Annotated in this window: 97 protein-coding genes and 6 pseudogenes (1 of these 103 cut by a window edge); 53 read left to right on the top strand and 50 right to left on the bottom strand. The window is 60.5% G+C overall.

The window, feature by feature from the left end; genetic code table 11:
* Nucleotides 1-209: 209 nt before the first annotated feature.
* Entirely contained in the window at nucleotides 210-1,082 is an 873-nt protein-coding gene (locus OKW30_RS17645) for an ADP-polyphosphate phosphotransferase (RefSeq protein ID WP_429347767.1), read from the bottom strand.
* A gap of 413 nt (nucleotides 1,083-1,495) precedes the next feature.
* On the opposite strand from OKW30_RS17645, the gene OKW30_RS17640 reads away from it, so the two are divergent.
* Nucleotides 1,496-1,981, top strand: a complete 486-nt coding sequence (locus OKW30_RS17640; protein ID WP_429347251.1) for a hypothetical protein — start codon at nucleotides 1,496-1,498, stop codon at nucleotides 1,979-1,981.
* 590 nt (nucleotides 1,982-2,571) lie between these two features.
* Nucleotides 2,572-3,081: pseudogene (locus tag OKW30_RS17635) on the top strand (transposase); the annotation flags it as partial.
* 83 nt (nucleotides 3,082-3,164) lie between these two features.
* Here OKW30_RS17635 and OKW30_RS17630 read toward each other — a convergent pair.
* Nucleotides 3,165-3,818 (bottom strand): NUDIX hydrolase, encoded by a 654-nt coding sequence (locus OKW30_RS17630; RefSeq protein ID WP_429347250.1) that lies wholly within the window; start codon nucleotides 3,816-3,818, stop codon nucleotides 3,165-3,167.
* 122 nt (nucleotides 3,819-3,940) lie between these two features.
* Here OKW30_RS17630 and OKW30_RS17625 point away from each other — a divergent pair, with 122 nt between their 5' ends.
* The 5 genes from OKW30_RS17625 to OKW30_RS17605 are packed head-to-tail and all read left to right on the top strand — an operon-like array spanning nucleotide 3,941 to nucleotide 6,813.
* Nucleotides 3,941-4,438 (top strand): YbjN domain-containing protein, encoded by a 498-nt coding sequence (locus tag OKW30_RS17625; RefSeq protein ID WP_429347249.1) that lies wholly within the window; start codon nucleotides 3,941-3,943, stop codon nucleotides 4,436-4,438.
* Nucleotides 4,439-4,486: 48 nt separating this feature from the next.
* Nucleotides 4,487-5,395, top strand: coding sequence for an ADP-ribosylglycohydrolase family protein (locus OKW30_RS17620; protein WP_429347248.1), 909 nt, complete (start codon nucleotides 4,487-4,489; stop codon nucleotides 5,393-5,395).
* 27 nt (nucleotides 5,396-5,422) lie between these two features.
* Nucleotides 5,423-5,968: a hypothetical protein gene (locus tag OKW30_RS17615; RefSeq protein ID WP_429347247.1), complete on the top strand. Its 546-nt coding sequence runs from the start codon at nucleotides 5,423-5,425 to the stop codon at nucleotides 5,966-5,968.
* A gap of 24 nt (nucleotides 5,969-5,992) precedes the next feature.
* A complete protein-coding gene (locus tag OKW30_RS17610; RefSeq protein WP_429347766.1) occupies nucleotides 5,993-6,403 on the top strand; it encodes an NUDIX hydrolase in 411 nt (136 codons plus the stop codon).
* Nucleotides 6,403-6,813, top strand: coding sequence for a hypothetical protein (locus OKW30_RS17605; protein ID WP_429347246.1), 411 nt, complete (start codon nucleotides 6,403-6,405; stop codon nucleotides 6,811-6,813). The genes OKW30_RS17610 and OKW30_RS17605 overlap by 1 nt, the downstream gene beginning before the upstream one ends.
* Here OKW30_RS17605 and OKW30_RS17600 read toward each other — a convergent pair.
* Nucleotides 6,804-6,953, bottom strand: coding sequence for a hypothetical protein (locus OKW30_RS17600; RefSeq protein ID WP_429347245.1), 150 nt, complete (start codon nucleotides 6,951-6,953; stop codon nucleotides 6,804-6,806). The genes OKW30_RS17605 and OKW30_RS17600 overlap by 10 nt on opposite strands.
* 432 nt (nucleotides 6,954-7,385) lie before the next feature.
* Here OKW30_RS17600 and OKW30_RS17595 point away from each other — a divergent pair, with 432 nt between their 5' ends.
* From OKW30_RS17595 to OKW30_RS17570, 6 genes are all read left to right on the top strand, one after another.
* Nucleotides 7,386-7,610, top strand: a complete 225-nt coding sequence (locus OKW30_RS17595; RefSeq protein WP_429347244.1) for a hypothetical protein — start codon at nucleotides 7,386-7,388, stop codon at nucleotides 7,608-7,610.
* Nucleotides 7,611-7,669: 59 nt separating this feature from the next.
* Nucleotides 7,670-8,365, top strand: a complete 696-nt coding sequence (locus tag OKW30_RS17590) for a ParA family protein (protein WP_429347243.1) — start codon at nucleotides 7,670-7,672, stop codon at nucleotides 8,363-8,365.
* Complete coding sequence (locus OKW30_RS17585; RefSeq protein WP_429347242.1) at nucleotides 8,362-8,682, top strand: hypothetical protein; 321 nt, start codon at nucleotides 8,362-8,364, stop codon at nucleotides 8,680-8,682. The genes OKW30_RS17590 and OKW30_RS17585 overlap by 4 nt, the downstream gene beginning before the upstream one ends.
* A gap of 385 nt (nucleotides 8,683-9,067) precedes the next feature.
* The gene (locus OKW30_RS17580) at nucleotides 9,068-9,781 is read left to right on the top strand and encodes a hypothetical protein (protein WP_429347241.1); all 714 of its coding nucleotides are present in this window, start codon (nucleotides 9,068-9,070) and stop codon (nucleotides 9,779-9,781) included.
* Between the two features lie 42 nt (nucleotides 9,782-9,823).
* A complete protein-coding gene (locus OKW30_RS17575) occupies nucleotides 9,824-9,991 on the top strand; it encodes a hypothetical protein (protein WP_429347240.1) in 168 nt (55 codons plus the stop codon).
* A gap of 527 nt (nucleotides 9,992-10,518) precedes the next feature.
* Complete coding sequence (locus OKW30_RS17570; RefSeq protein ID WP_429347239.1) at nucleotides 10,519-10,815, top strand: hypothetical protein; 297 nt, start codon at nucleotides 10,519-10,521, stop codon at nucleotides 10,813-10,815.
* Between the two features lie 141 nt (nucleotides 10,816-10,956).
* Here OKW30_RS17570 and OKW30_RS17565 read toward each other — a convergent pair whose 3' ends face one another.
* Nucleotides 10,957-12,018 (bottom strand): hypothetical protein, encoded by a 1,062-nt coding sequence (locus tag OKW30_RS17565; RefSeq protein ID WP_429347238.1) that lies wholly within the window; start codon nucleotides 12,016-12,018, stop codon nucleotides 10,957-10,959.
* Between the two features lie 1,083 nt (nucleotides 12,019-13,101).
* Between OKW30_RS17565 and OKW30_RS17560 the strand changes: the two genes are divergently transcribed.
* The 5 genes from OKW30_RS17560 (at nucleotide 13,102) to OKW30_RS17540 (ending at nucleotide 15,836) form a co-directional block, all read left to right on the top strand.
* On the top strand, nucleotides 13,102-13,227 hold the full coding sequence (locus OKW30_RS17560) for a hypothetical protein (RefSeq protein ID WP_429347237.1): 126 nt from the start codon (nucleotides 13,102-13,104) through the stop codon (nucleotides 13,225-13,227).
* A 127-nt stretch (nucleotides 13,228-13,354) separates the two neighbouring features.
* Nucleotides 13,355-13,681 (top strand): hypothetical protein, encoded by a 327-nt coding sequence (locus OKW30_RS17555; protein ID WP_429347236.1) that lies wholly within the window; start codon nucleotides 13,355-13,357, stop codon nucleotides 13,679-13,681.
* On the top strand, nucleotides 13,665-14,483 hold the full coding sequence (locus OKW30_RS17550) for a hypothetical protein (protein WP_429347235.1): 819 nt from the start codon (nucleotides 13,665-13,667) through the stop codon (nucleotides 14,481-14,483). Before OKW30_RS17555 ends, OKW30_RS17550 begins: the two co-directional genes overlap by 17 nt.
* A 109-nt stretch (nucleotides 14,484-14,592) precedes the next feature.
* On the top strand, nucleotides 14,593-15,294 hold the full coding sequence (locus tag OKW30_RS17545; RefSeq protein WP_429347234.1) for a hypothetical protein: 702 nt from the start codon (nucleotides 14,593-14,595) through the stop codon (nucleotides 15,292-15,294).
* Nucleotides 15,295-15,554: 260 nt separating this feature from the next.
* The gene (locus tag OKW30_RS17540) at nucleotides 15,555-15,836 is read left to right on the top strand and encodes a hypothetical protein (protein ID WP_429347233.1); all 282 of its coding nucleotides are present in this window, start codon (nucleotides 15,555-15,557) and stop codon (nucleotides 15,834-15,836) included.
* A 322-nt stretch (nucleotides 15,837-16,158) separates the two neighbouring features.
* Here OKW30_RS17540 and tnpC read toward each other — a convergent pair whose 3' ends face one another.
* The 16 genes from tnpC to OKW30_RS17460 all read right to left on the bottom strand — a co-directional run bounded on the left by tnpC (nucleotide 16,159) and on the right by OKW30_RS17460 (nucleotide 31,853).
* Nucleotides 16,159-17,754 (bottom strand): IS66 family transposase, encoded by a 1,596-nt coding sequence (gene tnpC / locus OKW30_RS17535; protein ID WP_429347232.1) that lies wholly within the window; start codon nucleotides 17,752-17,754, stop codon nucleotides 16,159-16,161.
* A gap of 30 nt (nucleotides 17,755-17,784) precedes the next feature.
* Entirely contained in the window at nucleotides 17,785-18,129 is a 345-nt protein-coding gene (gene tnpB / locus OKW30_RS17530; RefSeq protein WP_429347231.1) for an IS66 family insertion sequence element accessory protein TnpB, read from the bottom strand.
* The gene (gene tnpA / locus OKW30_RS17525; RefSeq protein ID WP_429347230.1) at nucleotides 18,126-18,539 is read right to left on the bottom strand and encodes an IS66-like element accessory protein TnpA; all 414 of its coding nucleotides are present in this window, start codon (nucleotides 18,537-18,539) and stop codon (nucleotides 18,126-18,128) included. The genes tnpB and tnpA overlap by 4 nt, the downstream gene beginning before the upstream one ends.
* A gap of 217 nt (nucleotides 18,540-18,756) precedes the next feature.
* The gene (locus OKW30_RS17520) at nucleotides 18,757-19,179 is read right to left on the bottom strand and encodes a hypothetical protein (RefSeq protein WP_429347229.1); all 423 of its coding nucleotides are present in this window, start codon (nucleotides 19,177-19,179) and stop codon (nucleotides 18,757-18,759) included.
* Nucleotides 19,180-20,126: 947 nt separating this feature from the next.
* Nucleotides 20,127-21,056 carry a TIR domain-containing protein gene (locus OKW30_RS17515; protein ID WP_429347228.1) on the bottom strand — a complete coding sequence of 310 codons (930 nt, stop codon included), beginning with the start codon at nucleotides 21,054-21,056 and terminating at the stop codon, nucleotides 20,127-20,129.
* Nucleotides 21,057-21,270: 214 nt separating this feature from the next.
* Nucleotides 21,271-21,840, bottom strand: a complete 570-nt coding sequence (locus tag OKW30_RS17510; RefSeq protein ID WP_429347227.1) for a Mov34/MPN/PAD-1 family protein — start codon at nucleotides 21,838-21,840, stop codon at nucleotides 21,271-21,273.
* Nucleotides 21,833-23,572, bottom strand: coding sequence for an E2/E1-associated domain-containing protein (locus OKW30_RS17505; protein WP_429347226.1), 1,740 nt, complete (start codon nucleotides 23,570-23,572; stop codon nucleotides 21,833-21,835). The genes OKW30_RS17510 and OKW30_RS17505 overlap by 8 nt, the downstream gene beginning before the upstream one ends.
* Entirely contained in the window at nucleotides 23,572-25,164 is a 1,593-nt protein-coding gene (locus OKW30_RS17500) for an adenylate/guanylate cyclase domain-containing protein (RefSeq protein WP_429347225.1), read from the bottom strand. The genes OKW30_RS17505 and OKW30_RS17500 overlap by 1 nt, the downstream gene beginning before the upstream one ends.
* Nucleotides 25,165-25,514: 350 nt before the next feature.
* Complete coding sequence (locus tag OKW30_RS17495; RefSeq protein WP_429347224.1) at nucleotides 25,515-25,763, bottom strand: hypothetical protein; 249 nt, start codon at nucleotides 25,761-25,763, stop codon at nucleotides 25,515-25,517.
* Nucleotides 25,744-25,926, bottom strand: coding sequence for a hypothetical protein (locus OKW30_RS17490; protein WP_429347223.1), 183 nt, complete (start codon nucleotides 25,924-25,926; stop codon nucleotides 25,744-25,746). The genes OKW30_RS17495 and OKW30_RS17490 overlap by 20 nt, the downstream gene beginning before the upstream one ends.
* A gap of 204 nt (nucleotides 25,927-26,130) precedes the next feature.
* Entirely contained in the window at nucleotides 26,131-26,442 is a 312-nt protein-coding gene (locus OKW30_RS17485) for a hypothetical protein (RefSeq protein ID WP_429347222.1), read from the bottom strand.
* Nucleotides 26,443-26,919: 477 nt separating this feature from the next.
* Nucleotides 26,920-27,519: a hypothetical protein gene (locus tag OKW30_RS17480; RefSeq protein WP_429347221.1), complete on the bottom strand. Its 600-nt coding sequence runs from the start codon at nucleotides 27,517-27,519 to the stop codon at nucleotides 26,920-26,922.
* Nucleotides 27,520-27,557: 38 nt separating this feature from the next.
* Nucleotides 27,558-27,701, bottom strand: a complete 144-nt coding sequence (locus OKW30_RS17475) for a hypothetical protein (RefSeq protein ID WP_429347220.1) — start codon at nucleotides 27,699-27,701, stop codon at nucleotides 27,558-27,560.
* Between the two features lie 272 nt (nucleotides 27,702-27,973).
* Nucleotides 27,974-30,028 carry an AAA family ATPase gene (locus OKW30_RS17470; protein WP_429347219.1) on the bottom strand — a complete coding sequence of 685 codons (2,055 nt, stop codon included), beginning with the start codon at nucleotides 30,026-30,028 and terminating at the stop codon, nucleotides 27,974-27,976.
* Complete coding sequence (locus OKW30_RS17465; RefSeq protein ID WP_429347218.1) at nucleotides 30,028-30,243, bottom strand: DNA-binding protein; 216 nt, start codon at nucleotides 30,241-30,243, stop codon at nucleotides 30,028-30,030. The genes OKW30_RS17470 and OKW30_RS17465 overlap by 1 nt, the downstream gene beginning before the upstream one ends.
* Nucleotides 30,244-30,389: 146 nt before the next feature.
* Nucleotides 30,390-31,853 (bottom strand): hypothetical protein, encoded by a 1,464-nt coding sequence (locus OKW30_RS17460; RefSeq protein ID WP_429347217.1) that lies wholly within the window; start codon nucleotides 31,851-31,853, stop codon nucleotides 30,390-30,392.
* A 241-nt stretch (nucleotides 31,854-32,094) separates the two neighbouring features.
* On the opposite strand from OKW30_RS17460, the gene OKW30_RS17455 reads away from it, so the two are divergent.
* The 6 genes from OKW30_RS17455 to OKW30_RS17430 all read left to right on the top strand — a co-directional run bounded on the left by OKW30_RS17455 (nucleotide 32,095) and on the right by OKW30_RS17430 (nucleotide 40,140).
* Nucleotides 32,095-32,979, top strand: a complete 885-nt coding sequence (locus OKW30_RS17455) for a TIR domain-containing protein (RefSeq protein ID WP_429347216.1) — start codon at nucleotides 32,095-32,097, stop codon at nucleotides 32,977-32,979.
* The gene (locus OKW30_RS17450; protein ID WP_429347215.1) at nucleotides 32,976-33,932 is read left to right on the top strand and encodes a tyrosine-type recombinase/integrase; all 957 of its coding nucleotides are present in this window, start codon (nucleotides 32,976-32,978) and stop codon (nucleotides 33,930-33,932) included. Before OKW30_RS17455 ends, OKW30_RS17450 begins: the two co-directional genes overlap by 4 nt.
* A gap of 441 nt (nucleotides 33,933-34,373) precedes the next feature.
* Nucleotides 34,374-37,691, top strand: a complete 3,318-nt coding sequence (locus OKW30_RS17445) for an AAA family ATPase (protein WP_429347214.1) — start codon at nucleotides 34,374-34,376, stop codon at nucleotides 37,689-37,691.
* A 71-nt stretch (nucleotides 37,692-37,762) separates the two neighbouring features.
* On the top strand, nucleotides 37,763-37,906 hold the full coding sequence (locus OKW30_RS17440; protein WP_429347213.1) for a hypothetical protein: 144 nt from the start codon (nucleotides 37,763-37,765) through the stop codon (nucleotides 37,904-37,906).
* A gap of 165 nt (nucleotides 37,907-38,071) precedes the next feature.
* Entirely contained in the window at nucleotides 38,072-38,947 is an 876-nt protein-coding gene (locus OKW30_RS17435; protein ID WP_184062687.1) for a tyrosine-type recombinase/integrase, read from the top strand.
* Between the two features lie 23 nt (nucleotides 38,948-38,970).
* Nucleotides 38,971-40,140 (top strand): IS91 family transposase, encoded by a 1,170-nt coding sequence (locus tag OKW30_RS17430; RefSeq protein ID WP_429345668.1) that lies wholly within the window; start codon nucleotides 38,971-38,973, stop codon nucleotides 40,138-40,140.
* 885 nt (nucleotides 40,141-41,025) lie between these two features.
* Here the strand turns inward: OKW30_RS17430 and OKW30_RS17425 are convergent.
* Both OKW30_RS17425 and OKW30_RS17420 read right to left on the bottom strand, forming a co-directional pair.
* A complete protein-coding gene (locus OKW30_RS17425) occupies nucleotides 41,026-41,151 on the bottom strand; it encodes a hypothetical protein (protein WP_256211476.1) in 126 nt (41 codons plus the stop codon).
* A complete protein-coding gene (locus OKW30_RS17420) occupies nucleotides 41,151-41,294 on the bottom strand; it encodes a hypothetical protein (protein ID WP_176133875.1) in 144 nt (47 codons plus the stop codon). The genes OKW30_RS17425 and OKW30_RS17420 overlap by 1 nt, the downstream gene beginning before the upstream one ends.
* 66 nt (nucleotides 41,295-41,360) lie before the next feature.
* Here OKW30_RS17420 and istA (OKW30_RS17415) point away from each other — a divergent pair, with 66 nt between their 5' ends.
* Genes istA (OKW30_RS17415) through OKW30_RS17405 form a run of 3 tightly spaced genes read left to right on the top strand, consistent with a single transcriptional unit; the run spans nucleotide 41,361 to nucleotide 43,832 of the window.
* The gene (gene istA / locus OKW30_RS17415) at nucleotides 41,361-42,863 is read left to right on the top strand and encodes an IS21 family transposase (RefSeq protein WP_429345680.1); all 1,503 of its coding nucleotides are present in this window, start codon (nucleotides 41,361-41,363) and stop codon (nucleotides 42,861-42,863) included.
* On the top strand, nucleotides 42,850-43,614 hold the full coding sequence (istB, locus tag OKW30_RS17410; RefSeq protein ID WP_429345679.1) for an IS21-like element helper ATPase IstB: 765 nt from the start codon (nucleotides 42,850-42,852) through the stop codon (nucleotides 43,612-43,614). Before istA (OKW30_RS17415) ends, istB (OKW30_RS17410) begins: the two co-directional genes overlap by 14 nt.
* Nucleotides 43,611-43,832: a hypothetical protein gene (locus OKW30_RS17405; protein WP_429345678.1), complete on the top strand. Its 222-nt coding sequence runs from the start codon at nucleotides 43,611-43,613 to the stop codon at nucleotides 43,830-43,832. Before istB (OKW30_RS17410) ends, OKW30_RS17405 begins: the two co-directional genes overlap by 4 nt.
* A 217-nt stretch (nucleotides 43,833-44,049) precedes the next feature.
* Here the strand turns inward: OKW30_RS17405 and ltrA are convergent, their stop codons facing one another.
* Nucleotides 44,050-45,528 (bottom strand): group II intron reverse transcriptase/maturase, encoded by a 1,479-nt coding sequence (ltrA, locus tag OKW30_RS17400; protein ID WP_429347212.1) that lies wholly within the window; start codon nucleotides 45,526-45,528, stop codon nucleotides 44,050-44,052.
* 155 nt (nucleotides 45,529-45,683) lie between these two features.
* On the opposite strand from ltrA, the gene OKW30_RS17395 reads away from it, so the two are divergent.
* Nucleotides 45,684-47,132 (top strand): site-specific integrase, encoded by a 1,449-nt coding sequence (locus OKW30_RS17395; protein ID WP_429347211.1) that lies wholly within the window; start codon nucleotides 45,684-45,686, stop codon nucleotides 47,130-47,132.
* On the top strand, nucleotides 47,129-48,718 hold the full coding sequence (locus OKW30_RS17390; protein ID WP_429347210.1) for an integrase: 1,590 nt from the start codon (nucleotides 47,129-47,131) through the stop codon (nucleotides 48,716-48,718). The genes OKW30_RS17395 and OKW30_RS17390 overlap by 4 nt, the downstream gene beginning before the upstream one ends.
* 1,179 nt (nucleotides 48,719-49,897) lie before the next feature.
* On the opposite strand, the gene OKW30_RS17385 is transcribed toward OKW30_RS17390, so the two are convergent.
* From OKW30_RS17385 to OKW30_RS17340, 10 genes and pseudogenes are all read right to left on the bottom strand, one after another.
* Nucleotides 49,898-50,995 carry a protein NO VEIN domain-containing protein gene (locus OKW30_RS17385; RefSeq protein WP_429347209.1) on the bottom strand — a complete coding sequence of 366 codons (1,098 nt, stop codon included), beginning with the start codon at nucleotides 50,993-50,995 and terminating at the stop codon, nucleotides 49,898-49,900.
* Nucleotides 50,996-51,233: 238 nt separating this feature from the next.
* A complete protein-coding gene (locus OKW30_RS17380; RefSeq protein WP_429347765.1) occupies nucleotides 51,234-52,700 on the bottom strand; it encodes a 3'-5' exonuclease in 1,467 nt (488 codons plus the stop codon).
* Nucleotides 52,701-53,022: 322 nt separating this feature from the next.
* Complete coding sequence (locus OKW30_RS17375; RefSeq protein ID WP_429347208.1) at nucleotides 53,023-54,795, bottom strand: AIPR family protein; 1,773 nt, start codon at nucleotides 54,793-54,795, stop codon at nucleotides 53,023-53,025.
* Nucleotides 54,792-55,802, bottom strand: coding sequence for a PD-(D/E)XK motif protein (locus OKW30_RS17370; RefSeq protein ID WP_429347207.1), 1,011 nt, complete (start codon nucleotides 55,800-55,802; stop codon nucleotides 54,792-54,794). Before OKW30_RS17370 ends, OKW30_RS17375 begins: the two co-directional genes overlap by 4 nt.
* Nucleotides 55,786-58,644, bottom strand: coding sequence for a Z1 domain-containing protein (locus OKW30_RS17365; protein ID WP_429347206.1), 2,859 nt, complete (start codon nucleotides 58,642-58,644; stop codon nucleotides 55,786-55,788). The genes OKW30_RS17370 and OKW30_RS17365 overlap by 17 nt, the downstream gene beginning before the upstream one ends.
* A gap of 15 nt (nucleotides 58,645-58,659) precedes the next feature.
* Nucleotides 58,660-60,129 carry an ATP-binding protein gene (locus OKW30_RS17360; protein ID WP_429347205.1) on the bottom strand — a complete coding sequence of 490 codons (1,470 nt, stop codon included), beginning with the start codon at nucleotides 60,127-60,129 and terminating at the stop codon, nucleotides 58,660-58,662.
* A 38-nt stretch (nucleotides 60,130-60,167) separates the two neighbouring features.
* Nucleotides 60,168-63,260, bottom strand: coding sequence for a sigma-70 family RNA polymerase sigma factor (locus OKW30_RS17355; protein WP_429347204.1), 3,093 nt, complete (start codon nucleotides 63,258-63,260; stop codon nucleotides 60,168-60,170).
* A gap of 781 nt (nucleotides 63,261-64,041) precedes the next feature.
* Nucleotides 64,042-65,001, bottom strand: coding sequence for a tyrosine-type recombinase/integrase (locus tag OKW30_RS17350; protein WP_429347203.1), 960 nt, complete (start codon nucleotides 64,999-65,001; stop codon nucleotides 64,042-64,044).
* Nucleotides 64,976-65,253 (bottom strand): annotated as a pseudogene (locus OKW30_RS17345) (hypothetical protein). Before OKW30_RS17345 ends, OKW30_RS17350 begins: the two are co-directional and overlap by 26 nt.
* A gap of 207 nt (nucleotides 65,254-65,460) precedes the next feature.
* Nucleotides 65,461-65,700 (bottom strand): annotated as a pseudogene (locus OKW30_RS17340) (helix-turn-helix domain-containing protein); the annotation flags it as partial.
* A gap of 244 nt (nucleotides 65,701-65,944) precedes the next feature.
* On the opposite strand from OKW30_RS17340, the gene OKW30_RS17335 reads away from it, so the two are divergent.
* Nucleotides 65,945-66,199 carry a hypothetical protein gene (locus OKW30_RS17335; protein WP_429347202.1) on the top strand — a complete coding sequence of 85 codons (255 nt, stop codon included), beginning with the start codon at nucleotides 65,945-65,947 and terminating at the stop codon, nucleotides 66,197-66,199.
* Nucleotides 66,200-66,451: 252 nt separating this feature from the next.
* Here OKW30_RS17335 and OKW30_RS17330 read toward each other — a convergent pair whose 3' ends face one another.
* From OKW30_RS17330 to OKW30_RS17300, 7 genes are all read right to left on the bottom strand, one after another.
* Entirely contained in the window at nucleotides 66,452-66,778 is a 327-nt protein-coding gene (locus tag OKW30_RS17330) for an H-NS family nucleoid-associated regulatory protein (protein WP_429347201.1), read from the bottom strand.
* 242 nt (nucleotides 66,779-67,020) lie between these two features.
* Entirely contained in the window at nucleotides 67,021-67,596 is a 576-nt protein-coding gene (locus tag OKW30_RS17325; RefSeq protein ID WP_429347200.1) for a hypothetical protein, read from the bottom strand.
* A gap of 328 nt (nucleotides 67,597-67,924) precedes the next feature.
* Nucleotides 67,925-68,155: a hypothetical protein gene (locus tag OKW30_RS17320; RefSeq protein ID WP_429347764.1), complete on the bottom strand. Its 231-nt coding sequence runs from the start codon at nucleotides 68,153-68,155 to the stop codon at nucleotides 67,925-67,927.
* Between the two features lie 192 nt (nucleotides 68,156-68,347).
* Nucleotides 68,348-68,551 (bottom strand): cold-shock protein, encoded by a 204-nt coding sequence (locus OKW30_RS17315; protein WP_429347199.1) that lies wholly within the window; start codon nucleotides 68,549-68,551, stop codon nucleotides 68,348-68,350.
* Nucleotides 68,552-68,878: 327 nt separating this feature from the next.
* Nucleotides 68,879-69,850 (bottom strand): Tim44 domain-containing protein, encoded by a 972-nt coding sequence (locus OKW30_RS17310; RefSeq protein ID WP_429347198.1) that lies wholly within the window; start codon nucleotides 69,848-69,850, stop codon nucleotides 68,879-68,881.
* 100 nt (nucleotides 69,851-69,950) lie between these two features.
* Complete coding sequence (locus OKW30_RS17305) at nucleotides 69,951-70,253, bottom strand: DUF4148 domain-containing protein (RefSeq protein WP_429347197.1); 303 nt, start codon at nucleotides 70,251-70,253, stop codon at nucleotides 69,951-69,953.
* Between the two features lie 401 nt (nucleotides 70,254-70,654).
* Complete coding sequence (locus tag OKW30_RS17300) at nucleotides 70,655-70,996, bottom strand: DUF4148 domain-containing protein (RefSeq protein WP_429347196.1); 342 nt, start codon at nucleotides 70,994-70,996, stop codon at nucleotides 70,655-70,657.
* Between the two features lie 627 nt (nucleotides 70,997-71,623).
* Here OKW30_RS17300 and OKW30_RS17295 point away from each other — a divergent pair.
* The 6 genes and pseudogenes from OKW30_RS17295 to OKW30_RS17270 all read left to right on the top strand — a co-directional run bounded on the left by OKW30_RS17295 (nucleotide 71,624) and on the right by OKW30_RS17270 (nucleotide 76,199).
* The gene (locus OKW30_RS17295; protein WP_429347195.1) at nucleotides 71,624-71,893 is read left to right on the top strand and encodes a hypothetical protein; all 270 of its coding nucleotides are present in this window, start codon (nucleotides 71,624-71,626) and stop codon (nucleotides 71,891-71,893) included.
* A 62-nt stretch (nucleotides 71,894-71,955) separates the two neighbouring features.
* Nucleotides 71,956-72,310, top strand: a pseudogene (locus tag OKW30_RS17290) (Tn3 family transposase); the annotation flags it as partial.
* Between the two features lie 298 nt (nucleotides 72,311-72,608).
* Nucleotides 72,609-72,947, top strand: coding sequence for a DUF4148 domain-containing protein (locus OKW30_RS17285; RefSeq protein ID WP_429347194.1), 339 nt, complete (start codon nucleotides 72,609-72,611; stop codon nucleotides 72,945-72,947).
* Nucleotides 72,948-73,056: 109 nt separating this feature from the next.
* A pseudogene (locus OKW30_RS17280) lies at nucleotides 73,057-73,860 on the top strand (tyrosine-type recombinase/integrase); the annotation flags it as partial.
* 681 nt (nucleotides 73,861-74,541) lie between these two features.
* Nucleotides 74,542-75,126, top strand: a complete 585-nt coding sequence (locus tag OKW30_RS17275; protein ID WP_429347193.1) for a hypothetical protein — start codon at nucleotides 74,542-74,544, stop codon at nucleotides 75,124-75,126.
* A 131-nt stretch (nucleotides 75,127-75,257) separates the two neighbouring features.
* A complete protein-coding gene (locus OKW30_RS17270; RefSeq protein WP_429347192.1) occupies nucleotides 75,258-76,199 on the top strand; it encodes a hypothetical protein in 942 nt (313 codons plus the stop codon).
* Between the two features lie 144 nt (nucleotides 76,200-76,343).
* Here the strand turns inward: OKW30_RS17270 and OKW30_RS17265 are convergent, their stop codons facing one another.
* On the bottom strand, nucleotides 76,344-77,882 hold the full coding sequence (locus tag OKW30_RS17265) for a hypothetical protein (protein WP_429347191.1): 1,539 nt from the start codon (nucleotides 77,880-77,882) through the stop codon (nucleotides 76,344-76,346).
* Nucleotides 77,883-77,989: 107 nt separating this feature from the next.
* Nucleotides 77,990-78,151, bottom strand: coding sequence for a hypothetical protein (locus OKW30_RS17260; protein WP_429347190.1), 162 nt, complete (start codon nucleotides 78,149-78,151; stop codon nucleotides 77,990-77,992).
* Nucleotides 78,152-78,315: 164 nt separating this feature from the next.
* Here OKW30_RS17260 and OKW30_RS17255 point away from each other — a divergent pair, with 164 nt between their 5' ends.
* Together OKW30_RS17255 and OKW30_RS17250 are read left to right on the top strand one after the other, a co-directional pair.
* On the top strand, nucleotides 78,316-78,876 hold the full coding sequence (locus OKW30_RS17255; protein ID WP_429347189.1) for a hypothetical protein: 561 nt from the start codon (nucleotides 78,316-78,318) through the stop codon (nucleotides 78,874-78,876).
* Between the two features lie 535 nt (nucleotides 78,877-79,411).
* Nucleotides 79,412-80,785, top strand: coding sequence for a DNA-methyltransferase (locus OKW30_RS17250; protein WP_429347188.1), 1,374 nt, complete (start codon nucleotides 79,412-79,414; stop codon nucleotides 80,783-80,785).
* On the opposite strand, the gene OKW30_RS17245 is transcribed toward OKW30_RS17250, so the two are convergent.
* Both OKW30_RS17245 and OKW30_RS17240 read right to left on the bottom strand, forming a co-directional pair.
* Nucleotides 80,700-81,917 carry a 5-methylcytosine restriction system specificity protein McrC gene (locus OKW30_RS17245; RefSeq protein ID WP_429347187.1) on the bottom strand — a complete coding sequence of 406 codons (1,218 nt, stop codon included), beginning with the start codon at nucleotides 81,915-81,917 and terminating at the stop codon, nucleotides 80,700-80,702. The genes OKW30_RS17250 and OKW30_RS17245 overlap by 86 nt on opposite strands.
* Nucleotide 81,918: 1 nt before the next feature.
* On the bottom strand, nucleotides 81,919-83,475 hold the full coding sequence (locus OKW30_RS17240; RefSeq protein ID WP_429347186.1) for an AAA family ATPase: 1,557 nt from the start codon (nucleotides 83,473-83,475) through the stop codon (nucleotides 81,919-81,921).
* Nucleotides 83,476-83,889: 414 nt separating this feature from the next.
* On the opposite strand from OKW30_RS17240, the gene OKW30_RS17235 reads away from it, so the two are divergent.
* The gene (locus tag OKW30_RS17235) at nucleotides 83,890-84,525 is read left to right on the top strand and encodes a TetR family transcriptional regulator (RefSeq protein ID WP_429347763.1); all 636 of its coding nucleotides are present in this window, start codon (nucleotides 83,890-83,892) and stop codon (nucleotides 84,523-84,525) included.
* A 102-nt stretch (nucleotides 84,526-84,627) separates the two neighbouring features.
* Here OKW30_RS17235 and OKW30_RS17230 read toward each other — a convergent pair.
* The 5 genes and pseudogenes from OKW30_RS17230 to istA (OKW30_RS17210) all read right to left on the bottom strand — a co-directional run.
* Nucleotides 84,628-84,723, bottom strand: a pseudogene (locus OKW30_RS17230) (helix-turn-helix transcriptional regulator); the annotation flags it as partial.
* Nucleotides 84,724-85,081: 358 nt separating this feature from the next.
* Entirely contained in the window at nucleotides 85,082-86,254 is a 1,173-nt protein-coding gene (locus tag OKW30_RS17225; RefSeq protein ID WP_429347185.1) for a tyrosine-type recombinase/integrase, read from the bottom strand.
* 64 nt (nucleotides 86,255-86,318) lie between these two features.
* Nucleotides 86,319-86,540, bottom strand: coding sequence for a hypothetical protein (locus OKW30_RS17220; RefSeq protein ID WP_429345678.1), 222 nt, complete (start codon nucleotides 86,538-86,540; stop codon nucleotides 86,319-86,321).
* The gene (gene istB / locus OKW30_RS17215; protein WP_429345679.1) at nucleotides 86,537-87,301 is read right to left on the bottom strand and encodes an IS21-like element helper ATPase IstB; all 765 of its coding nucleotides are present in this window, start codon (nucleotides 87,299-87,301) and stop codon (nucleotides 86,537-86,539) included. The genes OKW30_RS17220 and istB (OKW30_RS17215) overlap by 4 nt, the downstream gene beginning before the upstream one ends.
* The gene (istA, locus tag OKW30_RS17210; RefSeq protein WP_429345680.1) at nucleotides 87,288-88,790 is read right to left on the bottom strand and encodes an IS21 family transposase; all 1,503 of its coding nucleotides are present in this window, start codon (nucleotides 88,788-88,790) and stop codon (nucleotides 87,288-87,290) included. Before istA (OKW30_RS17210) ends, istB (OKW30_RS17215) begins: the two co-directional genes overlap by 14 nt.
* 66 nt (nucleotides 88,791-88,856) lie before the next feature.
* On the opposite strand from istA (OKW30_RS17210), the gene OKW30_RS17205 reads away from it, so the two are divergent.
* Together OKW30_RS17205 and OKW30_RS17200 are read left to right on the top strand one after the other, a co-directional pair.
* Entirely contained in the window at nucleotides 88,857-89,000 is a 144-nt protein-coding gene (locus OKW30_RS17205) for a hypothetical protein (RefSeq protein WP_176133875.1), read from the top strand.
* Entirely contained in the window at nucleotides 89,000-89,125 is a 126-nt protein-coding gene (locus OKW30_RS17200; RefSeq protein WP_256211476.1) for a hypothetical protein, read from the top strand. The genes OKW30_RS17205 and OKW30_RS17200 overlap by 1 nt, the downstream gene beginning before the upstream one ends.
* A 466-nt stretch (nucleotides 89,126-89,591) precedes the next feature.
* Here OKW30_RS17200 and OKW30_RS17195 read toward each other — a convergent pair whose 3' ends face one another.
* Nucleotides 89,592-89,858: an Arm DNA-binding domain-containing protein gene (locus tag OKW30_RS17195; RefSeq protein WP_429347184.1), complete on the bottom strand. Its 267-nt coding sequence runs from the start codon at nucleotides 89,856-89,858 to the stop codon at nucleotides 89,592-89,594.
* A 393-nt stretch (nucleotides 89,859-90,251) separates the two neighbouring features.
* Between OKW30_RS17195 and OKW30_RS17190 the strand changes: the two genes are divergently transcribed.
* The 12 genes from OKW30_RS17190 to OKW30_RS17135 form a co-directional block, all read left to right on the top strand.
* The gene (locus OKW30_RS17190) at nucleotides 90,252-90,497 is read left to right on the top strand and encodes an Arm DNA-binding domain-containing protein (RefSeq protein ID WP_429347183.1); all 246 of its coding nucleotides are present in this window, start codon (nucleotides 90,252-90,254) and stop codon (nucleotides 90,495-90,497) included.
* A complete protein-coding gene (locus OKW30_RS17185) occupies nucleotides 90,454-90,822 on the top strand; it encodes a tyrosine-type recombinase/integrase (protein ID WP_429347182.1) in 369 nt (122 codons plus the stop codon). The genes OKW30_RS17190 and OKW30_RS17185 overlap by 44 nt, the downstream gene beginning before the upstream one ends.
* Before the next feature lie 347 nt (nucleotides 90,823-91,169).
* Nucleotides 91,170-91,391 (top strand): helix-turn-helix domain-containing protein, encoded by a 222-nt coding sequence (locus OKW30_RS17180; RefSeq protein WP_429347181.1) that lies wholly within the window; start codon nucleotides 91,170-91,172, stop codon nucleotides 91,389-91,391.
* Nucleotides 91,388-95,641 carry a BREX system serine/threonine kinase PglW gene (gene pglW / locus OKW30_RS17175; protein ID WP_429347180.1) on the top strand — a complete coding sequence of 1,418 codons (4,254 nt, stop codon included), beginning with the start codon at nucleotides 91,388-91,390 and terminating at the stop codon, nucleotides 95,639-95,641. The genes OKW30_RS17180 and pglW overlap by 4 nt, the downstream gene beginning before the upstream one ends.
* Before the next feature lie 37 nt (nucleotides 95,642-95,678).
* Nucleotides 95,679-99,275 (top strand): BREX-2 system adenine-specific DNA-methyltransferase PglX, encoded by a 3,597-nt coding sequence (pglX, locus tag OKW30_RS17170; RefSeq protein ID WP_429347179.1) that lies wholly within the window; start codon nucleotides 95,679-95,681, stop codon nucleotides 99,273-99,275.
* Nucleotides 99,276-99,306: 31 nt separating this feature from the next.
* Nucleotides 99,307-103,005, top strand: coding sequence for a phage resistance protein (locus OKW30_RS17165; RefSeq protein WP_429347178.1), 3,699 nt, complete (start codon nucleotides 99,307-99,309; stop codon nucleotides 103,003-103,005).
* Nucleotides 103,002-105,725: a BREX-2 system phosphatase PglZ gene (gene pglZ, locus OKW30_RS17160; RefSeq protein WP_429347177.1), complete on the top strand. Its 2,724-nt coding sequence runs from the start codon at nucleotides 103,002-103,004 to the stop codon at nucleotides 105,723-105,725. The genes OKW30_RS17165 and pglZ overlap by 4 nt, the downstream gene beginning before the upstream one ends.
* On the top strand, nucleotides 105,722-107,035 hold the full coding sequence (brxD, locus tag OKW30_RS17155) for a BREX system ATP-binding protein BrxD (RefSeq protein ID WP_429347176.1): 1,314 nt from the start codon (nucleotides 105,722-105,724) through the stop codon (nucleotides 107,033-107,035). Before pglZ ends, brxD begins: the two co-directional genes overlap by 4 nt.
* Nucleotides 107,032-109,041, top strand: a complete 2,010-nt coding sequence (locus tag OKW30_RS17150) for a DEAD/DEAH box helicase (RefSeq protein ID WP_429347175.1) — start codon at nucleotides 107,032-107,034, stop codon at nucleotides 109,039-109,041. The genes brxD and OKW30_RS17150 overlap by 4 nt, the downstream gene beginning before the upstream one ends.
* A 227-nt stretch (nucleotides 109,042-109,268) precedes the next feature.
* Complete coding sequence (locus OKW30_RS17145) at nucleotides 109,269-110,492, top strand: DUF6361 family protein (RefSeq protein ID WP_429347174.1); 1,224 nt, start codon at nucleotides 109,269-109,271, stop codon at nucleotides 110,490-110,492.
* On the top strand, nucleotides 110,489-112,339 hold the full coding sequence (locus OKW30_RS17140) for a hypothetical protein (protein ID WP_429347173.1): 1,851 nt from the start codon (nucleotides 110,489-110,491) through the stop codon (nucleotides 112,337-112,339). The genes OKW30_RS17145 and OKW30_RS17140 overlap by 4 nt, the downstream gene beginning before the upstream one ends.
* Nucleotides 112,336-115,343 carry the 5' portion of a DEAD/DEAH box helicase gene (locus OKW30_RS17135; protein ID WP_429347172.1) on the top strand. The gene runs 175 nt beyond the window's last position, so only the first 3,008 of its 3,183 coding nucleotides appear in the window; it begins with the start codon at nucleotides 112,336-112,338; its stop codon lies off the right edge, out of view. The genes OKW30_RS17140 and OKW30_RS17135 overlap by 4 nt, the downstream gene beginning before the upstream one ends.

The following is a 115,343-nucleotide window of genomic DNA, read 5'->3' as shown; positions in this document are numbered from 1 at the left end:
TGCGAAGTCGAAGGCGCCGTTCGAATGTCGCACCTTGCCTGGGAGCGAACGCCGCTTGTTGGCCGGGTGCCGACTCATGCACTTTGCATACACAGCTTCAACCTCGCTGGGCTGCGATCGGCAGCACACGACCCTCATCGGTCGTTAGGCAGGGCGGGAGACGGATGACTGCTTTCAAAGTACAACGGCCACGCATGCCGATACGCCCGCTACTCCGCTTCGAGCGCCGCGCGAATCTTCGTCAATTCCGTATGCGTCTCCGCGTTCGATTTTGGAAAACGCAGTTTCAGCCTCTCGAGCGTGTCGACTATGACCTGTGACACGATCAATCGCGCGTTTTCCTTGTCATCCGCGGGCACGACATACCATGGCGCATGCTCCGTGCTGGTTGCGCCAAGGCACCGCTCGTAAGCATCCATGCACTGAGTCCAGAACTTCCGTTCCTCAATGTCCGCTGCACTGAGTTTCCAGTTCTTGTCCGGGTCGTCGATCCGCTCGAGAAAGCGCTTGCGCTGCTCTTCCTTCGAAAGATGAAGAAAGAACTTCACGACACGCGTGTCGTTGCGGTAAAGGTGGTGCTCGAGCTCCACGATCGATCGATATCGCCCTTCCCAAAGCGCTTCCCCCGTGCCGGCCCTTCCGGACAATCCTTCCGCCTGCAATAGCTCGGGGTGCACGCGCAGGATCAGCACCTCCTCGTAATAGGAGCGGTTGAAAATGCCGATATTTCCCCGCTCGGGCAAATTGCCAGTGGTACGCCACAGGAAGTCGTGCTGCAGCTCTGTGGCACTCGGATGCTTGAAGCTGGTCACCTGGCAGCCTTGCGGATTCACGCCGGACATCACGTGTTTGATCGCGCCGTCCTTGCCCGCCGCATCCATCGCCTGAAAAATGAAAAGCACGGCTAAACGGCTGTCCGCAAACAGCCGAAGCTGCAATGCATTGAGCCGTTCGATGTGGTCGGCGAGAATCTTGTGATACTGCTCCTTCGATTTATAGACTGGCTCGACCCGAGTGGGCCGGTGTGCGAGCGACACCTTGTGATCCGCGCGCACCCTGAATTCGTCCGTGTCGATCTTCATGGCAGTTTCCTTCTCTGGTTGCGAGGCGACGCCTTCAGGTTCCACGCCCAGCCGACTGGGCGGCCAGCCAACGCACAATCTGCGGCCAGTGTGCCGACTCGAAGTGTTCACGCGCGATCGAGAAAACGCCCTTAGAAGGTTCCCCGCGCACGCGGGGATAGACCCGTGACCATCAGAAAAGACCTTTCCCGCCCCTCGGTTCCCCCGCATGCGCGGGGATAGTCCCCTGAACGTGCGCACGAGCACGAGCATCGAGAAGGTTCCCCCGCGCACGCGGGGATGGTCCGTACTGAGAAGTGGAAAAATGTACTATCTATTACTGACGTTCTTTTCATCGACGGTTTTGTGGAACACCCCCTGGAGAGGCAGATATGGATACATTGAGATTCGCACTCGCGCTGGAAGGTGAAGGGATGGATCCGAACCACGCCGGCATCATTGCGCACGAGCTGTATGCGCTCTATGCGCACTCGGTGCTGGGCGGTAAGTACAAAGCGATTGACTACGGCGACTTCGACGAGCTTCAGGCCAAGGCCCGCAAAGTGAGAGAAGAGAAGCAGAGGCGCGCCGACAGTATCCGCGCGCTCAACGAAGAGATGCGTCAGGAGCGGGAAGCGCGAGAGGCGGCGAGACCGGCTGAAGAAGCAAGACGCGCTCAGGAAGCGAGCGCAGCGAACGCTATGAGCGAGAGCCTTCGCGAAACGACGGCCTACCTGAAAGTGCGCACCGAGCTGAATCGCGAGACGGCCCGACTCGACTTTGTGTTAGAGAACGGCTTGCCGGAGAAGGGCTTCGAAGACGAGGTGTATCGCTATCCCGGATGGGCGCATCTGGGCTGGTTTCCGACTCAGCGCGAAGCGATCGACGCAGCGATCAAATACCCAAAGAAGGACGAGTAATGGACGGTCCAATTCAGACGACGCCAGGCAGGGGATAGCCGCACTCGAGCTACAAAAGCGTCTATACGCATGCATTGTTCCCCCGCTCACGCGGGGATAAGCCCATCGTCAATGCAGGCCAGTTCGGCAACGGCGAGGTTCCCCGCTCACGCGGGGATAGACCCGGAGTGTAGTCAAACGGGATTTTCGCGTTCCGGATTCCCCCGCACGTGCGGGGATAGTCCCTCGCCGCGCAGGTCCGGCAGGTTGAAGGTATTGTTTCTCCCGCTCGCGCGGGGATAGGCCCACTTAACAGAATTCGTTGGACTAGCGCACGGTTAGCTAGACTCGAAACCACGGAAGGCCGGGAAAGCGCTGAAGTCTAAGGACTGCCGCCCGCAGTCGGCGTCCGGCAACGCGTCGATGAGGCCGCTTTATTCACAGAGGGCGGGAGGCGCTTCACGAAGATCGATCCGGCGGTCGGAACCCGTTGTGCGGAAGACCTCTGGTGGCCGAGCGCTGCCCGACGCGGTCGGCGGCAGTCGACCGAGCTTGTGTGAAAACACGCTGATCACCTAGACTGGATTAACTCATTCAGCATGGGTGACCGGATGAAGCGATTCATAGAAGGTGAAGACCGCAAGCAGGTGACGCTGCTTCCAGAATGCCTCGATGATTTCGTCGCCGAGGACAATCCGGTCAGGATCATTGAGGCGTTCGTTGAAGAGCTTGACCTAGGCTCACTGGGCTTCGATGGTGCGATGCCGTCGACTACAGGTCGCCCGTCCTATCATCCAGAAGTGCTGTTGAAGATCTATATCTACGGCTATCTGAACCGGGTCCAATCGAGCCGTCGCCTGGAACGGGAGTGTCAACGCAATGTTGAAGTGATGTGGCTCACGGGTCGTCTGGCGCCGGACTTCATGACGATAGCCGACTTCCGTCGCGACAACGGCATCGGCATTCGCAATGTGTGTCGCCGCTTCGTGATGCTGTGCCGTGAGCTGAAGCTGTTCTCGCAAGCACTGGTCGCCATTGACGGCAGCAAGTTCAAGGCAGTCAATACGCGCGATCGCAACTTCACCGAGGGTAAGGTCGACAAGCGGCAGAAGCAGGCTGAAATCGCTCATGCACTTCTGCCCATAACGGCACGCAGGGGTCCGTCCACTAACTACAGGATCGTGATGAGGAGCCCCTTAGTCTGTCAGAACCGGAAATCCACCGCCGCACGAAACAGCTGCGCTGGCCGTTGCGGCCCGTACAAAAACTCTCCGTCGAGCTGCACGATGCGCGGCTCATCCTTGAGACGTCGACGGAACACGCTCTTGTCCAGTGAGCGACCGAGAATCAGTTCGCATGTCTGCTGCAGTTCGGTGAGCGTGAACCGTTCGGGCAACAGATGCAGCGGCAACGCAGCCCGGTCTACCTTGTCGCGTAACGTCGCGAGCGCGGCGGCGATAAGCTTCGCATGATCGAACGCGAGGCCGGATCCCGGCGCGAACGCGTCACGCCATTCGATGGCTTCCGTTTTGCTTCCGGCTACCGCGGGCACCAGGTCGCGAGGCAGCAGCGCGTAATACAGCACGCTGAGGGACCAGCCGCGCGGATCGCGGGCAGCCCCGCTGAAGGTGGCGACCTGATCGAGGAACGGCACATCCACGCCGGTTTTGCTCGAAAGCACACGCCGGGCCGTGTCATTTAGGTCCGAGTCGGACATCGGATCGAGCACGCCTCCCGGCAGGGCCCATCTACCTAGTTCAGGCGTATTGGCCCGCTTTCCCAAGAGCACGCGCAGGCTGCCCTCTTGAATTGTGAAGAGCGCGATATCGGCGGTGACGAGGGGGAATAGCTTTTTCATCGAGAGCTTAGTTGCAATATGTCAATATGTGGTGATACGATACTAAGTAGTGTACTGCAACTAAGTACTCACGGCCGTCGGCCTCAACGCCGAACAAAAAACGGGGAGAATCCATGCATAAGATGTGGATCGAAGAGGAAGTGAATCTCGATGTGCTGGCCGCTCACATTTCGGATTCCGGCCTCGATTGCACCATGCAGACGGACCGCATCGTGCTGCACTCCGAATCTGGCATCGCTTATCAACTGATCCTCGACGAGAATAGGAAGTTCGTCCGATTCATGACCTTCTTCCCGGTAGCGCCGCATGCCGCTGAGAAGCAGAAGCGTGACTTCGAGCATAGGCTCAATATGCAGGTCTTCATGGCCTCTTTTTCCGTCGATGACGATAACGATCTCGTCGTCCACTATCCGCTGCCCTACGGTCACGGGTTGATCGCCGGTCAGTTCATGGCGGTGCTGCACCGTTTCGCGTCGATGCTTGAGTTCGTGATCGGCACGAAGAACAAAGACGGTCTGATTCTGTTCGGATCGAATACGCCGCAGCCTGAAGAGAACGACGATAACGATCCGGATCCTTCTCGCGATCCGACCGACGCAGTCGCGCGATTGCTCAACTGAGCCGTCGACGATACTCACGCACTTATAGGACGAAGGGGAGAGTGAGAAATGAGCAAAACAGCACGATTTGAGGGTTGCCTTCTGGGTCTGGCCTGCGGCGACGCAGTAGGAACCACCGTCGAGTTCCGCGCGCGCGGAACGTTCAGACCTGTCACCGACATGACGGGCGGCGGTCCATTCGGGCTCAGGCGCGGCGAATGGACCGACGATACATCGATGGCGCTCTGCATGGCGACGAGCTTGGTCGAACGGCGCAAATTCGACGCGCGGGACATCATGGACCGGTTTTGCCGTTGGATGGACGGCGGCTATCTGAGCAGCAACGGCACATGCTTTGACATCGGCGGTACTGTCAGCGATGCGCTCGAACGATACAAGGACACAGGAAGCGTATATGCGGGCTCGGAGGATCCGTATTCGGCAGGCAACGGCTGTCTGATGCGCCTCGCGCCGATTCCCATGTTCTTTCACACTGATCCCGCTGCCGCGATCGAAAACTCCGGTCTCAGTTCGCGACTGACGCACGGTGCAAGGGAGTGCGTGGATGCGACACGCCTGTTCGGCGCGATGCTGCTCGGCGCGCTCGATGGCGCTTCAAAGGATCAAATCCTGAACGGTCACGATCTTCCAACAAACGCGGGCCCAAGCGTGCACGCTATCGCGGCCTGTTCATATCTTCGCAAGAGCGAGGATGATGTTCGCGGCTCGGGATATGTGATCGACAGTCTCGAAGCGGCGCTCTGGTGTTTCGCGCATACGTCTTCTTTCGAAGAAGCGATCCTGCGTGCGGCCAATCTCGGACAGGACGCCGACACGACCGCCGCCATCTGCGGACAGATTGCCGGCGCGCACTATGGCGTGACGGGCATTCCGGCGCGCTGGCTCGAATGGCTGGCGATGCGCGACGAGATTCGCGAACTGGCCAACAGACTCGCAGTGGCATCGGACAACAATTAAAACTGACAGGTTACGGGGAAGGTTCTTATGTGGCTCATGACGCCAATCGGCTTTTTCAGCATCGTGCAGAAAGCAGGCGATATCGGGGCGGACACGCTGACCGTTCGGGCCCGCGCGCGCGGCGATCTCGAAGCGTTGCGCGACAAGTATGTGCATGAACTGGGCGAAATCGTCGAAGGTGCGGGAACCGACTATCCGTTCCGCGCGGTCGCGCCGCGCACGAGCTTGAGCGCCGCGCTGGCCGCGATCGTCGCGGACCTCGATTACGGCAACTTCAAGAGCGAGGTGGCGCGTCGACAGGGTGCGGCGCGCGCTCACACGTACCATGACGTATGGCAGGTGCTGCGCGGCGTGGAACAGAAGACCCAGCGCTCCGGCCCGGCCATTCATCCCCGGCGCGACGACGCCGGCCTGGAAGTGACGATCGAGAAGCCAAGCGTGACGACATCGGCTTCGACGTGGCAACGGGCATGCGCGATTGCGTCGGTCGTGCCCGATGCGCAAATGCCGTCGGAGATCGGCTCGCTGGAGGTTCGATCGTGGCGAGATGCACCGCGTTCGGACGTGGAATAGGAAGCGCTCGCCGACAAGACTCCGATCGACGAGCCGGCGTTCTGCCCGCCTGCGGGTTACAAGCGCGCCGCAGGCGTCGTGATTCGCGAGCCGGACGGCCGAGTTTGGATCGTCGCGCCGACGAATGGATTCGGCGGCTACCAAGCGACGTTCCCGAAGGGCACCGTGTCCGGCAAGTCCATGCAGGCGACGGCGATGGCTGAAGCCTTTGAGGAATCGGGGCTGAAAGTGCGTCTGACCTCTCATCTCGTCGACGTGAAGCGCAGCCAGTCCTACACGCGTTACTACCTGGCCGAGCGGCTCGACGGCAATCCCGCGGACATGGGATGGGAGAGTCAGGCGGTGCTGCTCGTGCCGACCGGACAACTTGCGACCGTGCTGAATCATCGGAACGACAAACCGATCATCGAGGCGTTGAAAAAGGAGGGCGTCTAGTGACAGAAGCGACTCATGATTCACTGATGCTGCCCGGCTGCGCAAACTGCTGGCCGGCATCGCCCGAGGCCGCGTGGGACGCGCGCCGCGAACTGCGGGAACTGGCCATGTGGGTCGATGAGGCACACTTCAACGTGCGCGGCCTGCAATGCGTGCATTGCTCGCGTCGCTTCATCTCTGTCTTCACAGAATCGATCGACTGGATCAACGGCGATGACGGGCAAAGCTGGACGACCGCGCCCGTCACCGCTGCCGAGTTCGCGCAATTGGAAGCGGCGCTGCCATCGTCGATCGACGCGGCGCTGCGCCTAGTGCCTGCGAATCGCCGCAGCTTGCGTCGCGATCATCCGTCGGGACAGGACGCCCAGATCGGTTGGACAAGTGGCATCGACGTCTGCAGTCACGACTGAACGTCGTCGCCATCCCCAGATGGCGCACGCAGACGCAGACGCTGAAAATTGATCCACGGAAAAATGGGCATGCGGCAAACGCTCAGCCGCTGGTTGTTGTCGTCGAGCCCGCCCATTTGAGTGATGACTGCGCTGATCATGTTGCTCGAGGCCTAGCATCCGCGGGTAATGAGCTTCTTTTTGCGCCGCATCGTTCAGATGCTTATCGGCGAGCGGTTGCCAGGGGGCCGGCCTGACGAAAACGTTGACCTGAAAAAACTGCTTGAGAAAACAGGGATTTTTCTGGTACCTCACGGCTTCTACGCTACAGAGACAATCTGTCTGTCTTATCGCATATGCGGTCAATCGTCAGAGTAAGGGTGTGAACACTTGGTTTTTATTCCGGTTGATGCGGCTGCGATAGGTCAATACTGTGGCATCAGCTCTCTGTCCTTCGCCAGGGAAATCACCAACATCGCGCAGCATTACGCTGCGCAGCGCTATACGTCGGGGTAGCCAATCGGGTACGGAACAGCAACCTAACAGCAGCGGGTAGACACCCGGTACCAAACAGCAACCAAACAGGTAACCAAATGGCAGGACGGATTCAGTATCGCTTCAACGACCAGGCCTGCGAGACCGTCATCCTCGACGACGCCGAGACCATTGCCAACCAGTGCTCGCCCGGCGACGCAGCGGTGGTGCCTAGTGCGGACGGCTGGTGGATCTGCTTCGTCGGCGCCCACGGCGACGTGAGCTGCTGGGAAGGCACGCTCGATTCCGCCGAGGAAGCCGTGGAAATCATCAACGCCGCCTGATACCAAACAGCCACCGGGTAGCCGTCCGGTACCAAACAGCAAACAAACAGGTGAACCAAATGCCGACCATCTCTTTCGTGAGCCCAAAGGGCGGGGCAGGGAAGACCACCAGCGCGCTCGTGCTGGCCGAGCAGATCGCGATGTCCGCGCCGGTGACGATCATCGACGCCGATCCGAATCACCCGATCGCCACTTGGGCGAACGGCTCGAATTGTCCGGCCAATATCAGGGTCGTCTCCGACGTCGATGAGGAGAACATCATTGAAGCGATCGAAGAAGCACGCGAGCGCACGCCCTTCGTCCTGGTCGACCTTGAGGGGACGGCGTCCAAAATCGTGGTCTACGCGGTCGGGATGTCCAACCTGGTGATTGTGCCGAGCCAAGGCTCGCAGCTCGACGCCGCGCAAGCCACGCGCTCGCTCAAGGTCGTCAGGGAGCGTGAGAAGATCGGGCACGGGAAGGTGCCCTACGGCGTCTTGGTGACGCGCACGAGTCCGGCGATCCGCACGCGCACGACGGCCCACATCATCAAAACGCTGCGCAAGGGCGGCATCACGATCTTTGACACCGAGTTGCACGAGCGGGAGGCCTACAAAGCGCTCTTCGCCTTCAACGCGCCGCTAGCCCATCTCAACCCGAAGGAAGTCGCGAACATCGACAAAGCAGTCACCAACGCCGAGAAGTTCGCGGCGGAAGTCATCACCATGCTCCGCGCGAACGCGGGCAGCGACAAAGCAGAGCCGGAGGCAGCATGAGCGAACGCGTCAACCCCATGGACGAGCTGAACGACATCAAGGTCGAGCAGCCCAACGCCCGGTCGGTGCGCGAAGCCGCAGACAAGGTCGCCGCCGCGGTCGGATTCCCGAGCCGCCAGGCGCCACGCGCGCCGGCCCCGAAGCCGCCGCAGCGCCGCCACACCACCGGGCGCAACGTCCAAATCCCGATCAAGGCCACGGCGGAGACGCGGGAGAGGATGGCCGCTATGGCGGACCGGCTGCAGGCCCCGTATGGAGAGGTGCTGGCGCGCGCGCTGGCCTCGCTGGAGCGGGAGCTGGCGCTGATGGATACCTGAGATGGGTACCTGACAGCAACCGAACAGATTCCATGGGGCCGACATTAGCAGGGGTTAAATTACTCGGAATGACAAGCTGGGCGCTGCTTTCCGAAAATTAATACAAATTTGAACCACGGGTGTTTCGTGTTGCCATAGAATAGCGGCCTGGCTCCCGACCGACAGAGTTCACCGTGGTTTCGGCGGCTTCAAAAACCTGTGCGGCTTCAAAACCGCGTGACGTCTTTCGCCTTCGGGCGGGCTTAAAAAACGACTTCCATTGAGGGGGCCGGGTCATCGTTCTCCGCCACATGGGCGGCTTTGGGAAGAAAACGGCGCCGTGCTGGCGTAGTCGGCGCGCGCGTTTTTTTTCGTCGCAGGCAACCCAACTGGAGAACAGAACTACATGACGCGCGTCATCAACGGCATCCGCATCGAAGAACACACCGACCAGCTTTACATCCGCTTCCCGTTCGCGCTGAAAGACCTTTTCCGCGCATCGTTTAAGACGTCGAAATGGGACTCCTCCGCAAAAGCGTGGACCGTGAAGGCAACGACCGCGAATAAGAACAAGGTCGCGGCCTGGTCCGCGACCGCCGAAGGGGCCGCCGCTGACGCCGTCACGCTCGAAGAGACGCCCTTCGCCGAGGCTGACCTGGCCAAACTGCGCCGCGACGTCGCGCGTGCTCGCCAGGACATCGCCGCGCAACGGGAGCGCGCTGCCGCGGCGCGCGCCGAGAGCGCCCGGCTGACCGCGCTGTTTATTGAACTGCGCAAGGAAGTCGAAGCTGTGAGGTCCGACGCGGCCGCCGCGGCCGATGAGCTTCATGCGGCGCGACAGCCGGCGCTCGCACTGTGCGATGAGTTGGGAGTTGGCGCGGCAATCCGGACACTCGCATGGTTCGCGCGTAAGAGCATCGTGCTCAAAGCGGACAAGGGCGAGTTTTACGCGGCGTGCCAAAAGCTCGACGCCGCGCACGCGGAAATACTTGGGCGCTTGGAGCTGAACGTGCCGGGCCTGAAGCTGCTTGGCGACGTGAGCGTGAACAGACTCGATCGGCTGCGCGAGCTGCTGGCGCTGTATGAAGACGATGTGCTTCGCGGCATCGACGCAGACTAATAGCTGACACTGCAATGGCGGTCTGTCCAGATCGAAAAGCGCGTGGAGGCGCAAGGTCTCGCGCCCGATGAGGCTACAGACGACCAGAAGCAGAGGGCTCCCCATGCAGACACGCGCCCTGCCCGCAAACGAGCTGTCGATCGCAAAGCCTTCAAGGACTGGCGCGAGCGGGCGCTCGAAATCGGCATCGACTTCCAGCGCAGGGAATGAGGGCTTAAAAAAGCCAATGTCGAAGGCTAGCTTCGATTCGTCCTGAGTGCGCCGCCGAATAGGCGGATAAAAATGCTGCGCGGAGCGCTCCAAGCAGCCCTTTTTGCATTTTGTTTGGCGAGCTCGAGGAGTCGTCCGCGTCGTCGCGAGTACATTCATCTCCACAGGCAACCGGTCAGTCTCATACGGCGTCTGAACAATCGTCCCACCCGTAGTCTCCTGTCTCCTTCCATGCCGTTCCAGCTGCTTCCGGGCGGCTGAGTGCTGGCTCCGCACGTTGATCGCTGGCCGCCCATGGCTCTCTGGGCGCGGAGTTCTTCGTATGCGGAACCCGTCCCGCCCTTGGATCACACCACCACTACTGAGCCTCAGCGGGCCGTTACATTCTCGACGGGGCGGCGCATCAGGTGACGTCCGCGGCCATCAAACGGCGCGATAATGAACAAGAGAAAAAGGCGGTCGACACCAACGTATAGATTTTGACACTTTACGTTCGTGACCTGGTTATTGACCTTAACGGAGTACCCGTGGAGCCAGAGTTCAAAAAATCCGAATTGGAACTGCGCCAGCGGGCGGACGAAGTTTTGTACTACGTATGGGATCCTATTGGCGTTGCGGAGTGCACGGCGGCACGCGATGAGTATGAAAGATATCTGCCAAAGGTTCTCTCATTGTTACAGCAGGGAGCGAACGCATCGGCCATCGCAGCATATCTGGACGCGCTCGTAACCGACCAAATGGGCTTGCAGGAAAATACTGAGCATTCAAAACGCGTCGCTGAATTGGTGCTGAATTGGAAAACTAGGATTTACAGATCTCGATAGCGATTGCGGTCCGAGGACTGGCTCCCCGGCGATACCGTCTTGGCGCTGTCCCGGGAAAATCACCGCCCAGATTGGGATGCAAAAGAAAAAGGCTCCCCGCACACTCGGAGCCTCTTGGACCATACTGGATAAAACGGTATGTTAGAACGGGTCGTTGAAGGTTGTCCCGAACGGATTTCCATGCACGTCAATTCCGCCCATGCCGCCAATCATCGACAAGCCATTGACGTTGAACGCGAACCCGTTGCCGCCAAACATGCCTCCGTCGAACGTGTTGCCGCTGTTAAAGTCTGCACCGCCGAACTTGGCATCAGATGCGCCGGATGACCAACTGAAGCTCGCCGAACTGAAGTCAACACCGCTGTAACCCGATGGCAGAATGAGTCTTGCCGTTAAGCTGAATAAGCTCAACCACAGGGGGAACAGCCCGCCAATTACGAGAAGAACCGGAATAGCCGCAATCCAGACACTATCGAACAGAGCGGAAAGAATAGCCGAAAAGATTACGGGAACTAGCACGTGAAGCAACCAGACCAGTGAGCCGATGAGACCCGTCGCGCACGGGTACAAAACCATGGTGGCCGCTGCAAGCGGCCATAGGACCTGGCTGCACACGGCAGCGATAACGGCCCGCCGAAAGCTGTTTCGCTCCTTGCCCTGCAGAAACTCGAACGTCATACAGTAGGCGCGAACAACTCCACCGCCAAAAACTCCGGCAACCGCCATAAAGAAAAGGCCCTGTTTCCAGCTCGGATGTACGAAGAAGTAAGTAATCAGAGCTAGTTGGACGAAAATCGCGACCAGGCCTGCAAAGTGCACAGACTTCAACATATTGCGCACCAGCACTGGTACGACCAGAATAGGCGTCGCCGGTAATGCCCATAGCAGCTCGATATATCGCTTGCGCGGCAGCCAACCACTCTTTCGGACACTTCGAAGACCCGCAGCAAAGCCGAGCCCCAAGCCAATGGCCAGAACTGCGGGAAGCCGTTGGTGCAGCGAAGAATGGCATACGAGATAGCTAATGACTTGCGCACCGAGAAGCGAAACGGCGTAGTCAGTCAAGGTTTCGCCATGCTTGGCGAACCATTTCGGCGCGCCCCGAATAAGCCTATGTCCGTGCAACCACAGCAAGTAGAGGCAAAACGCACCCACGGCAAGCCCTATGATCTGAACCACCCCGAACCCATGCCAGAACGACACACTGGGCTGCGTCGTACTCGCCGTCTGACTCCCGCTCTGCATGCTTGCGGCGACCACACTTGCATGGCGCGCACTTGACTGCCCTGCGTGCTTGTGATGCCTGCTTGCGGCAACTGCGCCATTCTCCGAGAGCAGGGCGATACTACCCAGTAGGCTCGCCGTTTGAAATGCGTTCAGGCGACCGCTGCTCCGTGCTACGAATAGCGTTAAACGCTGTGACGCTCTAAACATGAACATCGCTGAATTCCTTTTTATTATAAAAACCTGTCCCGTTTAATGTAGCGATGTGAATCGCGAATTTCGCGCAACCAGCTGTTCAGTTCGCCATGCCGACGGAGCACGGAGTTCCCTAGTTAGAGTCCGTCCGCGGATACGAGACGTGATTTTATTGCTGCAATCACAGCGTCGCAGTGCGCTAGACAGCGCACCGCCAGACTCTGTAGCGCCATCGCCCAGATGACATCGCGGCCGGATGCAGTAGCACAGGGCAATGCATAATGACATTCGCTGTCTCCATTCGCAAGCGCCCAGATGCCTTGACGTGAGTATTGGTAATCTTTCAGAGTCCGTGGTTTTCTCTTGGTATAACGAGAAATAGCTAATTTGCCAACCACTGAAAATTCTTGTTGACTCCCGTCGAACACCATTGATAACGTGTCTCTTCGGGGGCATTAAATCGGGACCACGCAGGACCTGAAAAAAAATCGACAGAACTTTATGAGCCGTGTTTCGATGGGGCACGCCAAGTATTCGCGATGTCTCGAGCTGCGTCGGAGAAGCTACCGCCTACTCGATCACGGTGTCCTCCATCACAGCACGGCCAGCTACTCATGTGAGCCTCAGTGGCTTCAACCTGAGTTTTGTTGACGTTGACTTTTTAGCAGGCGGTGCACGCGTGCAGTCGTGGAAGAAAGGCTTTGGGTGTGCTAGTTCTCCGACGTCTAAAGACTCCTGTAGGCCTCGCGGGCTTTCCGACGTTAGAGACAGTCATGCAGGTCTCATGGGCGCTCCGACGTTAAGAATAGTCACGTAAGCGTCGTGCAGTCGCCGGAGAGCACCACAGCGAATCCAATAAGGAGAGTTATGAGTCTCGAAACGGGTTTGATGTGCTCATTGATGATCGTCGTTGCAACAGCGCTCGCGCTCACCGGTTTTGCGCTATGGCTTCGCTACAGCGACGATCGACAAAAGAACGGCGGGCGGACTTGACGTTCTTCGCGACGCGTTCTCACGCTTGTTGTCCAGGCTTTTGCGGTGTTTATAACGCTGGGATTGTCGAGACTATGAAGGCTCCGGGGGTACAACAACAAACGGTGATAGTGAAGACGGTCGATCCATGATGGTGACGAATCAAAAATATATTCCAGAAGCCCCGCATTACCCTGAACCGGAACGAAAAAATCGGATCCTTTACCGCAATACTAAGGGGCTCGCTATCGCGGCGCTGCTGATAGGCGGGAGCATTTCCTTGACTAGTATTATCGACGAGCTAAGCGCCAGAGATGCGGTTCTATCTAAAAAGCCGATTCAGCAAGAAGTTACTCATGCAGAGCCGGCTCACCACTTGAATGCTTTGCGTAAGCAGCGCACGCAAAACCGTAATCGCCCACAACGCAGAGAAGATCCGGTAAGCGGGACGGAGCGAAATGACCGAAAAGCATAACAACGACACTCGAGATGCCAAGAAGACCAGGTTCAATCCGCTCGACAGCAACAACTTCGCCGGGCATGTCGACCTGCTGAAGATGGCAGCGGACATCCACCTCCTCAAGCCGAACAGGGAGTACTGGGAAACCGTCCCGGTGCCGCGCCGCCCGACCGGCCGTGTGCGCTTTGAAGGCCTGCGTCAGCTTGCGACCTTCGCGCTTCCCGCGCTGGCGTATGCCGGTGCGAGTGCGGTGGTAGGCTGGAAGGGCGCGCTCCTTGCACTACCGCTCTACTGGGGTATTGGCTACCTGCTGGATCACTCGCTCGCGGCATCGATCAAGGCCCAGCGCGCCAAGGACGAAGATCTCGATCGCGGCCGCTACGCGTTCACGAAGATCCTCGGCGAGCGGTTCGGGCTTGAGCCGCACGAGGTCACCCTCGAGCTTGTCGCGAAGATGAACGAGGAACTTCTCAAGCGGCACAAATGGATGAAGGAGGTCTGGCCGACTCATCCGGATAACCCGCGCAACAAGCCGAACGCTAACAAGGCCGAGGCCGGCAACGGCGGCGCAGGTGGTTCGGGCGGCAGCAACGTTGGCAACACCGGGAACGGTGGATTCGCGTCGAGCGGCGGCCACTCTTCGTACGACGAAGACGACGCCTTCGATCACAGCACCCACGGGAATGGACTGCCGCACATCGAGCTGCCCTCCCCGTGGAGTGGCGTGAACCCGAACTCCGGTTTGCCGATGATCGACAACACGCCGATCGACATCCATGGCAACACGTGGGGCACGAGCGGGTTCGGCGGTTTCTAATGCGGCTGCACTCCCGCTGATCCGCAGACCTCTTACTTCCAAAAACGAGCCCGGTGTTCAGCGAATACACGGCTCGGCAAAGACGCTTGCCTAGAACGTGGAAAACCAAATGATAGACATTATTCGCTCTGAGATTGAAGTTGCGCTGCGCGAAGGCGATATCCCGGGCAGCATGCGCGTGCTGCAGAATTGGCTGGTCCACGCAGCCGAAGGCGAACCGGAGGCCTTGCTGCGCGGCACGTCGGCTGGGTTGCGTCCTAAGCTCGTGCTGCTCATGCGCGATTTACTTTCGCGATTTCCCGCAACGTTGCTCGGAGCACCCCTGCTGCTCTTCGCGCGGCCGGACGACCATCTGCCGCCGCCGGTGCGCGATTCGATTACGCTGCCCTACCCGACAGCGGAAGGCTCGCAGCCCTGCGCTGAACTGCACTTCGTCGGCTGGCTGCCGATCAACGCGCAACTGCCGGTGCCCACGCCCTTTCAGCCCCACCCGGTGACGGTGCCGTGGTACAAGGCGACGGCGGCCATCGCGCTGTTCCGCAGCGACCCATCGGTATTCGACGCCGATGAGCTGGATCTGCCGAACATGTGGTGGGCGGACCTCTTCCAGCCAATCGAAGCCTGCATCCAGCTCGCCGCGCGCATCCTGCTGCCCTACCCCGACGCAATTGAGGCCGCCAGGGTGATGCAGGCCTACGCCAATGCAAAGGCCCCGCCGCTGCGGGGCCACTTCCTCTCCGACAGCGCGTGGCATTGGGCGAGTTCCGAAGGTGCGCTCTTCTATGAAACGCGCCGGCATTTTCACAGCTAGCCCGGCTCGCCTAGCCGACACGCCCATCCAGCAACCCCATGTACCACAGGACAAGAATAACTAAGGAGTACAAGGTGAGCTTGACGGCGGTGATGTTCCATTTGTGCAATGTGGACCGTAAGCGCCTCGACTGGGCCATTCGTTTTTTTCTCGACGACGCGGTGCGAAGCGGGACATGCTATCCCCTTTGGGTATTTTGCATTACCCGGTAACGAGTTCGGACATGTCGTTACCGGGTAACAATGAACGAGGGGAAGCGGATGGCACAAACAACAGCAGAGCGGCAGGCGGCCTACCGGGCGAGGCGGGCGACGGCTGGAAACGATGGCAACGGCGAGCGGCGCCTTGACATGTGGGTGACCACTGAAGCCGATCTCGCGCTCGCACGGCTGGCACGTCGTTACTCGGTAACGAAGCGTGAGATGCTGGAGCGGCTGGTAGTGCGGGCGGACGCGGCTATCGTGCGCAGGCTCGATCCACACTCCACAGAATGGGATACCTACTTCCAGGTTCCACAATTGCCCTTCATAGTTACCGGGTAACGAATCGCTTCACCGGGTGCAGTCGGCGACTGACTCAGCGCGTGTGAGTCGTTCCGGGCGAGCCCGGCGTGCTCTCGCGCGCTGTTGTTCAACCGGTCGAAGCCGCAGGTTGGGGGTGGATTTTGCAAGGATGCGGCAACACGCCAGGGTAGCAATTCGTCAACGCAATTGATCGGTAAGTCCGTATGCGGGGGCCGTTCCCAACGTTACACGCGTGTGAGGCATGATCGAGATGGCGACCTGGAGGGTAACGGGTAGATCGGGGGAGATCGTGTCCATGATCGTCGATCATGGACACGATCTATCTGGATCTCTCCGGCAATCAGACGGTAGGTGCCGGCGGGCTGGCCTGCCTGGGCAGCTTGTCGGCCACGTTCCAGGGCAGCAGCTCATCGATGCGATTGATTTTGTGATCGGCGATATGAGTCAGGACGTACTCCAGGTAGGCGCGCGGGTTGATGCCGTTCAGCTTGCACGTCCCGATCAGGCTGTACATCGCGGCGGCCCGCTCACCTCCGCTGTCGGAGCCGGCGAACATGTAGTTCCGGCGACCGAGGGCGACACAGCGCAGGGCGTTTTCGGCAAGAGCGTTGCTGATCTCCAGGCGACCGTCTTCGCAGTACAGCACGAGCGCGTCCCATTGGTTGAGCGAGTAGCGGATCGCCTTGGCCAGCTCGGATTTCGTCGACAGCGCGGCGATCTTGTCTGTCATCCACGCTTTGATGGTTGCGAGCAGCGGCACGCTCTTCTCCTGTCGTACGCGCTGCCGCTCGGCGGCCGGCTTGCCACGGATGCCGGCCTCGATGCCGTACAGTTCGCCAATCAGCTCGAGCACGTGTCGGGTCGCTTCGGTCGGCGTGCGCACGTGAACGTCATAGATGTATCGCCTCGCGTGATCCCAGCATGCGGCCTCGCGGATCTTGCCGCCCGCGTACAGCTCGTTGAAGCCGCCATACGCGTCCGCCTGCAGGACGCCCTCGAACCCGGCGAGATGGGCCTGGGGATGGATGCCTTTGCGGTCGGGCGAATACGCGAACCAGACGGCGGCCGGCTTCGTCGAGCCCGAGCGGCCGTCGTCGCGTACGTACATCCACAGTCGTCCAGTCTTCGTCTTCTTGTTGCCGGGTGCGAGCACTGGGATCGGCGTGTCGTCCGCGTGCAGCTTGAAGGTCGCCATCACGTAACGGCGCACCGCCTCGGTCAGCGGCTCGCACAGGGCCTCGCATTGGCCGACCCAGCGGCCCGTATTGGCCGGATCGAGCTTCACGCCGTCGCGCGCAGCGATCACCGACTGTCGATACAGGGGTTGATGGTCAGCGAACTTCGACACGAGGATGTCGGCCAACAGGCTCGGATGGGCGATACTGCGCTCAATCGGCAGACCGGGCATCGGCGGCTGGGCAAAGTGGTTGCAGCACGGGCAGACCGTCTTGCGCCTGATCGTGCGGATCACCTTGAACATCGCCGCGACCCGGGCGAGTTGTTCGGACACGTCTTCGCCGAGCGGCTGCATGGCGCTGCCGCACTCCGGGCAGGTGGAATCGGGTTCGAGCACCTGCTCTTCGCGCGGCAGATGAGGCGGCAGCGCTTCCTTCGGGGACGTGTCGCCGACGGCTGCGCTCGCGGTCGACGCGCGGGCGCGGCGGACATCGGCAACGCCACGCCCGGCAGTGAGCTCCTCCAGCTCAGTCTCGAGCCGCGCGATCTGCCGGTCCAGCTGCTCGGACTTGCGGCCGAACTGCATGCGCTTGAGCTTGTCGATCTGCGCCTTCAGGCGCTCGATCTCGAGATCCCGCTCGGCCATGTCTCGCAGCAGCCGCTCGATCTCGCAGCGCTGTTCGACCAGCGACGCGTGCTGCGCAAGCACGATGGCTTGCAGGGCGTGGACATCGTCGGGGAGATCGGCGCCGTTCGACATGCGGCGCAGTTTACGAGCCTTCCGCGCGGTTTACAACATTGAGAGCGTGGCGGTGCGACGCGGCTGCCGCCAATCGATGCCTTCGAGCAACATCGACAACTGGGCCGAGGTCAGGAAGACCTTGCCGCCATCGGACTGGGGCCAGACGAAACGGCCGCGCTCGAGGCGCCTGGAGAGGAGCCAAAGCCCGTCTTCAGTCGCCCACAGGACCTTGGCGAGATCGCCGCGGCGGCCTCGGAAGATGTACACGTTGCCGCCCATTGGGTTTTCCTCGAGCGCTGTCTGCACCTTCGCCGCCAGCCCCTGAAACCCGCAGCGCATGTCCGTGACGCCCGCGACCAGCCAGATCCGCGTGCCCGCCGGAACCAGGATCACCGCAGGCACTCCTGCAGGAATGATTCGGCGCGCTCGAGTGGCAAGCCGCGGATTCGCACGCGGCGCTTGCCGACCTTGATCTCGATCTCGCAGACCGCTGCTGGCGGGCTGTTCATCGTCTTCGGCGACTCGTTTGCCGTCGGCTGCGAGGTACGCTGCACTGGCGTGGGAAGGTCAATCACGTCGACCGGCAGCAGCTCGGTACGCGACATCGGTGAGGCATCAGACGTCGGTAGCTCCAGTTTGCCTTCCCGATACAGACGTCGCCATTCGAACACGACGTTGGCGTTGATGTCATGCCGCCGCGCTACGATCGAAACCGATGCGCCCGGCTCCAGGGTTTCCTTTACCAATTGCTGCTTGAACTCGAGCGAGTAGGTGCGATGGCTACGGCGTTCCGCATTCGACATGACTGTTCCCCTCCGTCTCCGATTATTTCGACCCTCGCATCATGCGACAGGTCCGCTCGGACTAGGGGACGGCCGTCGCGAGGCGATTACTGTGGACCCGTTCTATGCAACGCTGCAACGCCCAGTCTCTCGCGAGAACCGTGCCGAACCGTGTGCGCGACCAGTTCGGCCGCGCGAAGAGACAGAAAAAAGGCCCGCGACCGCGGGCCATGTGGTGTCAGCGCATAACATGACGCCTAGTCTCGTCATGCACCAGGCTGTAGAAGCGCTCTTCATCCCCGGGTTCCATCAGCCTAAACGTCACTGTCAGCGCACCCCGGGACGCTTTTATCACGAGACTGAAGGCGTCGACCTCACCGGTCCAGCCGCCTTGCTCAAGCAGAGCTATCGCCCTAGCCGCGCCACGATTCATGACGAACTGTGGTTCCCATTCGAACGACTCTTCGTCCGGCGGCACGAGTAACCCGCCTTCTTCGTCCCGTTCTATTTCAAGCCGCGGTCGCGGCAATCCTGTCCATGGATTAAATAGCCAGACGACCCCGTGCTTTTTGCGCCAGGCGTTAGCTGAATCTGGTACGGGCCCCGGTTCACCTGACAACGGACAGAAACGCATTTCAATTTCTTGGTTTGATGTATGCACCTTGACTCCTGTATTCCCTCTGCAGGAAAGGCTCCTGCAGATCGGTATAGGCGCATTCGCGGTGATGGTTACTTGTCGACTGACTTCAAAGCATGACGACCTCAATCGACGACGAGCTCGCGCACGCTTCGCTCCCTTGAGCACGGACCCTCTGCCGCATGATGTTGAGCGAACCGCATGTCGCACCGCTCTCTCGATATGTCACGACGCCGCGACGGGTTGCAGCGTTCAGGCATGAAGCGAAGGCGCCTCCTGCATCGACCGGAAGGGAAGAAGTTCGTAAGCCGGGACCGAAGCCGGAGATGGCGTCCGCGCGTCATTCCAAACAAGAAGAGTAAACCGACTCATCTCATCTCGTCCAAGAGCTCCCGCTTGCGCGTGCGGTTGGTTGAAAGGTTCAAGCCGAGATGAAGTTGAGTCATCGTGGTGTCTCCGAGACCTGCGCCCCAACGTCTGAAGTTGGCCACAGGGCCGCTCAGCGCTTCATGGCGAGCTTCACTTCATGGCCGACTCGTGCCCGACGCGGTTGCCCGAAACCGACCCATTGTAGACGGCCGGCATGCCGAACAACACCCCCGAAACCGGACGTTCGGGACAGGCGGGGACGGCCGACAGCGTCTCGGCGCATTGCTGTCGGCGGAAAGGCGCTCCTAATGGCGGTTCATCCGCACGCGCAAATGCATCGAAGTGGGCTGGCGCCGGGCAAATGCCTGTTGTGCGACACGCGGCGGAAAACTAGAGTTCCCGAAAGCCTTGCTGGGGTAACAAGGTAGGCCACTGAGTTCTCGGTCTGCTGGCAAGTTCAGCACCGATTGTCGGCAAGCGCACACCTCGAGTCGTAGCCATCATTCGGATCACGCATATTCGCCGCTGCAACGAGTTCATCAAGATCGGGGGCACGGGCAGTTGGGTCAACGCGCCGTCTCCCCAATCCGTCTAAGGCTACGTTATTGCAGTTCCCGGCATCCCCCCTGACGGATCTTCGTCTCAAGCTCGTAGATGGGCGCGGTCAGCACCTGGGTAGCGATTTCGCCGGCCTTTCCGCTGAGCGGAGGGTACACGATAGGTGTAATGCCTTTGAAGTCCGATGGCATCTTCAATTCTTCATCCATCTTGGGAACCAGCAAGAACGTGCGTTTGCGACCCAGCCGTGACATAAAGAAACCGAGCTCGAAGATGACGTTGTCTCGGGGGGCTGCAGTCTGGTGCTTTCTTGACCGAACTATGTCATCTGGATGGGCAATGGCCACAGCGAAGTCGGCTCGATCCACCTCTGTCTCCAGCGCCTCCAGGGGATACGCTCCAACGGGAAAGATTTCGTCGTCCGACCAGAGAACGGAATCGGCGTCGGTGTATCTCAGTCCATGCCGAATCGCCTTGGCTACTTCCAGGCTCTCCTTCGAGCTGATGAAAAACACTCGCGGTCTGTCGTTAGGCGAACGGATAAGAGTGTTCCGCTGCAGAATGCGATTTGCTAGTTCAGCGGCAATGAGTTTATACAACGTAGGGTGCACGTTCGCGATTTGATCCAGCGTGTCCGGCGAAACCTTCAGCGTTACGGTCGGCTCAAGTGCTGTGACCGTTGCGCTTCGCAGGATGGAAGGATTGACTGCCGACATTTCTCCGACCGTGAGGTTGCGCTCCCGCGGGTACAGCAACTTGCCCTTTACGGAGATTCCGACTTTTCCCATCAACAGGAAGTACATTTCCCGATCGGCCTCGCCCTCCTTGATAAGCACTTCTCCAGCAGAGTGCTCTGTCAGTTGTCCAGCATCAGCCAGCGCCGCGGCAACGTCGCGGTCCCCTTGAATTATGGTCTGCGCAAGCATTGTCTGCACGAGCGCGGTGCGATCCTTGAAGCGGTCGATCAGATTCATTTTGTCTCTTTCATTTAGAGCCGTTGAAGAAAGTCAGTCGATTTGCCCTACAGCAGAGGGCACGAGCCTACGTTGCTAGCACACCGACTTTGACGTCGGCAGCAGCGATCCAGGACAAGTTCTGTTCTGGCATTTACTGCGCCTTTGGGAGCCGTCCGTTTGCGATGGACATTGCGCTTTTTCTCTGTCAGCAAATTCGTGGTTTTGGCGGAGCCTAACGCCTTGACGGTCGAGAAGGGCCGCTTTCCGCGCGCATAGCAACTCTCTTGCGCAGTGATAACCGAGGAGAAGCGGTCACCTCGGTGAGCGCGTCGTTTTGCCTAGACATAGCCAACGGCACTCGCATTGGCGCAAGGCCGTGTGCGAAGGCATGCGCAGATGCCTCGAGCTTGCCGGCGCTCGATCGTTTGACGATCAGCAGGACGAGGAAGTTGGCCACTTGGTCCGGTGCCTCGAGCAGCGAATGCATTGTAAGGATGTCCCTGGGACTTGGCAGCGCCGGAAAGCTCGGGTGTGAGTGCCACTCACCGAGATAGTTGAATCTCTCGTATTGGTGTCCAGTCAGGTCGTGGAATCGACGCATGAAGCGCTTGTGGAGGCTGGCGTCTCGCGAGAACGCCGCGAAGGAGCCCCCCTTACGCTGGACAGACAGGTCAACGATGCGAAAGATGTGGTCGGCAACGCGCTCGGTCGCCAGGACGCCACCGATCTCATGAGCCCCCGCGCGCCGAAGCTCGCGCACTAGCCTGGCGGCGCATTCCGGCGCCAATTGAACTTCAATCATTGGCTTGTACCTCCGCTGCCGTGCTAAGAATTTCCAGCAGCACTTTATTACCCTCGGCGCGCACGTCGGGGTCGACTTCAGCGGTGTGCATCCACAGGGCCGAACCGAGATTGATCGGCCAGGTATCGAAGGGCCTCTCGAAGATCCACTCCTTGCGTAGCCCGATCATGTAGGCCGAGCACTCGAACTCGGAGCTGTCGCCAGCGATGGCGGCATCGATGAGCAGGCGAGCGAAATGTGCGGCGATGGCCGACACGTCCGCATCGTCAGCAACCATCGGCGGCCCGTCCTCTGTCCGCGAGGCATATTCCTTCTCTGGCTGCGGCGGCTCGGGGAAACCTGGCTGGGCGCACCACTGGTCGATCATCGCACGCGCGTCGAACGGATTTGGATCCAGCCCGGGGCGTGCGCGGGCGATCAGGCCGCCATAGCCGCCCGCAAAGACGCGTGCCCAGCACATCGTCTTCTGGTTGAGCCTGGCTGCCGCCGCGGCGTAGTTGAAGACGTCGTGGTCGCCCGTGGCGTCGACGATGACATCCGCTCTGGCAATCTCACGTACCAACGTGTCGTCCTTACTACCGGGCTCCTGGCCGCCCAGGAGGAAGTTGTGCACCTTTACGTCGACGCCGGCAGCCACGCGCTTCAGGCGCTGAGCGACGACAGACGCTTTCGATGCACCTGCTTGTTTGGCGTCGAGGTCGTTGCGAACAAGGTTTTCAAGCTTCAGGACGTCGGCGTCGATCAGGATGAACTTGCGCGCACCGCTGCGCGCCAGGGTCGTGGCTACCTTGGAGCCGAGGGAGCCGCATCCCAGGATGGCAAACGTCTTGTCGGCCAGGCCAGCGTTGCGGGGCGGAAGGCGATTGCCCGAGTCAGGAGGAACTAGTGCGAACTCGTACGGCCTTCTGTCGTCAGGCCGAACGTAGAAAGCGCGCACTCCCGCCGGCGTGACCAGCATGAGGCACCGATCTTCGTCGTTGGCGATGGGATCCGTGACGAACATGCTCCAGAATGCGCGACTGTCCGCACCGTCCTTGAGGAAGTTGTCGATGTCTTTCAGACGCGCGTCGTCGGCAGCTATGGCCATGGCCAGGCCGTTCAGGCGTGCGTCCTCGACGAGCGCCGTGGGCACCGTCGGATCGACCCACAGCGCATCGTCTTGTTCGGTGACATTGATGAGCGTGACCATCACGCTCTGCGGGCCCCAGCACCGGTGCAGCTTGATCGGCTGGGTTCCGGTCACATTGGCGAGCTTGGCTTGGCCGGCGGAAGTCATATTCATCCGACACCAGTTCCCGCGGATTTGCTGACCGTGCGTCACGTTGTGCGCCGACGGTAATGCCCAGCCCGACGTATGGGTGATGCCCAGGTCGGCGGCCATCAGCTTCAACGCACTGCGCAGCATTACGGCACCGCACAGGTCCGGATGCCAGTTGTCCGCGCGGTACTCAAGGCAAAGATCGCCACTGACGAGGTACTGGTGAGCGCCCCAGTCTGTGGTCTCCCCGATGGGGCGCACGACCGGCGGTGCGTTCGGAAAAATCAGAGGGTAAATCATGGTGACCGTGCGAACCTTGTCGGCGATCCGCAGATCGACATCCACCTTCAAGGCAAGGTTAGACCCAGATACACCCCATCGGGCGTTCTCGACGCCAATTCCTTCGGCGACGAGCTGATCGATCGCGGCCCGCTCGGTCAGGAGACGAACCTGGTCGGTGATAAACCACCACATCAGGCGAACCCCGCTGGAACCTTGTTCGGATTCGTGGGTCCGGCGGCCTGCGCCGGCAGCGTGAAGGTCGCGGCGGCCGACGCTGGCGCGCGACCGAGCCGGCTCGGCTGGGTCGACGGCAAAGTTGCGGCGAGCGCCGAAACCGAAGCAGCTTTCTGGCTGTTGGCTTTGCCGGCAAGCGCGTCGGCCGCTTCGTCGTAGTCGAAGTCCGAACGGATCCGGCTGTCACCGAACAATGTGCGGAATGCCTCAGGCGCATACTTGTATGTGGTCGCGCCAATCGCGGTTTCGTTGCCCTTGCAGCGACGCTGCTCGTCTTCGGAGCGCAGCACAGCGCGACTGATGCAGCACCGGATCCGCTCACCCTTATAGCCGAGCCGGGTGATTGCCGTCGGGCCGTGCTCGAGACCGATCTGGATGCCCAGGTCGCCGGTGTCGATTCCTTCTTCCTCGAGGATGGTAATCGCCTCCTCGAAGCTGCTGCGCAGAGCAGCCGCGCATAGCATGGCGTTTTTGGTCGTCTCAGCGTCGTCGGTGGTGTGGGACGTCCCCTCGATCAGCACACCGTGAACGCAGTCGCCGATAAATCGGATCTTGCGGCCGGCGAAGTCGGCGTGGAGGACGGCGTCGAGCTCGGCTCGCAGCACGTGCAGCGCCCGGACGACATCTTTGGCCGAGTCGTCATCATCGATCCTCTCCGACACGTAGGCGGTAAAGCCGTCGATGTCAGCGTAGATCGACGTCGACTCCTGGCGTCGCGAATTGGCCGGGGTCAGTGTTTCCAAGTCGAGGTCGGCGAACGGCGGCGTGTGCCGCGTGAACTCGAACGAGCCGAGCGGCTGGTTGGCGAGGCCTTCTTCCCAGTCCTCGACCACATCATCAGCAGTGACTTCGACATCCGCGACATCCTCGGACTGCTCGATCTGTGCCTTGGTCAACGCCGTCTTGTCCTCGTCCTTGACCGTGCTCCAGCCCACGACCGCACGCGCGGTGTTGGTCATGTAGATGCCGGTGTCGGTGCCGCCACCCGAGCGCTTGGCTGCTTGGTTAGCCGGCGCTCCCAGGAAAAGCGGCTCGCGGTTGCCGCGACGACCGTTGTTGACGGCTAGCGCCTTGCCGGAGTCAATGCCGGCCCGCACTTTGGCTGCCGGCAGCGGTTCGTCGCTGTTTTCTCCCGTGCGCGCCAGCACGTCGATTATCAGTTGCGCCGTCGCGACCGCTTTATGGATTCGGCCGGCCTCGTTGCCGTACGGTTTGGCAACGACCGCGTGAAGCCGCTGGTTGTGGAAGTCGACCTGGATCGCGTCGACGTCCTTCAGGATGTCGCGCACTGCCCGGTAGTGCCGGTCCAAGAAGCGCAGCGTGCGGCTGTGCGCCCGTACGCCCTCTGAGTCCGTGACCCCGAGCATCTCGTTGATGTTGAGAATGTCGACATACAGGTGTACGCCGTCGATGCGATAGGCGACACCGTTGCCGAGCCCGGTCAGATTCGTGTCCCGAAGGTATTCCTTGATCTCGACCTTGTTGACCTGGTTGACCCAGCCGCGGATGCGCTCTTGGGCGCGATCCTTCTTCCAGTTCCTGCTTGCCATGTTGTTCTACCCCGATGAATTGGCTGCCTGGACTCGATCGCGGAGACCAGAACGCGTTTCTACGACACACGTGCGAATACGAACAATCAACGACTGTGGCCAGGATTCTTTTGCTGTTCTCATTCTCTCGACCGGTAGAGTTCGCTCGGCTCATCATGTGAGCCAGCGAAGGCGGTGCGATCGAGGTAGCGAGCGCGCCCGCAATCCTCGGCGAGGCAACTCGTGATATATAGGTCGTATTGTTCAGTTCAATAGGCGCTTCGCTAGTGTAAACCCTATGTGACCCAAGCTGGTTGCTCCGATCAGCGCAAATACGACCGCATTGAACAGATTGAAGACCCCAGCGTGCGTTACTTGCGTAGCTTCGCCGCCAGCCACTTGTAGGCGACAGCTCGCGAAATCTTGAGCTCGTCGTACACATCGAGCCAGTCGCTCGTCTGTGTGAGCGCCGCGCGGGCTCTGTTGCACGTGTAGTAGTCGGTGTGCTTGTCGAGGTCAGCGCGCACCGTTTCAGCGAGCGCCTTCTGCTTTGACGTGCCGCCTATGAGCTTCGGCCAGTTGTTCTCTTTGCGTGCCCCTTTAGTCGCGTTCGAGTACATAAAGCGACACGAGCGCTGCGCCCGGCTTCGACGTGTGCAAGCCCGCCGCGGTAGCTTCAGCGCGTAGCGTCTCGAACAGCTCGCGCGTCTGTGCGTCGATGGGCAGGTCGGCGTCGACGAGGGTTGCTGCGTTGCCGTCTTTGTCGAAGTAAGACCTCGTCATTTTTTGGAGCCCCTTGGTGCGTTCGTTTCGTAATTCCTGGCTGCCCAGCCCCGTGATGCCGGCTAGGCCGCCGCTTTTGAAGCTGCCCAAGCGGTGAACTCGAAGCAGGCGATGCCCGGCCAAGCCGCCGAAACCGGGCGTTAAAGACCCGCGCTCCCGTGCGAAAAGGTGTCCTCGTCACGAAAGCCCTCGGGCAGCATGGCGTCAGGCCTCCTCGACCTCGAAGTGCTGTGCGATGACGTCGACAGGCACGTCGTGCTGCTCGCACCACTCACGCGCCTCATGTTCCGTCACAACGCGCATACCTTTACCGCCCAACGTGCCATTGCTGCCGCATGGACGAGAATAAGGCGACAGGGGGCCGCCCTCGCCTGCGATGAAGTACGCGCCCTTCTTCGTCACGTACAGATCCTCCTCGTAATACTGGAAGTCGCTGCAGTTGTAAGTGTTCGCCCAGCCAGCAATGCGGTTGGCAGTTTCGGTGTTGTACATCATTCCGTCGATTACGCGTTTCATGGTGATCTCCATTGGTTGGTTGTACTACAGAGTGATTAAGAGCTGCTCTTCGTAGGCGCTGCGTCGTAGCGCAACTTCTCAGCTTGGTCGAGTCAGATTGTCGGATCGGAAGGGCGCGCAGCCGCGCCCAGCTTGGCTTTCCGGGTAATTAATTAGTTTGCAAATGCCGGGATGCGTCACAGGTATCGGGTATGGCGTCACAAGGTATCGGATATGGCGTCACAAAATATCTGGTAAAGCGTCACGCTCTGGTTCACGGTCCCACGCGCCCGCCCATAAGTGTTCGGTCCGCTCGTGCTTCTCCGCCAACTCGCCAGGACCCGGTCGGTGTCCCTCTTCAGCAGTTCGGGACGCGAGATATACACCCAGGAACCATGGTGGTGAACAACCCAACCGCGCAGCTCGCCAACGCTGACTGTCACGGGCATCTGCCGAGGGCTTTCGAGATTAGCTGGCCTCCTACTGACTTTCCAACTTTCAGGCCGGACTGAAAAAGCCACCGCTCACCCCTTCGGCATTGGCTCGTTGGTCGCTTGCCGATGCAACATTCCGTAGTGGTCGTGATTCGTCTGCGGCAGAGATCAAATACTCGGCCTCTCGCTGCACGGCCGGCCACTCTGCGCGCAGAAGCTGAACAGCTGCCTCGATGACTTCATAGCTCAGTTCACAGTCGTCGATGTCACTGACACCCATTCCTGCGAGGTCAGACGCCGACGCCTCCCCGCTTGAAATTCTTTCGCACAAGATATCGGCCACAGCGCCGACATCATCCGCCTCGCCGCTCAGTATGATTTCGGCCACCAGGCCCGCCATCCCGACCTGTATCTTCCAGTTCGCCGGTAGCTGCGAAGCTGGAAAGCTATGCGGCGACGCTATCTTGTGCATCGTTTCAGGACATGTCCGCGGACGGAATTGACCGAGCCACGCCCTCTCCTCCACATTTCCACTCCCGTTTCTCGAAACGACCGCGTCGCCCGCGCCGCCAAATCGTTCGTAAAGCACTTTGTGCCCCGCTTCATGGTATGCGGCATCGCGGAGCTCTCTTGCGGCAAGCTGTTCGTCTGTAAAGTCAGTCATGTTGGGTCGAAGTAGTCAGTATGGTTGTTCGAAACTATTCAGGTCGCAGATGATTTCCACGATGTCGCCGACTGGACTCCCAGCCAGTACAACGCTATCTCCTCGCCGACCGCCAGCAGGGCCAATTTCACTTCGCCGGCGAGGGTAGTCATGTTCACGAAGAGTGATTCGCCGTCGCCCACGGCCACGCGCACCTTTGCCGTTCGGATGTCTTGCCGTGTTGTGCTGTCCAGGCTTATCGCAACTCCTAAGAGTCCCACTTACCAAGCCGTCAACCATGTTTCGCCTCGATGTCCGTGCGCTCCAGTCCGTGGGTTCATACGGCCCGTTCCCGAAATTTCCCGGTTTCCCTGAAAACGGACGCTTCCGGTTTCGTCCACTTTTCCCGAAATTACCCGCCGCCCCTATAAGGGGCGGGGGTTTTCGGGAAGGACTTCGAGAACGGTTTTATGGTTTAGCAGCGCCATAGCCACCCCTCCTTTACATCAAACAAGCCGCGCGTTACCAGGCTAGTAACGGCCTCTCTGGCGCGTTCGGCCCGTCGTTTCGGCTCGCAGGTAAGGCGGTCCGCCACGAGCTGCACGGCGGCCTCGACTTCGATGCAGGGGTGATTGGGCGGAGCGTCGCCTTTACCGAAGTCGCGGGAGTGGCGCAGCGGCTCGGCAAGTGCATCAAGTGCGATCCGCTGGTTGCCGCCTTGCGGGAGCTTCACGCGCCGCACTTCGTCGGCGCCGCCGTCGGGTTCCACGACGCACGACGTAACCGGCTCGCCGTGCTCGTCGTCGTGGAGGCCCACCACGCGCAGAGCAAAGGCATTGTGTCCGCCGTCGATGTCGTCCTTGATCTTCACGGCGCTCCACTCGCGGCGGGCACCATTGCGTGATACTTCAATCGCCGCGTCGAGCGCTGCGTATAGGCTGCTATGGCCGCGCAGACCCTTCGTGCCGTCCTTGCCGGTGTGGTGGACGAGCAGCACCACGCCACCGAGACGGCGCTGCGCCGCCTTGCACGATTCGATTATCTTCCCCATGTCGGTGCTCGCGTTTTCATCGGCTCCGGGCGCGGCCCGGTTCAGCGTGTCGATGACCAGCAGTCCATCCCGGCCGCCCGCTGCTAGCACCGCCGCGCACAGGTCAGCCACGTCTTCCGGCTGGCGCAGGTCGACCGGCTGTGTGACGAAGTGCAGGCGGTCCGGTAGACCGCGTTGGCGGTTGACGTTCCACGCCTTGACGCGCTTGCCGAGACCAGCCTCACCTTCGAGGCACACATATGTAACCGGAGCCGCGTTCACGCGCCGCCCGAACCATTCGGCGCCGTCCGCGACGGCGGCGCACAGGTCCAGCACCAGGAACGACTTACCTGCGCCAGACGGCCCGTACACCGCACCGAAGCCAGATGCAGGCATAACGCCTTGTACCATCCAGCGCAGCGGTGGCGCCCCCAGCACCTCGCCAGCCGATTGAAGCCGGTAACGCATGGGCGTAGTTCGAGCGGCACGCAACAGGTCCGCCAGCGCCTCTGTGCCGTGCTCCGACTCGTAGTCGTTTGCGTCATAGTTGGCCGGTTTGTCAGCTGGTAGCTCGGCCCATGCGCCAGTAATCTCGCGAGCGATGGTTTTGGCGTCCGTCTCCTTGCCGCGGTCCGGGACGATAACGATACGCACCGCCGGGAACCGCTTGCGCAGCAGCCTGGCGATAGCGCCGATGCGGCCTGAGCCGAACGTGACCACAGCAGCGGCGTGGTAATCCGCCTTGGCACACGCCCACGCCTGCCCGATGCCCTCGCACACGTATATCGTGCCGTCAGCCACGATGTCGCCAACCACGAACAGACCATCGTTGAACGAAGCGCCCGGGGCGTTGAGCTTGTTTCCCGCGCCAGGTGACGGGATAAACTGGACCGTGCAGAGCGTACCGTCGAAGGAACGAACCGGGACCGCCAGCCAGCCGGCGACGCGCTGCTCGCCGATGGTCAGCGTGTCATTGGCAGGCACCACGCGAAGGCCGTTGGGATTGCCGCGCTTCGCCACGATGTAGGGATGGTCTGAGCTGGCGGACGGATAGCCGTTGAACGTCGAGACAAGGTCGATCCGAGGCTTCCGGGGTATGTCGGCCTTCGTCGGCTTCGCGACCGACACTCGCGCGGCCTGTGTGCCACTTTGCGCACATGCATCGCGCCAGCCCGCGTTCTTCGCCATCTTGAACAGAGTACCTTCCGTGATGCCGCCAGCGGCTTTGATGCTGCGCCACACAGAACGAGTCTTACGCTCGCCACCATAATTGTCACCGGTCGCTGACCATTCGAGAAAATCATCCTCCGACAGGCCGGCCGCTTTCGCTGCCATGCCGGCACGTACCCACTCGTCGCGAGGGCAACCGGCGTTCAGGGCAAACAGCGCGTCGCGTGCGCGCCCTAGTTTGAATTGCTCAGGCACGCGGGTGGTATTGAACTGCGGTTGAGGTTCGCCCAAGAAACCCGATGCAGCTTGCCGGCGATTGGGATTCGTCATTATTGGACCTCTCCGCCCATCAGCTGCTCTATGGCATCCACCGGCCAGGCGAGAAAGCGACTCGGCAGTTTGACTGGGCGCACGCCGTGATAGCTGCCGGTCTCCCTGTACCTCTTTCTGATGCTCTGCGGACGCAGTTGCAACGCACCGGCAAGTTCTTCGGTAGTCAGAAATAGACGGCCTACCGAAGTCGCCGCTGATTGTTGTGTGGTCATGTGACTGGCTCTCAATGTGTGCGACTCAACGTGAATCGCTTGAGGCCAGTCTTTCGCGGGCAATAGCGGCGCAGCCTTCGTGCAACAGTTGCGGCCTTATCCGATAAGGGTTTCAGGCCGGTTTACGCAACAGTGCAACGAAACGGCTAGTATTGCGTGCCCTTCACCTTTCGGCGGTTTTGCGTTCCGAAGGTTTGAAAGACTGAAGACTTGGCCGGCGTCTCAAACTTGTCTTTGGCCTGTTTCAGCAAGGCTCCGATGCGCGCCCTGCTGACCTTGTACTTCTCCCCGGCCTTTTTCTGGGTGAAATCCGGTAACTTGCTCTCCGTAAGCAGCGTCCGAAGCTCTGCATCCAACCATTTATCGCCAGAATGCGTCACCGTTCTCATGGGAGCGGTTGACGTCTCCCATCGCGGCAGCGTTGCGGTCTCAAAGCGGTACTCGATTCGCCATTCCGGATGTGCGCCGAGCAACTTGTTCACGTCGGCTACGTCCACACGGTCGTAGAACGTGCGAAGGCTCTTTGGAACGGCGTAGGGGAGGAAGTCCCCGAGGTCGCGCGGGTTCTTCAATGTCAGCGCACCGCCCCTGATTTCGGCCACAAGCGTCGATTCCCACCGCGCCGCCTCGGTGCTGGTCTCCTTGGCGAGGATCCCGACCACGTCATCAATGGTGAGCCTTCCAGCGTCCTTCATTGCAGCCTGCTCGACGTTGGCTTTCGTCGTGGGATTCAGCAACACCGGGATTTGCTCGCGGATCAGCCATTCGTCAATGCCGTGTTCGTTGAGAAGAATTTCCCCATCCTTCCGACGCTCATTTGCGGTGAGTTCGCCTTGCTCAATGGCGTCTTCTATGCGCTCGACAAGCGCACATTCTGCTTCCCTCGCTTTGGTCATGTCTCGGGGATAGCTGCGGCGCGCGATTATGTCAGCCACGTCGGAAATGGTGTAACGGCGGACGCCTGGGCAGAGTGACGCCAGCACCCGTTGCGCGTCTTCGGCAGTCAACGACCAGAGACCAGGAGATGCGCGAAGGTCTGAGACAACGGGTAAGCCCGTTTCGACGGGGCTGGGCGTGATTGTTCTGGTTCGTACCATCTCGACGATTTGCGGGATTACGCCCGGGATGCCGTCGGTATGCCAGCCCATCAATTGCCGCGCAAGCTCAATCGAACGATGCACACTTTCCCGCCCGTCTGGGATATCTTCAATGTTCATGCTTTGGTCGGTGCGCTGAATGGCAATCATGTGCGCAATGTCTTCGACCGTAATGTGCTGTGCCTCGTCTTGTGCCGCCAGCGCCTCGTCTGGTTCGCCCTCTAGCCACGCTTCGCGCACAAAGGCGAAAAACTCTTCTCGCTCGAAGAAAAGCCCCGAGAATGGTTCATTGAGCTTCCGGGCCGGGATACCGTTCAACGGCACCATACCGCCGTCAAACGGTCGCAGCCCTCCGTTTTTTACAGTCGCCTCCACAGAGAAGCGCAATACTTCGGCAGTCGGACTGCTGTCGGTGTTGGGATATTTTGCGCGCCCAAGCGCCGCAATGAATTCTTCGACGTCAATGAGCGCTGTGTCCCAGCCGTCGAGCGGGAAATTGAACTTCTCAGCCATCTGGACGCTTTCAAGTGCGAGCCTTCAATTGGGAACCCCTGACAGGCCGGTGAAGGTGTGCCCGGCCGTTCGCCCGTTGAGCTAGGCAGAGGGATCGCAATTATGGCCTATGTGATGACGGGGTGGCCCGTTCTGGCGCTGCGTGAAGCGTTGGCGCAACTCCGACGTATAAAGGCACACGCGTGTTTCTGGAGCGCTTCTATATCTGATAATGTCCTTTATCCCATATAGAGAGAGACCGATGGCTACCCGCAAATCCACTGCACCCGCACCTTTGGCCCCGAAACTCCAACTTTCGCCGACGCAGATCGAACGTGGGATCGCGCGCCTAGAAGAGCGGATCGATGAACTACGGAAATTTGATGTCGCTATCGTGCCTGATGGGGCATCCCCGGAGCTGACCGCTTTAAGCGCTGCCATCCAGGATACGTTGGTAAGGTGTTTCGGCGAAGGCACGTTTGCTTACAAGCGGTTTGAAAGCGCGACGCGGCTTAACTTCCGGGCTGGTTACTTTGGTGGTGGTTATCCGGCACGACATGATTATCAAGAAGGCGCGAAGGAAAACATCAGCGCGGCCATTCCACTTCTGCAGGAAGCGCAGCGCGCTTTGCGAGAGGACCTAGCTGACGCTGAGCATGAAGCGGTACCAGTGCCAGTGACTACGGAACAACCTCAGGTTCTTTCTCGCCGTGTGTTCGTGGTTCACGGTCACGATGAGGGCGCCCGCGAGACCGTGGCTCGCTTCCTCGAAAAGCTAGACTTCAAACCAATCATCCTGCACGAACAGGCCAACCAGGGGCGCACGGTCATCGAGAAGATCGAGGCGCACGGCGACGTTGATTTCGCCGTGGTGCTTCTGACGCCGGATGACGAGGGCTGCGTGAAGGGCGGGGAACCTAGGCCACGGGCCCGGCAAAATGTGCTGCTTGAACTTGGCTATTTCATCGGCCGGCTTGGACGCGAGAAGGTGTGCGCGCTCAAGCGTGGTGATCCCGAGATTCCAAGCGACTACCTCGGTGTAGTCTGGGAAGCAATGGATGCCGGGGGCAACTGGAAGAGCGCCCTCTGCCGAGAGCTGGATGCAGCCGGTCATGAAATCGACTGGAAAAAGGCGATGCAGGCATGAGCCAGCTCGTTGCCGTCGACGGTATTGCTACGCCGATATTGGTGGTCGCAGCCGGCGAGCGGGCCAGTGTGCGGCTCCTTGAGTTCTTCGCGTCGGCGATCCGCAATCCGCACACGCGGCGCGCGTATGCGCGGGCCGCGGGGGATTTTCTCGGGTGGTGCGCCGGCGCCGGCGTGCCATCGATAACGGCCGTACAGCCGCTGCATGTTGCAAGCTGGATCGAGCTGCAGACGCAGACGCTGTCGGCGCCGACCGTCAAGCAGCATCTGGCCGCCATCCGTCACCTGTTCGACTGGTTAGTGGTGGGCCAGATCGTCCCGCACAATCCGGCCGCGTCGGTGCGCGGGCCGAGCCATACTGTGAAAAAGGGCAGGACGCCGGTGCTCGACGCGACCGAGGCGCGCCAGCTGCTCGACAGCATCGATGTGACGACGCCGATCGGGCTGCGCGACCGGGCCCTGATCGCCTTGATGGTGTTTTCGTTCGCGCGGGTCGGCGCGGCGCTCGGGATGCGGGTTGACGACGTCTATGTCCAGAACAAGCGGCTGTGGGCGCGCCTGCGTGAAAAGGGGGGCAAGGCGCACGCCATGCCCTGTCACCACACGCTCGAGGCGTACCTGCATGCGTACCTGGACGGCACTGGGATCGCCAGTGATCCGAAGGGGCCGCTGTTCCGCACGGTTGCGCGCGGCACCGGGCAGCTCAGCGACACGCCGCTGCCGCAGGCGAACGCGTATGCGATGGTGCGGCGCCGTGCGCTGGCCGCTGGCATTGATACAAAGATCGGCAACCATACGTTCCGCGCGACCGGCATCACCGCGTACCTGAAGAATGGCGGGACGCTGGAGAACGCCGCGGCGATGGCCAATCACGCATCGACCCGCAGCACGCAGCTCTACGACCGGCGCCACGACGACATCAGCCTGGACGAGGTGGAACGGATCCGCGTGTAAGACATGGTCGCTCCTTTCCAGCCTTACATTGCAGTCCACAGTAAATGGAATGTCTCAAACCGGCCAACTGCAGCCGTTCGCCCTCGTCCTTACCCGGCCATTCAGAGGACCGTTCCGGTTAGATAACAGACCTTCGCGCTGGGACACGGTCGAGCGCCTAGGCGGACGCGAACTTGCGACCCAGCCCGGACGTCCCGCGCCTCAACCTCCGCGGGAAGATCTGACACGCACGTTTGGACCCGGATCCACGGGCAAGCAACGCTCTCACAGCCAGGTTCGGGTGCCACCAGGAAGCGGAATAAATCATACGTTAGCCACACCGCACAACGACTGGAATCAACCACTTTGGGCTGCAGCCGGCCGCCGCGCTGATTGTCGACAAGCGCGGAACAGATATTTTTCCTACCATTGCATGAGGCAGCCGCCTTCAGGAGACAAGCGGTGGGAAGCATTGCAGAGTGGTTAGCATCACTCGGCTTGTCTGAGTATGTCCAGCTCTTTGCCGAGAATGGTATCGATCGCTCGGTCCTTCGCGATCTCACGGACCAGGATCTCAAGGATCTTGGCGTCCTGCTTGGACATCGCCGCAAAATGCTGCGCGCGATCGCCCAACTTGACGACAGCGCCGTTGCATTATCTCCAATCGTGGCCGCGCCCGTGCGACGTGATGACGCGGATCGACGCCAGCTCACCGTCATGTTCTGCGATCTCGTCGGCTCGACTGCCCTCTCGAAGCGGCTCGATCCGGAAGACATGCGGAAGATCCTCGGCGCCTATTACCGGGGTTGCGCGGATGTAATTACCAAGGCCGGTGGCTTCATTGCCCAGTACATGGGCGATGGTGTGCTGGCCTATTTTGGTTATCCTCAGGCGCATGAGGACGATGCCGAGCGGGCTGTACGTGCTGGGCTGACGCTGGTGCGGGCCATCGGCGAACTCGATTCCGGGACCGACGAAAGTTTGCGAGTGCGGATCGGGATTGCTACTGGCGTAGTGGTAGTCGGTGATCTCACGGGTGAAGGCGAAGCCCAGGAGCGTGGCGTCGTCGGTGAGACGCCCAATCTCGCTGCTCGGCTGCAGACATTGGCCGAGGCCGGAACAGTGGTGATTTCTACGAGCACGCAGCGGCTTACGGCCGGGTTGTTTGACTACCGCGACATGGGCCTGACGACAGTGAAGGGTTTTGACGAAGCAGTGCGGGTTTGGCAAGTGCTCGGCCCCAGCGGGGTCGAAAGCCGCTTCGAGGCGCTGCACACGACCACGTTGACGCCAATCGTCGGGCGCGACGAAGAAATCGAGCTGTTGCTCAGCCGATGGCAGCGGGCGAAGAACGGCGATGGGCAGGTTGTGCTGCTTTCAGGCGAGCCGGGTATCGGAAAATCGCGGCTGACCACCGCCCTTGAAGAGCGGCTTCAATTCGAGCCGCACGCCCGCTTGCGGTATTTCTGCTCGCGCCGTCATCAGGACAGCGCCTTCTATCCGTTCATTTCCCAGCTCGAGCGTGCGGCCGGTTTGCGGCGCGACGATACTGTTGAACAACGCCTCGACAAACTTGAGGCGGTGCTCGCGTTCGCCGCCGACAATCTGGGCGAAGCTGCTCCGCTGGTGGCGGCGTTACTATCGATTTCGACGGAAGGTCGATACCCAGCACTTAACCTCACGCCGCAGCAGTACAAGGATAAGACGCTTAGCACGATAATTGTGCAGGTCATGGACCGGGCAAGACGCCAGCCGCTGCTGATATTGTTCGAAGATGTGCATTGGGTCGACCCCAGCTCGCTTGAAGCGCTGGACCAACTTGTCGATCGTATTGCAACCCTGCCTGTCCTGCTGATTCTCACCTTCCGGCCTGAGTTCGTATCTCCGTGGATCGGCCGCTCAGAGGTGATGCTCCTTGCTCTCAATCGTCTGCACCCCCGGCAACGAGCCGAGATGATCGAGCGGGTAACGCTTGGCAAGGCACTGCCGAAAGAGATTACAGACCGGATCATCGAGCATACGGATGGAATACCGCTATTTGTTGAAGAACTGACCAGGACAGTGCTCGAGAGCGGCGTACTGCGCGAGCAGAACGGGCGCTACGTCCTCGATGGTCCGCTGCCACCACTGGCGATCCCGATGACGCTGCACGCTTCGCTGATGGCGCGTCTCGATCGCTTGGCCCCGGCGCGGGATGTAGCACAAATCGCCGCTGCAATCGGCCGGCAATTTTCTTATGAACTCATCAGCGCGGTCGCGTCGATGCCCAAAGAGCGCCTGGACGACGCATTGGATCTTCTCGTCAGTGCCGAGCTGGTTTTCCGGCACGGGGCACCACCGGGTGCGGAATACACTTTCAAGCACGCCCTGGTGCAAGACGCCGCGTACAGCTCCCTGCTGCGGGACAGGCGACAGCAACTGCATGCCCGCATCGCAATGGAGCTCGAGAATCATTTTTCTGACGTAGCGGAGCAACAACCGGAAATCGTGGCCGAACACTGCGCCCAATCCGGATTGACGGAAAAGGCGGCCCGGCTGTGGCGGAGTGCCGGTCACAATGCTGCAAAACGCGCCGCTCATCGCGAGGCGTCGGTCCTGTTCGAGAAAGCTTTGACTGCCTATGCGGCCCTGCCGTCCTCGGCCGACACACTCGGTGACGTCATCGACATCCGATGGGATCTTCACCACTCGCTTTATCCGCTGGGAGAATTGGCACGTGACCGGGCGAATCTCGAGAGAGCGGAACGTCTTGCCGAAGGGTTGGGCGATGAGGTACGCCTATCGCGCGTCTTATCAAGGTTGACTTATACGCTCGGTTCGTTAGGCGATTTGAAAGCTGCCGTTGAGGCAGGCGAACGCGCCCTGGCGTTGGCAGAGCGGCAATGCGACCCCGATGCGAAGGCTCGGGTCACTTTGATGCTCGCAAGGTCGCGGTATGGCCGCGGAGACTATGAACGCGCGGTGGAACATGCTCGACAGGTGCTAGATCTCCTCCATGAGCGCCACCACGGCCCCGATGAGGCTTATCTAAAATTCACGCGCGTCACCGCTCGTATCTGGTTGTTGCTGTGTCTTGCCGAATTCGGCCGATTCGACGAGGCTGCCGTCCTTGGACATGAGGCGATCGACATGGCCCGAAGGATGAATGAGCCAGAGGAGCTGATCTTTGCTGGCCTCGGTGTCGGACGGATGCACCTTATTCAAGGCAATCTCGCTATTGCTGTCGAGGCTCTTGAGCCAGCATTGGCCATGTGCAAGAGCGCTGAGTTTCCAATCTATGTTTCTCGGATAGCCTCATGTCTTGGGGCGGCGTATGCCTCGCTGGGCCGGACCAATGAGGCCCTGGTTCTTCTGGAAGAGGCGATTCGCCAAGCGGCGGCAAGTAACTTAATGTTCGGCCAGTCGCTAGTGCTCTCGAATTTCGGTCGAGTGTGCCACCTTGCTGGTCGAAAAGACGAAGCCCTCACTCATGCACATGATGCCATTGATGTTGCTCGAGCCTCCGGCGAACGAGGCAATGAAGCCTGGGCCTGGCACGTGTTGGGGGATCTTGTCTCGGATGGCAGCGCTACCGCAGCCAGGATTGAGGAAGCTCACAGTCACTATCGCACGGCGTTGATGATCGCCCACGAGCTTGGAATGCGTCCATTGCAAGCTCAGTGCCTATACGGACTATCTCGGCTGCAAAAGATGATCGGAAATGAAGCATTGGCCGAGCAAAATGCAGCAGACGCCACCTCGCTTTGCCGGGAAATGGGCATGAAACCGTTGCCTGGTTGAACCTGATTTCGCCTCGCACCGTTCGCCGCGAGCCATTCCATTGAAAGGATTGCAGGTCCGACCGGCGGCAAATGGCGGTTGTATCTCGGACGCCGTCGTTGATGTTCCTCCGGCCCGAAGGGCCGATGCGGGTCGGGAATGTGAGTTCGCTGATGCAGGAAGCTGCCGTCTGGCTGCTCGATGCCGCCATCGTCAGCAATCCGCCGCATTGCTGACGCAGAACTCAGCCCGGCCCAATGTCGGCAATTGCCGAAGGGACTAAACCGCTCGCGCGGTAGGGGGCTGCGGCCCGTCTCTGGCGGCGAATGGGAGGCCAGTGGCGCCGGCGCTTATGTTGGTGGTTGAGGCAATCCGCCTCGTCCTCCAGCAGGAGCCCCATCATGACCTCCTCCGATCCGGGCATCAGCCCGCTGCGCCGCCGTATGCTTGAGGACTTGCGCATGCGCAAGTTCGCACCCAAGACCCAGGCCGCCTACCTACGTGCCGTACGTCAGTTCGCCCGATACCTCGGGCGTTTACCCGATACCGCCACTGTCGAGGACCTCCGGGACTACCAGCTGCATCTGGTCGATCACGGCGCGTCGCCGGTGTCGCTGAACGCCGCGATCAGCGGTCTGAAGTTCTTCTTCGAAGTCACGCTCGGCCGGCCTGAGCTGATGGCGCGGATGCAGCCGGTACGCGTGCCTCGCACGCTCCCGGTTGTGCTCAGCCCCGAGGAGGTGCGCCGGCTCATCGCGGCAGCCGGAAACCTCAAGCATCAGACCGCGCTGTCGGTCGCCTATGGCGCCGGGCTGCGTGCGAGCGAAGTGGTCGCCCTCAGGGTCAGCGACATCGACAGCCAGCGCATGACCCTGCGCATCGAGCAGGGCAAGGGCCGCCGTGACCGCTACGCGATGCTCTCGCCGGTCCTGCTCGAACGTCTGCGCGTCTGGTGGCGCGTTGCCCGTGCCCAGGGCTGCATGCTCGATGGCGGGTGGCTCTTTCCGGGCCTCGATCCGATCGACCCGCTCAGCACGCGGCAACTGACCCGCGCCATCCATGCGGCCGCCGAGACCGCAAACATCGACAAGCGCGTATCCATGCACACGCTGAGGCATTCCTTTGCCACGCACCTGCTGGAACAGAAGGAGGATATCCGCGTGATCCAGGTGCTCCTTGGACACAGGCAGATCGAGACCACCACGCTCTATACCCAGGTTGCCACTGACCTCCTGCGCAAGGTGGTCAGTCCGCTGGACCGCCTGCCCGCCGGCTAGCCCGGCCGCACGCGGAGCACCCCGTGCTGGAGGTCGCGGATATCTTCCGCGCCTGCGGGCCGGCGTGGCGGCGCACGGTAGCGCTGAGCCTGGGGCAGCTGAAGGTCATGTCGGCCATCGAACAGTGCCGCAGTGCGGCACTCGGGGGGCATGTGCTGCGCTGCGCCGGCTGCGACCGCATCGAGGTTGCCTACAACTCCTGCCGCAACCGTCATTGCCCCAAGTGCCAGGGCAGTGCTGCGCATCGCTGGCTCCAGGCACGCCAGGCCGATCTGCTTCCGGTCGGGTACTACCATGTCGTCTTCACGCTGCCCGCGCCCATCAGTGCCATCGCCTGGTACAACAAGGCCGTCATCTACGGGCTGCTGTTCGATATCGCCGCCGAAACGCTACGCACCATTGCCGCTGATCCGAAGCACCTCGGCGCCCAGATCGGCGCGACGCTCGTGCTGCACACCTGGGGCTCGGCACTCACGCATCATCCGCACGTACACGGTATCGTCCCCGGTGGTGGGCTGTCGCCCGATGGTCAGCGGTGGATCGGATGCCGGCCCGGCTTCTTCCTGCCGGTACGTGTGCTATCGCGCCTGTTCCGCAGGCGCTTGCTCGAAGCGCTCACGGACGCGCACCGGCACGGCCACCTGCAGTTCTTCGGCCAGTACGCTGAACTTGCCGACCCAGCTGTCTTTGACGTGTGGCTTGCGCCGCTGCGTGCCTGCGAATGGGTCGTCTACGCAAAGCGTCCCTTTGCAGGACCCGAAGCAGTGCTCGCGTACCTGTCGCGCTATACGCACCGCGTCGCGATCTCCAGCCAGCGCCTGCTTGCATTCGATGAACGCGGCGTGACCTTCCGCTGGAAGGACTACCGTGCGAAGGGGCACACCCGCTACAAGACCATGACCCTCGAAGCCGGCGAGTTCATGCGCCGCTTCCTGCTCCATGTGCTGCCCGGTGGCTTCCATCGTATCCGTCACTACGGACTGCTCGCCAACCCGGTGCGCCGCGCCAGTCTCGCGAAGGTCCGCGAACTGCTGCACGTCGCGACCGACGTCAACACATCAGCTCACGAAACCGTCATCGAAACGCGCCCCGCCTTCATCTGCCGGCACTGCGGCGCGCCGATGATCGTCATCGATATCCTTGCGCGCATTGCACCGATCCGCGCACCACCCACGCGCCGGGGCGAGATATGAGCGCCACTGTTCCAGGACGAACAACCCGACCCTCGGCTTTGCGGCAACGCGGCCCACGAGCAGACCTTTGCGTCTGTCGCTTCGCACAGGCCCTTGCACGTCCGTTCCGCCATCACGATGGCGCCACTGCACCGCTTCGGCACAACCTCAGCCCTCAACCGGCCTCCCGCCTGACCACGCATCCCGCAACACCGCTCGCCATCCCGGGCAATCAATCGCCATAGCCCCGAAGACTCCATTGCATCAGAGCACTCCGCGGTTTCCTCCCTTCAGGTTTATTCAACGCCTGCCCGCACGCGCCGGCGCGCACCCCGAGTCCACGGACATGGGCAGGCATCGAACAAACCTCAAGAGCATCTGTCTCTGTACGCGAGCCGACGAATGGCCGTTGTACCTCGAATGCTGCCCTAAAGGTGTGAATGGCGGTCGGAATCCGACATTGGATGGCGGCGTCGGACAGCCGGGCGACGCGATTGCTGTTCAGCCCGGCGACTCTGGGACGTTTCATGAGGCTCACATTCGGGTGCGTCGGAGGGAGCCCGTAGGGCGAGCGCAGACGCACCGGGGATGTTCGGTTCGGCAGGGGGATGACGCGGGAATCGGGATGCGGTAGAAGAACGACTACAACTGACCGCCGAAGAAACAGGCCCGACACCGGTCCTAACCGCCAAGTTCATTCCAGTGTCGAGCCCCACACGCGCACAACGGGGTACGGGTGCCGGGCCAGTATGGCACGGCTGATCCGCCTCGTCGATTCCGCTTCGGCATTGACGGGGACTGCCGATGCCGGCCACTGGCCGCCTCTTTCTGTGCGCCCGCTGCCGGGCGCAGGTCGTCGTGTGCCGCCGTTGCGATCGCGGCCAGATTTACTGCGGTGGCGACTGCTCACAGGCCTCGCGCCGCGCCCGCCTGCGCGAGGCTGGCCAACGCTATCAACTCAGTCGTCGTGGCCGCTTTGCACATGCCGAACGGATGCGTCGCTATCGTCAGCGCCTCAATAAAGTGACGCATCAGCGTTCCCCGACACCCGTCGCCAATGCTCTACTGCCACTGACTTCGACGACGACGGCCACCGCATCGACATCCACTGTCGCCGCGCCCGGATCGACGCCTTGCTGCTTCTGTCGCCGCATCTGTTCGGGCCTTGTACGCATCGGGCCACTGCGCCGTCGGGTCTTCCGTGATGTTCGTACTACTACTGACAGAACAGGAAACGACCCATGACCATTGGAGCTGAACTCGAGGCGCAGATCCTGCGCTATTACCACGTGGAGAAGTGGCGTTGCGGCACCATCGCGCGCCAGTTGCGCGTGCACCGCGGCACCGTCCAGCGCGTGCTGGCCCAGGCCGGCCTGCCCAGGATTGGCGCCGTGCAGCGAGCCTCACAGATCGATGCTTACCTGCCGTTCATCCACGAGACGCTAAAGAAGTTTCCCTCGCTCACGGCCAGTCGCCTGTATGCGATGGTGTATGAGCGCGGCTACCGGGGCAGTCACCACCACTTCCGGCACCTGATCTCGCTGCACCGGCCACGCCCGGTACCTGAGGCTTACCTGCGCCTGCGCACGCTGCCCGGGGAACAGGCGCAGGTCGATTGGGCCAGCTTCGGTCACCTGCAGATCGGTCGGGCACGACGACCGCTGATGGCCTTCGTGATGGTGCTGTCGTGGTCACGGCAGATCTATCTGCGCTTCTTCCTCGATGCCCGTATGGACAGTTTCCTGGCAGGACATGCCGGCGCCTTCGAAGCATGGTCCGGGGTCCCCAGGGTTCTGCTTTACGATAACCTGCGTAGCGCCGTGCTTGAGCGTCAGGGCGATGCGATCCGCTTCCACCCGACATTGCTCGCGTTCGCCGCGCATCATCGTTATGAGCCTCGTCCGGTGGCTGTCGCACGGGGCAACGAGAAGGGGCGCGTTGAACGGGCAATCCGCTTTGTACGCGAGAGCTTCTTTGCCGCTCGCAGATTCACGGACCTCGACGATCTCAACGCCCAGGCGGCAATCTGGTGCGCGGGACCCGCTGCTGAGCGGCCCTGCCGCGAAGAACCCATGATCACCGTGCGCGAGGCCTTCGGGCGCGAACAGCCCAGCCTGCTCACGTTGCCGGAGAATCCGTACCCGTGTGAGCTGCTTCTCGCCGTGAAGGTCGGCAAGACGCCCTACGTGCGCTTCGACCTGAACGACTATACGATCCCGTATACCCATGTGCGACGCACGCTCACGGTACGAGCTGATCCCCGGCGCGTACGCATTCTCGACGGCGCCGATCTGCTCGCCACCCATGAACGCAGTTACGATCGCGGCGCGCAGATCGAGATTGCCGCACACATCGATGCGCTCGTCGCAAGGAAGCACGAGGCCCGTCACCATCGCGGTCTTGATCATCTGGCCCGGGCTGCGCCGGCCAGCCGGACCCTGATGCTGCACGCCGCTGAGCGTGGCGGCAATCTGGGCAATATCACCACGCACCTGCTGCGACTGCTCGACCGCTATGGCCCGGCCGAACTGCAGGCCGCGATCGAGGAAACCCTTGCCAGCGACGCGGCGCCTCATCCCAATCCGGTACGTCTGGCGCTTGAGCGCCGGCGCGAGGCACGGCAGGCCCCGCCGCCAGTCACCCTCATCCTGCCCGAACACGTGCGCAACAAGGACACGCTGGTGACACCACACCGGCTCGACATCTACGACCAGCTTGCGGGAGGCGCCGATGAACACGCCTGAGAACCTTCATGGGCGCGCGAACGCCCTGCGTCTGTACGGACTGCTCGCGCATTGGACCGATGTGGCCGCCGAACAGTGGGTCGCGCCGCTGTTGCAGTGGGAAGAGGATGAGCGCGCCCGCCGATCACTGGAGCGACGTATCCGCGATGCCCGCCTGGGCAACTTCAAGCCGCTGTGCGACTTCGACTGGAGCTGGCCCACGCGCTGCGACCGGCTTGCCGTTGAAGAGTTGATGTCGCTCGGGTTCGTCAGGGATACCGCCAACGTCGTGTTGATCGGCCCGAATGGTGTCGGCAAGTCAACCCTCGCGCTCAATCTCGCCTATCAGGCGCTCGTGCACGGTCACACCGCGCTGTTCACTACCGCCGGTCAGATGCTCGGCGAACTGGCCGCACTGGACAGCGATTCGGCGCTGCGTCGACGCCTGCGCCGCTATGCATCCCCTGACGTCCTGGTGATTGATGAGGTCGGTTACCTCTCGTACTCAAACCGCCACGCCGATCTGCTGTTCGAACTGGTCAGCCGCAGGTACGGATCGGCAAGTACCGTGGTCACAACCAACAGACCGTTCTCCGAATGGCACGAGGTGTTCCCGAACGCCGCCTGTGTCGTCTCGCTCGTTGACCGGCTGGTCCATCGCGCCGAAGTCATTGCCATCGAGGGCGAGTCCTACCGGGTCAAGGAAGCGCGCGAGAGGGCCGAGCAACGCGCCAGCAGACGCAGTAGCGCGCGTGCGGAGAAGAAATCATGAAGCGCCTGGCACACCTGCCTTCGGGCATCACCCGTGGGCTCGACTTCCTGATACCGGACAACTGGTCGCCGGAACAGGCGCTCGCCGTCGTCGAACTCATCGGGGATCTGCGTGCCCGGATCTGCATGCACTATGACCTCGCCCTGCATGACCTGCTGCACGAACAGCATTCCCCTCCCGAGGATCCCAATCTCAACGACATCGGCGATCCATTCTGATTGGGACCGGCCACCCCGACCGAGGCCGTCAACGGCGCTTCATTGTTGACGGTCCTGGTGAACCTTGTGCCGCCATTTATGTGCGGATTTACGCCGCCGTCAACAAAAGGTCGAGTTGGCTCGACGGACCGCAATGGGTCGAGGATTGCGGTAGGGATGCCCATTACTGAGCACCCCCCGCACAGATCCCGGCGTGCCCAATTCGGGCACCGGGCTCCTACCTCGGGTGTTTGACGGCAAATCGCCGGTCGGGCCACGGGTGAAGGATTCGAGGTTGCGGGAGCCAAGCATCTGCGATCCGCTCGACTCGCTGCCACGTCATGTGATCCTTTTGACTGCGGCGCCGGAGCGCCCGCCGCCACAGATCAACGACGTGGTATCGAAACGCGCAGAGTGCTCGGGAGTTCGTAGGTACTGCGTGGTACGCAAAGTACCCGCGAACCACCTGCCTGAGCCATTTCCCTTGTGCAGGAATCGGTTCGTGCATGCGCTTCCGTAGCGCCTCCTTGATCTGCCTGAGTCTCGCCCGCATCCGATCCCCTCGGGTCTTCCGCTGTAACTGGAAAGCCCCGCGACGAGACCGGCCGCAGATAAAGATGAAACCCAGGAAGGTGAAGGTCTCCGGTCGGCCAAGGCCTCGACTCTGGCGGTTGACCGCTGCGTAGCGGCCGAACTCCAGCAGTCTCGTCTTGTCCGGGTGAAGCGCAAGCGAGAACTCCTCCAACCTCAAACGCATCGCGTCCCAGAATCGCCGCGCGTCGGCTTCGTGCTCGAAGCCGACAACGATGTCATCCGCATAACGCAGGATGATCACGTTGCCTTTGGCTTCCCGCCGTCGCCACCGGTTGGCCCAGAGATCGAAGACGTAGTGCAGGTACACGTTCGCGAACAGCGGTGAAGCCACTGATCCCTGTGGTGTACCGGTCTCACTGACGCTTATCTCTCCGTCTTCCAGAACACCCGCCTTGAGCCACTTGCGCACAAGGCGGATGATGCGCTGGTCGCCGATCCGGTGCTCAATGAAACGGACTAGCCAACTCTGGCTAACCGAGTCGAAGAAGCTCCGAAGATCCGCGTCCAGAATCCAGTTCACCGGGGTGTGGGTGATGGCCGTCGCCAACGCATCCAGCGCATCATGTTGACTACGCCCGGGCCGGAACCCGTACGAGAAACCAAGAAAGTCTTCCTCGTATATCGCGTTCAGCACTTCCACCACCGCACGCTGGACGACCTTGTCTTCAAGCGCGGCAATCCCCAACGGTCTCTGTTTCCCATCCGGCTTGGGTATGTACTGCCGCCGAACAGGCAGTGCCCGATACGCTCCACTGTGTACCTGCGCGAACAGGCGCTGGAGATTCTCTTCCAGTCCTGCCTCGTAGTACCGCCACGTCAGGCCATCCACTCCAGGCGCCGCATTGCGTTTGAGCGCAAAGAATGCCATCCGAAGCCGGTCGACTGTGACGTGGTGTAGAAGCGCGGTGAACCGTTCCTTCTTCCGCTGCCTTGCAGCTTGCCGTACACGTTCCAGCCCCTGTGGCACGCTTGCCCGGTTCTGCGCCCGGTGCGTGTGCGGCTGACCCGTGTTCCCCTTGGTCCCCGCCCTTGGCTCCGCCCACTCCGCAGCTGGTTCCCCAGCCTTGTTCGCAGGCTTCATCGCTACTACGGCGGAGTCTGACTTCTCCCGTCCGTTCATCATCGGCTACGGCTCCTCGCCTTCCCGATGCGGACCTGTCCATCCTGCGGCAGGCCAGACTGGAGATCTCCCGTATGCGCAAGTGAAGAGCGATTTGCAGATACTCGCAGGCCGTGTTAAAGCGGACATCCGCACAAACACAGCAGAGGATCTGTACGATGACGGCAAGACGAACGACCATCCGGCAACTGCCGCTGACCGAGGTCGTTGACCGCGACACACCCGGCGCGACGCCGGTCAGCATCACCACACCCGAGGGCGGCACGATCTATCACACGGTCCCGCTCGCAGACCCCGACACCGGCGGGCGGCGCGACGCCCGCGCGCAGTGGACCGTAGGCACTTTCCCTCTCTTTCCTGTTGTTCGACTCGCTGATGGTGCGCCGTGGGCTGAGGCGAACCTCTGGCTCATCGATATGATGGAGTCGAAGTCGTCGCCCAACATGCTGACGTTCGCCAGCATCGCAGACGACCTGGTGGCGTTCCATCGCTATCTGGATGACGAGGGCGTCGACTGGCTGACGTTCCCCGCGAACAAGCGGCAACGTCCGACCTACCGCTATAGCGCCTCGATCAGGCTGGCCGTGCAGGCAGGCGAACTATCTCCGGGCGTTGCCAGGCGTCGTATGGGCGCCGTGGTGCGCTTCTATCGCTGGCTCATGACCGAAGCAGGCTTCAAGCCCGCGAACGCGCCGTGGGTCGAATCCGGCCGTTTCATCGAGTTCAGGGACCAGAAGGGCTTCAGCAGCACGATCGAGGTCAAGACTACCGACCTGTCGATCAGCGGCCGGCGCGCAGAAGACCCGTGGGACGATCACATTCAGGACGGTGGTCGCCTGCGCCCGCTCCCATCTTCCGAGCAGTCGGTGCTGCTTGAATCGTTAGCCGCTCTCGACAACACCGAGATGACGCTCATTCATCTGTTCGCGCTATTGACGGGCGCCCGCATCCAGACGGTACTAACCGTGCGCGCGAAACACGTAATGCGCAACCCCGGCGAGTTTCACGGCGACGACATCCGTCTCGCCTGCGGGCCGGGTACGGGCATCGACACGAAGGGCGGTGTCAAGGGCGTGTTGCACCTGCCGCGCGGTTTCTATGAGCGGCTGTACATCTACGCGCACAGCGATCGTGCGCGCAAGCGTCGCCAACTGGCAGATGGCGGCGATCACTCCGGCCAGCCGCTCTTTCTGAGCCATCGCGGTGCGCCGCTCTACGAGGATCGCGCGTCGCGCGGCCCGCTCAGCACGGGCCCGCGCGTGCGCCGCCACGTCAAGACCGGGCAGGCCGTACGCCAGTTCATCAGGGACGAACTGTTGCCCATGATGCGCGTGCGGCTCGGCAACCCCAGATACGAGTTCAGCTTCCACGACCTGCGCGCGACTTTCGGGCTGAACATGGTCGACTCGATGACCGCGAACGAGACGAAGTACACGCGGGCACTCGATCAGTTGCGGCAGTTGATGTGGCACGTACAACCGTCTACGAGCGAGCGCTACCTCGCTTACCGCGATAATCGCAAGCTGTTCGACGCTGTACAGGACGGCTGGGGAGCGCACCTGTCGACGCTGGTCACGCGCACCCTCAACACCGCGGTGGCATCATGAGCCGCCAGTACGAGGAAGTTCGCATGCCGCTCGCGGAAGGCACGACGCTGCTGCACCCCAAGCGGGCGCTGCTCAGGTGGGAGGGGGTCAGCAAACGTTCCGATATCGGTCAGATCTGCTATCTGACGCGTGACACGTCGAGCCCACAGCGCTCGCGACACACTTTCGACCACACAAGCTTCAGCAGCGAACGCGCCAGGATCGTACGTCTGCTGGTGACCCAGCTTTCCGGGCGTATGACATTTGGCGCGATGCGTCCGGGGACAATCAGCACAGCACTGCGCGGCGTGCTTGAGTTCGTCAACTGGGCCGACAGGCAAAGCCTGCATCAGGTGCTTTGTGACGAGAAGGCTACCGCAGAGGCGGTTCATCGCTACTTCGCGGAGAAGCGCGAACAGGTCTCGCTGGGCAACCTGAACCGCAATTCCATCGCCCACTATCAGCGCAGTCTGTTGTCGATGCTACGTGAATTCTTCAGAAACGACGACTTCTGCGCCGATGCGAGGGTGCTGCGCCGCCAACAGGATGCTTCAGTGCCGACTGCTGTGCCTGACGTCGAAGCACAGGCCGCCCTGCTCGCGTGGGCTGACGCGCTCTTCCGCAGCATCAGCGCGCTGGTGCTCGACTTCAAGCCGTACCCGGTGCGCGTAAGCACGACGCGAGGCGAGAGTCTTTGCCTTGTTCCACACCCACATGGCCGTCGTGAAGGCGACGACTCGCTCGGCCTGCCTGGCTGGAATCTGGAGGCGGGCGAGCTGCGCACCCGGGAAGAACTCACGATGCGCACGACTGAGGCCGGAGCTAAAAATCCTCGTCAGCGCTCGGGGGCCATCGCTAGGCGTGCGGCTAAACATCTTGCGTCGGCGAACGAGGACGCGCAATCACCGATCCGGCGCTCGCACGCTTCGATGGCGGCCTCCTGCTTCGCCGCGCTGTTTCTGGCCGAAACAGGCGTCAACCTCGCGCAACTGCTGGCCATGAAGTGGAGCCCGGAGCTGGCTGCGAGCCTGCAGGATGCGTCGGTTGCGCGTCAGAAGTTTCGCGAGGTCAAGTACCGTGCAGGCGGCAGCGAGGTTACGTTCACCGTCTCGCTGGGCTTCATGCCAAAGCTCAAGGGGTATTTGGCGTTGCGCGAGTATCTGGTTCAGGACGCAGACTGCGACGCGTTGTTCCTCGTAATCGGGCGTTCCGCACAGCAACGACAACTAGTAGGTCTTCCACCCCATTTTCTAGCTCAGCTTTACCGTCGACTCGACACATTCGGGATCGTGCTGCCGCGCGTGAGCGCACGTCAGTGGCGGGCGGCCAGGCAGGATTGGGCGGTGAGCAACCACGGGCCTGTCGTCGCAGCCAGGCTGATGGGGCACTCGCTGGCCACGGCGCTGCGCTCGTACTCGAACGGTACGGATGCCGCGCACAAGGCTGAGATGGGCGCGTTCCTAGCATCGGTCGAGAAGACCGTGCTGAAGCCTGGCGACGACCCGGCGGGCAGCATCAGGAGCGGTAGCCGGGCGTCCGAAGCTCGAACTGACCGAGCGTCTGAACCGCGCGAAGGGCGACGCAAAGAATCTGCAGGCACAGCTTGACGAATCGCTGGCTCGTGAGCTCGCACTACTGCGTCAGGTGTTCAACCTGCGCAAGGAACTGGCCGCTCTGCGTGGCGGTAGCGTCCTGCCCCTGCAGCCGCGCTAGATCGGGTCGATCATCTCCGCTCGATATCAACTGCGAAACTTGCGGCGAAAGATGGACACTCTGACGGTCATTGTGTCCATTTTTTTTGCTAATTTTATGGACACCCCGCAGCCTGCTGATTCCAGTATTTTCAAGGCTCCGTGTGATGTCCATTTTTTCTATCTTGCGCGTACTCCCGGTTCCCGAACAAGGAGCGTGCGCACATGCCAGGTTCTACGACCACGCCGGGTCATCCGGGCGCTCGCGATTGCGCGCTCAGACGTTTCGCCTTCCGCTACACAGACAGCGTCGGCACCCGGGATCAGTTTTCTATCGTGGCTCAATGGCTGGCCTGCACGTACCCCTGCCGACGCTTCGCCGACATCCTCGCGGATGCCTGCGCACGGCTCGGGGCCGATGTGGTTCGCTATTCCTTCATCGCAGTGGACTTGCACCACCTACTCCTTGCCGGTCTCCCGGCGCACCTGTGTGAAAACGCAAAAGTACTCGGTTTTCGGGTGTCGCTTTACCCTTCCCAAGTTGCTGCCAAGCCGATACGGCGCGATCTGAAGGGTCGGTTTTTCAGAACGCCGCGTTCAGCATGCGTTTTCACACAGCCTCGGTCGCGAGCCGCCGACCGCCGTCAGGCAGGAGTCGGGCCAGAAGCCGTCATTGGCTCAGTCGATCGGCAAGCCATTCGCACGTCGGCTTCGCCAGTAAGCGGCCGTTCAGCCGGAGACAATCCGCATCGCATCATCGGCAATTGCCCGGGAGCGGCACATCGATCGCCGACTATGCAAGTCCCATACGAGAACGACCTGCATGGCACTTACCCCTCGCCGTTTTGATCCACAACGCGCCGGGCTGATTGCTTTGAAACAAGCGTGTCGCTGTGCCCAACCGAAAGAAGCGGCCCGCGCGGCGCTGCAGATGCTTCAGGTGAACTAGGCACTCGAACAGGAGCAAGACCAGGGGTCGACGATCAGGCACCACCGGTAAGCTCCAACTGTCTCCTCCCTCCGCACCGCACCGCACCGTTGCCAGAGTTACCCCCGTGAAACTCCCGAGCTTCTTTTGTGTGCGGTTGGTGCCGGTCAGCCCCGCCGGGCCAACTTGTATTTCACCGGTTGAAGGTGGAACTCGCCATTCAGCTCATCCAGCGTCAGCTCGCGGTACGACGGCTTTTTCCCAGCCCCGAAGTTCACCAAGGCAATCGTTGCGCAATCGCCCTTGTGCTTGAAGAACTCAATCTGCCCCGACGAGATGTACACGTTCTCGCCCTCCTCCATCCCGCTCGACTTGACCTCGATAAAATGTTCCTGGACCCCGTCCGGCGTTTTTCGCAGCGTCCGGATGTCAAACGGGGACGTCGGAGCCGCCTGGGACGTCCACTCAACCTCGCTGGTCTCCCGACCGATAGACTTCACGTAGTCCAACTCCCGCTCGTAGACGAACCGCTCGCCCCGGTAGCCGATTTCGGTGTCGGGCATCCCACCGCCGCCAGCCGCCCCGCGCGTACGTTTCGGCTTGTCCTCGCCGACGCCCAGGCCGTAGCGATCGCTGATTCGACGGAGCACATCGAGCTGGCGTTGGAGCACCGCCTTCTCGGATTCGCCTGCGGAGCGGAGGGCGCCGACGGCCTGATTCATGGCCTCACGAATGATGTTTGCCGCGTGATCCTCGCCGATGTAACGCCGCCCGTATCCCCAAGATCGCAAGACTGGCGTATAGACACCGTCTCGCATGTCGTAGGCGAGCGGCGGCGTGATCAGGGTCACGAGGTCCGCCGGCGCTTCCGCGTGAAAAACGAGGGGTTCCACGCCGTCGATCTGGACAGGTTTGCCCCGCGCCTGCCCCTGTGCGCTGACGATGCGCGCGCCCGCGTGCACACCCACGACGTGCGCCGACAGCTCCTGATCGCCTTTGTACGTGAACGAAAAGAACACGAACTCATCGCCCCGGCGCGAGACACCGGGGACGCACGTCGGCGGAAGGTAGAACCGTACCGTGTCAGATTCGCCCACTGCAAAGTTGACGCATTCGTGAAAGCCGTTTCCGCCGACACCCTCCTCGTGGTAGAGCCGGAAGTATTCGGCGTACTCGTCCTCGCCGGGCACCACCGAATATTTCAGGTGGGGTGCCAAATAAGAGCGGTGGTCGTAATGGATTTTAATGGCGGCGAAGTTCGGCATATTGATTGTTGGTGGTTACCCGTCCCCGAACTATACAAGACCGTCGCGAACCTCGACGCGTGCGGGCCGATTTGCGACGATCGTTCCGTCGCTACCGTGCATGTTTTCCGTTTTCTGAAGCGTCCCCCGGTAGATGTCGTCCAACCGCGGTTTTGCGTCGAGGTGCGGCGGCGTCCACCGCCAGCAGCAAAAAGCATCGGCGTTGAAAGTCATCCTGGCACGGAGCAGCCCTGCGCAGTCACCGACGCGAGTTGAACAACCGTAATAGCTCCTCGCGTAGCTCGGAGATGTCCAGCACATGCTGTGCGCGCGTCACGGCCACGTAAAGCAGGCGCATCTCGTCCTCGTCAAGCGTCAGGCGCCCGTCAACGGTCTTGAAGCGAAAATCATTGGCTACCTTCACCCGTTTCCATTCCAGTCCCTTCGCACGGTGCACGGTCGAGATCACGTAGTCGGCGCCCGACTCGGGCGTAACTCGCTGCGCCAGCGCCCGCAGGTAGGCGGTGCCACACTCGTCGACGATCCGTACGATCGGTAGCAAGTCGCGCCCGACCGCGCTCCGGGCAAACGATTGAGCGTCCTTCCACGTTTCGAACAGCGAAAATGCCGCTGGCCGGAAAGCTCGCTTGCCGGCCAGCAACTGATCGGCGCCGTCTGCAAACGCTACGATCTCAGTGGGACTCATCCGGATCGCGGGCTTATGACCCGCTTCGACGCCCGCGGCCAATTGCCAGATCGCCGTCACATTCTTGCGACACAGGATGGCATCGACGGGCGGTGAGATATCCGGATCTTCCACCATGATCGAACCGATGTGGGCCTGGCCGCGAATCGGCGTGCACTCGCCAAGCAGAGCGAGAATACGACTGGCGAGCGCCGCGAACGTCGGTCCGAAGCGGAACGATTCGGTTAGCGCACGCTCGGGCGCGTCGATCTGTGCCATCGCATTGACCGCGCCGCGCCACTCATAGATTTGCTGGTAGGGGTCGCCGACGTAGATGATCTGCGCGTGGCCCTGGCGGGCAAGCACCGAGAGCATGACGCCATCGCTGTCCTGCGCCTCGTCGAACAGGATGAAGTCCGAATCGATACGCGGTTCTGTCTGCGCCCAGACTTTTAAATAGACGTCCGGCGTAACGGCGCTGCGCCCGCGTGGGTCAGTGCTCTCGTTCCACAGGCGCACTACGCAGGGAAGCAACGATTCGCGCAGCCAGTCGGCCGCCTTGTCATGTACCTTTTCGTCGACAGGGATGTGGAAAGCCTCCGGCCGCAGCCGCGCCGAGCGGCAGAATCTGCCCAGGCCGTCGGCAACCATCCGGCCAATTTCGAACGGCGTGACTTCGACGGTTTTGCCGGTGATGGTGGGCACCTGTATCGGTCGGAGGCCATAGCGGGCAGCCAATTCGTGCGGTGGCTCGGCCGGGAGATTCACGCGCGCGGTCAGGGCGGGAGCAACGGATGCATACGCGAGCGAATGCACCGTGCGCGCGCTGACATTCGGCGGAAAGCCGCGGCGAGCGTGCCCGGCGATTTCCTTGTTGAAGGCGAGATAGCTGCCGCGGTTACCGGCGAGATGATCGGCAACCAGCCGTAATGTCGAAGTCTTGCCCGCGCCGGCATACGCCTTGACCTTCAGGTCGCCGCCGCCAAGAACCGCATCTACGACGGCGTGCTGTTCGGCGGTAGGCTTAAACGAATGGGGCATGGCATGTGAGGCTGAGCGAAGATGCCCGTAGTGTGCCGGAAATTCGCCTATGGGCAAGCTGCGAGGCGGCAACCGATCTCCGTGCCGTCGACGGCTAGACGGCCGAATCCACATCGCGCCCGCCCCTCGCGGGTCGGGCTCTGCCGATCCCCATCAGGCAGAGCCCGGCCAAATTCGGCCGCTCTCTGCCGGTAACGTTTGTCGATCGAATGGCCGCTTGTGCCTGATATGCGCCGCTGGCAGTGCAACATTCTTCACTTGAGAGCCAGACGTCATTGGCTTTCGCTCTTCGTGGGAGACGACGTCGATCATGCGTGAACTGTCAAGCGCATTCAGGAATGCCTTTGGAAGCCGGCGAATAGCTGGCCGCCATCATCGCCTGTTTGCACTCAGGCCGCTTGGCCCACTCCGAAACCATCCGGTTGCCGGCTGTCCCATGGAGTTCTTCGGCCACTTCTCGCGCCCAAATTCCAATTTGAGCCAGCAGTTCGTCTGAAACTCTCTGTTTTGCCCAAATTCGTTCGAGCTTGATGGATGCGCCCAAACTATTGGCCGTGACCGCGATGGTGTAGGCGACAATGTTCGCTTGGAATGCTTGGAACATGAGGCGAACTAGCTTGGTCGTCGCCTTAAAGATGATCGCTTTAGCGATCATCGATTTGAACGCGTTGACGTCCGGAAGCGGGGGCACAGCCTCTTCTTCTTCGGCGGTGAGGGTCGACATGAAGCGATCGAAATTCTTTTGCGAGCCCATGCTGACCAAGTCAGGCTGGCAATCCCAAGCGTTGATGAACTTGGCCAGATCGGTTTTCGTGATCCGGCGAGCGGTAGGGATGGTTTCCTTCAATTGCCTAAGCTTGGCGGCTGTGGAGCCCTCGCGCATTAGCAGGGTGTTGTAGCTGCCTGCGGCACGCTCGTAAAACCAGCGGCTGACACCGTCGGGACAATACACCGAGAGCGAGAGCTTCTCGACTTCGACGTGGAAGGGTTTGTTAGCCGAAAGGTCCGATTGCTTCACCGCGTTCTGGCTGTTGGCGAAGCGCGAAATGTCCGAGATGAGAGCCTCTTCTTGCGCAGAGTCTGTCGCCTTCATCACGATGACTTTGGCGGCCACCCACACCTGCGAAAGATCCGTGTCGGGATACTTCTTCTTGGCAAAGAAAATGGATGCGGTCGTTTGGCCCCCGTTGACAATCTGCAGTCCTCGCAGCCACGCGATGCCTGGCGCGCCGTTGGCGTCCCGTTCGAGGCTAACCTCGTCGGTCACGAGAACCACTCCGTTGTTGTAAGCCATGAAGCGGTCTGGAGCATTGCGAATCGTCGCCGCAATGCCAGCATTGACCCCGCGTCCCTTGTTGCTCAGAAATGAGCGAACGTTGGCCTCCAGCAGGCGAGGGCCATAGCGATCGTAAATGAAGCGCAGCGCCTCGCCTGGAATGGCCGTTAACGCGTAGTCGTAGTCGCCGTTGGCTCCGGGCACATACACGCAGGGGATCGGGGCGCCGGACACCTCCTTGAAGTTGACGACCAGTTCGTCGCGCGGCTTGCCTTCCGCGACGTGCCGATAGAGCCGCTCGATGTCCATGACTTCGAGCTTGACCGAACGTCCTCCCACTTCACGAGTGCGAAAGCTCTTGGCCCTGGCAACCTTATCCGTGAGCACGAACACGCGAACTTGATCGAGCCCGTTGTAGTGCTCCTGAATAAGATTGGCCAATGCCTTCACCTCGGAGGAGTCGTCCAGGTCTCGAACCAGCGCGCCGGTTGTGCATCGTTCAAGGAACCGCAGGCATTGTTCAACGGCAGCGCGTGTCTCGGAATCGTTCACGTTAGTCACGACGTCCACGCCCCCATAGAGGCAGACAAAGAGGTCCAACTGGTCGCCGTCCTCGGAAATGGCGTATCCGGTCAGCCGGAAGACCGCATTGCGATACTGGCCCTCGTGATGACAAATGGCCGGATCGACGGTCATTCCGATATTCGCCAGATGAAGCATCATCACTTCTGCGAACGCGAGTTCGGGATAAAGCTGTCCTTCGCTCAGCTGTTGGCGGACCTCTTGTTGGGTCTCCGTCAAAAAATCTTGCAGTGTCATGCTAAGAGAACTCCAAGTCTTTGCAATACGTCTGTCGAGGAAAGGGGGAGCGTGCTGGCCAAGTCGACCTCGATCTCGTAGCTCGCGCGAAGAACGCCGACGGGCACGATTGCGGGAGTCAGCTTGGGGAAACCCGAGCTGACGTCAAAGAACCGCAAGTCAACCAGGGTGAACCGCCGGGTGAATCGCTCCGAGTGCGCGTCCACGTAGCCGGCGAAAAGAAGGCGGTCATTGAACAGATTGACTGCCAGAACGTCGGCAGCCAAAGCGTCTCGAACGGCTGCGGCTAGGTCGGGCAATGCAGACCCTGCCGGAGACTCGATGAAGCGAGCCGCTCCCAGAAAGAGGGGAGAGCGCGTCGAGTCGTCCAGTTGGTCCAGAGAGCCAATTTTCGCGCGAAATCCGGCCCCAGAAAGCGTCGACTTCACCTCCACCGCGCCGGCACCGATCTGGAAATCTTGCGATTCGCGCAGCGGCCCAACCCATGCCTGCAAGGCGAACGTCGGGCCCAACCCCGCTCTGAGCAACTCGCACAGGAAGGCCAGCTCGCCAGCGAGCCCGAGTTCGGCCTCCGGGCCCATACCCGAAGACCCGGATTGCATGAAGCTTTGCCATCCGCGAACACGGCTCAGAAAGCTGTGAAGCGTCTGGGCTTCGCTGCTCCCCACGCACGCGTCGAGTACACCAACGACATCGCTGACCATCACCTCAAACAACTCGTGGGCGCCGTCCGCCTGCCGCGACAGCGCAAGCCATCCCTCGCCCAAATCGTCAGAAATGACACGATCGACGGAAAAGCCTTGCCCGCTTGGCAGCGTGGATGCCGCAGGCAGGCGCGCGGAGTCAAAGCGTATGAGCACCGCCTCTTCGTTGCCGGGGAAGCGGCGGCCGGCGAGCAGACCACGCGGGCCGGCGTGCGCCACTGGCAGGGTGCGCCAGCCGTCGCCGCCGGAGTACCCTGACAGCGCTTTCCAGGCGAGCGAGAATTCCTTAATCGGCCGGGCCATAGTTTTCCCAGTGGCGGTGGTCCACGTCGTATGCGACGGTTCGGTCCGAATGGCTCTTAGGGAAGCTGACGCCGACGGCCATGATGGGAGCGTCCCATCCGTCAAATAGGGCGGAGACGTCAGATTTTTTCGGATCGAGCGGGTAAAGCAGCAGCAGGCCGTTTTCTGGCGAGGGCTTCACCACGCCCTCGACCCCGTCGCCTCGAATCTTGCGAATCGCCAGACCGCTGGGAATCTCGGGCTTCTTGGGCTGGGTACCGTCCTTGCGCCGGCCCGGGTCGTCGCTCCACGATTGCAAGGTCAATTTCATGGCCTCTTCCCATGCCGCTTGATCTAGGTCGAGCGCTTCATCCGAAGGGGAAAGCAGTCGCCCGATCGAGTACCGGCCTTTTTGAGCCGCCGAGTCATCGCCTTTGCGGCGCAGCATATTCGACACCATGATTCCATTTCCGAAATCATAGGGATCGCCCTCACCGCCCCCCATCAGCACGACTGTCCAGGTCGTCAGCTCATTCACCTTCATCATTGATGTGATGAACTCGGACAGCATTGCGCTGTTGACTTTGAGGGCCTCGCGGTGCGTTGAGTAGGCGTTGAAAAACTCCACAATGTCTTCGCCCGGTATGTCGCGCCAGAGCAGGTTTTTTCTCGGCGAATCGGAAGCGGGCGCCCCCATTTTGCTTAGAAGGCTTTTCGTCGCGTTCAAATTCTGTTGCAGCCGCTCCTTATTGGAGTGAAGGGCGACGGTTTCAAGCACTTGGCCGCTGAATGACAAATGCAGGGTCTTCGAGCTGCGCATTTTCAGTGGCGAGGTCACCATCAGCACTGGGTGAGAGAGGACCTTCAGGCCATACTCTCTTGGCGTCTCGCCGCTCTCGGCCATGAGGTCAAATTCCAGTCGTAGCTCCTCGGCCGCGTCGGCGATGTGGCAGAACCACTCGACTAGCTCCGGAGTGGTGTAGAGCCTGCACAAATCGACATAGGCCGGGCGATACCCGAACCATCGGCCCATCTGCATCAGGGTGTCATACATCTTCGTGGTGCGGACGAAGTAGCTCGTGCACAGGCCTTCGAGGGTGAGCCCTCGAGCCAGCTTCTCTCCGCCAATTGTGATGACTTTGAGGCCGACGCCCTCATGCTCGATATAATCCGTGGCTTCTTTGGCTAGGCCGTTGATCATGCGGACCTTGATGTCGGCCAGCGAGTCGGGCAGGGCGGCGAGCACCTGCTCCCAGGTCGGCAACGAGACGCCGTCCATGAGATCCGGAGCGGCTTCTCGAATTTCTTCGCTTTGTGGCACAAAATCCGATTCCCATAGCGCTTTCAGATCGGCGACAAGTTGGGTCTGCCCGATTTTGCGGGAAAGGCGCTGCGTCATGTCCCGGACCAACGCGTCGACCTGTCGATGCACTTCCTTCTGGACGTTGTTAAGCCTCGTCACGTGGATCAGCATCGAGCAATGCTCTTTACCCTGCCCCCTGCACACACGCGCGGCGCAGGCCAGAGTGAACGAGTGGATGGCTTCTATCAGGGATGGCGGTACCGTATCGGATCCCTTGTGCAGCGGCACGTGGGTGCCGTCATGCTTGGGGGGCATCCAGCCTTTTTTAGTATCTTCGTTGAAGTGGTCTTCGATGTAGCGAGTGAGACCAAGGCCACCGACGCGCCCTTCGGTGGTCAGCAGGCCAAACATCCGAGCTGGGCCAATATAGTTGGACGGTGCTGCCAGATTTGTGATGAAGCTGGAAGGAAAAAGGTCTTCGCCTTCATCAGTGGTCCAGTTGCTGCGGTGAATGAAGATGTTCGCAAACGGGGTCGCGGTATAGCCGACATAAGCGGCCTTTTCAAACGCGTTCAGCAGCTTGCGGATGCGGCTGTTGATGACCTTCGGCTGATAGTCCTCGTCAGGATTGCCGTCGGCGTCGAACAACTGCTCGCCGGTGTCGACTGATGCGTGGTCGGCCTCATCGTCGATGACCAGCAGCGGCAGGCTTGAGACGAATTTGCGTCCCGAGGAGTCGACCGAATCAGCGACGCGCGCATTGATCCATTGGATAAGCGTGTCCAGAACGCTCTTGTTCTTTTTCACGACAAACAGCCAGGGGCGTTCCTCCGGAGAGATGGCCAGATGCTTGGCGACTCTTCTATTGAAATCGCCTGAATCGGCGCGGCGGGTGGCGCATTGAGGCTGGATTCTTGCCTCGCCGTTGATCAGTCCGACCCCGATCAGCTGGCCCATTTCGCGCAAGCCCGCTGTTTCGTGACCGAGAAAGCCCTCTTCCAGGCGAATCTGGGTTTGCGACCGGAGGTTGTTGTGCATTCCTGCCAGAATGATGATGACCTTGTAGCCGGCGTCGGCGGCCTTGCATACGAGCCCGGTATAGTTGCCCGTCTTGCCCGACTGAACGTGGCCCACGACCAAGCCGCGGCGGTCCCATCGACCTTCGCGCTGCGGGTCTTCGAGGTTGCCGAGCACGCGATCGGTCGAGTCGTCCAGGGCCTTGATCGCCGCGTCCGACATCTTTCGCTCGGACCACTGCCGGTATCTTTCCCAGTATCGCCAGCCCTTTTTGCGCGCGGAATTCAGCCACGCGACGTGCCCCTCGGCATTGACGAGAGTGGTGTCCTTTCCGATCCACGAGCTGAATCGCCGGATAAGTTCGTAGACGACGGCCTGCTTGTGCGTTTCATCAAGGCCCTCCGGATGCAAGAGCCCGACCGCCATTGAAACCTGTTCTTCCACCATGGTCGGGTTGATCTGGGAGGGGGCCGCGACCTTCGCCGAAATCAGGTTCTGGGCGATGGAGATAATCCGCTGCTTGCTTTCGTCGTTGAAGGCCACTGGCTTTCCTATTGTTTATTGAGGCTCTTGCGCATCGTCGAAGCCCAGCGAGTCGACCAGCGCGGGATACGCGTGGAACGGCTCCATGTTCCCCAGGATATGTCTGGCAGACTCAGGGGACATTCCCTTGCGATGAATCATGTCTTCGAAGAGTACCCGCAGCACTTCGATCACGTTCGAAGGGGGCTCGTCTGCGAACTGGGTCTTGGGCGTCTCATTGTTCTCGGCCGTGTCTAACCAGATCCGCTGCACGGGAACGGTCTCCTCTATCACTCGAAAAGTCGCTCTGGCCAGCGGCGCGAGCGGTCCGGCGGCCTCCAGCAGCGCCTGGATGGCTGAATGGCTCTCGTCGATTCGATAGCGCATGCCGCTAGCCAGCCGCTCGACTCGCCAAGCCTGTTCTACGACGCCGTCTCCTGTCGAGCGTGTTGCGGGTTTGGCCCGAAACGCGAACACATGGCGAGCACGGCGCCGAGCGTCCTCGGCAAACTGCGTTAGCCAAGGGCGAAGCGCAGCAGGCGGCCGGGCGACGGACTTGCGAATGTCAATTCGCCACAGCGCGTCCGCCGTGTTTGGGATGTCAAGCCGGATCCGAGCCAGACGGTAGGATTCTTCCTTGTTCCAGGCGCGGCCTTGCCCAAGGCCCAGCCATCCGCCAGCCACGAGAAGACGTTCGTTTCGATACACGTAGAAGCCCTGTTGCGCCGTCCATCCGCTGGGGCCCTCGGCGCGCTTGTATTCTTCGGGCGACAGACGGTCCTTGTGTGGCAGTACATGGGTCGCGATCCGGATTGCGCCGCCCTCCGCTGGATAAGTGGCAACGGGCGACGTCCAGGATTTGGCGGGGTGGTACATCATGAACGGATCCCAAGGGCGAATTGCTCTCTCATTGATGCGCAAAATGAGCCGCGGGCTTTCGCCATCAAGGAATCGATGGAAAATCATCGCGAGCTGCTGCTCGACCTCATTGATGAGGTCGAAGAAGTTCTTCATGGTAAAGCCGGGCGAGACCACCCGGTCCATGCACTCCCACAGGACCAGCGTGCCGGAAGATTGCGCGGCCAGCGGCTCAATCAACGCTTCGGAGCCTGCGGCGGGCCCCTCATAAAGGAGCCAGTCGTCGTCCACGCTGGCTTCTAACGCGTCGAGGTCCCAGCGCAGGCAGTTGGTCTGGCCAGCCTTCTTCGATGCGACCGTCAGACGCCGGCATTGCGAAAGCGACGCGGTCTTAAGCCCCATGCCAAAGCGCCCCAGGTCGCTCGCGGCCCGCGCGTCTAGGGGATGGCGGTCGCCTAAGCGCATTGCGCTTTCGAGTTCCGCGTCGTTCATGCCCCGGCCATTGTCGAGTACATGGATGCAGCTGAGTGCCTCGCTCCAAGAAAATTCGATGTCGACTTCGGTGGCGCCGGCCGAGATGCTGTTGTCGATAATGTCGGCGAGCGCGGCCGCCGTTGAGTAGCCCAAACCGCGAAGCGCTTCAAGCATTGCCCCCGCGCGCGGTGGAACTTTTCTCGCGCTTGCGTTCATCGCCAAAATCCCGTGCCGGACAGATGCTCGAAGCCCAGCGCCATCAACATTCTCGCCACCTTTCTATGCTCGGGCTCCTCGATTTTTTGCATCATGATCCACACGTTGCCGACGCCACTGATGCGTTTGTCGACCACGGCCAAGTTGTAATTGGCGGCAAGCTTCAACCCGAACGCCAGGTTTTTGTCTACGCGTGCTTCCTCGTCCTCTTTGGCATTGCGGATGGTGTATTCCTCCACGACGTCCTCGCTGCTCGAATGAGAGTCAGATTGGAGGCATCCATCGTCATCAAGGGGGGCGCTATGTGCCTCATCCTCCTTGGCTGGCGAACATTCCGGCGTCTTTCTCATTCTGCCGCGACGCGGGTCGGGAAGAGGTGGCGACGCGCGTCGGGAAAGATCTGGCGCAAGGTCGAGCCAGATCTTCAACGCCTCAGATCGACCGGGATGCTTCAAGGCTTTGAGCGCCTTCGATTCAATTTGGCGAATCCGCTCGCGCGTCACGCCGAAAAGCTGTCCGACTTCTTCAAGCGTCTTCGATTCTCCGTCTTCCCATCCAAACCGCGCTCGCATGACTTCGGCCAGTCGCTCGGGCATGGAGTCGAGTTGCACGTCGAGGCTTCGTCGCAAGTGCTGTCTATCTACGGCGAGCAAAGCCTCCGCGGCCCTTTCGTCAGGAAAGCGATAGGTGGCCGGTGGCCGACCGTCGATCGCCCATTCATCTAGGCTCTCGGGACCGGCCTCTATTTGCATCAAAACGATTGCCCGCTCCGGAGAAGCGCGCATGAGCTTCGCGATGTCCACCAAAGGCATGCTTTCGCCGTTCGCCCTTTCGAATTCTGCCGCGAGTCGCTTGGCTTTGTTGATCTTCTCCCGTTGATGAACGGGGATTCGGATCATTAGTCCGGTGTCGGCGATGTAGCGTGTGATCGTCTGCCGAATCCACCATGTCGCGTAGGTCGAAAACTTAAATCCTCGCCGCCAGTCGAATTTTTCGGCTGCCTTCATCAAGCCCAAGTTGCCCTCTTGGATCAAATCGTCCAAAGGCAATCCGGAATGCAGATATTTTTTTGCCACCGAAAGTGCAAGGCCGAAGTTGGACACCACCATCTGATTCCGGGCCTGCAGAAATTGAGTGAGAAACGCTGAAAAATCCGCGGCGGCCTGTTGTTCGGAAGCACTCGCGTTTTCCATCAGGGAGAGCAGTAACGCTGTGGGGAGATGGGCGTCCGCGAGCGCCTGACGGATCGCGGGTGCGGGGGCTTCCGAGCGGTCCGCAAGCGACACGATCGCCGCGATTTTTCCTGCAATGCCTTTTGCGGCCGGCGCTCCCGCCTCGGGCTCGACTTCGGCGGTCCTCTCATCTAGATCATCTTTCTCGGGCTCGGTGGAGTCAGTCGAATCGGACTCGAGGGCGACGGGCTCCTGGGTATCATGCGCTTCGTCCTCGGCCGCAAACGACTCGGACTGGTGCGCATGCGGCCTATGAGTCGTTTCGTCGCTGGCGAAAGTGGAAGGCTCCGACGGCTCGGTGTCGTCGAATGACATCTCGCCGGACTGAATGCGTTCTCCGAAATTCGCAATGAGGGCGATTCCCTCGGGCCAGCGGGAAAGGGCATCGAGCGCGCCACCAATGCCCGCTTCCATTTCCCGACCTAGAGCCATTTCCTCGTCAGAAGTGAGCAGCTGCGTGGCGCCCCAACGAGCGCTTTTCGCGTTGCGGGCGTAGAGGTTCGGCGGGTCGTTGCGCTTGCTTAGGATGCCGTCGAGAAAATCGAGCGCTTCGTAGACAGCAGGGTCTGATAATGGCTCGTCATCAAGGCGAAACTGCATTGTGTCGTGGCCGATGCGCTCGTCGGTTTCGGCGCCCAGATCCGAGATCGTGGTTCGCAACGCGAATTCAAAACGACTTCTTTCCGCTTCCTGCTGAATCAGGATCAGCGATGCCACCTCTTCCTCGGGAACACTGCCTTGCTCGATCGCTTGCGCCAGTACTCGACGAAGTTCGCGATCGGCCTCCTCATCGACTGGACGTGGTCGCGCGCTGTCCGGCAGATCGAGATCAAAATCTGACCAATCCTCGAAGGAGTCAATGACGCGGTGGATGGCTATCGCCTTATTGGCCGCCACCGCGATCGCGGTGATCGTATCGTCGCTTTGAGGGCGCGGCGCATCCTGCTCTTCGTCCCAACCGGCGAGGTCAAGGCTGAGAAACAAGTCAGACTGGTCCGGTACGTCACAAGCCCGTCGGTTGGTAAAAGCTAGAACCTGCGGCTGAGGGCGCGAGGCGTCGGATTCCGACACGGCAATCTGTACTCCGAGCGCCGCGGCTGCTGGCTCATGCGGGATAGGCTCGGCAGGCGAATCGATCGCGGAAGACGTTTGCGGTGCCGATTGAAGCACCGATGAGGCAGTCACGGCTGACTCGTAGGAGCGCGCGTCGCGCGAAGTCAAAGCCGGCTGCGCCAACGCTTGGGCTCGTGACACATCCCGATCCGATGTCCTCTGACTGACAAGCCAGCCGAAGGGGTTGTCCTCTGCCCCGGGCCGATCGACATCCGAATAGAGACGGAGCGCATGAATCGTGGGTTCGGCAATTTTCGGCGTGGATATTTCCTCTACGAGCGCGTTGAGGGCCGATAATTCGTTGGCAGTGCGCGTGTCGAACGACTCGATCGTGGTTTGCCGTTCTTCATCCCGTTGAAACTCGGGTGCGTCAGCCTGCAAACTCACGCCATCAGAGGAGGCGACAATCTGGTCAGCCAAAGCCGACTCTGCCGATGTTTGCTTTAGCAGTTGAACAATGTCGGCATGGCCCTTGGCTTCGGCGAGCGCTTGCGCGTCCCGGTTGAATTGATCCTTAAGGGAAATATCTGCGCCCGAAGCGAGCAGCAGCTTGCAAATCGACAGGCGGCCATACGAGGCCGCCAACATCAATGGCGTAAGTCCTTTGTCATCGCGCGCCTCGAGCGAGTCGCCACGCTTCACGTGAAACCGGACGGACGCTTCAATGCCGGCGATGATCGCAACCTTGAAAAGTCGGCTAAGCCGAGGAGCAGGTTCAGAAACCGTCGGATTAGTCGGGTTCATGCTCGCTTCTTAGGTCCGCATGAGTCCAGACAGATCACGGACTCAATGACCTTGGAAAACAAAGCGATGGTGGTCTCAGATCTGCGCATGGTGACGCGATTTTTATTCTGTGGTAGCAGGCAGTGTTGTTCAGCTATACGAGCAGTTTTACTAATCGTGCGGTCATTTAATTGCTCGAAGGATTCTAGCCTAGCCGAACGATGTGACGAAAGCCCTGTATCACCATTTTGCCGAAAAGTTACATCGATGTGACCCTATAAATTCATCGAAATACACTGAGTGTTGTCGGATTTGACCGAGCGGGATGAACGATCAAACACTGATTCGATTAATTGCTCTCTGTTTTCGGAGGAAAGGGAGCCTCGGCCAGTCATTCGTTAGCCAATGACGAGCTCAAGGGCCTGGCGCCAAACAGCCTCACTTGTTCAGACCCAGTTTAAGTCTGGTATTGACAGCCGTTTCATGCAGTTATCCGCAGACGGAGTGCAGCCAATGTCCGCAACCGGCCACATCGCTGACCTGGAGACGAGCCAGGGTGATCGTCCGCAGAGGGTCGTTAGCTGACGTTGACACCCACCTTGGCTGAGCCGCTCGGGCATTCTCGCTTAATGTGGTTCCTGGCCGATGTTATCGGGCTGTTATCACAGAATTCCGGATGAGGGGCGGACTTGCCCGGAACGCGCGCCTTTTATGCACCCCTTCGCGCTCGTTGCCCCGAATCATAGCGTGCCGGCAGACCATGACCCGCGGACAATCCGATAAGGCGAATAAGGATTGCGCCTCAGTAGGTGACCTTAAACGTGGGCGAATCTTCCGGCCGGTGGCGCCGGTGGTCATAGAGACGCGTGGTCGCGATATTCGCGTGACCGAGCCATTCCTGCACCTTCGCGATATCGGCCTCGTGCTCGAGCGCATTGGTGGCCGCCGTTGCGCGCAGGCTGTGCACGCCGAAGCCGTCGATCGCGATCTTCACCCGCGCGGCGTACGCGAGCACGACCTTATAGACGCCGTCCGGTGTGATGGCGTTGCCTGAGCCACCACGCGCGCGCTGGAACAGCGCCGCGTTCGGCTGCTCGCCGTGCCCGGCGACCTCGACGTATGCGTGCACGCGCTCGGCGGTGCCCGGATGCAACGGCAGATAGCGTGTCTTGTCACCCTTGCCGTGCACGCGCAGGTGCGGCACCCCACGGCGTGCGTGAATGTCGCGCACCTTCAGGCGGCACAGTTCCTCGCGGCGCAGCCCGTGATACAGCAAGACCGACAGCAGCGCGCGATCGCGCAGGCCCTTGAGCGTCCCCGGATCCGGGGCGTCGAGCAGCGCGCGCGCCTGGTGGTCGCCGAGCGCCGGCGTCCTGCCCTCGTGGCTGTCGACCCTGGGCCGTTTTGCGCCTTTGACCGGATTGAAGTCGACCGCGTTCTGCTCGCACAGGTACTCGAACAGCGACGACAGCGCGGCGAGCTTGCGCCGGATCGTCGCGCCGGACAGCGCGCGCGTCTCGAGTGTTTTCCGCCACGCGAGCACGTGCGCGCGCGTGACGACGCGAAACTCTTCGGGCCGCTGGATGCCGGCGAAGCCCATGAAGTCGTGCAGGTCGATCCGGTACGCGCGCCGGGTGCGCGGGTTGTCGAGGTTGGCGAACCACTCCGCTTCGGCCGGGACGGCCGCGAGTTGCTGGAACTGCGCGGCGGTCAGGCGCCGCCCGGCAGACTGGGACTCAGGTGCGACCGGCAGCATCGACATGATTTTCTCCACGGAGTTCGGCGCGTAGTTCATGACCCTCGGCGCGAATCGCCGCGATCAGTTCGGCCGGCGTGATTTCGTAGCGCACCTCGCGGTGCATGCCGGGCCTGCGCGCGTCGGTGTCGACCGCAGCACGCTCCTGCCGTCGGCCGCGGCTTCGAGACGGACAGCGCGCCGGACCAGCTCGGAAACCGGATCGGTCTCGGTGAGCAGCTGCAGCGCGCCGTGCGCGCTAGGGATAGTGGAAGACATCGGTCTTGTTCTCCTGAAAACGCTCACCGGCTGCACCTGTAACAGCTCACCGCCACCGGCGGCAATTTACTCTTGATAACATATTTTATCAAGAGTAACTCCGGCAAGAAAGGGCGCGGCCTGCCGGGTGATGAAAAACCGGCAGGCCGCGCCCTGCCGACCTACTTGGGGTAGTGACCACATAGCCGACAAAAGTGCCATCTGACCGGCCCCTTCGATCAATAGGCTCTTGATGTCGGGGGAAACGGCCTTCGCGCGACGACGTGACACGAGACCCGGCGCTCCCTGGTCACGCAGTCTGCCGACCAGTCTCCGGATCTGCCGCGTCGTCAGCCTGAGCCGTTCCGCCGCGCGCCCCGGCTTGAGCCTGCCGTCGGCGACGTCCTGAATGACCCTGAACCTGTCCACTTCGCGCTTCGTCATCGTTATCCGTTCGGTCGCAGCCATCGAAGCCTCCGGCACTGGATTCCCAGCGACCGGTCAGCGTACGACGGATCGAAAAGCGGACATTACTATCTAGCCACTACAAGGCCGCCTGTGGAGATCAGGTGTTATGTCAATCAGGTGCCTCGGCTGGATGAACAAACTCCGGCCTAAACCGGCAGACATCGGCTCGTAGCAGGAACGCTCGATGCGCGATCCATATCCACGGTCGGACATGACCGGCCCCTTATTTATAAACGGAGGTGCTATGACGCAAATGACCAGGGATGAATCTGACGATTCCGGAAATAGACGGCAATCAGGCCACGCGGGCCGGGCGGATGAACTCACCTCGGAGCAGGCCGCGCAGCGAGCACTCGATGAAGGCGACAACGAAAAAATCGACAGGGCTCTTGATGAGCTTGACGTTTCAACAACCGAGTCGGGCAAGGATCAAACTTCCCAACCGGATACGGAAGGGTCCAATTCATCGAGCAAAAATCTTGACGAGCAGGACGAGTGAAGGGGCGGCACCCACGGGTGACCGTAGAGGGCGGCGTCTCGATTTACCCGCTGACACTGGCGGCGTCCCAAATAAGCCCCTGGCCGGTATCGAATGACGGAAAATAACTGATGAGAGGCGGGCGTTGACGGGCTTGGGCCGAGTGTCGCCAAGGGGTGAATCAGTGCCATTGAAACATCACAGTTCGGAACGGGGAGTGTTCCATCAGCGATCAGCGACTACCGGGTCGAGCCAGAAGCCGCACACTATTGCCTAGCGGTGGCTCGACCGCGCCAGCGGGCTTCCGGCGAAGGGGTCGTTTTTCCAGTCCGCACCGGTCCGCGTTGCCGGTTGGGCGAGCGCTCCGCACTGAAGCTCAAAGTGCCCGATTGATTGTCCCGCGCTAATAGCCTGTCTAAGCCATTGAGGCACCTCGCCTTCACCGCTCCAGGTATCACCGCCCGCGCTACGATAGCGACCCATCTCCGATCCCGCAGGCTCAGTCGCCAGGAAGGTAGCGAGGTCATCCGGGCTGATGCCGAAGTCATCCATGCGGTGGCGGAGATACGCAATCATGCTGTCCCGTTTCCGTTCGTCCATAAGGCGTTCCTGTAAAGTATTTTGCCGGCGCTTTTCATCCATCCGAGGCCGGCGAGGTGCAGGGGTGAAAGGGGCGACATGAAACTGCGCCAGGAAACCATCCGCGCCGACCGTGAGAAAAGACGCCGTCAAGGGTTGCCTGAAGCCAGCTGGCCGGAAGACAGGGAAAGCACGTGTTATTTGAGGCTCGCCGCTTCGCATTTCGGTGAAATATCATCTCCAGCTGCGCCTTGGGTAACGCTTTACAGATGCTGAACAGCAGTCGCGTAGGACTTCGCAGCTTCCTTCAGCTGCCCGGCCGCGGCCTGTACGCGCGTGGGCAGCTCGCTCAGCGCGAGCAGGGTGTCCGCACCGTCCAGCCGCCTGCGAAGCTCGACCACGAGATCCATGACGCTGGCGTCACCCACCCGCCGGCGATTGCTTTGTCTGGAGCTCACCCTGGAGCAGTCGACAAGGCGGTCAACCTTGCGGAAGTATGCTTGAGCAGCTACGCGATGCCTCGCATACAGCGAGGCAACATTTGACTTTGAAAGACAGTCTTTAACGACCTCGGCATTCATGCCGAAATGAACCTGCAGCGCGTCGGCGGCATCTGCCCGGTGAAAACATGCCACCTGATCAAACAGCGTCTCGCCGTCCGTGTCGATCAGATCGATCCAGACCTCACCGTCTTCGAGGATCTGGCCGGCGCGGAGAATCACCCGCTCGTCCTCATTTGCACAAGCGAGCATCCGGTGTCCGTCGACATCATCAACCGGCATCTCGAACACCTCTACCAGTTCCCCGCTCACTGCGACCTGCATGACCAATAACGCCATCTCTGCTCCTTACGATGGGAATGACGGGAATACCGCTGCGCGGATCAGGCGATCCAACCTGGCGACCGATATGAGTGGCATCTCACGGATACCAGGCGTGACCCCGAGATCTTCGCGGTTTCTTCAGTACGACGTTTCGCGACAACCTCGTTGATGTGGGCACCTGGCTCCGGCGACGCCAACACCTCACCGGAAGCAGCATCCTGGGGGCCATGAGATCCGGCGGTCGAAGGCCGGCGATAGGGGTACGCGTATCACGACGGGACAGATTTTCATCAAACCGGGGAGCGCCACGCATGGCCGCTCGTGCGCTGCAGGCCATGCCAACTTAACCGCGACTGTCGACCCAGCCGCGCGCCCATGCTGTAGCGTGCCCCACAGCCTGTGTTTCGCTATCGAAATAGTCGAGCGCATCAAACTTGTAGGCGACTGGCGCAGCACTGCGGGCGTCACTTCTTGTGAGCAGCAGATTCGCAGCAAACCAGCCGTCAGGTAACCGGTGAGCGGATGGGGAGATTGAATAACCGTTGTACTGGTGAACAGGTTTATTATTTTGCATAAGCGATAACCGACCGCACGACATCATGTCGTACCGGCGAAATAAATTAAAAAATGAGGCGAGACGGATCGTGTCGAAAAGACAAATGATGCGCCGGGTCGAAACGCGGCGATCAGATCGGGAGGGCATGGCTCCGCGAGGATGCTGGTCAGGCTAACAGGCAAAGGGCCGGTAGACCGGCCCTTGAAATACTTACCGCGGCGAGATATTCGCGGCCTGCATACCCTTCGGACCGCGCTTTGTCTCGTAGCTGACCTTCTGGTTTTCTGCGAGCGTCTTGAAGCCGTCCCCGCGAACTTCCGAGAAGTGAGCGAACAGATCGTCGCCGCCAGCGTCAGGAGTAATGAAGCCAAAGCCTTTGCTATCGTTGAACCACTTGACAGTACCGGTATCCATGAGAATTCCCTGAAATAAAAATAACAGCTCCGGTGCGGAGCGACAAAAACTTCAAGGAAGAAGAGAGGACAGCGAGTACCGCGCAGAAGAGGCGGAAAATGGGGATCAGCAATCGAGCTTCTTGAATATTTCGAGGTTCACAATATAGTGCCGGAGTGGGTCTGTCAATGCTTTTCGCAACGGGCTCCTCTCTCATCAGACGGTCCTTCGACGCAACGTGGTGGAGTCTTCATGTTTGGAGGTCAAACGGCCATTCCATCGCGATGACCGGTATGTAATGCAAGATAACCGGCAGCGAGCCGCTGCCGGTCCGGACTGCGCCCGATGCTAACCGCCGATCTGCTGGATCCCGGCCAGTCGCCAGGCCGGGTAGCCATGCGCGTGGCCCACGATGTTCCAGACCTCCTCGAACGGTGGCGCAATCTGCGCGTTCTCCTCTTCCCGCATCTGGCCGTGAAAGCGGAGGCTGACCAGGATTTCGCTGCCATGGTGTTCCGTGCTCAGCAGTTCCACGTCCAGCTGCGTAACTTCGGTATAGCTCGGCTGGTTGCCCCGATCTTCCAGGTCCCGCTTGATCACCGCGAACATTTCTGGCGTGGTCAGCTCGAAAAGGTCGCCTTGTTCGTTCTGGTCCCATGCGCGTTGCAGACGCAGGAACAGGGTCCTGGCCGATGCCAGCAAGACCGCCTGATCCAGCCCGACAGGCAGCCCCGGCACTGTCGTTGTTTGTGCAGGTGCGGCGGGATTCATCGCTGTGCGCGCCCAGGCAGCAAGCCTGGTCTCAGGCGCCGCCTGCCCGCTCTGATTCATGAGCAAGGAGCCGTTCATGCGCTGCCCGTTCGTCGCGTCGTGCCCATAAGCGAGATCTGGACGGCGCCGGTTGGCGATGAAGCGGAACAGCATGATGCCGGCGACAATCACGAGGCCGATCACCACCACGCTCGACAGCATCTGGGCCAGCCCTTCACCCAGCCCCAACGACGACATCAGCGCGGCAATGCCAAGTCCTGCGGCCAGGCCGGCGAGCGGGCCCATCCAGCGGTTGGCTGGCTTGGCGGCAGCGGCCGCCGGCGCGGCCTGCTGCGCCGGTTGAGCTTGCTGGCTCCGTTGGCTTTGTCCGGACGGCGACGCCGCCTGCGACTGGCGGCCGACACTACTACCACCGCCAATACGCTTTGCTTCGGCGTCGTTGGACGCGACAGTGCCCGCGACGAGCAATAGCGCCATGGCCAGTACAGCTGTACCGCGCGTCACGGCACTCGCAAGGCGTCGCAGTTGATCGATTGTGTGCGAAAACATAAGAATCTCTTTTGTGAACCGGCAAGCCGCGACTATGCCGCTCGCCGGGGGTCATCGGGCCGGACGGTTGAAAGCGCCCGGCCACCCGGCTGATAGTCCATCAGCTTCCCTTGTAGATCGAATGATCCGAGGCCACCCGGGTCGGTGCGCCGGAAGCGCCCGAATTCACGACGCCACCGTAGCCACTGAGTACCTGCTGAACGGCCAAGCTTTTCAGCGCGCCCTGGAGGTGCGCCGGGTAGTGCGCGTCACCGTGGTTACGGTCGTAGCCGGCTTCGTGCAGCTGGACGAGTTCCGCGCGCACCTGCTCACGCGTCAGCGGACCGTTGCTGCTAGCGGACGCCATCGTGGGCAGCGCAAGGACCGACACGAGCGCGAGAATGGGGATAAACGTTTTAGCCATGATTAATTATCCAATTTAAAAGTCAGAAACAGAAAATAGTGGGTTAGCGAAACAACGACCGCCGGGGGCGGAAGCCTTTTGCTGAGTCGTTGAAGCCAGTTTATCGGTTTAACGCGTCATTACAATAACCTTTCACCCAACAGATACTTGTCGCGCCTGCAACGTCACCGGGGTCCCGTTGGTGCATAGCAATGACACACGACAAAACGCCGGAGCGAATGACGAATTCGCTCCGGCGCCAAATGCAATGAAACTGTCGCTAATACCGGAAAGGGGACGGAATGCCGGTCTGCGCGGCTGAATGCCGGCCCGGTTGCAGACGCTCAGGCCGCGACGATGCTGCTCACCGGGGGCATCGGGTCGGGCAGTTCAAAGCGCCCGGCCATTCGGCTGATAGCCGATCAGCTTCCTTTGTAGATCGAATGATCCCAGCCTGGCTGGCTGGATGCGCCGGAGGCTGTCGAGCCCAGCCTGGCGGGTGCACCGGAGACTGCCGAGCCCGAGTGCACGCCACCGTAGCCACTTTGCGCGCGCTGCTGAGTCGCCACGTTTTCCAGCGCAGCCTGGACGTCCGCCGGATAGTGCGCGTCGCTGTGGTGGCGGTTGTGGCCCGCCTGCTGCAGCTGGACGAGTTCCGCGCGCACCTGCTCACGCGTCAGCGGACCGTTGCTGCTAGCGGACGCCATCGTGGGCAGCGCGAGGACCGACACGAGCGCGAGAACGGGGATAAACGATTTAGCCATGGTTAATTATCCAATTTAAAAGGTCAGGAAACAGAAAATACTGGTTAGCGAAACAACGACCGCCGGGGGGCGGAAGTCTTTTGCTGAGTCGTTGAAGCCAGTTTATCGGTTTAATGCTTAATTACAATAACCTTTCACCCAACGGATACTTTCCGCGTCTGCAACGTCACCGGGCGTTCAGTTGAAATAAATCCATTTGCAAACGACGACGCCGGAGCGAATCACGAATTCGACCCCGCGCAAAAAGCAATGAAGCTGTCGCTAATACTGGAACGCGATGGAATGCGGTCTACGCGGCTAGGGGCAGGCCCGGATGCAGACGATCAAACCGCCCGGCCGGTGGGCTCACGGCTCATCAACTCCTTTGAAGATCGAATGATCCCAGACCACCTGGGTCGGTGCGCCCGAAGCCGCCGAGCCCGATTGCAAGCCACCGTGGCCACTGAAGGCCTGCTGCTGAGCCGCCACGCTCGACAGCACTGCCTGCAATGCGTCGGATAGTGGGCGTCACTGTGGTTGCGGTTGAGGCCGAGCTCGATCGCGGTCAGAACCGTCTCACCAGGCGCATGCCTTGCGATCGCACGCCCTATCCCAGCAACGCTGTACCTGATCCTCCGGAGAAAAAGCATGGCAGACGTCGAACAGTTCAGGGATGACCTGGAAAACAACGCGGACGGCCTGATTGGCGGAAGCCGCGGTGACTTCATGGAAACGCTCGGCGAGGCCGTCTATGCGCGGGTCGCTGGCGACCAGCTGGACAGCATCATTGCTGCTTACCTGACGCTCCAGGAGGTAATCGATGCGAATGTCGATAACCTCGATGACGAGGCCGACGAGGCGATCGATGAAGCGACGGCCGGATTCAATGAAACGGTCGGCAGGATTCTGGGCGTGTAACGACGCATGAACCCAATCGTTCCGTTTGCACGGGCGGCGTCTGTGCCTGCGCTGGTCAATGGGGACTCAGGATAACGCCGCTGGATGACGCGACGCCGTCCAGGGCCGCCGTGCTCACGCAGCAAGCCTACGACCTGATGCCGCGCGTGAAGATCACGGATCTGCTGCTTGAGGTCGGTCAGTGGACCGACTTCACGCGACACTTCACACATCTGAAAAGCGGTGCGGAGCCGCCCGAGCGGACGCTGTTGCTGACCGCGATCCTCGCCGACGCCTTCAACCTTGGCCTCGAAAAAATGGCCGATGCCTGTCCGGGCACGAGCCGCGAAGCTGTCGTGGCTGGTCGCTTGGTACGTCCGCGACGAGACCTACCAGAAGGCGCTCGCAGAGCTGGTCAATTATCAGCATGGTTTGCCAACACCCCACGCCAGCGCCCCCGGCTGTCCTCAGGTCGCGCGGGTCGGGGTTGTAGTTGATCCGGCGCATGATCTCGGCGACCGCCTTGATCTCGGTGGCGCAGCTACGGCTGCCCAAGCGCCGCAACGTTGCAATAGCTGGAATTCATACTTTACTGACAGGTTATTGAAAGGTAGCAGTAAGAATGTAGACTTACTTCATCGACCTGGCATACAGGCTCCCGCCCCGCCAGGCCGTCGTTTCACTAACTCAGCGTTCGTGTTCCTGGTAACCCGACGCTTACATAGAGATACTCATCATGGCCAAAACTAAAGTGTTCATCCCTGCTCTCCTTATCGCGTCGATGCTCGCCATTCCCACGGTCGCGTCCGCTCACGGCAACGGTCCGCTGACGCGTGACCAGGTGCATGCCGAACTGGTCCAGTTGCGGCAGGCCGGTTACCACGGCAGCGTAGATTCGCAGTATCCGGCGGACCTCCAGGCTGCAATGGGGCGCGTGGGGGCTCAACAGCAGGCGTCCGCCAACTCAGGCTACGGCGGCGTAAGCACGGGTTCGTCAGCTAGGGGGGCACCGGCTCACCAGGCATCGGCTCACCCGATCGCGGATCACGATCACTCGATTTACCGTGGCAGCTGATGGGCGAGCAGTTCAGTGGCCGGCCGCGCGACATGCTGGCGGCACCGCCCCAGCCTGTCGGTTCATTAAACTCAATTCGTCCGTGTAAAAATGAAAAAGATTATTCTCGCTCGCGTGGTGTGCCGGCGCCGGCGTGACGTCGATCACCGCGGTGCAGCCGCTGCACGTCGCGGCGTGGATCGAACTGCAGACGCAGACGTCGTCGGCGCCGACCGTCAAGCAGCGGCTCGCGGCGATCCGCCACCTGTTCGACTGGCTCGTCACTGGCCAGATCGTGCCGCACAACCCGGCCGCCTCGGTGCGCGGGCCCAGTCACACCACGAAAAAGGGCAAGACGCCGGTGCTGGACGCCACCGAGGCGCGGCAGCTGCTCGACAGCATCGATGTGACGACGCCGATCGGCCTGCGCGATCGCGCGCTGATCGCGCTGATGGTGTTTTCGTTCGCACGGGTCGGCGCCGCGCTCGCAATGCGCGTCGATGACGTCTATGTGCAGCACCGGCGGCTGTGGGTGCGTCTGCGCGAAAAAGGCGGCAAGCGGCACGAGATGCCGTGTCATCACACGCTCGAAGCGTACCTGCACGCCTACCTGGACGGCACCGGGATCGGGGACGATCCGAAAGGACCACTTTTCCGCACGATACGGCGCGGTACCGGCCAGCTCAGCGACACGCCGCTGCCGCAGGCGAATGCATATGCGATGGTTGGGCGTCGCGCGATCGCGGCGGGTATCAGTACGGCAAGCGGCAACCATACGTTCCGCGCGACCGGCATCACCGCGTACCTGAAGAATGGCGGGACGCTGGAGAACGCCGCGGCGATGGCCAATCACGCATCGACCCGCAGCACGCAGCTCTACGACCGGCGCCACGACGACATCAGCCTGGACGAGGTGGAACGGATCCGCGTGTAAGACATGGTCGCTCCTTTCCACACTTACTTTGCAGTCCATAGTAAATGGAATGTCTCAAACCGGCCAATAGTCGACATCCGACTCGATGGTCCGTTTGACATTCGGACGGCAGCTTCGCATCCTACACCTGCCGGATGCCAACCAGTACCGGTCTGGCCTTTCACCGGCTTCACGTTTTCCGTTCGGCCAAGTCGAGAATGGCGAGAAGTCCAACAGTCCAACAGCAGCCACCATATCCGACAGTCCACCCCTTGAGTGAAAGCGCTGACAACAAGCCTGAGCGCGCCCTTCTCGCGCCGCTCAAAGGGACAATCGCAAACTGCGGCGCACCGCGCTACATTCTCCTCAGGCGGTTTCGGGCTTCGCACGTGCGCTTTATATGTGAACAGGTCGGGACGGCAAGGCTTCCGGCGCTGGCGATAACGCCATCTAACCTGGATCAAGTTGGTCAGCGGCCGTCCGTCCTGAGACCGAAGGCTATCCCATCGATCGCACGATGAGTGAAACAAGGGAGCAGCGTCGAATAGCGATGGAAAAGGCGTAAGTGATGTTTTTTTTTGGCAAAGCCGTTGTCGTCGTTCTATTCTGAAGTACCGTTCGATAGGCCAGTTGCAGACGGTGGGTCATCGTCCGGACCGCCACGAGTCGACCTCAAAAGACCGTCTTCATTGGACCAATCGTATGTTCCTTTTTCAATGGAAAGCAGACGTCGGATTAGGCGATATATCGACATTCCTCGGCTTTCTCGCCGCGGCAGTCGGCCTTTTCTTCACGGCGTGGCAACTGAAGGAGGGGGTGAACGTCCGAAAGGCGGAAGTCAACGTCCGAAGGGCGGAATTCCTTCTTAACACTACAGAACGTTTCTTTTCAGACGTTGAAGTCCGACGACTGTATTACGACATTGACTACGGCGATTTTGATTTGACTTTCGTGCAAAGCGGGCCGCGATTGATTCCGGAAAATGTCCGTCGTGGAGGCGGAGATGCGAAACCATTCATTGGTAGCGAAGATGAACGCTTACTCGACAGCTTGCTATACACCCTTGACGTTATCGCTCGGATAGCAGCAATGGATGTCATGACGTCCGCCGACGTCCAAATTTTTCTTTTTCAAGCAGCGCAGGTTCTGAGAAATAATGCGGTGAAGCGTTATATCGAATCCGTGAATATCGACCGCGCTATCCTCGACGCCCCAGAAGCTCACGGAGCGATTCGTAAGCTTGTGGAAGAGATGATCGCGAAGCAGCGACGTTACGTCCCGCATTGAAATATCCCGGAGTGGTTCGGCTAGGCCTGCAAAACTCGGGTGATGGGAGCGAAAAGTTGATCCACACACGCGATCGGCCATTCATGGACCGACAGTTCCGTTGAAATATCTATCTGGGAGCGAGGAAGGTGATGAATTGGGCCAATTTGGTCTCCACACTGGCAGCCGCCGGATTAACTGGCGCGGCTTTAGCGGCCATCGTTTCGTGGCTGATAAAGCGCTCCGTTGAACATCAGTTCAACATTAGACTGGAGAAATTCAGGATCAGTCTGCAAGCAGAGTCGGCGAGGGAGCGGGCGGAGGTCGATGCGAGTATCAAGATCACGGTCGAAACCGCCTTGGCGGAATCGGCTGCGGGACGAAACTATGAATGGGAAGCGCGGAAGCGGCTCTACACGGTTGTCAGCCCGCTGCACTTTCAGCTCTTATTAGCATGCCGCGACCTGGCTGCGCGCATCAATGAGCATGGCATCCATCCGACATACGCGATGCAAATGGGTTCATATTATGGTCAAAGCACACTCTATCGAATATTGCGACCGTTAGCGATTTGCGAACTCGTCGAAAGGCAGATAACCGTGGCTGATTTCTCAGTCGACTCAATTGGAATGGAAATCCTGCGGTTTTACAAGGCGTCCATGTCTATTTTTTCGGGCGCGCACGTCGTTGGTCAACACCCGAAAGCGATCTGGGACCGACAAGAGGAACATATTTTTTATCACTCGATCTCGAGCGCCGTTGATCACTTGATTGTGTCGGATCGGTGCATGCGCTTCTCTGAGTTTGAGAATCTTCTGTTGTCAGGAGACCTCGCAGACAATCTGCATCCGTTTCCCGAGATACTAGAATCATTTTCTGTCGACAAGAAGCCGATTTTTTGGGTTCGACTTATTTCGTATGCAGTGCTGTGCGCGAATTTTGTCAACAAGCACGGCGATAACGAAAAACTTCAGTTTGCGCCGCGACATATAGAAACGAGGAGGCTGCTTGAGCAGTCAAATGATGAATATATCCGAAATGAGCTGACCAAGTTCGTTCAACGATGCGATGACGTCACGTCCTTTAAACTTTAGAATATGACGTGCCGCAATCATAGACGGAAGATCGATGTCGCTGGGCTACTCATATGTTCGCGGGCCGCTGGAACAATCGGCAGCGAACGCGAACCGGTCACGTTCGGCAGTGGGGCAGCATTAATTTGAACACCGCCGACGAGCTCATCTTATTGAAGTGAATGGGGCGGGAACCCAGCCGATCGCTTGCCTAATATGCGAATGACGGGTGTTGACTAGTCGGGGAGGACTCTTTGGGCCAGTCCGGACGATAACCAAATCATATTCGGCGCTCTTCACTGCATCCGGGTGACGCAGTTCTCCTTCTCTGCTGAGAACTAGTTCGTATGGTCCGCCGCTCAGATTCAACGCCCGCAAGCTCGTCTTTTCGTCATAGAGCACTTGGATACGCGTCGAGGCAAGTTTAGCAACAGTGGTTGATAAAAGATGAAAAACGAACCGGTTTAAGCCATACACCTTACATGGCAACGGAGTATTCGCGACAATCGTCACTAATTTCGGAGCGTCGTCGCGAATCAGCCCCCTCATCGTTTTAGTCATTGTGCTTTGAAAGCGATTCCACAGATCATTAACGGACTCTGAGTAAATACGATCTAACGCTTCCCATATTTTTTCGCGATCGTTCGTGGAAATGTGCCAGTACTGAGCTCTAAGGGCTTGCTCCTCCGCAAGTGACAGTTTTCGATGCATTGATTCCAGAAAGTCGACTCCGTTTGCGGCTTGTGACTTTATCTCGTTAGTAAGGATTCCCAATATGTCGGACGCAACCTTGGCGACCTCGGGGCGGACAATTGACCGCCATAAATCCTGCAAGGCGCCGTCACCGTTTCCGATGATGAGGACCCTCGGGGGTTCTCCATGTCCCAAAAATCGATCGCACAATGTATCGTTCTGCCAAAACGATTTGCTTAAATCAGATGGAATGGGGAACGGCGATCCCGCCGCACAGGGCCACGTCGAGTCCTCAGTTCCGTAGCCCGTTGCGTTAATCAGAAAATCGAAGCGATTGGACTTTAATGGGAGCGCATTTTTATTAAACTTCCTCACAAGTTGATCGTCATAAGGGAGGAGGTGCCGGAAGGTCGTTACATGCTTCTTAGTTGCTTTGTCCCAAGTGGAGCGCACCAGCTTAGTATTACCATGAAACTGGAGGTAAGCACCCCCTGGATGGCGCTGCATGAATACTTGCAGTTGGCCCACTAAATCAGCGGCGTGCGCTTGGGCACTTTTGGTCCCCAATAAATAGAGCGAGTCGAGAAGCCCCATTTTTTTCTGTCGGCTAAAGACTGGCCAGTCAAGCCAATCATATTCGGCGACACGGTGAAAATCGGATGGGTATTGGTCCCAATCCCAATTTACGTGAGGCCAATCGTATTCGTACGGCGAAAGAGACCGCGTACTACACTTCAATTGGGTAGCAAATGGGAAATAGTTTGAATCTATGAGCGTGGTCGGAACCCGTTGAGCCGCCGCCGCAATAGCGGCACTCGTGCCGGCCACCCCCGCGCCCACGACAAGAAGCTCGGAGCGACCGTTCAATAGATTCGCATCCAGGAGTCCGTGAACAACCATGCGGCTCCGCACGATATTATCGCGGATGCTTATCCATCGTTGATATGTAGAAAGATCTACAGACCACCTGTCATTTTTGAGCGCCAGCACTGCAAACGAGCTTTCGCTCATAACAGTCCCTTTGTCGCGGGTTTACGGGCAGAAACACCTCTCTTGCGGCGCCCAGCACGCCGGACCACAGGCAACCATCAACGTTTTAAAGCGTCGCAAGTACCGAACTACTGGCTAGAAAAAGCGTGTTGCTCGAACGCGAGCAACATCTTTCGCTGTTCTTCCATAGATTCCGGCTCGCCGCGGGATTCGTACAGAACGTCGAGCTCGCCTTGCGTCATATCCCAAGGTCCGGCTTCATCGAATGCCTCTTGCAGCGTTTCAGACATCGCAGCGTCATCGCTGTATCCCGGCGTGGCTGGTCGGTGCACCATAATTGTCTCCACGAGGCGATAAATCGCCGGAAGTCTTGCTACTGCATTAGTGATATAGTGGCCCAGCAGCGATCGTTCCTGACGCTTGCCATCTTAATTCCTCTACGCGGACGCACATTGTGCGGCGGATCACATTGTTTCCCCGTTCGGCCAACGATAGACCGCTTCGCTACCAAATTCAAGGCCGACTATTTAATAGTGCAATTTCGGCTGAACAGCCCGGCGATGAATCGGTCTGTTCTACTCTGCGACCGTGCACGGGTAAAATCGACTGCAAATTTGCCGCGCGCACTGGGTCGTCCAAGTCAATTTTTAGGACTTCAGGAGAAGTCTCAGGTAATTTTGCTCGCCCCCAAGATGGCCCTTCGCTTGTTACTGGCGCAGCGATTGAAAAATTTACCGTGACAGCATTGGGTTTTTCCACAGTAAGCAGGCAAAGCCGCCATTGCCGGATTGCTCGACGCGCATGCAAAAAGGGATGCCGCGCTGATTCAGGACGGCAGGCAGCCATCGGCAGGGATACCGTCGTCTCCGCACAGCCATTGAATTATCTACAAAACTTTGGCGGAATCACCGATATTTTCCTTTACGAACGGTCGGCACGCGGTGGCATCGCGCTAAAACCAGGCGTTGACTACTGCCTTCGGCGTTTTTATACGCCATCTGCCGCCGGAACGTGAGCGCCCCCCCAGCAACCGTGCCGCTTCGGCTTGCGTGAGCCGATTGTCCTGCCAATCTCTGTACGCTTCTTCGGATCTCATCTTCCGGGTTTCCTGTAACCACCGTGCCCGGCTCAAAGGTTCGCTTCATGCCTCACCCACAAACCGGACACATTTTGTGCTACGAAGCCCGACATTTCATTTGCGCCCGGGCACTGTTGCAGAGGAACCTTGCAAGACTTGGGGTGATCGCGTACCATCCTGGCGTGGCGCACAAGTGCGCACTTCTGCGTAAAAGTGAGGTTGATGTCTAAGGTTACGGTTCTGCTATCTTCGAGCGAATTTGCGCGATTAGACGCGTATTGCGAAGAGCATGGGTTCAAGAAAAGTACGCTCATTGCCCGTCTGATACGGGAGTACCTTGACGTGCAGGAGTTTCCGAAACAGGAAGTGCTTCCCTTGGACAATAGCCGTCAGAAACCGGTGGCACGCGCTCGCACCCGAGAAGGGGGCTAGTAACCCTTATCAGCGTCAATCAACGATTCACTGAAAGCACATGTCCAGCAAAAAAAAAGCCGGCACACAGAAGAAGGCGCCCACGCCCGGAATGCATTCGCTGCCGCCGAAAGCCTCGGGGACGGATAAGCCGTACCGTGATATCAAGCCCGAAACACCCATTGCGTCGTTGGATCGCGCAGGCGCATCTGATACGACCGGCCGTTATCCGTTGGATGTGGTCGCTCCGGTGGTTGGGATGTCCGAGAGCTTCGTCAAAAAAGTTGTCGGACGGAAGCGCGAGCTGTCCCGCGCTGACGTCATCGCTCTTTTGGACCAAGATGCGTTCAACGAGACTTTCATCCCTCGAAGCAAGGTTCTGCCGTACCTAGAGAGAGTTGTGAGCCTTTCGCCGCTTGTCGCGCATGACGTGGGTGAGGCAGACCGCGGGGCACGATATCGCCTTTGCCAAGGCAATGCACTCCAGCTCGTAAATTCCATTAGCTCAGCGAGCATCCAATGCATCGTTACGTCGACGCCTTACTGGGCCATGCGGCTGTACGAAGACATGCAGCGGGTGCAATGGGCAGACGGGGAATATTGCGCCTATGGAATGGAGCAGACGCCGGAAGGCTTTGTTCGGCACTCGGCTGAGATGATTCTCGCATTGTCCAAAGTGTTGACGGCCGTCGGCTCTATCTGGTGGAACGTCATGGATACGTTTAATACTCGGACGCAAGTCCGGGAAAACGCGGCAGAAGCATTGCGTGCAATGCAAGGCAAAGAGACGCGCGGCTGGAAGGACTACGAATGTCGTCGTTATAGCGCAGGGCACTCCTTTTTGAAAGATGGAGAACAATGCCTGATTCCATTCTCTATTGCCCAGCGCGTGAGCCGTATGGGCCTTTATGTGAAGAGCGTGATTAGTTGGGCAAAGACGAGTTCGTTGCCAGAACCTCAGGAATCGAGAGTGAGCCGTAACGTCGAATATGTTCTACATATTTCCCGGCAGCGAACACCATTTTTCGCGAAAGAGGCTTTTCGGAACACAGCTCCAAAGTTAGGCGGACGCAATCCCGCTTTGGAGCCAAACAAGCTTTCAGACAGTTGGATACTTCCAACATCGGCTGGACGCGATGGGCACGGAGCTCAGTTTCCTTTGTCGCTCCCCGGCAGATGCATTGCCGTGTCGACTGAGCCGAATGACTATGTCTTTGACCCATTTTGTGGCGCGGGAACCGCAGGGGTGGCCGCACTCGCATTGGGACGAAGATTCCTCGGATTCGACATAAGTGAGACCTATCTTTCAGTCGCACGGCGTCGGCTAGAAGCCGCGTCTGAGGGGTTACTTATTGAGGACGAAACTCTGGAACCAATTGCTCAAGATTGCGCAGCGCCGCTGTTGCGGTTTGAAGGTGTGCGAGCGGTAGCTTAATTTCAAAAACTTCGACGTCCAAGAAGGATTGTCGACGCGAGGCTTGAACACGAGTGGCATGTTCGTCTGTACAAAAAAAGACGAAGAATTCTTGGGAGGCGCGGCGCGAATATACGTGTGCCTGGTAATAGTCCGCCGCCGACACCCCGTCCACCTTGTATTTGACGTCGCCCACCAGCAGCAGCCGTTCATCCTTTGAAATAACGATGTCGGGGTCAAGGAGCAAACTTCCTTCTTTGAAGAGGGACATTGGCGGGAAAAAACCTTTTCGAACGCTCAGACCTCTAGTTTGATAGCCGAGCTTCAACTGTTGGCGAACGTATGCCTCGAAGACAGTAGCCGAGTTGAATAATACGGGCTCCGCTCGCACTTCCTCGGCTGCGCCTTGCTTAAAGCCCGACTCGCCAAGCAGAATAAGCGCAAGACGCAGCGCCGCTGCATAGTAACCTCGTGCGCCGTCGTACTGCCCGGAAAGAAGTCGCATTCTGACATGCTCTAGCGTTTCTCCAGAGAGAGTGCCGGAGGCAAACTTACGCGAAAAATCGAACAGAAATTCCCGGTCTTCTTGACTCAATAACCGGGAATGACGCCGTAAAACATTTTGGGCAGCCGCAGATAGCACGACGTTCTCCGGCACATCAGTAGTTCGCGTTCTCCGAGAAAATACAAAGGGTTTTTCATTGTTCTGTGCCAATCTAATGGCAGTCGAAAGAACGTCGAGCTCTCCACCCGCCACTTCCGCGACTTCCCGTCGCCTCTGCCAAGCAAAGCGCACACTTCCGGAGTCTACTGCGAGCAAACTTCTAACAAATGGCCTAGCCACAAGACTAGCCAGCGATGCGTCCTCGGAGAAGGAATAGCCGACTAGTTGCTCGTCCTGAGTTCCTTGCGCTGCGTTTGTCGTTTCGGATTCAACCAACATTCGAATGAAATTTGCGTTTCCAACTCTCGGACGAAGTTGCAGGGTGTCTCCATTCTTGAGAGGTATACTGCCCACCACTGTATCCACCTCAAGGCCCACACGACTCCCTCTATAGAACGGCCGGATTTGTGCCGGCAGTCCCTTCGGTAACCATTCGAGGTCGAATCCCGACAACTCGGTCGCTGTACATTCGCGGACATCCCACAACATATCAAACCTCTGGAGAGAGAAGTTCTTCCGCGAGCAAGTCAAGTTCCGTCAACTCGGTTGGCCTGTGTCGAAAATGCTTTTGGAGCACAGGCCGTATAAAGGCGAGATAGTACGCACGGAAGTCATCCTCGCTTTTGAGTCGTGCAAAATAGCCATGTCCCAGTGGGTATTTCTCTTGAACGCCCGCAAAAAATTCGACGATGGAGTCTATGCTTTTTTCAGGAAGCTGCTTTTGAACCAACATCTCCCTGAGATCCTCGACACGAGGCGGAAATTCCACGCTTGCGACCCGACCAAGCAGCGCATCATCAACCTCCTCCGTGGAGTTATCTAGTGTGTTCATCGTGAAGACGAAAATCGTGTGGGGTGATATAGACAACGATGTGTTGTTCCGAAGCGTTATTGCAAACTGGTCGCCTCGATAAGCATCTTCAAGCAAAGAGAAAACCTCTCCCAAAGCTTGAGAAAGCTGCGTGCGGTTTGCCTCCTCGAGCACGATTACTTTGGCGTTCGTTCGAATGGCCTTTGTAAGCGGGCCTTCTTGCCAGTCGAAACCACCCTTCCCGTCCGATTTCAGACCGACGACAAGGTTTTCATACCCCCATCCGTCATGAATTTGGATTACAACTGGTGCGGACTCACCGAACAACTCCGTCACTGCTCTTGTTTTTCCAGTTCTCGGCGGTCCGTACAGCAGAATCGCCTTCGACATCTTCACCGCCGTTTGTAACTGGTCGCGCGGCTGTCCGGAAATCCATCGCGGCCCTGTAGAACGCGTGCGAATAGCGGCTAGACGTCGTTGATACGTTCTTTCATCCAGCTTAAAAATTCTGTCTTCTCTAGCGTCGGTATTGCCAGAAACAGCATCCTCAACCATCGCGCGCAACTGGTCTGCATCAACGGCTTTGCTATCAAAACTGGGCTGGAAATCTACGTCATCAACGAAGATAACCGCGCGCTCTTCCGCGTCGATATTTAGCCCGGTGAGCATGGACCTGACGAGGAACGTGACCGGGTCAGCCTCGTCGACCGGTACAGATGCCGTTCGTCCGTACCATGTTGCCCAAGCGCGCAGAGGTATCGCTACACGCTGCGTATCTGCCTTAGCAAACCCATTCTTGTTGATGCCTAAGCCTTGCGGATAGCCAGGTTGTGCCGATACCTTCCAAGGGCCACTCGGGTCCCGTTCAATTCGCAAGAAGGCCCTTGGGTCAAAGCCAACCGTAGAATCATGAAACTTCTTGATATTGGTCTGGATGCCTGTTCTAGGCGCATCACGCCCCATGGTCAAATCTGAACGAGTCGTAGCAAATGGCACAAAATATTCTTTTGCTGGGTCGGACGCGTCATATGAAAACAAGATGTTTACCGCGTCTGCCGGATTCGCGGTATCAACGAGCACTGCGTTTTCACGCGTGAAGCCCATTTGTTTAATTGTGAGCCATACCTTTAGCATTGCGTCAGCAGTGCCACGCAGTGATACGAGGGCCAACCTGAGCGTATCTGCTGAGACAAATCGTTCTGATGCCATTGCGTTCCCTTCAAGTTCTGTAATCAATGTCTAATAGCGAGCCATTGTAACTGTTTGTAAATAAGTTCGGCCGGTATAGGCTGCGGATTAACAAGACTTACCTCCTTCGTCCATCGAGAGGCCACCCGGGCAGCCGTCATAACCGGGGTTTAGACATCAAAGCGTCAATGCGTGTGCGGAAGGATTGCCTTACTTCGTGCCCGACATACCACTCACTGCGGGCAATGGTGTTTTTGGGGCCAGACAAGATTGCATCGCTGATTTCCCGGATTGCGCTAGGCGACCCATGTGCCATACTTGGACCGCTTTTGGCATGACCGCTTAAAAGGCGGCGTCTTCTACCCAGACAACCGGGTGGCCGTCCCACGCAGCCAGCATAGCGTTCAAGGGGAGGCGCGGCTGAGTGACCCCGACAACGCGGTATGGACAGCGAAGGGCACCATGAATCAGCAATTGAAAATTAAAAGGGACCCAGAAGGCACTCGCCGCCGGATCTTGCTGGCGGCGGCGGAAGAGTTTGCCAACGGCGGGTTGTTTGGGGCGCGCGTCGACCAGATCGCCCGTCGCGCGGACACGAACGAGCGCATGCTCTACTACTACTATGGGAGCAAGGATCAGCTGTTTACGGCGGTGCTCGAATACGCGTATGCGGCGCTCACTGAGGCCGAGAGAGCACTCGATCTGAATGGGGTGGCGCCCGTGGAAGCAATCACCAGGCTGGCGCACTTCGTTTGGGATTACTACCGCGATCACCCCGATCTGCTGCGCCTCGTCAATAACGAAAACCTGCACGAGGCGCGCTACTTGAAAAAGTCCACGAGAATCCGGGAGATGATTTCCCCGATTGTCGCGACGCTTGGTTCAATTCTCGAACGCGGCCAGCGCGCTGGATTGTTCAGGGCAAACGTCGATCCGTTGCGTTTTTATGTGACGCTGTCTGGGCTCGGCTACTACATTGTTTCCAATCGTTTTACGCTTGAGGCCACGCTCGGTCGTGACTTCAGCTCGACCACCGAACGCAGCGAGATGCTCAATATGAATACAGAACTGCTGCTCGCGTATTTGATGCGGCGGTAACGCAAAGTGGCCGAGGAAAACACGGCCAAAGAAGTTTCGCAAGCTGGATCGCACGTTCGACCACCGGGCTGCACAGCTTTCACTGAAGGCCAAGTAAACGCATTAAGACTGTACTCCTTCGTTGACGAGTCGTTGGATATCCCTCGCTCTCCAGGCAACGCAGCGCGGACCAAGAGAAACCGGCTGCGGGTACGTTCCATGTTCCCTGAGGTTGTGAAGCTAATTGGTGGGTAACTGGCAAGGCGGCAAAGTTGGGGGCACTTTTGGGGGTATCTCTGCCTTTTCGAACCGGCGGATGTTAAGTATCGAGTGGTCGGGAGTTCGATCCTTCGTCTCATAGAAGCGGCGCCGAACAACGCACGGGAATCGTTGGGTAAGGAGCGCGTCCTTCCGCATAGTCCGGTGACTGCCGCTTAGGCGGCGGAATTCAACCTACGAGGCGTACAACGCCTAGCATAAGTGGGCGACGACGGTTGCGACGACTTCCCATTCGTCGTCGCGGCAGCTTTTCAGCCACCGCAGGCCGCGGGCGAGCAGCCGAACGTTCCGCGTGGCATCACTTTCGCGGCCCAAAGTCGATCTGCGCTTGCTTGAGCATCCAAGCTTCGATCTTGTCATGCCACATACGCAGAAGATCGAGGGGGCGGCGCCGGTAGTGTTTCTCGGCGATTGCCGACGGCTTATGTCCTTGAATTTGGGCGACGACGCCGACAGGGACTTCGACCCACTCTGACAGCGTGCCGAACGATCGACGCAGGCCGTGGATCGAAATATGTGGCAAACCTGTCGGCGCCACCGCGCGGTTATGTGCATGACGCGGCTCGGCAATCTTCCCATCCGACGCGGTCTTGCTGGCGAACACCCACTCGGACGGCTCCCACTGCTCGCTCCTTTGTGCAAGACGTGCGGTTTGGCGTTTGTTCGGAGGGGCTTCATTCAGTCGTTGAAGATTCAGCAATAGGCTCGCTAAATACGGGGTGAGCGGAATAGTCCGACCGCCGGTACCTTCCACCTTGTCGTTCATCGTCAGGCTCCGCCACCGGAAGTCCACGTCTTCCCAGCGCAATGCGGCTAGCTCCTCCCGACGGGCTCCGGTGATCAAAAGGCCTTGTAGGTATGCGCTTATGACTGGATTCGCGATGCCACGTACCGCGCTAAACCAAACAGGCAGCTGCTCGCGCTGCAGGCAGTCGTCCTTCGCGGCGCTGCGAGGGATAATGCCCTTGACCTTTGGTGAGGCATAGGCGTCGTGGGAGATGATGCCCGCGTACGTCTCGTGAGTGTCGCACCACCGAATGAACGCCTTAAAGAGACCGAAGGCATGGCCGGCATTCGTTGGTCCCCGGGATATTTCGACCTCCAGCCACTCGGACATGGATGTTGCCGTGATCTCGGTCAACCTGCGCGCCATGAGCGGAGCCAATGGTCCACGCACTTTTTCTTTGCTGCCGCGTTTTGCAATGCCTCCGCCGGGCGACGAGAGGTTGATGTGGTCGAGGATGTATCTCTCCGACCGCGGCTTTTTCGTTTTGGGTGAGATCTTTGTTCGCAGATGCTCCAAGTAATGCTCCCACGCTTCGCCGACAGTCACGTCCTGACGGCGCTTCGCTGCCTGCCGGGCTTCATGTGCAGCCTTCTGCTCTGCTTCTTGTTCGCGTGGATCAACGCCGCCGTCAATTAGCGTCTGGTGTTGACGGCGGCGTAAATCCGCACATAAATGGCGGCACAAGGTTCACCAGGACCGTCAACAATGAAGCGCCGTTGACGGCCTCGGTCGGGGTGGCCGGTCCCAATCAGAATGGATCGCCGATGTCGTTGAGATTGGGATCCTCGGGAGGGGAATGCTGTTCGTGCAGCAGGTCATGCAGGGCGAGGTCATAGTGCATGCAGATCCGGGCACGCAGATCCCCGATGAGTTCGACGACGGCGAGCGCCTGTTCCGGCGACCAGTTGTCCGGTATCAGGAAGTCGAGCCCACGGGTGATGCCCGAAGGCAGGTGTGCCAGGCGCTTCATGATTTCTTCTCCGCACGCGCGCTACTGCGTCTGCTGGCGCGTTGCTCGGCCCTCTCGCGCGCTTCCTTGACCCGGTAGGACTCGCCCTCGATGGCAATGACTTCGGCGCGATGGACCAGCCGGTCAACGAGCGAGACGACACAGGCGGCGTTCGGGAACACCTCGTGCCATTCGGAGAACGGTCTGTTGGTTGTGACCACGGTACTTGCCGATCCGTACCTGCGGCTGACCAGTTCGAACAGCAGATCGGCGTGGCGGTTTGAGTACGAGAGGTAACCGACCTCATCAATCACCAGGACGTCAGGGGATGCATAGCGGCGCAGGCGTCGACGCAGCGCCGAATCGCTGTCCAGTGCGGCCAGTTCGCCGAGCATCTGACCGGCGGTAGTGAACAGCGCGGTGTGACCGTGCACGAGCGCCTGATAGGCGAGATTGAGCGCGAGGGTTGACTTGCCGACACCATTCGGGCCGATCAACACGACGTTGGCGGTATCCCTGACGAACCCGAGCGACATCAACTCTTCAACGGCAAGCCGGTCGCAGCGCGTGGGCCAGCTCCAGTCGAAGTCGCACAGCGGCTTGAAGTTGCCCAGGCGGGCATCGCGGATACGTCGCTCCAGTGATCGGCGGGCGCGCTCATCCTCTTCCCACTGCAACAGCGGCGCGACCCACTGTTCGGCGGCCACATCGGTCCAATGCGCGAGCAGTCCGTACAGACGCAGGGCGTTCGCGCGCCCATGAAGGTTCTCAGGCGTGTTCATCGGCGCCTCCCGCAAGCTGGTCGTAGATGTCGAGCCGGTGTGGTGTCACCAGCGTGTCCTTGTTGCGCACGTGTTCGGGCAGGATGAGGGTGACTGGCGGCGGGGCCTGCCGTGCCTCGCGCCGGCGCTCAAGCGCCAGACGTACCGGATTGGGATGAGGCGCCGCGTCGCTGGCAAGGGTTTCCTCGATCGCGGCCTGCAGTTCGGCCGGGCCATAGCGGTCGAGCAGTCGCAGCAGGTGCGTGGTGATATTGCCCAGATTGCCGCCACGCTCAGCGGCGTGCAGCATCAGGGTCCGGCTGGCCGGCGCAGCCCGGGCCAGATGATCAAGACCGCGATGGTGACGGGCCTCGTGCTTCCTTGCGACGAGCGCATCGATGTGTGCGGCAATCTCGATCTGCGCGCCGCGATCGTAACTGCGTTCATGGGTGGCGAGCAGATCGGCGCCGTCGAGAATGCGTACGCGCCGGGGATCAGCTCGTACCGTGAGCGTGCGTCGCACATGGGTATACGGGATCGTATAGTCGTTCAGGTCGAAGCGCACGTAGGGCGTCTTGCCGACCTTCACGGCGAGAAGCAGCTCACACGGGTACGGATTCTCCGGCAACGTGAGCAGGCTGGGCTGTTCGCGCCCGAAGGCCTCGCGCACGGTGATCATGGGTTCTTCGCGGCAGGGCCGCTCAGCAGCGGGTCCCGCGCACCAGATTGCCGCCTGGGCGTTGAGATCGTCGAGGTCCGTGAATCTGCGAGCGGCAAAGAAGCTCTCGCGTACAAAGCGGATTGCCCGTTCAACGCGCCCCTTCTCGTTGCCCCGTGCGACAGCCACCGGACGAGGCTCATAACGATGATGCGCGGCGAACGCGAGCAATGTCGGGTGGAAGCGGATCGCATCGCCCTGACGCTCAAGCACGGCGCTACGCAGGTTATCGTAAAGCAGAACCCTGGGGACCCCGGACCATGCTTCGAAGGCGCCGGCATGTCCTGCCAGGAAACTGTCCATACGGGCATCGAGGAAGAAGCGCAGATAGATCTGCCGTGACCACGACAGCACCATCACGAAGGCCATCAGCGGTCGTCGTGCCCGACCGATCTGCAGGTGACCGAAGCTGGCCCAATCGACCTGCGCCTGTTCCCCGGGCAGCGTGCGCAGGCGCAGGTAAGCCTCAGGTACCGGGCGTGGCCGGTGCAGCGAGATCAGGTGCCGGAAGTGGTGGTGACTGCCCCGGTAGCCGCGCTCATACACCATCGCATACAGGCGACTGGCCGTGAGCGAGGGAAACTTCTTTAGCGTCTCGTGGATGAACGGCAGGTAAGCATCGATCTGTGAGGCTCGCTGCACGGCGCCAATCCTGGGCAGGCCGGCCTGGGCCAGCACGCGCTGGACGGTGCCGCGGTGCACGCGCAACTGGCGCGCGATGGTGCCGCAACGCCACTTCTCCACGTGGTAATAGCGCAGGATCTGCGCCTCGAGTTCAGCTCCAATGGTCATGGGTCGTTTCCTGTTCTGTCAGTAGTAGTACGAACATCACGGAAGACCCGACGGCGCAGTGGCCCGATGCGTACAAGGCCCGAACAGATGCGGCGACAGAAGCAGCAAGGCGTCGATCCGGGCGCGGCGACAGTGGATGTCGATGCGGTGGCCGTCGTCGTCGAAGTCAGTGGCAGTAGAGCATTGGCGACGGGTGTCGGGGAACGCTGATGCGTCACTTTATTGAGGCGCTGACGATAGCGACGCATCCGTTCGGCATGTGCAAAGCGGCCACGACGACTGAGTTGATAGCGTTGGCCAGCCTCGCGCAGGCGGGCGCGGCGCGAGGCCTGTGAGCAGTCGCCACCGCAGTAAATCTGGCCGCGATCGCAACGGCGGCACACGACGACCTGCGCCCGGCAGCGGGCGCACAGAAAGAGGCGGCCAGTGGCCGGCATCGGCAGTCCCCGTCAATGCCGAAGCGGAATCGACGAGGCGGATCAGCCGTGCCATACTGGCCCGGCACCCGTACCCCGTTGTGCGCGTGTGGGGCTCGACACTGGAATGAACTTGGCGGTTAGGACCGGTGTCGGGCCTGTTTCTTCGGCGGTCAGTTGTAGTCGTTCTTCTACCGCATCCCGATTCCCGCGTCATCCCCCTGCCGAACCGAACATCCCCGGTGCGTCTGCGCTCGCCCTACGGGCTCCCTCCGACGCACCCGAATGTGAGCCTCATGAAACGTCCCAGAGTCGCCGGGCTGAACAGCAATCGCGTCGCCCGGCTGTCCGACGCCGCCATCCAATGTCGGATTCCGACCGCCATTCACATCTGGAGACTACGCGCGCGCTCCTGAGCCTGGTCGATCGTCCAGCTCCTCGGATCGCCGATCGTGATCCGCACGGTCGAGCCGTGGATCTTCCCTTGGAAAATGTAGGCCTTGGCTCCGCCAGTTGTGGCTCGCAAGCCAAGCCCCGGTGTCTTGCTGTCCCAGAGGAACGATTGATTTATGGGCTTGCCCTTTTGGGTGACTTGGCCCGGTGCGCAACGATGCCCCTCTACCCGGGCTGCTGTGAAGTTTACCTTCGCCACATAATCTCCTTGTTGCTAAGCCGGCAATCTCATGTAACCCCCATGTAACCGGATTATGTGGCATTGAAGCTGCGCGGGTCAACTTGGATGGGACGGTGGGCGAGAAGATATCGGTTAAAATACAATCAGTTATAAACTTATATCAACGCAAATCCATCTCAAGGAACGTCCACTTGTTCGTATTCGCAATGCGAAGGTCGGGAGTTCGATCCTCCTCCTCTCCACCAAATTCAAGTCTGGTTAAGTCCAGAGAAGGCCGGAAAACCCTTATCCCATAGGGCTTCCGGCCTTTTTTACATCTAGGTTCGTCCAACGACATCGGGTGGCATTTTGGCCAAAGTCGGGGCAACATGTGGGGCATAGGCCTTTGCCTCCGGCCCATGATGCCCCCAAATGGCACTCACTGATGTCGCCATCAGGAACGCCAGACCCACTGGCAAAATCCAGCGTATCTGGGATGGGGGCGGCCTGTATCTCGAGGTCACTCCAGGCGAGTCGAAGCTCTGGCGGTTGAAGTACCGGTTCGACGGCAAGGAGAAACGGCTGTCGTTCGGGCGGTACCCGGAAGTCAGTCTGAAGGATGCGCGAACCAGGCGTGACGAAGCGAAAACTCCTGGCGAACGACACCGACCCGAGTGAACACAAGAAGGCAGCCAGGGCGGCCAGGTTCGCCAGTGCGGCCAACGACTTCGAAGCGGTCGCCCGTGACTGGTTCGAGCGCATGATGTTCGATAAAGCGGAGTCTCACCGCGTAAAGGTTATCGCCCGGTTGGAGAATGACCTCTTCCCCTGGCTCGGAAAGCGCCCTATCGCCGAAATCACCGCGCCCGAGATACTCGGGTGTCTGCGCCGCATTGAAGAGGGCGGCGTACGTGATACCGCACACCGTGCGATGCAGAACTGCTCCGCGGTGTTCGCCTTCGGTATAGCTCGAATCACACTTCTCAAACTATTGCCGCGCTGACCAGCTCAAAAGAGCTAATGCGGCGGGCAGAAATCTATCAAAGATAGAAGTTAGCCTGAAAACGTTCGACGTCGATGGACGACCAGGTCCCTCGCGCCGAGAAAAAGCGCACTGTTTCGCTTCCACATACGTTGATGGTCAGTCGATCAAGGCTTTGGTGTTACTTCTCCGTCCAGTCCGGATTAAGGACTGGCGGCATTAGCTTGTCCGTGATGCACCGGGGAGTACGCCGGAGAAAAGACTGCAGTCGAAGCAGCGCTCAGCAGCGGTTGGTAGGCAGGGCATTCTTCGTGTATTGTCCAAAGAAAAATGTTATCCTGCGCAGCATTCCGCCCCCGTAATCCGCTATGATCCGCTGCCATCTGTCGGCCCTGATGGGCCGCAACAAGCTGCGCGTTTCCGACGTTGCCCGCATAACAGGCTTGAACCGCAGCACGGTGACGTCTCTTTGTAACGAGACGGCCACGCGCATCGAATTACCGGCGATCAGCAAACTCTGCGAGCTGTTCCGGTGCGGAACCGCAGACCTTTTTGAATATGTTCCAGACGAGGCGGAGCGCAACGTATGAGCCTGAGCGCCAACCGATGGCATGTCATCGCCGAATCCAACTTTCCCTGGGAACGCGAAGCGCTTGAGTGGCTCCGCGCGCAATTGCCCGATCGCGACCCGTGGCATGTCTGGACGAATTTCGAATTCATCGACGACGAAGGCAAGGTCAATGAAGTCGACGCGCTGGCGCTGACGCCTGCAGGACTTTTCATCATCGAGATCAAATCCCGGCCGGGGACCGTTTCCGGTGACGCCCATACGTGGACATGGTCTACTGACGGCCGCGAACGCTCGGTGGACAACCCGTTGCTCCTCACGGACCGCAAATCGAAACGCCTCGCCAGCCTGCTGCGACGGCAGCGGTCGGTGGTGAAGGCCAAGATCCGGCTGCCGTTCATCGAGCCGCTGGTGTTCCTGTCGTCCACGACGCTCCATTGCAAGCTGCAGGGACATGCCCGCTCCGGTGTGTTCCTTCGAGGGCGCCCGGGCGACCTTGAAGACAGCGGAATCATCGGCGCACTCTCCCGAGGTGTGCGCCCTAGCCAGCATCCGCCGGTGGACAGCCAGCAGGTTAATACCATTGCACGCGGGTTGATGGAAGCCGGAATCCGTCCGTCGAACAAGCATCGTCAGGTTGGCGACTACCAGTTGATCAAGATGATCGTGGACGGCCCCAGCTATCAGGAGTGGGTAGCCCAACACGTCAGCGTTGAGGTCCAGCGTCGCGTACGCATCTATAACCTCGCTAGCGCCACGAGCCCGGAAGAGCGTCAGGCGCGGGTCACCCAGGCCCAGCGCGAATTCAAGATCCTCGAAGGCATTGAGCACAGCGGCATCCTTCGCTGCCGCGACTACAAGGACACCGAACTCGGCCCAGCTCTCATCTTCGATCACGATCCCAAGGCGGTCCGCCTCGATCACCTCATTCGCGACCACGGCCAGCGAATGAATGCGGGCCACCGGCTGGCGCTCGTGCGCCAGATCGCGGAAGTGCTGAAGTTTGCCCATTCACGTCGCCTATTCCATCGGGCATTGGGTCCGCAAAGCGTGCTGGTTCGCGGTGTCGAAAGCGGGGAGCTGAACGTACAGCTGATGAACTGGCAAACGGCTGCGCGCGAGGCGGCCTCTCCCGGTGGCAGCGTCAACCACACCACCGGAACGCAGCACGTCGAGGCCTACGTCGACGATCCTGGCCTCGTCTACCTCGCGCCGGAAACGACGCGTGCCGATCCGGCTCATGGTGCGGAGCTGGATATCTTTGCGCTTGGGTGTCTCACGTACCTGATCTTCAGCGGGCAGGCACCCGCCACCTCGACACTAGAACTCGCGGACAAGCTGCGGCTTGGGCCCGGCCTGCGTCTTTCGGACGTCCTCGATGGTTGCAGCACGCGCCTGCACGAACTCGTTCAGTTCGCCACCAACCCGGAAGTCGTGACGCGATACGACTCCGTGCAGGGCTTCCTCGACGACCTGGATAAAGTCGAAGACGAACTCACCGCACCCGATCCGGAACGCACCGTTGATCCAAGCCGTGCCGGCCCCGGCGACCGGGTCGACGGCGGCTTCACGGTCCTCAAGCGGCTGGGTCGGGGCTCGTCCAGCGACGCGTTGCTCGTGCGCCCGGACGGCAGCGACGAAGAACTCGTCCTGAAAGTTGCTGTCGATGCGTCCCGGAGCCAAAACCTCGAAGCCGAAGCCGATGCGCTAGGCAAGCTGCAACACGCGAACATCGTCGCGCTGCGGGAGAAGCGCACGGTCGCGGGCCGCACCGCATTGTTGCTGAAGCGAGCCGGCGAAGAAACGCTCGCGCAGAAGCTAAAGCGCGAAGGGCGCCTTTCGCTCGATATGTTGCAGCGCTTCGGTGAAGAGCTGATCGATGCCGTGCGGCACATCGAGGACGCGGCCGTCATCCACCGCGACATCAAGCCGGACAACATCGGCATCACGGAATCGCGCACGAAGCGGCTCAAGCTCGTGCTGTTCGATTTTTCTTTGACACGCACGCCTGCCGAGAACCTCACTGCCGGAACGCCGCCCTACCTGGACCCGTTCCTCTCGCTTCGCACTCACCGGCGTTGGGATCTGTCGGCGGAACGCTTCGCTGCGGCGGTCACGCTCTACGAAATGGCAGTAGGCAAGCCACCGCGTTGGGGCGATGGCCGGACGGCGCCGGCCATGCTCGATGTCGAGGCGACCATCGAGTCCGATGTCTTCGATCCCGTGGTGCGGCAGCCCCTCACTGAGTTCTTTTCGAAGGCATTGCGGCGCGACTTCCGCGAACGTCACGACAATGCCGAGGAGATGCTGCGAGCCTGGCGCCATGTCTTCGAACGCGCGTCGACAACGCACCCGCCTGCGACCGACAGCTTCGAAGCCATCGCGCTGACCACCACGATCCAGACCACGATGGCCGAACTCGGCTACAGCCTTGAAGCGCAGGACGTGCTCGAGCGCATGGGCATCCACAACGCGCGCGAGCTGCTCGCGGTCGACCGCATCCGGTTCCGGTATCTGCGCGGCGTGGGAGACAAGATTCGCAAGGAGATCCGGATCAAGGCCAAGGAGCTGGCGTATTTGCGGCCCGACCTCACCCAGGGGCGCGGCAGCCTGCACACGGCCGGCGACGACGACGGCGAGGACACCAAGGGCGCGATTACCGTCAACGAGCTGGCCGAGATCCTGCTGCCGCGTCGCCCTGCCGGCGACGACCGCCCGGAAGAAGCCGCGCTCGCGTACTACCTGGGCCTCGATGACGAAGTTCCCGCCGGCGACTGGCCGACGTTGGGAGACGCTGCGCAGGCGTCCCATCTGGATCGCGGCACGCTGACGACAGCGTTGATCAAGGCCCGCGAGCGTTGGCTCAAGCACAAGGCGTTCACTGAACTCCGCACGCAGCTCGATGCGCTGCTTGCGTCTCAGGGGCAGGTCATGACAGCTCACGAAGTGGCGTTCGCGTTGCTGGCGCTGCGTGGGTGTGCGATCCAGGAGGATGCGGAGCGCCTGCGGCTCGCCTGCGCCGTCACTCGGGCGGCACTCGAAGCCGAGTCGCATCTCGACAAACCCCGCTTCGAGATCTTCGAACACAGCCCGGTCGCGCTCGTCGCGACGTCCCAGCCGTGGGCCGATTACGCCCGCCACCTGGGGACGGTCGCGGATACCTGTGCGTTAGCGGACCCGTTAATGCCACCGGGCCGCGTCCTCGAAGCGCTCGAAGCCGTGTCGACGCCGTCTCCGTACGGCGTCGACCTGGACGCGGACGACGCAATGGCCATTCCGCCGATCGCTTCCGCTCGTCTGCTTCGCCTCGCAACGATGGCGTCGCGTCAGGCGGCGCTTTCCAGCCGGCAAGAGATCTATCCGCGTGGCATGTCGGCGTTGATGGCGCTGAAACAATCGATGGGCGCGCTGATCGGTGCCGTGGAGCTGAAGGTTCGTGAATTGCAGGATCGGGTGCACGGACGCTATCCCGAGGCCGACCCGTTGCCGAAGCGACCCGACCTCGACCGCCTGCTGGAAGAAGCCGGCGCGCCACTGCAATGGGATCAGTCCTGCGATCACGGTGCCGGCGCCTACCGACGACAGAGTTTGGGAACCCATGCAACGGTCGGCACAACCACCCGATTCGTCGATTACTCGACTGCGGATAACAGCGCGTCGCCGCGGATGGCCGCCGCCGTAGCCGATGCAAGAGCGATAGAAGACCGTTTGCAGCACAGCCTCAAGCAAGGCGGCCTGCTGGTTTTGACGACGGAACCGCGCATTGCGCAGCGGGCAGAGGCAAAGCTCTTGCAGCGGTTCCGCACAAGCGAGCTACGGCCGCAAGGGCTGGAACGGCTTAGCGTTGACGCGTTGCTGCTGCGCGAACTGCGCGCTCAGGCAGCCGAGCTGGGCGTCGACTGGTCTGTAGTATTGCGGGCAGACGGCGCCGAATCAGGCTCGCGCGACTGGCGCAATCTGCTTGGTCTCATGAAGCGCACAGTCCCGGCACTGACGAAGGCCTTGCTGGACAGCCCAGCCCCTCTGCTGGTCGTCAATGCGGGTTTGCTGGCTCGCTACGACTTGATGCACGTAATCAGCGAGCTGGAGGCGACCGCTGGCCGTCCTGGGCGCACACCTGCCGTATGGCTGCTGCTGCCCTGCCACGAGCCCGGTGTTGCGTTTATCGATACAACGCCAGTTCCCCTCGTCAATGCGAGTGGCGTGACAGCGCTCACCCAGCCTTGGGTCGATGATGTGCATCTTGCAGGAATTGCTGCACAGACGCACTGACAGTCACCCGCTACAACCGAGAACAAAAGAGAAGACCTTGATTAACGCCACGCAACTCCTCGCCGGTCTCACACGCCAGCTCAAGCGGCTGGAGGACGATCTGCGCCAACGTATCGCCGACGTATCCGAGCTCAAGGCCGGTTTGACCGCCGAATGGCAAGCCGCGCGCGACGCGGAACGGACGGCCGAGACCTTCGAAAGCTGGGCGGACCAGGTCATCACCCAGGCCGGCGTGCATTGGTTGCTTTCGTGCGTATTCCTCCGCTTCATCGAAGACAACACCCTCGTGGATCGTCCGTGGCTAGGCGGCACGCCCGAGTCGGGCCGGCTGGCGCTGGCACGCGATCGGCACGAGGCCTATTTCCAGGCGCGTCCGACGCATAGCGACCGCGAATATCTGCTAGGCGCGTTCGGCGAAGCGGGCATGCTGCCGGGCCTGCATACGTTCTTCGACGAGGCGCACAACCCGGTTTTCCGACTGGGCATCAGCGGCGATGCCGCGATGGAACTGCGTCAGTTCTGGCAGAAGGTGGACCCGAACACCGGCACGCTGATCCACGACTTCACCGACTCCGACTGGAATACGCGCTTCCTGGGCGATCTGTATCAGGATCTGTCCGAGGCCACTCGCAAACGCTATGCGCTGCTGCAGACGCCGGAGTTTGTCGAGGAATTCATCCTCGACCGCACGCTCACACCGGCGATCCGCGAATTCGGGTTCCGCGAAGCGCGCATGATCGATCCGACCTGCGGTAGCGGGCACTTCTTGCTCGGTGGTTTTTATCGGCTCGTGGATGAATGGGCGCGTAATGATCCTGCACGCAATCGGCGCGATGTCGCGCAGAAAGCATTGGATGCTGTGGCAGGCGTCGATCTGAATCCGTTCGCCGTCGCGATTGCGCGCTTCCGCTTGCTCGTGGCGGCGCTCAAGGCTAGCGATGTGCATCGTCTTTCAGAAGCGCCTAACTTCAAACTGAATGTTGCTATTGGCGACAGTCTGCTGCACGGCAAGCGCTTTGGTCTGTCGGCCACTGACGACATGTTTGGAGCCGCCGAGACTTATGCCGGGACCGAGCTTGCGCACGCGTACGCCAGCGAGGATCTGGAAGAGGTCAATCGTGTTTTGGGGCAGCAGTACCACGCGGTGGTGGGCAACCCGCCGTATATCACCGTGAAGGACGCGGCGCTGAATGCGGCGTACCGGCAGCGCTATGCCAGTTGCCATCGCCAGTATTCGCTTGGTTGCCCATTCACTGAACGCTTTTTCGAGTTGGCTCTGACCGGTAACGGTCGGCCGGCCGGCTACGTCGGACTGATAACCGCCAACTCGTTCATGAAGCGCGAGTTCGGCAGCAAATTGATCGAGGGGGTATTGCCGCGGCTGGATCTGACGCACGTTGTTGACACTTCGGGCGCCTACATCCCCGGGCACGGCACACCGACAGTGATGCTATTTGGGCGCCATCGCGGTCCCGTGAACAGTGCCATCCGCACTGTGATGGGCATTAAGGGCGAGCCCAGCGCACCCGATGATCCGGCACACGGATTCGTCTGGTCAGCAATCGTCGCGCAAATCGATCGTGCAGGATCAGAAAGCGAGTTCTTGACTGTCGATGATATTCCTCGGGCGTCCTTCGCAAAGCACCCATGGAGTATTGGGGGCGGCGGGGCTGTCCAGTTACGTGAGGCTATTGAAGCAATTGGTCGAAGATTGACCGATGCGAGCGCAGACGTGGGATATCTCGTCATCACCGGCGAGGATAATTGTTTAATGGCTCCGAATGGCGTGCCAAAACGCTCTTGCCTAGAACATGTACGCGTAATAGTAGAGGGCGACGAAGTGCGCGACTGGAGTTGCATGCCTACGTCAGTTGTACTGTGGCCTTACGACAATTCCGGTCACGATCTCGAACCGCTTGAAACGGTTAGACACATCGAGTATCTCTGGCCGTATCGCACTTCGCTGCGTGATCGAAAAGCATTCGGGGTTCCCGTCGAGCAGCGCGGCCTCCGATGGTGGGATCTGAGGGAGGTGTATCGACAAAGGCTGCTTTCCCCTCTGACCATTACCTTCGGCGAGGTCGCCACCCACAACCACTTCGTCCTTGAGCGCGGCGGTAAGGTCTTCAAGCAGACGGCGCCCGTGATCAAGCTGGCAGAGGGTAGTAGCGAGGACGATTATCTCGGCCTGCTGGGATTACTGAACTCATCAATAGCTTGCTTCTGGTTTCAGCAAGTGTGTCACAACAAGGGTGGGCCCGGCGGCGGAAGCAGCAAGGACGAGAAATGGCATGATTTCTATGCCTTCAATGCCACAAAGATCTCCGACTTTCCACTCGCGGCTGAACGACCAGTCAACCTGGCGCGCCAGTTGGATCATTTGGCCTCTGAGCTGAGGAGTTGCGAACCGGCGGCCCTGCTAGCAAAGACGGCGGCCGGCGGACTGTTGCCCGACCGCAAGACACTCGATACCTCCCGGGAAAAGGCAGCTTCAATCCGGCGCCACATGGTTGCATGGCAGGAGGAGCTGGATTGGCACGCTTATGCAGCGTACGGCGTGCTTCCACTTGACTTGCCGCCGGCGACATTGACCTACTCACGCCCGCCCGAAGTCGCTGTCGGTGAACGAGCGTTTGAAATCGTCCTTGCTCGCCGAGTTGCGGCGGGTGTGCTTGAGACCAAATGGTTTGAGTGGTTAAACATCATTCCGACTGTGGATATCCCTGCTCGTTGGCCAGAAGAATACCGACAGATCGTTCAGCGTCGTATCGACTTGATCGAGCATGATCGCAATACAGGGCTGATGGAGAGCATGGGGTGCAAGAGAAGGTGGGAGACAACGGCTTGGGGCACATTGGAACGTGTAGCACTACGAGACTGGCTGCTGGATCAGCTAGAAGCCCCACACCTGTGGCCAGCCAGCGACGACCAACCGCCACAACTTACCGCCGTCAGCCGCCTCGCAGACGCAGTGCGCACCAACGCCGACTTCACGCAGATCGCCGAACTGTACGCAGGCCATTCGGACTTCGACGTCGGCCAGATCGTGGCCGAACTCGTCGCGAGCGAATCGGTGCCCTTTCTGCCCGTGCTGCGTTACACCGACAGCGGCCTGCGCAAACGCGCGCAGTGGGAAGACACCTGGACGCAGCAACGTCGCGAGGATGCGGGCGAGGACGTCGGCAAGATCCCCGTGCCGCCCAAGTATCAGAGCAAGGACTTTCTGAAATCCGAGTTTTGGCGCCTGCGAGGCGGCCTGGATGTGCCCAAGGAACGCTGGATCAGCTATCCCTACTGCGAACGCGGCGCGGATACAAGCCTCGTTATCGCATGGGCCGGCTGGAACCACCTGCAACAAGCCACGGCTATCGCCGCCTGCTACCTCGAAATGAAGGACAACGAGGGGTGGCCGCGCGAGCGCCTGCAACCGTTGCTGTCCGGACTGCTCGAACTCGTGCCGTGGCTCAAGCAGTGGCACAACGAAATCGATCCGACCTTCGGCGAACGCATGGGCGATTACTACGCCGGCTTCCTCGCGGACCAGGCGCGGGAACTCGGCTACACCTTCGACGACCTGCGCGCGTGGAAACCGGCCGCCGCGCCGGCCCGTCGTGGGCGCCGCAAACTAGCCTAAAGTACAGAGCAAAGCGAACCTGAGACCCCCCATGCCATTGATCAAAGAGCTCATTTCAATACCCGAGCGGGTTCACCAGGGCGACTTCGTGCTGAAGCTGTCCGAAGGCGTCACGCACCCCGAGCAGACACTGCGCGATTACGTCGTCACGCCGCAGCTCGCGGACGCCTTCAAGAATGCGCTTGGGTTCGTCCAGCAGGCGGTGCTTTCCGGCACGAGCAAAGCCGCTTACCTGCACGGCTCGTTCGGTTCAGGCAAGAGCCACTTCATGGCCGTGCTGAACCTGCTGCTCGCGGGAAACACGCAGGCACGCGCGATCCCCGAACTGGCCGACGCCGTCGCGCAGACCACCTGGACGCGGGGCAAGCGCTTTTTGATGGTGCCGTATCACATGATCGGCGCCCGGGACATGGAATCCGGCGTTCTCGGCCAGTACGCCGAGTATGTCCGGCATTTGCATCCTGGAGCTTCTATTCCGGGCTTCTATCTGGCCGAGGAACTGTTCCGCGACGCGGAGGCCTTCCGGACCCGTCTGGGAGACGAGGCATTTTTCAGCAAGCTCAATGAAGGCAGCGCCAGCGGCGGCAGCGGATGGGGTGCATTGGATACCGGATGGGACGCAACGAGCTTCGAAGCCGCGATGCTGGAGCCGCCCAACGGCCCCGAACGCGCACGCCTCGTAGGCGATCTGATCGCGCAGTTCTTCTCCGCGTATCGCTCGCTGGCCGGCGACAGCGAATCGTTCGTGTCGCTGGACGACGGCCTCGCGATCATGAGCCGCCACGCGCAGGATCTGGGCTACGACGCAGTCATCCTGTTCCTCGACGAACTCGTGCTGTGGCTCGCCAGTCACGCCGCGGATGTCAACTTCGTCAGCCGTGAAGGCACCAAGCTGGTCAAGCTCGTCGAGGCGACCAACGCCGACCGGCCGGTTCCGTTGATCAGCTTCGTCGCTCGCCAGCGTGACCTGCGCGAACTGGTGGGCGACAACCTGCCCGGCGCCATCGGCGTGCAATTCACCGACGTGCTGCGCCATTGGGAAGCCCGTTTCCACCGGATCACGCTCGAAGACCGCAACCTCCCGGCCATCGCCGAGAAGCGCGTGCTGCGCCCGATCAACGAAGCGGCAAAGGCAACGCTGGCGGCGGCCTTCGACGAATTGCTGCGGTTGCGACGCGACGTGCTGGACACGCTGCTCACGACGGACGCGGACCGGGAGATGTTCCGCAAGGTCTACCCGTTCAGCCCGGCACTCGTGCAGACGCTGATCGCCGTGTCGGCCGCATTGCAGCGCGAGCGCACTGCGCTGAAGCTCATGCTGCAACTGCTGGTGGACCGGCGCGAAGACCTGGAACTCGGTCAACTTATTCCGGTGGGCGATTTGTGGGACGTGATCGCGGAGGGCGACGAGCCGTTCGAGGCCATGCGCGTGCAATTCGAAAACGCAAAACGGCTTTACAACCAGCGCCTGTTGCCGATGCTCGAGGCTAAACATGGCGTGACGTGGGAAGCCTGCAAACTGGGTCAGGCCGATCCCGCCCTCGCGAAGAATCTGCGCAACGATGCGCGACTGCTCAAAACCTTGCTGCTGTCCGCACTGGTACCGAACGTCGAATCGCTGAAGGCGCTGACGCCTGCGCGGCTGGCCGCGTTGAATCACGGCACCTTCAGGTCGCCGATTCCCGGACAGGAGGTGCAGCTGGTGCAGCGCAAGCTTCGCGACTGGGCCGGCGAGGTAGGCGAAATCAAGGTCACGGAAGATCTCAATCCGCTGGTGTCGATACAGATCACCGGTGTCGATCTCGAACGGGTGCTCGATCAAGCCAAGGGCATCGATAACTCGGGCAACCGCCGCAAGAAGGTGCGTGAGCTCCTCTTTGACCAGTTGGGCATGCAGGACATCGGTGGGCTCTTTCTGACCTATGACTTTTCCTGGCGCGGGACGAAGCGCGAGGTAGAAGTGTTTTACGCAAACGTGCGTGAAATGCGGGACGAGGAACTCAAGGGCCGCTCCGGCGCCTGGAGCGTCATCCTCGACTTCCCGTTCGACGAACCCAACCGGACGCCCAACGACGATCTGGCCCGGCTAGGCGATTACCGTGGCGGGAGCACCCGGACCCTCGTGTGGCTGCCGTCTTTCCTGAGCCAGAAGGCGCTGAATGACCTCGGGCGATATGTCATTCTCGACTACATCCTCCAGGGTGAGCGCTTCGATCAGTACGCGGCTCATCTGTCCATCGTCGATCGCGCGCAGGCTCGGGTTCTGGCCAGAAACCAGCGCGATTCGCTACGGGCAAAGCTCCGTAGCGCGCTCGAGGTGGCATACGGCATCTCCACGCAGCCGGAAGAAGCGGTGTCTCATGTCCTCACGGCCGAGCAACAGTTCCGCTCACTCGATCCGACGCTGGCGCCAAGGCCCCCCGTGGGTGCCGATTTCAAGGCCGCTTTTGAAGACCTGCTGGATCAGCTTATTACCCATCAGTACCCGGCACATCCGCTGTTCGACACTGAGATCAAACCTTCCGCGGTGAAGAAAGTCTGGGCTGAAGTCCGGGCCGCCATCGATGCGCCACAACAACGAAGCCTCGTGACGGATCAGGCCTCGCGAAGAGTCGTGCGCTCCATCGTCAACCCGTTGAAACTCGGTCAGATGGCCGAGACGCACTTGCTGATTGAGACTTACTGGCAGTCCCACTTTACGCAACGCATGGCGCTCGAAGGCGGTGGGCCGTTGACCGTCGGGAAGCTGCGCGAATGGATAGATCAGCCGAGGCCGATGGGTCTGCCGACGGAGCTACAGAACCTCCTGATCCTGGCTTTTGCGGCACAGACGAACCGTCGTTTCCTGCATCACGGCGGCCCTTTCGAACCTGACATCGACCGGCTGCCGGACGACGTGGAACTTCGCGAGGAGCGGTTGCCGTCGGCCGCGCACTGGCAGACTGCGCTTCAACGCGCGTCCAGCCTTTTCGGCCTCGTCCCGGCACAGACGTTGAACGCGGCCAACGCGGGTAAGCTGGTATCGGAGGTCAAGCAGAAGGCCAACGCGCAACGCACCGCGGTCGGGGGCTTGGTGTCGGCCGTGGCCGACCGCACGGCCCGCTATGCACCGGGCGAGCCGGGTGCGCGTCAACGCACGGCGGAGTCGGCGCAGGTGCTGCTCGACGCGCTGGCGAATGCCAGTGACTCCACGCTGGTGACAACTCTCGCCACCGCGTCGCTCGAAACCTCCGAAACCGCGGTCGGCATCGCGATCGCTCAGGCACAGGCCGCGGTAGACGCACTGCTCCGGGGGAACTGGCAACTCTTCGACGCCGTCCGCAATCTGTCGGACCACCGACAGGCTGCGGGTCAACGGCTTGCCGCGCAGCTAGCCGAATTGCTGCGCAACGACGAGCACGTCATTGGGTTAAAGATCAAGCTGGACGAGTTGGTCCGCGATGCGGTTGGCCTGTTGTCCGAGCCGGCTAAAGCGGGAGCATCGTCTCCGGCAGCAGACAGGTCACCTGTCACGCAACCGGAGTCCCCCGAACCGCCACCACCGTTTCAGCCGCCAGAGCCCACCCACGACGCGTTCACGATAGTCGTTGAAGAAAACCAGCGCGCGGATCTGGATGCCCGGTCGGCGTCGGCGCTCCTTCAGCAACTCAAGGCGAAGGTGGACAACGACAGTGAGCTGGAGCTGACCCTGCACTGGCGCTTGCAGCGCAGAGGGGGAACGCAACATTGAGCTCAACGCAGATCGTTTCGATCGCACAGATCGGCGCCCAACTCGACTCGGTCCTGCAGCGCGACGCCAACGCCTCTGTTGTGGCGATTCGTGCGTCGACAAAGGGGCCGTGGCCGGAGTTCCTGCAACGAGCCGGCCGGCGTTACAACCTGCGCTGGTGCGAAAGCCGGCTCGCGCTGCGCGAGGCGCTGACGGACCTCGAAACCGCCGGTGCGGGCACGGACGGCCTCATCCTGATGACGCCGCTAAGAGACACGGACGTTCCGGACGACGTGGCTTCACGACTGGCGCGCGCGCGCATTTTCCAGCCGAAAGGATGGGAGATCCTGCGCGGAATGTTCGGGGCGAAGGAAACGGATGCCCGTCTGGGCCGCTATGACTGGATGCCCGACATGCTGATTGACAGCGCGGACGGCAAGCCATTCACGCCGGTACCGGGAGACTTTCTGGATCTGGAGACCGCCTGGCGCGAAGTATTTCGCCTTTGCCTCGGTCTCGATGCCACGCAATCCGACGCCGCCGCGCTGATGCGCTGGGCACAACGCCCGGATTTACCGGTGCTGCTGGACAAACTGTCGCCCAAGGCCCGTCGCGACATCCTGCAATGGATGAGCAGCCACGCCGGTCCTGCGGGCTCGTTGATCGTGCGCTGCATCGACGCGGGAAGAGGATTCGATGCCGCGCCGCTTGGCCTCGTTTGCGACGTCGTATTCAGCGCTGCCGCCGAAGGTATACCCGTGCTTGCGCAAGCCGCGGTTCGCATGGAGCGGTATGTCGCCGACCAGCATATTTCGGTGTCCGAAGGCCGGGAATGGGCCAATCAGGCCACGCGACTGCTTGAACATACGTCACCTGAAGATGCAATGGCGACGCTCGAACGCGCCGACGCGATCATGCGGGAACTGCGCGTAGCGGACTTTGCATACCGGAGTGACTGGCTGCGGGGCGGCTTCGAGCAACGCCTCGCACAATTCGCACAGGTGTTGAGCGAGCATGTGTCGACGCCGACCGATGCGCATGCGGCGCAACTGGAGGACGCGGCCAACGCAGTGACCGATCATCATCTCGCGCCTCAGCAACCGCTACGTGTCGAACGGGTCCGCATGGCCCGGCGGCTGGCGCGCTGGCTGCTGCGTGCGCCATCGGCTGCCGCGAATCTGGCGCAGCACATTGCAACCTATGCAGACGACGGTGCGTTTGTCGACTGGGCTCGCTTCAAGCTGCTGGGAGGCGACGAATTACCGGAGTTGTCTGCGGCTTACGCGTCGTTGCGGCTTGTGGTTTCCCAGCGCCGCGGCCAGTTGAACAATGGGTTCGCGACGACACTTGCGACCAGCCTGCGCGAGTCGGCGGCGGCCGGTGAGCGCGTCCTTCCGGTCGAGTCTGTACTGCAAGAGCTGGTAGGCCGACTCGCGTCGTCGCACTCCGTGTTACTGCTCGTCGTTGACGGGCTCAGCCTGTCGATCTTCCGCGAGCTGTTCGAGCGGCCGGAACGCCACGGATGGGTCGAGCTTGCCCCCGAGGCCGGCGGCAAGCCATTGCTCGGACTGGCGGCGTTCCCGACGGTCACCACCGTGAGCCGCACGAGTCTGCTTTGCGGTCGAATCGCCGTTGGGGCCGCAAGCAACGAAAAGACCGCATTTCGTACCTATCCGGCGCTGTTGCCTCACGGCGGTGCGATCCACTCACCGAAACTGTTTCACAAGGGAGACCTGAGCGCGGGCGGCAGTCTTGCCGGCGACGTGCGCGAGGCGCTTGCCGATGCATCGCAAAAGGTGGTCGGTGTCGTCTACAACGCCGTCGACGACCATCTGAGCGGGCCTGACCAGTTGCACCAGCGATGGAGCCTGGAAGACCTCCGGCTGCTGTTGCCGCTGCTGCGCGAGGCACGGGACTCCCGGCGCATCGTGATCGTCACCGCGGATCACGGGCACATGCTGGAAGAAAACAGCAGCCAGATTCCTGGCGGAATCAACGACCGTTGGCGCGCCGGTTCGCAGATCGCGGATGCCCGCGAGATCATGCTGTCCGGCAACCGTGTCCTGACACCGGAGGGGAGCAACGAGGCGATTTGCATCTGGAGTGAATCTGCCCGCTACACCGGCCGCAAGAATGGCTATCACGGTGGGGCGTCGCTCGCCGAAGCCATCGTGCCGATGAGCGTCTTCGCGCCATTCGGCGTCAATGTCGGCGGTTGGATGCCTGCCCCGCCGCCGCAGCCAGTATGGTGGGATCTGCCGGAGCCGACGTTCAGGCCGGCGCAACCTGCCCCGGTAAGCAGGACACCAGCCAAACGGGCTCCGGCCAAGCCGACTCCGCAAGGCGGCCCGCAAGTCGGCCTGTTCGGCGACGAGGATCTGCCGGTGCTGCAACGGAGATCTGCGCCGGAAGCGGCTGACTGGGTCACGGTGGTCCTGACGTCTGTGCTATACGCCTCGCAGCGTCAGCTCGCAGCGCGCGTTGCATTGCCGGACGAGCAGATGCGCACGCTCCTCCACTCGCTCGACGAACGGGGCGGAAAGCTGACCCGTGCGGCACTGGCTCAGCGACTACGTATCCCCGAGCTGCGACTCGGCGGCATGCTGAGCGCCGCACGCAGAATGCTGAATGTCGATCAGGCGCAGGTGCTGACCGTGGACGACACATCGGACACGGTGGAAATCAACCGTGCGTTGCTGATGCAGCAATTCAGCGCTCCGTCAGCGGGAGACTCGCGATGATCGGCGCGGCTAGAAGGGAAGAGATCATTTCGGCGTTGCGCCGCGGCACAGTGCCAAACGCCGGGCTGGATGCACTGGCGGTGGGGCTCGGAGGACTGGCTCCCGCGCTGGATGCGGAACTCGACGCAGTGGCCACAGGCCGCGCCGGTTTCAAGGCAATACGCGGCGAGTACGGCAGCGGTAAGACTTTCTTCGGACGCTGGTTGCAGGAACGCGCGCGCGCCCGGGGATTTGCTACGAGCGAAGTCCAGATTAACGAAACTGAGACGCCGTTGCACCGGCTCGAAACCGTCTATCGACGTCTGGTCGAGCGGTTGGGCACGAGCGACACGCCGGGCGGCGCGTTCCGCAGCATTATCGACGGCTGGTTCTTCGCGCTCGAGCAGGATGTACTGGCGGATGGCCGGACTGACGCCAGCGACATGGCGGCCCTGCTTGAGCGCACAAATGAGCTGATGGAGGCACGCCTCGCATTGATCAGCCGATCGGCACCGGCCTTTTCGGCGGTGCTGCGCGCATATCGCAAGGCCCTCTCGGAGGGAAACGTCCAGTTGGCCGATGGCCTGATCAGCTGGCTGGCCGGCCAGCCCAATGTCGCCGCGGGCATCAAGCGTGCCGCCGGCGTCAAGGGAGATCTCGATCACTTCACGGCGACGAACTTTCTCGTGGGGCTGCTAACGATCATGCGCGACAGCGGCTTTGCTGGATTGCTGCTGGTATTGGACGAAGTTGAAACGCTGCAACGGATGAGGGCCGACACGCGCGAGAAAGGTCTGAACGCTCTTCGACAGTGGATTGATGAGATCGACGCGGGACGCTTTCCGGGACTTTATCTTGTCATTACCGGCACGCCCGCGTTCTATGACGGCCCGCAGGGCGTTCAACGTCTCGCGCCACTGGCTCAGCGGCTCCACGTGGATTTCGCGACTGACAGTCAGTTTGACAACCCCAGAGCAGTGCAGATTCGGCTCCAGCCTTTCAATCATTCGGCGCTGGTCGAGGTGGGCCGTCGTGTTCGCGACATATTCGCTACCGGACAATCCAGCGAGGTGCGATTGCGTCGGCTGGCAGACGACGCGTACGTGGACACGCTTGCTACCGCTGTGGCCGGTGGGCTTGGAGGAAAGGTGGGCGTCGCACCACGTCTCTTCCTCAAAAAGCTCGTTGGCGACGTATTGGACCGGGTGGACCTGTACGAAAATTTCAATCCTCGTCAAAACTACAAGCTGACCCTTGCCGACACCGAGATGACTGTGAACGAACGGGCTGCCTCCGGCGCGAGTTCCATCGACGACATCGAGCTGCCATGACGGCATTCGAGCGCCTGCACCCCGCCGTCCAGTACCATGTTGTGAATTCTCTGGGCTGGAGCACGCTGCGGCCCACGCAGCTCCAGGCGATCGAACCGGTTCACTCGGGCCGCCACTGCCTTCTGCTTGCCCCCACCGCCGGCGGCAAGACCGAAGCGGCAATCATCCCGGTTCTATCGCGGATGACGACCGAAGCGTGGCGTGGGCTCAGTGTCCTGTATGTCTGCCCGATCAAGGCGCTCCTCAATAATCTGGAGCCGCGGCTAGCCCGATACGCCAGTTTGCTCGGCCGCACCGTGGAAGTGTGGCACGGCGATGTCGCTGATAGTCGGAAACGCCGCATACTCCGGGAGCCGCCGGACATCCTGTTGACTACGCCCGAGTCGCTCGAAGGCATGCTGATCTCGCCGAGGCTGGAGCGGCAGTCGTGGTTTGGCAACGTGCAAACAGTCATCGCCGACGAGCTGCATGCGATTGCCGCGGACGACCGCGGATGGCATTTGCGATCTGTGCTCGCACGAATCGACGAGTACACGCCGCAGCCGATCCAGCGCATAGGCTTGTCGGCCACCGTAAGTAACCCGGAAGACATACTCGCGTGGTTCGCTCCGACCGGTGACAGGTCGGTTGTCGGGTCTTCGACGGTATCGACCGATGCGGACGTAACCATCGACGCGGTCGGCAACCTGGAAAACGCTGCGACAGTCGTCTCGCGAATGTATCGTGGCGAAAAGCGTCTTGTGTTTTGCGACTCCCGGTCAAGTGCGGAAAAACTCGGGGCGTCGTTGAACCGGCTTGGCGTGCGCACTTTCGTCAGCCACGCGTCGCTCAGTGCCAGCGAACGACGACATGCCGAGGCGGCGTTCGCCGAAGAGCGCGATTGCGTCATCGTGGCGACGTCGACGCTTGAACTAGGCATCGACGTCGGCGACCTGGACCGTGTGATCCAGATCGATTCGCCGGCTTCAGTCGGATCTTTTTTGCAGCGTATGGGCCGCAGCGGTCGCCGGGCAGGCTCCCGTCGCAGTTGCCTGTTCCTGACAACCAGTGAGCAGGGTCTTCTGACTGCGCTCGGTGTCTGTCAGCTGTGGTCAATGGGCTGGGTGGAGGCGGCCATCCCACCGCCCGAACCGTGGAACGTGGTCGCTCAGCAGACCCTTCTGCTCACGCTGGAGTTGGGCCAGGTGCTATTGCGCAGTCTGCGCGATGCGTTGCTTCGCTCATTTCCCGGACTCACCCCCGTCGACATCGAGCGGCTAATCGACGGGCTCGCTGTCGGCCAATATCTGTTTGTCGATCCAGACGATGTTGTGCAGATTGGCCCCGCCGCCGAGCGGGCCTTTGGCGCCGCTCACTACCGTGACCTGATGGCGACCTTCAGCGGCCCTGAACTGCTTTCAGCCCGGCACGGAAGTACGGAACTGGGATTTCTGGATCCGTCTGTGTTTGCCGCTCAGCAGGGCCCGCACTTTGTATTGCTCTCGGGACGCAGCTGGAAGGTCAAGGAGATCGACTGGAAAAAACGCGTCGTCTGGCTGGAACCAGCCAAAGAAGGAGGCAAGGCTCGCTGGACGGGAGGAGGGCGTGAATTCGGGGCGGAGCTCGCGCGGGCGATCGGCCTCGTGCTGGAAAATGGCGGGATCGAACACGCGACGCTTTCAAAGCGCGCGACGGCTGCGCTCGATGAGCTTCGTAATGTGACCCCCGTCACTGCAGGCGCCGTGCAAACGCTAGCGGCTGGCCGCTTCAAGTTATGGACTTTCGCCGGCACCTTGGCTAACCGCACACGGATGTTACGCGAGGCCGCGCGAGGCGCATATCGGTTCGACGGTCTTTCAATCGACTATCGCTTGGATCCTCGCATCAAGTCGGAAATACCGCCTTCGGAGTGCATTGAGGATAATGCACTAATGGAACTCGTCAAGCTGATCAAATTTAACAAGATGCTGCCGTGTGACCTGGCACTACGCATTGCCAGGCGGCGCAGGCTTGTTGATACAGAGTGAAAAGGCTGCTCTGATATCGAGCATCCTATACGGGTACTCTTGGAGTTGTGGTTGAGCATGTCGTCAGCGTCGTCGCCCAGCAAATTGCCCAATCTCCAGCGGTGGCAAAAGCTTTTCACGGTTGACGGCAAAACCGACGATAAAGGCCGAAGTCTGCTACACCCAACTCCTTGAGCATATAAGTTTACGTGACCTGTTGCCCTTGTCATACGTGTGGAGCTGAGAGCTTGCGCCAACTCGCGAAATCGTCCCGACGGAACCCGCCAATCGAGCCCGCGTTGGGATGGACCTACCTGTCGCGCGACGCGCTGGCCCGTGCGAAGGCGCAGATGGACGAAGAGTCCATGGGCGTGCGTGATGAGATCGGCTTTCTGACGATCCACCAGCGTTACGCCGATCGCTTTTTTCCCGGCACATCAGTGCTGCACACTCGTGCCCGCTATGCAGTCATCGTGCCTTGGCTGTTCGAGGATCTGGCAGGTTTGACGGGACCGGTAGCTACGCGCGCTCTGCGCGAACGCGAAAGGCAGCTTGCTGGCCGGTTCAGAGACGCAGGCGAATCCCAGGTGATTGGAGGGCGCGTCTTCCCCAAAACATCGAGCCAGCCGCCGTCGACCGTGTATTGGAATGCGCTCGCGGTGTGGGGGATATTGCGTCCGCGCCTTGACGGGCGAGCGATTTCGCGAGCGCAAGCGCATCGGCAACTGAAGAGCGCGGGTGCGGCAACTGATGACGATGGACAGCAGCTTCTCAGTTTCGACCCGCCGTTTGTGCCTCTCCCCGCTCGACCGGATAGCTGGCACGCCGGACCGCTCACTCTCCGGCTGGCGATTGCGGAGGCGGCGTTTCTCCGCGAACGGCTTTCCCAATTGCGCAGTAACGGCGGCCATGAGCTTTCCCTGCTCGCACGGTTGGTCCGTACCGAGGCTGCAGCCCCGTCAGAAATGTGGGCCGACGAGACTCGCGCAATAGCGGGCCCCGACCAGGAGTCGCTTGTGCACGCCCAACAAGTAGCAAGTCTGGCCGCTGTGGGGCGTGCCGTTTACGACTCGCTCCTGGAACGTATCGTCGAGGTCGACGATAGGCGGGAAACATCAACGCGACATCGCGATCACCTTACCGATGTAGTCGAGGAACATGGGGCTGTCGCGGTCAAGCTTAATGTCGATGCGCTTGAGGCGGACGTCGGTGTACTGCCTCCCAAATTGCGTGCTGTCCTGATAGCCACGAAGAATTGGATCGCGTCGAAGTCGCTTGACGAGGTCACGCTTCGCGATGTCTATACTGCGGCTGAAGAGCGCAAGGGGCCGCGCGCTCGGCTCCCCTTGACGCCCAATGGACGCACCCGGCGTCTCGAATGGTCGACGGACGAGCACGGTCTCGCAGGGCCGCTCCACTATAGATGGGGGCAGGTCAGCACGCTCCTCAACGATTTGGCGGGCGCGGAATGAGCGGGGCGGTCAATAGCTGGCCGGCGCTCTCGTTCCTCGAGGGCCTACGCCCGGGTCCCGATGAAAGCGTCGAACTGGCTTTGCTGTCATCCTATTCGGCGGACCTGGGATCGATTGGCGCGACCTTGCTCGCTCTGGCGGGGAAAGACTCTGATGCGGGCCGCGGCAGCCCGTCTGATTTCGCCGATGCTATCGAGCGCCTACGCGGGAAGGTACGCATAATCATCCAGCGAGGCCGCCTTGCGAAAATGCGCAGGACGCCTCGGATCGCGGCGGTACTGGACCAGTTCGTTCGAGAAGTCGATTTTGATGAGGCGATCCACAGCTGGCATCCCAAGGCAGCGCTCGTTCGAACGCGCAGCGCGGACGGCGAGATCGGCTGGCGTCTTTGGATAGGGAGTCGAAATCTCACCGAATGCGTGAATCGTGACATCGGGCTTTTGCTCATTTCCGGGGAGAAAGGCGGCGTTCCAATTCCAGGTGCGGATGATCTGGCGCGAGCGTTGGCTGACCGGGCCGCGCTCAAGGCACAGCGCTCTGCTGCACTAGCAGCGACCATTGCGAAAGTGGCTTGGCGGACGCCAGCGGGCGTGCGTGTCGAACGGATTCGTTGGTCGGCAGGAACCGGAGACCAACAGATCCCCGTCCCACCAGCGGGAACGGACGAAGTCGCGGTGGTGAGCCCCTTCATCGACAACAAGTTTCTTGCCCTGCAGGTAGCGGGGGGAGAGAAGCCTGCGCAGCGAATTTTGCTGACCACGATGCGCGAAATCGAACGGATTGGTCCGCCATTGGCCGCGTTCCAGCTGCTCGCGTTGGATGCGCCTGATTATCCAGTAGGCGATCCTGGGCCGGATCCGCAGCATTTAGCGTCGGCGCCGGACAACGACTTGGCCGATGACGCGGAAGAAGAGGTTGGCCGTGGTCTTCATGCGAAGCTTCTGTACATGCGATCAGGGCAGACGCGGCGGCTCTGGCTCGGAAGCGCGAACGCGACCATGCGAGCTTGGACCGGGCGCAATGTCGAGGTAACGGCCGAATTGCTAGTCACCGAAGCGGTCGAGAAAGGACTGAGAGCGCTTCTCGGTTCTGCCCGGCTGGTCGATGCGCCCAGCAGCGAGCATTTGCCCGACGCGGCAGCGCAGGAAGAAGAGGCGCTTGAAAGGGCACGTGCCCAGGTTGCGGCGCGATGGGCGGCGAAGCTCACTGTCGACGATGGTCGCATGCGCCTAACCCATCGTTCCGATCTCCATCGAGGTGGGCCACATCCCGATGAGTCAGACATCGTGCTGGAAGTGGGCGCGCTTAACAGCGAGCTAGCAATCTGGCCGGCGCAGCAAGTCGTCATGGATCTAGGACCGGTGGCTCCTGCGGAGCGAAGCGAGTTCGTGCACCTACGCATCAGCCGTCGGGGCAAAAGTCTCGCATGGCTGCAGCGAGCCCCATCGGATCCGCCATTCGGAGAGGATCGCGACCGCGCCGCGTTCGTGCGCTTCCTTGGTGCCAGAGGATTCTTGATCTGGCTAGCTGGATTGCTGGCCGATGACGACCGCGAGGCCGAGGGTGACTGGATGAATGAAGAGCCGCGGGAACGGGCGGAATCGGGGATGAATTCGGTGCTTGATTCCTCGCTGCCGACGCTGGAAGAGATGTTGGCTGCATGGGCGCGCGGACCGGAGAAATTTCGCGAGATTGACCGCCGGGTCTCTCAATATTTGCCCGCCGTGCTTGAGCAGGCTAGGAAGGAAGAGCCGCAAACGGCGGATATGCTGAGGAGCTTCGATGATCTATGGCACAAGCTCCGTAGCGGACTTGGCGTCGCCGAACGTAAGGGCAAGCCCCGATGAGCGCGCCCAAACCGTTCCAGGAGGCTGCCGTCAACGCGGCGTGCGCCGCCTTTGCCAACCCGACTGGTCGTCGACGTTTTTTGGTAGCCGACGAAGTTGGACTGGGGAAGACGGTCGTGGCGAAGGAGCTGGCGCGGCGCATGTCTGATGATGGGCACCGGCCCTTGGTGATCTACTACGTCGCCAATGGTCACGCGGTTTCGCACCAGAACAAGGTCCGTGTTGTAGGTTTCCTTGATGGTTCACAACGCAAGGCAGCAATTGCCACACCAGATAGACTTTCACTGATTGCGGTCGCAAAGAGACCGGACAACCCGGTGCTCATCTACGCGTTGACTCCCGCGACCTCCTTTCCGGGCGCGCAGGCACGTCTGACAGGAGGGCGCAAGGAAGAGCGTGCGTTCCTGAAGGTCTTGCTCGAGCAAACCTATCACGCTTTCGCCCGCGATCTTGACCCCAACGTGTTGCGGCTTAGCGCGCGCGGGTCGTGGGATTGGGCTGTCGCGGACGCAGAAACGAAGCTCACGGCTTCACCACCGAGTCTGCGGCGACGGTTTCGTGAAGCGTTGGCCGCTGAGTTCGGCGAACCGGTGCGCGCGATGCTCGATCTGGCGGTGCTCGGTGACGCGGAGCGGAACGTCAAGCCTCTCAAGCCCACAATCTTTGTCGGGCGTCTCCGACGTGCCTTGGCACTGGCGACGCTGCGCCAAGAACCACCTGATCTCGTCATTCTCGACGAGTTTCAGCGTTACCGACAGCTTCTGGATGAGAGAGACGCTGATCCGCTTCTAAGGGCTCTTCTGGAACCTCAAGGCTCGGCCACACCGCCGGCGATTCTACTGCTCAGTGCAACACCCTATCCGCATCTAACAACACGATGGGAGGAGGCACGCGGCGCCCTCGCTCACACAGAGCTTCTGAAGTTGATCGAGTTTCTTGCCGGTTCCGATGTGCGTGATCGCGCGAAGACGCTCTTTTCAAATTTCGGCGATAAGCTGCGTGACATCGCCGCGCATACTGATGCGAACCATCCAGAGCTGAAGGATGAGGTGGCCGAAGCCGGGCGGCTCAGAGATGAGCTGCGCATCCTGTTGACGCCGGTGATGTCGCGAACTGAGCGAGACAGCGTAGCATCGGCGGACCCACTTGCCGGAACCAAATTTCTTTATGCGGATCCGTTGCCTGAGGACTTTCAGGTGTACCGGCATCTGGCAGACAGTTTCACTGAGCAGCTGCGCTATGAGGCGTTGCCGTATTGGTCGTCAGTTCCGTTGCCAGCACAATCTCTTGGCCCTCGTTATGCGGCCTGGAAACGCGCCAAGATCAAGGCTGCGCCGAAGCTCACACGGATGACACGAGAACGTCGCGACAAGCTCAATGCGCCAACGGATTGGCCAGATGCAAAGCTTCGGGCGCTAAGCAGCGTGGCTCCGCCGAAGCTGTTGTCGCTTCCGTGGGTTGCTCCATCGCTTCCCTGGTGGCCGTTAAGCGGAGGTTGGAAGAACGCAGCGACCGACCCCAAGTTGCTGATGTTCAGTCGTTTCCGCGCAACGCCGCCGAGCGTCGCCGCGCTTCTCAGTTTTGGCGTCGAGGCCCACTGTCTCCCCAGACAGCACGGCGGTTACGAAAAAGCCTATGCGCGCCGACGCTTCAAACTGGTGGCCATACCTGGACCTGTGATGGTGGCGTTCCATCCTTCGCCTTGGTTAATCCGTAACACAGACCCACTCGCAAAAGGCGGGGCGCCGCTCAGCGCCGTTCGCAAAGAGGTCCGGCGGCAGATCCTCGCCGCTCTACCTAAAGGCATCGTTGAACGGAATACCGTGAAGGCCCGGCGACGGCACAGATCAATTGCACGGATCTTAGCGTCAATTGAATGCATTGCTGGTGTCGCGGACAAGTCCGCAGAAGGCTGGAGCAGCGCGATCGGTGATGATCGTGCCGCGCAGTCCGCGGTCCGAAAATGGCGGCAGGCACAGCCGATAGACGGGCTCTCTCCTGTCGAGCTTTCGGACCTCGTGGACTATGCGATTGGGGCACCAGGCGTTGCACTCGGGCGGGCTCTGCTGCGGCATGACCCGACGATTCTTGACGCAGCGCGCTACCTTGAACTGGTTCAACTAAGTTGGCAGGGGTTGCGCGCGTATCTCGACAATCCGGTGTTTCTGTCGTCGTTACCTGGGAAGAATGCGGTTGAGCAACTCATGAGTGCCGTCGTCGATGGTGGCTTCGAAAGCGTTCTTGACGAGCATTTCTGGCTTCGCGCGCAGAATCTTCAAGGGGGCGTGGCGGAGCTCGCAAAGGATCTGCAATCGTCGCTCGGTCTACGCGCGGGCAGCTTCAGTTTTCATGGAATCGGCGGGGCGCCACACAAAATCCCTGTACGTTGCCATGCCGCTGTGCCGTTCGGCGACGCTCAGACCGAGCCGGTGGTCAAAATGGAAGGGGGTGTTGCCCATGTCACTCAGGCTCGTCCCGATGAAGTTCGCCAGAGCTTCAACACGCCCTTCTGGCCGCACGTCCTGGCGACGACGTCCGTTGGGCAAGAAGGCCTCGATTTCCACCCTTGGTGCTCGCACGTGGTTCATTGGGATCTTTCGTCCAATCCGCTTGATCTCGAGCAGCGCGAAGGTCGAGTCCAGCGTTATGCGGGGCTGGCCGTCAGGCGGCGGCTTTCGACGGTGTTGCGGCACGAGGTGTGGAACGATCCGGAAATAGCCAACGGCTCCCCTTGGCACTGCGTACAGAGGCATGCGGAACGTTCGGTTGATGCAAGCGGCCTGCGCCCTTGGTGGGTGCTGGACGGCGCCGAAATCCGCCGCCATGTTTTTGAGCGCCCTTTTGGGCGAGATATTGCGCGTTTCGCCCAACTTCGAGAGCAGCGCATGATTTATCGTCTGGCTCTCGGGCAGCCAAATCAGGAGGACTTCATCGAAGTGTTGTCCCGCGGCGGGGAGGCGACTTGCAAAATATTGCAACCCCTCGTACTTGATCTTTCCGCGAT

This window comes from Paraburkholderia sp. Clong3, assembly GCF_050436485.1.
Classification (GTDB): Bacteria; Pseudomonadota; Gammaproteobacteria; order Burkholderiales; family Burkholderiaceae; genus Paraburkholderia; species Paraburkholderia tuberum.
Note: the sequence above shows the minus strand (reverse complement) of the source record. Positions and strands in the feature narration are given on the sequence as shown.

Coding starts and splice junctions, on each gene's coding strand:
- OKW30_RS17645 (WP_429347767.1), bottom strand. CDS start 1,082: ATGAAGATCGACACGGACGAATTCAGGGTGCGCGCGGATCACAAGGTG.
- OKW30_RS17640 (WP_429347251.1), top strand. CDS start 1,496: ATGGATCCGAACCACGCCGGCATCATTGCGCACGAGCTGTATGCGCTC.
- OKW30_RS17630 (WP_429347250.1), bottom strand. CDS start 3,818: ATGAAAAAGCTATTCCCCCTCGTCACCGCCGATATCGCGCTCTTCACA.
- OKW30_RS17625 (WP_429347249.1), top strand. CDS start 3,941: ATGTGGATCGAAGAGGAAGTGAATCTCGATGTGCTGGCCGCTCACATT.
- OKW30_RS17620 (WP_429347248.1), top strand. CDS start 4,487: ATGAGCAAAACAGCACGATTTGAGGGTTGCCTTCTGGGTCTGGCCTGC.
- OKW30_RS17615 (WP_429347247.1), top strand. CDS start 5,423: ATGTGGCTCATGACGCCAATCGGCTTTTTCAGCATCGTGCAGAAAGCA.
- OKW30_RS17600 (WP_429347245.1), bottom strand. CDS start 6,953: ATGATCAGCGCAGTCATCACTCAAATGGGCGGGCTCGACGACAACAAC.
- OKW30_RS17595 (WP_429347244.1), top strand. CDS start 7,386: ATGGCAGGACGGATTCAGTATCGCTTCAACGACCAGGCCTGCGAGACC.
- OKW30_RS17590 (WP_429347243.1), top strand. CDS start 7,670: ATGCCGACCATCTCTTTCGTGAGCCCAAAGGGCGGGGCAGGGAAGACC.
- OKW30_RS17585 (WP_429347242.1), top strand. CDS start 8,362: ATGAGCGAACGCGTCAACCCCATGGACGAGCTGAACGACATCAAGGTC.
- OKW30_RS17580 (WP_429347241.1), top strand. CDS start 9,068: ATGACGCGCGTCATCAACGGCATCCGCATCGAAGAACACACCGACCAG.
- OKW30_RS17560 (WP_429347237.1), top strand. CDS start 13,102: ATGAGTCTCGAAACGGGTTTGATGTGCTCATTGATGATCGTCGTTGCA.
- OKW30_RS17555 (WP_429347236.1), top strand. CDS start 13,355: ATGATGGTGACGAATCAAAAATATATTCCAGAAGCCCCGCATTACCCT.
- OKW30_RS17550 (WP_429347235.1), top strand. CDS start 13,665: ATGACCGAAAAGCATAACAACGACACTCGAGATGCCAAGAAGACCAGG.
- OKW30_RS17545 (WP_429347234.1), top strand. CDS start 14,593: ATGATAGACATTATTCGCTCTGAGATTGAAGTTGCGCTGCGCGAAGGC.
- OKW30_RS17540 (WP_429347233.1), top strand. CDS start 15,555: ATGGCACAAACAACAGCAGAGCGGCAGGCGGCCTACCGGGCGAGGCGG.
- tnpC (WP_429347232.1), bottom strand. CDS start 17,754: ATGTCGAACGGCGCCGATCTCCCCGACGATGTCCACGCCCTGCAAGCC.
- tnpA (WP_429347230.1), bottom strand. CDS start 18,539: ATGTCGAATGCGGAACGCCGTAGCCATCGCACCTACTCGCTCGAGTTC.
- OKW30_RS17515 (WP_429347228.1), bottom strand. CDS start 21,056: ATGAATCTGATCGACCGCTTCAAGGATCGCACCGCGCTCGTGCAGACA.
- OKW30_RS17510 (WP_429347227.1), bottom strand. CDS start 21,840: ATGATTGAAGTTCAATTGGCGCCGGAATGCGCCGCCAGGCTAGTGCGC.
- OKW30_RS17505 (WP_429347226.1), bottom strand. CDS start 23,572: ATGTGGTGGTTTATCACCGACCAGGTTCGTCTCCTGACCGAGCGGGCC.
- OKW30_RS17500 (WP_429347225.1), bottom strand. CDS start 25,164: ATGGCAAGCAGGAACTGGAAGAAGGATCGCGCCCAAGAGCGCATCCGC.
- OKW30_RS17495 (WP_429347224.1), bottom strand. CDS start 25,763: ATGTACTCGAACGCGACTAAAGGGGCACGCAAAGAGAACAACTGGCCG.
- OKW30_RS17490 (WP_429347223.1), bottom strand. CDS start 25,926: ATGACGAGGTCTTACTTCGACAAAGACGGCAACGCAGCAACCCTCGTC.
- OKW30_RS17485 (WP_429347222.1), bottom strand. CDS start 26,442: ATGAAACGCGTAATCGACGGAATGATGTACAACACCGAAACTGCCAAC.
- OKW30_RS17480 (WP_429347221.1), bottom strand. CDS start 27,519: ATGACTGACTTTACAGACGAACAGCTTGCCGCAAGAGAGCTCCGCGAT.
- OKW30_RS17470 (WP_429347219.1), bottom strand. CDS start 30,028: ATGACGAATCCCAATCGCCGGCAAGCTGCATCGGGTTTCTTGGGCGAA.
- OKW30_RS17465 (WP_429347218.1), bottom strand. CDS start 30,243: ATGACCACACAACAATCAGCGGCGACTTCGGTAGGCCGTCTATTTCTG.
- OKW30_RS17460 (WP_429347217.1), bottom strand. CDS start 31,853: ATGGCTGAGAAGTTCAATTTCCCGCTCGACGGCTGGGACACAGCGCTC.
- OKW30_RS17455 (WP_429347216.1), top strand. CDS start 32,095: ATGGCTACCCGCAAATCCACTGCACCCGCACCTTTGGCCCCGAAACTC.
- OKW30_RS17450 (WP_429347215.1), top strand. CDS start 32,976: ATGAGCCAGCTCGTTGCCGTCGACGGTATTGCTACGCCGATATTGGTG.
- OKW30_RS17440 (WP_429347213.1), top strand. CDS start 37,763: ATGGCGGTTGTATCTCGGACGCCGTCGTTGATGTTCCTCCGGCCCGAA.
- OKW30_RS17435 (WP_184062687.1), top strand. CDS start 38,072: ATGACCTCCTCCGATCCGGGCATCAGCCCGCTGCGCCGCCGTATGCTT.
- OKW30_RS17425 (WP_256211476.1), bottom strand. CDS start 41,151: ATGCGTCACTTTATTGAGGCGCTGACGATAGCGACGCATCCGTTCGGC.
- OKW30_RS17420 (WP_176133875.1), bottom strand. CDS start 41,294: ATGCGTACAAGGCCCGAACAGATGCGGCGACAGAAGCAGCAAGGCGTC.
- istA (WP_429345680.1), top strand. CDS start 41,361: ATGACCATTGGAGCTGAACTCGAGGCGCAGATCCTGCGCTATTACCAC.
- istB (WP_429345679.1), top strand. CDS start 42,850: ATGAACACGCCTGAGAACCTTCATGGGCGCGCGAACGCCCTGCGTCTG.
- OKW30_RS17405 (WP_429345678.1), top strand. CDS start 43,611: ATGAAGCGCCTGGCACACCTGCCTTCGGGCATCACCCGTGGGCTCGAC.
- ltrA (WP_429347212.1), bottom strand. CDS start 45,528: ATGATGAACGGACGGGAGAAGTCAGACTCCGCCGTAGTAGCGATGAAG.
- OKW30_RS17395 (WP_429347211.1), top strand. CDS start 45,684: ATGACGGCAAGACGAACGACCATCCGGCAACTGCCGCTGACCGAGGTC.
- OKW30_RS17390 (WP_429347210.1), top strand. CDS start 47,129: ATGAGCCGCCAGTACGAGGAAGTTCGCATGCCGCTCGCGGAAGGCACG.
- OKW30_RS17385 (WP_429347209.1), bottom strand. CDS start 50,995: ATGCCGAACTTCGCCGCCATTAAAATCCATTACGACCACCGCTCTTAT.
- OKW30_RS17380 (WP_429347765.1), bottom strand. CDS start 52,700: ATGCCCCATTCGTTTAAGCCTACCGCCGAACAGCACGCCGTCGTAGAT.
- OKW30_RS17375 (WP_429347208.1), bottom strand. CDS start 54,795: ATGACACTGCAAGATTTTTTGACGGAGACCCAACAAGAGGTCCGCCAA.
- OKW30_RS17370 (WP_429347207.1), bottom strand. CDS start 55,802: ATGGCCCGGCCGATTAAGGAATTCTCGCTCGCCTGGAAAGCGCTGTCA.
- OKW30_RS17360 (WP_429347205.1), bottom strand. CDS start 60,129: ATGCTTGAAGCGCTTCGCGGTTTGGGCTACTCAACGGCGGCCGCGCTC.
- OKW30_RS17355 (WP_429347204.1), bottom strand. CDS start 63,260: ATGAACCCGACTAATCCGACGGTTTCTGAACCTGCTCCTCGGCTTAGC.
- OKW30_RS17350 (WP_429347203.1), bottom strand. CDS start 65,001: ATGTCGATGCTGCCGGTCGCACCTGAGTCCCAGTCTGCCGGGCGGCGC.
- OKW30_RS17335 (WP_429347202.1), top strand. CDS start 65,945: ATGACGCAAATGACCAGGGATGAATCTGACGATTCCGGAAATAGACGG.
- OKW30_RS17330 (WP_429347201.1), bottom strand. CDS start 66,778: ATGGACGAACGGAAACGGGACAGCATGATTGCGTATCTCCGCCACCGC.
- OKW30_RS17325 (WP_429347200.1), bottom strand. CDS start 67,596: ATGGCGTTATTGGTCATGCAGGTCGCAGTGAGCGGGGAACTGGTAGAG.
- OKW30_RS17320 (WP_429347764.1), bottom strand. CDS start 68,155: ATGCAAAATAATAAACCTGTTCACCAGTACAACGGTTATTCAATCTCC.
- OKW30_RS17315 (WP_429347199.1), bottom strand. CDS start 68,551: ATGGATACCGGTACTGTCAAGTGGTTCAACGATAGCAAAGGCTTTGGC.
- OKW30_RS17310 (WP_429347198.1), bottom strand. CDS start 69,850: ATGTTTTCGCACACAATCGATCAACTGCGACGCCTTGCGAGTGCCGTG.
- OKW30_RS17305 (WP_429347197.1), bottom strand. CDS start 70,253: ATGGCTAAAACGTTTATCCCCATTCTCGCGCTCGTGTCGGTCCTTGCG.
- OKW30_RS17300 (WP_429347196.1), bottom strand. CDS start 70,996: ATGGCTAAATCGTTTATCCCCGTTCTCGCGCTCGTGTCGGTCCTCGCG.
- OKW30_RS17295 (WP_429347195.1), top strand. CDS start 71,624: ATGGCAGACGTCGAACAGTTCAGGGATGACCTGGAAAACAACGCGGAC.
- OKW30_RS17285 (WP_429347194.1), top strand. CDS start 72,609: ATGGCCAAAACTAAAGTGTTCATCCCTGCTCTCCTTATCGCGTCGATG.
- OKW30_RS17275 (WP_429347193.1), top strand. CDS start 74,542: ATGTTCCTTTTTCAATGGAAAGCAGACGTCGGATTAGGCGATATATCG.
- OKW30_RS17270 (WP_429347192.1), top strand. CDS start 75,258: ATGAATTGGGCCAATTTGGTCTCCACACTGGCAGCCGCCGGATTAACT.
- OKW30_RS17265 (WP_429347191.1), bottom strand. CDS start 77,882: ATGAGCGAAAGCTCGTTTGCAGTGCTGGCGCTCAAAAATGACAGGTGG.
- OKW30_RS17260 (WP_429347190.1), bottom strand. CDS start 78,151: ATGTCTGAAACGCTGCAAGAGGCATTCGATGAAGCCGGACCTTGGGAT.
- OKW30_RS17250 (WP_429347188.1), top strand. CDS start 79,412: ATGTCCAGCAAAAAAAAAGCCGGCACACAGAAGAAGGCGCCCACGCCC.
- OKW30_RS17245 (WP_429347187.1), bottom strand. CDS start 81,917: ATGTTGTGGGATGTCCGCGAATGTACAGCGACCGAGTTGTCGGGATTC.
- OKW30_RS17235 (WP_429347763.1), top strand. CDS start 83,890: ATGAATCAGCAATTGAAAATTAAAAGGGACCCAGAAGGCACTCGCCGC.
- OKW30_RS17220 (WP_429345678.1), bottom strand. CDS start 86,540: ATGAAGCGCCTGGCACACCTGCCTTCGGGCATCACCCGTGGGCTCGAC.
- istB (WP_429345679.1), bottom strand. CDS start 87,301: ATGAACACGCCTGAGAACCTTCATGGGCGCGCGAACGCCCTGCGTCTG.
- istA (WP_429345680.1), bottom strand. CDS start 88,790: ATGACCATTGGAGCTGAACTCGAGGCGCAGATCCTGCGCTATTACCAC.
- OKW30_RS17205 (WP_176133875.1), top strand. CDS start 88,857: ATGCGTACAAGGCCCGAACAGATGCGGCGACAGAAGCAGCAAGGCGTC.
- OKW30_RS17200 (WP_256211476.1), top strand. CDS start 89,000: ATGCGTCACTTTATTGAGGCGCTGACGATAGCGACGCATCCGTTCGGC.
- OKW30_RS17190 (WP_429347183.1), top strand. CDS start 90,252: ATGGCACTCACTGATGTCGCCATCAGGAACGCCAGACCCACTGGCAAA.
- OKW30_RS17180 (WP_429347181.1), top strand. CDS start 91,170: ATGATCCGCTGCCATCTGTCGGCCCTGATGGGCCGCAACAAGCTGCGC.
- pglW (WP_429347180.1), top strand. CDS start 91,388: ATGAGCCTGAGCGCCAACCGATGGCATGTCATCGCCGAATCCAACTTT.
- OKW30_RS17165 (WP_429347178.1), top strand. CDS start 99,307: ATGCCATTGATCAAAGAGCTCATTTCAATACCCGAGCGGGTTCACCAG.
- brxD (WP_429347176.1), top strand. CDS start 105,722: ATGATCGGCGCGGCTAGAAGGGAAGAGATCATTTCGGCGTTGCGCCGC.
- OKW30_RS17150 (WP_429347175.1), top strand. CDS start 107,032: ATGACGGCATTCGAGCGCCTGCACCCCGCCGTCCAGTACCATGTTGTG.
- OKW30_RS17140 (WP_429347173.1), top strand. CDS start 110,489: ATGAGCGGGGCGGTCAATAGCTGGCCGGCGCTCTCGTTCCTCGAGGGC.